Source organism: Bacillus cereus group sp. MYBK222-1 (assembly GCF_051916425.1).
Taxonomy (GTDB): Bacteria; Bacillota; Bacilli; order Bacillales; family Bacillaceae_G; genus Bacillus_A; species Bacillus_A paranthracis.
The window spans coordinates 115,344-230,686 of the sequence record NZ_JBQAGP010000001.1 but is presented as its reverse complement, the minus strand read 5'-3'; the positions used below and the strand labels follow the sequence as shown (position 1 = coordinate 230,686).

Genomic DNA, 115,343 nt, shown 5'->3' with positions numbered 1-115,343 from the left:
ATCGCTGTTATAAGTGAAAAAAGAAAACTGTTCCATAGAGCTTCTAATCCTGGAGATCCGATTGTAAATAATGCTTCATAATGACTCGTTGTAAAGTTATGTAACTGTAAGCCTCCGCCTCTTAATTTTGACAAAGAAGCAATCAGTATAGAAAAATACGGGATTCCAATTGATACGATTAATAAACCAATTACATAAACCCATGCTACAACGCGCACATATATAGACAAAGTGTACCTTTTAGATTTCACACCTTTTCCACTAACCATTGCATATGAATACTTTCGACTTAATACGTTTTGCATATACCAAATGAGCATACATGCACTAAGTAATAAAGAAGATAATGCTGTTGCACTACTAAAATCAATTGGCCAACTCGAAATAAATTTATGAATCTCTGATGTTAACACATGAAATCCGATTCTTCGTCCAAATGTAGCCGGTGTTCCAAATTCAGCAATCGTCTTTACGAAAATGAGTAAAGCACCCATTACATAACTTGATACTAATAACGGTAATATTATTTTTCTTAAACGATAGAAAAAGCTTCCACCATGAACTGCTGCCGCTTCTTCTTTACTACTCCCAATTTGAAGTAATGTATTCTTCAACATGAAGTAAAGAAATGGGAATAAATGCAGACTCATAATTAAAACCATACCTCCTAAACTAAAAAACGAAGATGAAATCGTCTTTAGCATCGGAAAAAACTGTTCAAAATATCCGTTCGGTTGCATGAACAAAATCCAGCCCATCGATCCAATATACGGCGGTGTCATAAATGGAATCATAAAAACAATATCTAACTTGCTATGCTTTCCAACATCTGTTTTGCTCATAATGAAAGCTAGTGGAAATGCAAAGATAGTTGCCCCTATTACTACGAGTACACCTAGAAGCATCGAATTCAGAAAAATCCCAGCTAATCCACCACTCTGCATCACTTCAAACGGCTTTAAAAAATTCCAACTACTATTTTCATATACACTAGAAAGTAAAATGAGAAAAAGCGGAATGACGATTAACATCGCCACAAGTAACAACGCTACCGTCATCCCAACTTGCCTTACTGATCCAAATCGATTTACCATGTAATCACCATCTTATTGAAATACTTTCTTAAATTGTTTTCCTATTTCATCTTGTTCTTTCTCAACTGTTTTCCAATCAATATGTAATACTGGAATCTCTTCCACATTTGGTCTATTTTCCGCTTTTATATCTGTTCTACCGGGTAATAAATACGCTTTAGAAATTTGTTTTTGTACATCATCTGATAATAAATAATCAATAAACTCTTTTGCACCTTTTACATTTTTACTATCCTTCATAATACCTGCTGCACGTGGGCTAATAACTGTTCCGCTTTTTGGATAAACAATATCAACTGGTTCACCCTTTGCTTTTGCACTGTACGTCATATAATCAACACCCGCAATGACCATATCTTTTGCTCCTGTTACAACTGGATCTAACGCTTCTTGGTTTGCCCCTGCTACTGTAACTTCATTTTTCTTAAGCTGTTCAAATAAATTCCATCCATCTTTTCCATTCTTTTTCACATATCCTGTCACAAAGTCTAAAGCTGAACCTGAAAGTGCTGGATCTGGAAGATTCAGTTTCCCTTTCCATTCTCCTTTTGTTATATCGCTCCAATCTTCAGGCGCTGTCTTCACATTTTTTGTGTTATACACAATTCCTAACGCTGAAGCACTATATCCAAAATAATGTCCTTTATCATCCGACCATTCAGAACGAAGCTTATCAGCTTGTTTCGCTTCTTTATAAGCTAACGTTTGTCCATCTTTTTTTAATCCTTCCATCGCTGGTAAAGATGCAAGTACGACTACGTCAACGACTGGATTTTTCTTTTCGGCTTCCATTCTCGCTAAAATTTTACCTGTTGTTCCTTGAAACATTTCCACTTTTATACCCGTTTTCTTTTCAAAGTCCTTTTGAATTTTTTCTGCTAATCCTTTTGGTCCTGCACTATATACAACAATCTTCTTTTCATTCGTAGTTTTACTTTTTGCATCTGCATTACCTGTCTTTGAACTACACCCTGTTACTACGGCAGAAAATAATAAAGTACATACAAATAACGACTTAAGCGAACTGAATTTCTTCATACGATTCTCCCCCTATATGATGAATACATTTTTTCGGTACATATAACGATACTGGCTTTCCGATGCTTATCTTACTATTGTGATAAGCTGTCCATATTCCGAGTGTCCCCATATTTACTTTCACTTCATAACGCTCTCCTACATATGTAACGTGCTGGACTTCACCTGTATACATTTCACACACTTCATTTTTTGTCCAGCTCACATGCTCTGGACGAACCATTTGTTTACCCTCTACAAGCCAATTTGCCTTACCAACAAATTTTGCAACAAATTCATGAGATGGCTTCACATAAATATCTTCTGGTGTTCCTTTTTGTAATACTTCTCCTTGTTTCATGACAATAATTTGGTCTGACATTGACATAGCTTCTGTTTGATCGTGCGTTACATACAATGCCGTTAAACCAATGGAATGAACGATATCCATAAGCTCTAACCGCATTTCTTCTCGCAAAATTGCATCGAGTGCACTGAGCGGTTCATCAAACAAAATGAAATGTGGCTTCGTTACAATTGCTCTCGCAAATGCGACACGTTGCTGCTGTCCGCCAGAGAGTTCATGCGGATATCTTTTCTCCATCCCTTGCAAGCGAACTCGCTTTATTGCCTCTTCTACTTTTTCCCGTAATTGATTCGTTTGCTTTGTAGCTCTTAAACCAAATGCAACATTTTCAAATACAGTCATGTGTGGCCATAAAGCAAAATCTTGAAATACCATACCGATATTACGTTCATGAGGAGATGTTTTTATTTTTTTAGAAGAAGAATACATGCACGTATCTCCAAAATATATTTCACCTTTATCTGGTTCTTCCAGTCCTGCAATCATTCTAAGTAATGTCGTTTTCCCACATCCCGAAGGTCCTAACAGTGTGGTGAATTCACCTTGTTTCATCATAATTTGTAACGGCTTTAACGCTTGTACTTTTCCAAATGATTTTTCTAATCCACTAATTTTAATATCCATCGTTTCACCTCTCTCCCCTCACTCTTAACCTGCTTTCATTCTATATGGAAGATTTATACTGAATGTTAATGTACTGTAAAGATTAAATTAAAAAACTTCTAATAAACTATTTATTTCTATAGATTTTTTCTATAGTTAGAAGAAAAAGGGGCAACTTGCCATGAATCTCTTAAAATTAGAAATTGTAGTGCTTATTAAGAAATACAAAAAGCTCACGATTGTTGCAGAACAGCTTGGTGTTAAACAACCTACTATTACATTCCATATAAAAAGCTTAGAAGAGGAACTCGGTGTACCTTTATTTGAATTACGTTCTGGAAGATATTTCTTAACAGAGGCTGGTGAGGCATTGCATCATTATGCTTGTAAAATAGATGCGCTTATGAAAGAAGCTAGGCGAGTCACGCAAGAGTTTAAAGATTTTCATAAAGGAGCTATAACAATTGGAGCTAGTTATGTACCAGCGACTTATCTTTTACCAGAAATTGTTCATCAATTTCAATGTGAATTTCCAAATATAAAAATAACACTCATGGTAAAAACAGCTCCTGAAATTCGAACGATGCTACAAAATCATGAAATTGATCTCGGTGTAATTTCAGCAGCACCGTTTGATGAATCACTTTTAAAACAGACGAATGTAATGCCTGATACACTTGTTCTTGCTTTCTCCAAAGAACATCATTTTTCAAAAAAAGAAAATGTATCATTACAAGATATCGAAAAGGAACGCATATTACTACATCGTAATCCATCTACAACGAGAGATTTACTTACAAAATGGATATTAGCTCATAACATTACATTCCAATCAGAAATTGAATTAGATTCATTAGAAACGATGAAACAAATTTTAAAATACGGTAATGGGGTTGCCTTTATTTCTAAACTTGCTATTGAACAAGAAGTACAACGAAATGAACTACGCTACATACCCATCCCTGAATTTGAATTTCAACGTAACATTTATACGATTCATCATGAGGACAGGTGGAATTCTAAAATTATTTCTTTTTTACTACATAACATCACTTCTTATGCAACAAAAAATTAAAAGACTGTCGCTTTACACGACAGTCTTTTAAGCTATAACTCTATTTATTTTTCTTCGCTTCAATTTTTGCTTGCGCTTCTTCAGCCTTATCTAATGCTTCTGAAACTTTTTTCTCCTTTTCTTTCACATCATCTATACTATCTACAGCTTTAATGAGTTTATCAATTCCTTCTTCTTCTACTTTTCTCCGCTTTGCTACTCTTTCATTTACTTTCTCTTCTACATCTTTTGCTTTTTGAAGCATATTCTCTGCATTTGATGTTACAGCTGTTTCAAGTGCATCGTCTTTTTTCATTTGTAACACTTCATTTGCAATGTCTTTCGCTTCTAAATACTTACCGTCTTTTAATGCCGTTGCTCCATTATCCATTTTCTCGGCCATTTCTTTATATGATTTCGCTTCATTTCCCGATTTCTCTTTTTCTGCTTTTTCAAACCACATTGTTGCATCACTATATTTTTCATCTTTCAATGATTGCATACCTGTTTCAATATATGTGTCATAATTACTACATCCAGCCATTACGACTAACAGAAAAAGCATAACAAAACTTAATTTTTTCATGCTGTTGTCTCCTTTTCTTTACCTGCTCACTATACTGTAACATACATGAAAAAGAGTTTCAAAAACTAAAATACTAATTTGGTCATTTTTATTATTTTCTTGTTTTTAAGCCGACACATTCACTTGTTTTTTCGCCATATGTTGCCTTACTCCAACTAATACAACTAACAATAAACCTCCGCCTATTGTCATCATAACAATGCTAGTTGGCAACATGTCTAACAATAATCCATATACAATCATACCGAGCGGTGCGATTGCAGTCGCAATTGTTTCAAGTAGACCAAACACACGCCCTAAGTAGCTCGGATCTGTCGTTTTTTGCATATGTACTTGCATCGGAATATTGACAATCATAATTGCTATACCAGTTAACATCATAAAGGCAATATAGTAAATAAAACTTGCCACTTTTGGAATGGTAACTAACAACGGGAAGACTGTACATAAACTCAAACCTGCAAACAAAAACAGTCCAGTATAAATAGAACGAAACGGATTATTCACTTCTTTACGCACTGATAAAGCAATCGCCCCCATTAGCATCCCGACCGCTAACATTCCCTCTACAGTACCGAGTTGCTTTGAAGATAAATGCAATGTACGTATGATAATGTATGGAAGTGCAACGGTTAGCCCACACGCAAAAAAGTTTACCCACAATGCTATTTTCATTAAACCATATATTTCATGTTGTCGTTTTACATATGAAAAACCTTCTTTTATACTCGTCAAGAAATGTTCTTTTCTTTCAGCCACTTCTTTTTTATATAAATCAAATACAATAAATAATTGCAAAATAACCGCTAAAAAGAACGTAATACTATTTAACAAAAAGAACGACTGAATGGAAAAGAAACCAAATACTACTCCGCCAATAATTGGTCCTAAAATATTTGATAAAGAAGCTGCCGTTTGATTTAAAGCACTCGCTTTTTGAATACGCCCCTCATCTACTAAATTAGGAATAGACGAAGTTAATGCAACAGAATAAAAACTTGCACAAATTGATAATAATGCTGCTGAAACATAAATAAAAAGAAGTGATGGTCCAAATATAGTAGCAAGGATAAACATGATAAGCATCGTTAAACTACTTAATAAATCAGTACCAATGACAAGCCATTTTCGATTCACACGGTCAGCTACAGCACCCGCAATCGGACCACAGATCATCCTGGGAAGCGACCCGCAAACGAGCGTAGTTGCAAATCCCATCCCTGAACCAGTTGTCTTTAATACGTATAACCCCATTGCGAACGTATAAATACCTGCGCCTAATAAAGACGTCATTTTTCCAATCATCATTAAAATGATATTTCTCGTTGCAATCTTCATTCTTGAATCATTTTGATCTATACTTACATCTTCCATTATGACACTCTCCCTTTAAAAGTTAAATTGTGTTAAACTTATTATATAATCAACTTTCCAATTATTACAACAAAAAGTTTAATTGTATTTAACTTTTGATTATAAAGGAGCTACAATATGGCAACTCTCGGAGAAAAAATTAAAGCATTACGTAAAGAAAAAAAACTTACACAAACTGAGCTAGCAGGTTCAGAATTGACAAAAAGTATGCTTAGTCAAATTGAAAATGGAAAAGCTACACCTTCTATGAAAACATTACAATATATTGCAGAAAAACTTGAATGTGAACCGAGCTTTTTATTAGAAGAAGATGAAGGAAAAATTGTAGAACTCATTCAAAAAATGGAGCCACTAATAAAGGCAAATGGCGATGAAGTATACAAAACTTTACTACCTATCGTTCAAACAGATTTACCTCCAACTTTAAATACAGCTCGTTTATATAAACAGTTCATAACAGCAGCAGCTGTTATGAACGATTATAATATTGAATATTACGTTGAAACAGCTGTTTCTATATTTGAAAAATATACTTTGTATCGCGAAAGTACTGAAACGAAACTACTGTTTTACTATATGCTCTACAAACGGAAAAAATATAAAGAATGTTTACAGTTGATTACCAAAGTTCGCGATGAATATAAAACGAAGAATTTAGAAATGGATTTGATTACACATATACAATTATATTTAAAAGAAGCAATTATTTTACTCGCATACGGCAATTATGATAAATGTGAAAAAGTCATTTTAGATGCACTTGCATTTTCAAAAAAACATCAAGTGTATTATAAAACAGATGAATTTTACCGTATTTTATCTTATCAAAAAATCATTACAACTGATAAAGAACGATATTTATATTACATAAAAAAGTCAGAGCAATTTGCCATTTTTACAGAAGATACTTTATCCGCTGCAAATATAGATATATTAAAAGCTTATTACTACAATACAATTACTAATGAATATACAATCGCATTAGAACATCTAGAACAATTTCGCGAAAAACTAAAAGACGAACCAATTTTTCAAGACAATGGATTGTATTATCTTGAAAAAGGAAAATCTCTGTATGGTTTAAAACGTTACGAGGAAGCTTTGGAAACATTAAAACACGCTACCATACCAGATTATATGAGTCATCCACTTGATCAATCGTGGTTATTAACAGCTGGATCCTATCGTGCCCTGTGCCATATAGAACTGCAAGATAAACCAGCTGCTTTGCAAGAAGCAAAAGAAGCAGTTCAAACGATAGATGGTTATCCCGACTCCATCTTCACTTTATTTATTAAAGAAACATTACAAATAATACAAAAACTTTAAGAATGTCTCGAAATGGTATATTATTCCTCTTTTTTAGCAAAGATAATAATGATGGGAGGAATATAAATGAATATTCAACGTGCAAAAGAGCTTTCTGTGTCAGCGGAGCAAGCGAATGTTAGTTTTCAAGGCATGCCTGTTATGATTCAACACGTCGACGAAAGCAATGAAACCGCCCGCATATATGAAGTAAAAAACCCAGGACGCGAATTAACAGTTCCAGTTAATAGCTTAGAGGAAATATAAGAAATGCCACTTCATTTTTTGAAGTGGCATTTTTCTTTTTCTATATAAATGTCATTCCTATTTTCTCTTTAGTAATCCATACAAACCAATACAAATTACAATGAAGCCTACTATTCCACAAGCTAGTTTTATAATTATGTCTCTTGTTTCATAGCTTCTAACTTCGACTACACTCTTTTTAAGACGTTTCATTTCCTTTTGCTCACTTTCTACTCGCTCCCCATATACTAACAAACGATATTTACTTGATGTATATGGCTCACATGTAAGCAGTGTAACTTTGTCTTTTCCTTTTATTACATTTAATTTATCCACTTGATTTGGATTAATAATTTCACGGCCAATTACTTTATACACTTGCTTCTTTCCAAATACCTTTACATAGAATACATCTCCATCACTTAACCGATCCAGATGACGAAACATCGTTGCTCCGTGATATCCACGATGTCCTGCCAATACAGCATGTGTATCTTTCCCGCCAATCGGTAAAGAAGTCCCTTCAATTTGCCCTACTCCTTTACTTAAGTTTTCTTGACTTGCTCCTAAGTAAATTGGCAATTCCTCATTTATTTTCGGAATAGAAATCGTACCAAATATTTCATCTTTGTTTATAAAATTTAACGGTTCCGTACTTATTTCATCATCCTGTACAAATGGGTCACTCATTTTGAAAATAGTTTTCCCTAACGATTTATTATATGTTTCCATCTTTCGAAACTTCTCATTTACATCTTCTATTTTTAAATCATCAACCATTTTTTCATAACGTATCACTTCTGTCTTATATACATACTTGTTTATATAATTAGCAATTATTGGATATAAAAGCAGGGATAATCCTGTAAGAAACAATACTACGCTTATAACTCCCCTTCTCACACACTCACCACACAATACATACTATTTTCGTTTTTTTAAATAGATTATTAGAAGGATAATGCAAATAATACCAATAGGAAAAACAATCATCCAATCTTCTAAAATGAAAGGTTTTGTAATCATTTCTTTTTCTCCAGCATCATATGGAACACGGTGTCCTCTCACTAGTAACCTGTGCGTGTTCACTCCATAAGGGGTACACGTAATTAATGTTGCGTAATCTTGTCCTTGTACTACTAATAAATCTTCTGTCTCATTTGGTAACACAACTTTTATTTGATCTACCTGATAGGCAAGTACTTTATCTAATGTATGAATATAAAATATATCTTTCTTTTCAATTTTGTCTAAATGAGTAAACATTAGTGCTGAAGGTAAACCGCGATGTCCCGTTAAAACTGTATGCGTATTTTCTCCTCCTACTGGTAATGAGGTTTCATTCAACTGACCAATCCCACGGCTTAACACTTCTTCTGTTGTCCCTTGATAAATTGGAAGGTTCACATCAATTTTTGGAATTTCAATATACCCCATAACATCACCAACATTTAACATATCCACAGTAGAACTTTTACGTTCACCATCCTTTTCCCGAAAAGGATCTGAAAATGTTTGCGTTGTATTTTGGACCTTCTTATTATACTCTCGTGCTTCCATTTCTTTACGATCAATCTCTTCCTGCTCCAGCCTCTTTATCGCTTCATCATATGTACTTACTTCTGAATAATGTGTTCTTGTTGCAAACCAATTGCTTACAGTTGGATAGAGAAATATACTTAATCCTAGTAAAAAAATACTTCCAAAAATTATATTTCGTTTCATAATAGCCTCTTTCACTACGGATAAAATGTGGAAAAGAGGAAAGCAATATGCCTTTCCTCTTTTCTAAACTCAATTATTATAAACATATAAATTAAGAATTTTTTACAGGTTTTTTTCTAAAGAAAATAAATGTCGCTACCGCCATTAGTATAAGGCCCACTACTGTGAAGAGAATTGTACCCATACCACCTGTTGCTGGAATAATCCAACCGCTCTTATTATTCTCAACTTGTAGCTCTATTTTTTGGTGTTTTTCATCAAGTGTAATATTAATCGGATCTCTTAACTTTTGATAGTGTTCGACTGCACCGTCTTTATCTTTATACTTTGGTGCTTCCGTCTCAACAATTTGATATTCACCGTACGGGATTTCATTCCATGTAATAATACCATTTGCATCTGTTATATCATTCATTTCTTTCCCATTAACTTTTATAACATTACCTTTTTTATCTTGTAATTGGAACTTCGCACCTTCTAATTTAAGCGTCTTATCCTTACCATCAACTTTTTCAATTTTAATATTTCCCGCTGTCGGTGTGACCACCACTTCATTAGATGGCTTTCCATCTTTTTCTGATGAAACATCATCTTTGTTTACAAAATCAAGTACTGCTTTGTTTGGAATTTTCACTCCAGATTCAACATCACTTTTAATTTTTGCAGTAATTTGTAAATGAAGCTCTTTTCCATTTATTTTTGAAAAATCTTCAATTGTAGCGGTTACTTTTTGACCTTCTACAACTACTTTTACACTACCATCTTCAACTTTCTTTCCATCAACCATAACAATTGGTTGGCCTTTTATTTCCAAACGATCATCTAAAATATCTGTTACGACATATTTTTTATATAATTTAATATCTTCTGGAAGTAATGTTTTGATATCATACGTATAATCTGTCTCTTTATTGATTCCAGCTACTTTTGAACCATTATTTATACTTTTAGTAATGGTAGGTTCTTTATAGTTCTTTATATCTTCTAGCTTAACCACTTCACCAGACTCCTTAATAGAGAAAGGACGCTCTTCTTTACTAGTTATATAACCGTTTGGAGCCTTATGCTCAATAAAATAATAATAATCCCCATATTCTAGAGAATCTACACGAACTTTACCATCTTCCCCTGTTACTAATGAACTTGGTGTCTTCACTTGTGTGCTTGTTCCATCTTTATTCTTTTTAAACAAATGGAACTCTGCATCTTTTAACACTTGACCAGCTTCACCTATTTTTACGAATTCTACTGAACCTCTTTTTGTTTCATTTTTAGGGTAAATATGAACATCGTAATTTAAATCTTTACCGTCTGTACTTGTCATTGGAATATCGACAATAAAAGTAGTCTTATCCAACGCAATATGTTTTGGACCCTCAATTGCTTTTACTTCATAACGTCCTAGCGGAAGATTTGAAAAAACAGCTTCCCCTTTTGCGTTTGTTACCTTTGTTATTGCAGCGTCTTTTACTGGCTTTGCATCTTCTTTTATAACAGTTCCATCATTTGAAATTTTTTCAAATGACTCAATTCGTTTAATTTCAAAAGTTACACCTTCTAAAGGTTTTGCATCTTCTGGAACAGTTTGTCCTTCTTTTCCATTACCTTCTGTAGTTGTTTTAGAATCTTTACTTTGTTCAAACTTGTGAATCGTTAAAGTACCTGTACTTTTTGATTCCGCACTAACAATCATGTTAGATAACGTCGAAAAAGCTAACATACAGATTAAAAATAAACTAAAAATCCTTTTCATTGTTGTCCACTCCCTATTGTTTGTATTACTTTTGTTTTTTCTATCTCTCATTATTTCTCTTTCTAACAAAGAGGAACAATGTAACAAACATCAATATTCCACCAATTACATAATAAATTATTGTCCCTATTCCACCAGTATCTGGAATAACAAATTCACTCTTTTTATTTACTACTCTTATTCTTTGTGAATCCATTCCAGATTTCACTTCTATTTCTACTGGTTCCCTCATCAACATATATCCTTTTGGTGCTTGTACTTCTTTTAATGTATATTTGCCAACGATTAATGGAATAGAAGTTGCCAAACCATCTTTATCGGTTGTTAATTTACATACTATATTTCCATCTTTACTAATCACTTCAAATACTGCGCCTTCCAATTTGAGATTTTCATCATTCGCATCTACTTTTTCAATCTCAAATTCCCCTAATGCTGGCGGTACTACCAACACTTCATTTGATACGAATTTCTTCTGGTCAAACAGTAACTCTGCTTTATTTGGAATACCATCATTCGCATTGTATTTCGTTAGTATATCTGCATTTACATTCGCGCTTAATTTTGACTTAATATGCATTGTATACGATTGATTCGCAAGGTAAGCATAATTTCCGTCCTGCTTCGGTAACTCAATACTTACTTTCTTTAATTGTTCATCAATTTGCGGTATAACTTCTATTTCTTCTCCATCGCTGTTTACAAGTTTTACTTGTAAGATAGTTAAAATATCCTCTAAGTCATCCTGCAATACTACTTTTTCAAGGTTCATAATGTCATTACCAAAATGATAGTTTACATGCCATGTAAACTCTTCATCTATGCTTTGTAATGTCGCTTTTTCCACTTCTTTTTCATCTGCATCCGAAACCATCTTTCTTACTTTAGGTTCCTTTGCTTCCACATTCGTTTTTACATTCGGTTTTTGTGGAGGTAAATCTTCATTATCTGGTGTTTTTCCCTCAACAACCGCTATGTTCTCAATTTCCTTCGTTTTTAATGCATCTTGCGTAACTTTCACTTTAAAAGTTACCGTTCGTTCTTCTGTATCAAGTACGTCACCAAAGTTTAATTTAATCGTGTTATCCTCATACGCCCCCTCATCCTCGTCAACTGCATCTGTCAATAAATTTCCATTTAACTTCATGCTACCAGTTATATACTCTATACCTTCAGGAAGCTTATCCGTTAGACGCATATCTTTAATAAGCCCATTTTCTACCTTATTTCGAAGTTTAATTTGATACTCTAATTCATCATTGACATGGAATTTTTCTTGCTTAATACCAATAATCTCTTTCTTCGATTCTAGTTGTCCAGACAACGGATCAACCGGTGTTTCAACTTCAGGCTTTTCCTTATCTTTCGAACTATCAGTCTCAACTATTGCTATATTTTTTATTTTCTTATTTGCCATCTCCGGCTTTACAACAACTTCAAACGTAATTGCTTTCTCTTCCTCACCTTTAAGATCGCCGAAATGAGCATAAATCGTTCCATCTTTTATATGTGCATAATCTTCATCTTCAACATCCGTTTGTTCCTTTCCGTTTATCTTTAACGTGTTCGGAACATACTCTACTCCTTCAGGAAGGTTATCCGTAATTTTAACTGCCTTTAAGATAGAATCTGGAACACTATTTTTAGCATGAATTGTATATTCTAGTTTGTCGCCAACTTTCAGCGTACCACCGTTTATATCTTTAGCTAGTTTAGTAGCTACTAACTTCCCAGGTTTCTCTTCTCGTTCGGGTAATACTTTAACCACTACTTTATTAGAATCGTTAGCTTCAACCTGACTTCCTGTTAACTCATCAATCCCTTGAACGACAGCGATATTAGGAATTTCTGTTTCTACCTTTTCTCCCCTTAGTTTCGCTTTAAATTCAATGATTGTCTCAGGTGTTTTATCCGTATAGATTCCACCTTTTGTAGCAATTGCTCCTTCACCAATTCTTATTGTTAACTTTCTTGTCTTTGCATCATAGTCAACTTGTTCTGTTTCATTTCCAGCATTCGGACCAGAAATGATTTTCACCGAATTTGGTACAAATTCTAGACGTGAATCTAAAACATCTTCAATTTTTGTATCAACAGAACTCGAATTCGGTTCAATGTTTTTCACCCTTAAACGATATGTAACCTCATCACCTGGCTCATACTTTTCTTTTGCATCTACTACTTCCTTATCGATTACAAGCTCTGGCGCTGTTGCATTTACTGCAAAGGCTAATGTGTTTAATACGTAGTCATCACCAGCTGTCGCAGCTTTTAGGCGTATTTCTTTTTGCTCTGGTTTAATATATCCTGCTGGTAACTTGATTAAATCTGCATCAACTCCCAAATTATTTTTATAATCTGGATTAAATGTACCTGGATACTTATCTCGCATATGTTCCTCATATTCAGAAATAGTGGAATTGAATATATTACCTGTTGGATTCAGCTTATCAGTAACTTCCTTCCAAGTATTATCTGTATGAACAAAGAGTTTATCACCTTGCCAATATCTATCACCTTGGACAGCAAAAACAGAAACTTTTGGATCTAAATCTCCAGTTTTGGAAGCAAGAAAGTTTTTCACAGTGAATTCTTTTTCACCAGATCCAGTAGCTCTTTTCAATCCACCATCATAAACAGTAAATGCTTTTCTTGTTTTTGACTTATCTTTCGTGATCACTAGCATGTACCATCCGGCAAAAGAATAATATCCATAATTATACGCAAGCTTTGTATTTGGATAAGGAATATTTGCTACAGTATAGCTTCCTCCTTTTGAATTAGAGGACTGTAAAAGCTTTGTAACATCTGCATAGTTAGAATAATAAGTACCATCAATACCGAAACCATAAAGCAAGCCACTTCCGTAATACGTATTACTTGGTTTTACTTGAAAGCTCTTCCCCGCCGGAGTCGTGAACTTAACTGGTGCTACATACTGTTGCTGCGTTAATTCATAACGTGTGGAACTCCAATATAATCCAGCCCATTCAATTTCAGCATTTTCTGGAACAGGAATATATGCCTTAGATGAATTTGTAGTTGTTGGGTCATCATCTACATCAATGAGTTCACGGGTATAGCCATTCGGTGCTGTATACGCAGTATTCGTTATATCAGAATACAACGCCGTTTTCTTTTGAGATTCAGTGGCTTTAATACCTAAATTGACATTACCAGTAGAATACATATCACCTTTATGAATGGATTGATAAGTTGGTGTGTCAAACCCTTCTTCATCTGTAACTGCTGCCGTTGCTGTATCAATCGGACTTAAAAACTGTAATTGGGATAATAGCAAGAGTAAACTCATAACAACTACAAATGCATTTAATACTTTTTTATTTTCTTTTATCCTACTGTGCAAAGAGATCACCTCCTTCAATAAATTTTACTAACATATTATATATATATACTTTATATGTATTATTCTAATATAAATCACATATTTTGTTAACAAAATATGTGATTTTTTCCTATTTTAAACATTTATATATAAGGATATTTATATCTAATGATAAATAATTTCGAATATCAATATAGAAACCATCTTACTTCATTCAAGTGACAATAAAAAAAAACGAAATATTAATAAGAAGCCATAACTTCTTTTCTATTTATTACATGCTAAACTAGATGAAAAGGGGGAATCTATATGAAAAATAATTTACAAAAAACAAGTCATTATTATGCAGTTATATTCACTTCTAATTTATCAAATGATACAACAGACTATAATGCCACTTCTGACAAAATGGAGGAACTTGCAAAGCAGCAACCTGGATTTCTAGGTGTAGAAAGTGCACGAAATCATTCAGGGCTCGGAATCACAATTTCTTATTGGGAATCACTTGAGGCGATTGAAAATTGGAAACAGAATGCCTTACATAAAGAAGCGAAAGAAAGGGGCCGTGAGCAATGGTATGAAAACTTCCACCTTCGTATCTGCCTTGTTGAGAAAGAATTTAAATTTCATAGAGGTACTTTATAACGATGAAGAAAAAATTAGCTCTCGTTGTTGTTCATGAGATATATGGTGTGAACGACCATATGCATCACGTTACCGACCACTTCACTTCATCTCATATAGATGTATTTTGTCCTAATCTGCTACAATCGCAACCTGCATTTCCTTATAGTGATGAAGAAAAAGCATATCATTTTTTTATGAATCATATTGGATTTGAAGATGGAAAAAAGCAAATTGAAACATTCATTACTCATCTTTCTAGTCGTTACACGCATATTGGACTTATCGGCTTTAGTGTTGGTGCTACCATCTCATGGCTATGTAGTAACAATCCGAAAATAGATTTTATTATCGGATGTTACGGTTCTCGTATACGTGACTATATTCATATGAAACCATCATGTGCTACCTTACTTATTTTCCCTGAAAAAGAAGCTAGTTTTTCAGTACCCTCTTTCATTCAATCGTTGCAGCAACAAAAGAATCCTTTATTAGAAATACAGCAACTACCTGGTGAACATGGTTTTCTAAATCCGTACACTGAAAAATATAACAGGCACTCTACAAATCAAGCATATAATTTAATAGAGTCATTTCTTGTAAAAAACACTCTTATAAAGGAGATGTAAATGACACTTACATTACTCTTACTTATTTTCATATTCATTGCCTTTTTCTCAGTACTAACTATTATTTTAGCAACTGTAAAAAAGGGGGCGTTTTCCAAACGCCCCTACTTACAATCTATTATCGTTTGCATTTTATTTTTTACAAATTGGATTTTATATTTATCAACTTTTTATGCGTTACTTCCCGAGAAAATTAGCGAGTTCCTATTTCTTCCTATTTGGTTTTTCCTTTGTATTTTAGGTCTTGTCACTTTCTGGCGCGAATGGAGAAACAATCGTGTGTTCTCCATATGTATCGGTTTTCTTTCCTTTATTAGTTTTTTATTTGGGCTGTTGTTGTTAGTTCTTTCGGGGATGTAGCTATGAAATGGGAGTAAAGACCTAATTACTTTCTTTCATTAACAGCTTTGACCTGAACTTGGTATAATATCAAGTTTGGGTCTTTTAATTTCCTCTTAATCTTTATGTGATTATTACATCCATAGTGCTAAAGAACTGCCCGGCCTCTTCATTCTCCTCAATATACTTTTGAAGTCGTATAATCATACCGATTTCAATTAATTTTCTAATTATTTTTAACAATTAAGCTCTCTTCTTTTAAACAAATTGAAACTATATGGCATTTTCTTAATAATCGTAAAACTAATGTAAAAAATTATTAATCTTTATACTTTATTATTTACGTGTTCAATTAAATAGATTATCCTCTTTATTGAGAAGGCCTCTCAATAATAAATTAACAAGGGAGAAACATATGAAAACAAATTTTTTTCTATTATCACTGCTTTAACCTTACTAACATGTTTCGCTATACCAACATTAGCAGCATCTAGTAGTTACAGTTTTAAAATGGATCATCGAGTGGTAGATGGTAGTAAAAACAAACAATTTCACACACTTTCTAAAGGTAGTGTATATATCAATGGGAGTGCATATGTATATTCTACTGATGGAGGAGCTGTGGGGCCTTACGATGTAAATTATACTCTATATAGATCTGCATGGGGTTCGGATCCTAGTTATGGAACTGTTAATGGTGGCATAAATAAATCTTTCTCTGGTGCATATAATGTTGATAAAAATTCAAATGAATACTACTTATTCATTTGGAAAACAAATGACGATGGACAAAATATACGAGGGACTGGGAAAATATCTAATTAAAATATCACCACTAAACTATGATGTCTATTATTAGACATCATAGTTTAAATATAAAAATATGAGGGTTTTACACATGCTAATTGACTTTGATGGTTTTATTCTTATTGGAGCGTTTATTATGTTGTTATTTTTACTTCTCTTTTTTAAGTTACACCTAAAAAAGAGAAGCATGTACTTACTATTTTTTTCAATATTTTATTTGTATCTTTGTGTAGTATTTAATTATACCCAATTCCCAATTATTATAGATGAACATATGAAAAAAGAAATTGGACAAAATGTATGGAGAGATGCTAATTTTATACCATTTAACACGGACCATTTTGCTATAACAACATCAATACTTAATATACTACTAACAATTCCTTTTGGCTTTGGTTTTCCTTATATAAAAAAGACGAATTTCAAACAGGTTGTTTTATTAGGAATAGTATTAGGAGTCTTATTAGAAACTTTACAACTTTTATCAGCGCTTTATGCCGGATTCACTTTTCGATATGTCGATATAAACGATGTAATATTTAATTGTATGGGTGTAATTTTAGGATACGGTATATCAAAGGGTTTTACCCTTGTGTATAGAGCATTTATACACAAATTTAATATTAAATTGAATTCCTTTTTAAGATATATTTATGAAACGAACAACCGGTCTATATAATTTGGTCTTTAAAATTAGTACAAACACACGTATTTACGAACGGCGGACAAAAATGGATGTTCCAAAAATAGTTACTCAGCTATCTTTGGAACATCTCTCGATCTTTTTATATTGTATTATACATGGAATTATTAAATATAAAGCATATGCAATAACCATCCAAATGGTAAATGATATAATTTGCTGTGAGGAGAATTGTGAGAATAGATTAGAAGAATTATATAAAATGTAAGTATCTAAAATTAAACCGATTGCCGTACCGCATATACCTAACTTAATAACTGCATATTTTGTAGTATCTAGTCTTTTGTATAACCACATTACAAAGTATAAAGCTATCGCTGTTCCTAATTCAAGAAACATCAATTGTAGAAAAAATCTATTTGAAGTGTATTCTAATAAAACAGAAGAACCGAAAATAATGAAGAATGCTGAGGCAAAAAACCAAACGCCGATAGAAAATAAAATAGTGAGCCAAAGTTTATTATTCACTACCATTACCTCCCTTTTGTAGTTCTATGAGCTTTTCCAATAACAGGTGCAAATCACCATATACTTTGTCGCTAGAAAAAGATGGATTGAATAAGGCTTGCAATGCCAATCCATCAATTAATGCATTACATAAAACGCTCCATGTTTCAGTTGAAATTTGAGATGTCATTGTACCTCCTATACTTTTATTTAACACTCTTGTTAATTGTTGGTTTTCATAATGTAACAATCCACCAATTTTATCTTTCATCGCATCATTTTGTAATCCACTAGCTACTAATTGAAAAAACAAATGATGATACATTGAATCTTTCACACATCTATTTTCGGCAGACTGCAAAGCCTTTTCTAACTGTACATCCTTTCCTATTTGTTCCCACGACGCTTTACAAAACGATTCAGTTACTTCAAGTAATAATTGATCTTTCGTTTTAAAATGATAATATACGGTACCTTGAGTAACTTGAGCACTCTCTGCAACTGCTTTTAATGTCAACTTTTCCATCCCATGCTCTGCAATAATTTCTTTTGCTGCTTGTAGTAACTTCTCTTTATTAACAACATTCGGTTTTGCCATTTCTATGCCCCCCTTTTAAGTTAGTTGGATAACTAACTTAAATTATACAGAAAAATCAGATAAAATAAAAGGAAGAAAAGCCAGCATTCAACTTTTCTTCCTTTTATGTTTACCTTTAGCTTTCACTGTCACTGATTCACAAGGTGTATAATATATTTGAGGTGTCGCCTTATCAACAAACATCATAAACGTAATAAAGCCGATAATAAAGAAAATAAACAACGTTAACAAAATTGCTCCTATCGTTAAAAGTATCATAACACCACCCCTATATTTTTCATGTTATTACACTTTTCGCTATTATATGAGCGTAATCCTTTTTAGAAAAAGAAACGTAACAAAATAATCACAATCACACCAGTTAATACTGTACCTAATAAACTACGAGTATATATCGCTACAAGAAATGTTGGAATTGCTGCAATCAAGTAATCCCACTGCATCGTGTCATGCATAAATAAAACTTGCGCTAAAAGTGCTGCTAATATCGCGATTGGTATGTAATTTAACCATTTTAAACCCCAGTCTGGAATTTGTAGTTTGCTAAATACGAGTAGAGGTAAAATACGTGGCACGAGTGTGACAGCTCCTGCTGCTAATAAAAGTAATAATACGTCTAATCTCATTTCCATTTTTCAATCACCACTCCAATCGTCGCAGCTAGTAATGTTGCGATAATAACCGCTATACTATCTGGCATAAATAAGTGTGAAACGTACGCAATTATAATCGCTACAATTGCAACAGTAAGATGAATTGCCAGTTTCGGTTTACTACTTATGAGCTGAAGTACAAATAATCCGATAAACATCGCTGGTAATGCATAATCCATACCGTACGTATGCGGATCTGGTATCCATTCACCAAATAGCCCGCCGATAATAGTAGCAAGAATCCAGTTTAAATAAGCCGTTACATTTAGCCCAATCATCCATCTTTCGCCTAAATATCCTTTTTGCGCTGCATGCTGTACTGCAACGCCGAACGTTTCATCTGTAATTTGCGAACCGATTAGTAAGTTTTTAAATAGAGGCAGTTTCGTAAAGTACGGCGCAAGTGCAGCACTCATAAGAAGATGGCGCAAATTAACAAAAAATACGGTAAAAATAATTGCGGAAGCAGGTGCACCAGCTGCATACATACCAGCTAATATAAACTGAGCAGAACCTGCATAAATTAAAGTGGACATAAACGCAATTTCAATAATGGAGAAACCTGCTGTTTTTGCAATTACACCAGCTGCTATACCGATGCTTAAATAACCAAATACAGTTGGTAAACAATCTTTTACTCCTTGCTGAAATGTATCATCGCTCTGCAAAGCTACATGTGCCTCAGCTTTACTCATCCTTATCATCCTCCATTCCTTCCAGAGTTCGTTTTCCTGTTACGACATGAACTAAATCTATATTTTCACGCCACAACGTATCTAACTTATCAGCTCCAAATTCCTTCGTGATTTCTTCAACCATAATATCGTGGCGCACATACTCTGTAGCAACGAGAACTAGTGCTGGGTCATACGTTGTAACAGCCCACGAAGTGCTATCATTTGAGAAGTTCGCAATTAATACTTCCTCTCCATCACGAGCAATAACAGTTAAATGACCACCCATTCTCTTTTCAACAACGTGGGGAGTCATATAATTATGGTGAAACGTCGCGCCTATTTTGGTTTCTGGCGCGCCAAATAAGATTGAAAATATATGTACGCCTTCCTCTTCTTTTTGATGAATGTATGGCTCAATTTCATGCACTTGATCTTCCCATACAGAAATCCATAACTCTTCCTTCGCTCTATTAATTATATTGCAAATTTCTTTTAAAACACGATTATTTGAGCGAATATGCGAAATTACATCTATTTGTCGCTCTTGTTCTAAACCATTTAATTTCTCATCTAAAAATTCAAAGGACGTTTCAAAATCTTTTCGCATTCGATTCATTAATTCGGTAGCTGGTACTGGTACATATTTAACTGGTTCAGAAGGTACAATATGTACTGCTCCTTTATCCATTAACTTTCCGAGTACCTCGTAAATCATAGAACGAGGTACTCCTGTTTGTTTACTCACTTCATAACCTGTTACTGGAGAATGTTTTAGCAATCCAATATACGCTTTACATTCATACTGGGAAAATCCTAACTTTTGTAATTCCTTTATAATTTCATCCATCAGTACCCCTCACAATCTATATAACTCTCATTTCAAAACAATGTATGCACATTAGTAGTTATTAGTATACCTACTAATATAAAAAAACAGACCTGCAAAGTCAATTGAGAATTCTGAAATTTAAATGAAAAATAAAAAAGACTTCCGCTAACGGAAGTCCCTATCTCAATATTTCATTCGCTTCTTTTTCATAAATTTTATCAAATGAAGTCATAACGCGTTGTGATGCTGAAATCATTCTTTGATCCGTCATAAGATCTGCCATCTCTTTCGTCATATCTACATTTGAATTTTCTAGCATATGATTTTTTACTAAGCCTGTTCCGTTCGGTAAATCAGCAATGTTTCCTTCTTCTGCTAATGTAAAGCTTTTGTTCTCTCTTTGCATTAGACGAGAATTCGCTTCTGCATCTACTGTTTTTGTTTGCAGGCGAGCAATATTATTTTGTGTTACTTCATCATATAATGTACCATCTGCTTGTACAGCTACCTTTGCTCCTTCAGGAATACGAATACGTTCATTATTCTCTCCCATAACAAAAGCACCAGATGATGTTTGCAAGTAACGATCACTATTTATTGTAAAACTACCATCTCTCGTTAAAAACGTTTCATCGTTTTTAGATGTAACGAAAAATGATGTTGTACCGTTTGCACCGTCATCTAAAAAGAAATCTGTAGCACTATTTGTCATTTGTATATTTCCTTGTACTAAATTCACATGCGTTGCGGCTGGTACTACAGCGTAATCGACCGAACCGATATTTGTTACAGCTCCGTCACCGCGGCGATATGTATCTTGTACATCAAATACTTTAGAAGTCATATTTTCTGCTTTAAATCCTGTCGTTTGGGCATTTGCAACGTTATTCGAATGAACATTAATGCGCTGCATGTAATTCATCATACCCATAGAACCTATATAAAGACCGTTCATACTCGTTTGAATAAGGCAGTTGCCTTATCCTTCACCTCTTTTCTATGATGTTTGCAACATTTGTTTCGCTAAATGTTCCGCTGTAGCGATATGTATGTTTTTCTTTACGTCTTGTCCGTCTGTCATTAATACAATGGGAGCTGATGATACTGCTGGAATTTTCAACAATTCACCACTACTTGCTGTTTCATCAAATTTCGTAAACACGATACCATCAATATGAATATCTTTAAAGTTCGTAATGATTTCGATCATGTCTTTACTTTTCATCGAAGCTGATAACGTTAAACAAATATAATCTGGCTCTACTTGTCCCATCGTTTCAATCATTTCTTCCACAGTTTCTGACGCACGATAATTTTTCCCCGCTGTATCAATTAAAATATAATCGACGCGCGCTTCTTCTTTAAAATACGTAAGCGCTCTTGTCATTGCAGCTTCATCACGTACAGCGATTACTTCAAATCCAATTGTCTTTACGTAATCTTGCAGTTGCTGCACTGTCCCAATGCGAGAATGGTCTGTCGTAATAAAACCAACCGTTTTTTTCATACCGTGAAATTGCCATGCCATTTTCGCAAGTGTCGTCGTTTTTCCAACACCAGTTGGACCGATTAATGCAATTGTTTGTACTTCTTTTTCAAATACGTTTTCTGTGTTGAAATGAGATCTCATATCTTCCAATATATATTCGATTACTTCTTCTTCTGTAATCATCGTTGCATTCTCAAACTTCACTTTTAGCTTTTCAGCATATGCATGAATGAAATATTGTTCTACATCGTTTTGCTCTAGCATGCGAATTACTTTTTGAATAATAAATGGTACAGATTCTTGCTTTTCTTTTTTTACAACCACTTCTTCTTTCTTGACAGGAACGACTTTTTTCACAGCTTTTTGCTTTTTCGTTTCTTCCGTCTGTTTCACAACGACGATACCTTTTTCAAACAGCTTTAATAGTTTCTCTTTCTTTCTTGCCCATTCTTCACTATTTCCTGTTTGCATTGCCGCGTACGACATAGGAGTCGTCACGTTTTCTAAATTGTGCAGTACCGATTGAATTCCGTTCGCCTTCACAATTTGTTCTGAAGGATCATTCACAACATCCATTAATTGTTCATGAAATTCAGCTGTACCTTCGTTCACTTCTTCCTGTTTATCCTCTGGAAAAGCAACTAACATTTCATAATTCTTTTTCCAAAAAAACGGGATATTTCGTTTTACACTTTCATCGACAACGTAATAATAATCTGTACCATATTGGTCAAATAACTTTCGATACAATTCATTTTTCGAAGCTGCTTTTATTCGCATTAACGCTTCTTTCTTTTCTGTACTTTCCATTACTTCACCCCCTACTATTCAATATAGGCAATTTGATCTACAACAATTTCTGGTGCTAATTCGCTAATACAAAGTACTTGCGCTTCTACTTGGTAGCGCTCAAGAAGTCTTACAATCGCAAATCTGAAATCTTTTCTACGCGTTAATAATACTGGTTCTCTTCCCATTAACCTCGCTTGTTTCAATACGCGTTGTACTTGCTCAACGACTCGCGTTTCTAAATCTAAATCCCAGTTTAATAAATAACCTTGATAAGAATTGTTCACAACGTCTGCGTCTAACTCAATTGTATCTGAGAAGAGCGCCGCATATATTTTACCGTCAGGATTTTTCGCATTTTCACAAATAACTTTTGAAATACATTCACGGACGAATGATGTTACACCGTCAACATGATTTTGATAAATTTCTTTTCCGTCAATAATACCTTCAATAATGGTTGGTAAATCACGAATAGAAATACCTTCTTTTAGTAGTTGTTTAATCACATTTTGAACGAGTGATAAGTCAATTTCTTTCTTCTTAATCTCTTCTAATAAAACGCCGTTATCATTTTCAAGCGAATTAATTAAGTCTTTTACATGTTGACGCTGAATTAACTCATGAAGATTACGTCTAACGACAACATCTAAATGCGTAATTAATATGCTAAGTGGCTCTAATACTTGATAGCCTTTCATTTGTGCATCTTGTACCATATGCTCTAAAATCCAATATCCATCCTCGCCAAAAATCGGATCTTTCGCCGGTTCTGCATCTAAATCGGCCATTACATTCGGTGTTTTCAGTGCTAATAAGTAACCTGATTTCAAAACACCTTCAGCTGCCTTCGCACCTTTAATGCGAATAATGTAACGTCCGCGTGGTCTAAAACTCGTATTATCTTTAAAATTAATTCCAGGAACGTTAATACCAAGGTCGGTAATAATTGACTTCCTCATAAGAACAACTTTATCACGAGCTGTTTCCCCGTTAATTTTCTGCTTTACAAGTGCTGCTAAATCTAAACCGAGTTCTACAATAATTGGATATTTATCTGTAAATACGCCGAATGAATCTTCCACTTGTTGCAGTTGCTCATCTTCGCCTTGAATCATTTCTAATTCTTTTTGAAGTTCATCTTCTTTTTCTTTCTTCATTCGGTTTTTATTTCGAATTCCTAAGAAGATAATTGTTCCTCCAACGAGCGCAAATGGTAGAAACGGCAGCGGAGTAAAAATACCCATTGCGATAAATAAACCGCCAAGCGCATATACAACGACTTCATGCGCTAATAACTCTTTAAAGATTCCTTCCGTTACCGTATCTGGTGAACCGTCAAATACACGCGTTACGATAATACCGGTTGAAATCGCAAGCATTAGCGAACCAATTTGGTTTACAATTCCGTCGCCGACAGTTAACTGTGTGTAATGAAGAGCAGCTTCACCAAAGCTCATTCCTTGCTGCATCATGCCGACAATTAAACCGAAAATAATGTTTACGAATAAAATGACGATCCCGAAAATAACGTCCCCTTTAATGAACTTTCCGGCACCATCCATCGCTCCGTAAAACTCTGTTTCCATATTTAATTTTTTTCGTTTTGCTTGTGCATCTTTTTCTGAAATAATACGCTGGTTTAAATCAGCATCGATTGACATTTGTTTCCCTGGTAAAGAATCAAGTGTAAAACGAGCTGCAACTTCAGCTGTACGAGATGCACCGTTTGCAACGATAAACTGGAATATGATTAATACTGTAAAAATAACGATACCAATTAATAAGTTCCCGCCAATTACGAATTGACCGAACTCTTCAATAACATGACCGGCATTTCCGTTTGTCAAAATCGCTCGCGTCGTCGATACGTTAATCGATACGCGGAAAATCCCGATTAATAACAACATCGTCGGAAATGACTTTAATTCATCCCACTCGTTAATACTTGTCGCTCGCATATAAATAAGCACTGACATACTTAGTAGAAAAACGATAATGATATCAAGTATAAATGGTGGAAGTGGAATTAAGAGCGCCACTACGAATGACGCTGCTAAAAAGATAGAAAAATAGGTTCTTGCAGAATCTATCTTAAACAAAGAGATCTCCTCCAAACGCGCTATTATACTTCAAGTTCATTCGTTTGAATTAAATAGCGCATAACTTCAATTACAGCTACGTATAAATCTTCTGGAATCGCCATATCTTCCTCGACTTGATAATATAAAGAACGAGCAAGCGGACGGTTTTCCACCATTGGTATTTCTTGTTCACGGGCAAGCGTTCGTATATATAATGCGAGTTCATCTTCCCCTTTTGCAACGACAATTGGTGCTGCATCAACGTGTTTATTGTACCTGAGTACGACCGAAATATGAGTCGGATTGTTTACAATAAACGTTGCGCCATCCATCTTCTTCGCAATTGTTCCTTGCAATATGGCATGCATAAAGTTTTTTCGTTTCCCCTTTACTTGCGGGTCCCCTTCATTATCTTTATGCTCTTGTTTTACTTCTTCTTTTTTCATCTTAATATCTTGTTCGTACTCCCATTTTTGATAAATAAAATCAATAATAGAAAGAACGATTAATATAATTAAAATAGCTAAAAAGATAAATTTAATTTGCCTAATAATTTCAGTAAGTGACGCTGTCCAGTTAAATCCAATCATACTAACGATTGTCTCTAAATTCTTTTTAAAAAGAACGTAAGCAACATAACCGATTAATCCCATATAAAATAGTGATTTCAAAATATCTACTAAACTTTTACGACTAAACAATCTCGTAAAATAGTTTTTTGGGTTAATACGTGACGCTTTCGGCTTAATAACTTTAGAAGAAAATAAGAAACCGACTTGAATCATATAATTGAATAAATGAAAAGCGTATACGAGTATTAATATGGGAGCTGATACTTTTAATAGTAAAATCCCCATTAAATAAAAGTACTCGGTCGAATCTGTATTTTTTCCAATTTGATCAAACAGCACCGATACGGAATTGGCAATCTCAAACCCTAGCCAATCTCCAAAAAAGTAAACGACAACTGCTAATACAAGAATGGAAAATAAATTATTTAAATCTTTACTCCGGGCAATATTCCCTTCTTCACGCGATTTTTTACGCTTCTGCGGGGTGGCCTTTTCTGTTTTATTATCCTTTGCCATGCGCGTCCCCCTACTTCGTTAAGAAAAAGTTAAATAGTTTCGTATATTCCTCAAGCAATACATCCGTCATATTTTTAAACACATAACCGAGCATCGGTACACTCATTGCAATAAACAAAATACCACACGTAATTTTAATAACGTACGCATTCATAAAAACGTTTAATTGCGGAGCGTTTTTTGCGATTAAAATTAAAACAAAGTTAATGATGAACAAACTTCCCATGAGCGGAAGAGCAATTTCAACCGCTGATGTGATCGCAAATAATAACGTTGCGAGTAGACTATCTAAAAAACTAGTCGTCAGCAATTTTGAAATCGCCTCTGTATATTGAAACGACTTTAAAATCGTGGCAACGAAATAATTAATGCCGCCAAGTGAAATAAAAATAATAAGAAAAAATATATCAAAAATGGTTGATAGTAAAGTAGACTGTGAGCCTGCATTTACATCAAACAAACTTGCTTGTGATAAACCGATATCAAAGTCTAAAATATGCCCGGCCATTTTTGGAATGTTCCACAGTATTTCTACAATTTTTGAAAGTGATAATCCAATTACAATTTGCGTACCAGCATAAGCTGCAACGTCCCAAGTTGTCTTTATGTGAGAGACATCCACTTGATCGGCAACAGTAATGGAAAGAGCAAGTCCAAATGTAACCTTCGCCATAGCTGGAATGGATCGCCCTGAGAAAAACGGTAAAAAATATAAAAATGAAGTAATGCGGCAAAACGCAAAAAACGTCGCCGCCCATAATTCCATATTCATTTCAGTTCCCCTATCTTAGTACGAACGCAATAGCGATGGAATTTTATCAAATAAATCTAAAATAAGCGTCGTTAATTCTTGAAACATCCACGGACCTAAAATGATAATAACGAGTACAATACTCGCCATTTTCGGTAAAAACGTCAGCGTTTGCTCTTGAATTTGCATCATTGCCATAATAACAGCGATGATAATAACGACAATCATACTAACGCCGGCAACCGGCATTAAAATCATAACCCCTTTATAAAAAAAGGTTTGAAAAATATCTATAATTGGTGACGTATTCATTTATATGACTCCTATCACATAGCATCAAACGCTTCAGGCGACCGTTTTAAACATAATGTCGACGATTTTTGTATATCCACCTAAATATACGAAAACGAGTATTTTAAATGGTAAACTTAAAATCATCGGCGGTACCATCATCATTCCGAGGTACATTAACAGTGTACTAATAATCAAATCTATAAATACAAACGCTAAATAAATGAACATCCCCGTTAATAATCCCTTTTGGATTTGCGTTAACGTAAAGGATGGGACAAGCGTAAATAGTGAAAGATCTTTTAAATCTTTCGGCAACTCTTCTCCGCGTACTTTCAGCATCATTTTTAAATCATGCTTATACGTATGCTTTGACATATACTCTTTCATAATCGGCGCTGTCGTTTCCGCAGCTTGACTTACTGTTATTTTCTCTTTTGTCATCGGATCCCACACATCGCTCTTTAGCTGCCCAAGAACAGGCTGCATCGTAAAGAGTGATAAAAACAAGGCAAGCCCAACGAGCACTTGGTTCGGCGGTAAATTCATTACCCCGAGTCCTTGACGTGTAATCCCAAGAACGATCATAAAATAAGTAAAATGTGTAAATAATAGAACGATAGATGAAGATAATGATAAAAGGGTAACGAGCGCAAATAACTGTACACTTGAGTTACTCGTAAACTCTTTTCCATTTTCGAAATTAATAAAACCGTTTTGGGCTGCATACGCTGGATTTACAAAAATAATTGAAAAAACGATAGAAAATACGAAAATAACGGCTAATAACGATAACTGTTTCTTTATTCTCATGATGGATCCTCTACTTTTTTCGTTTCACTCTTCACCGCGTCTTCTAGCGCTTGTTGAAACTGATTTCCTGTTCCTGTTAATTGCACAGATTGAACACCGTTATTACTAATAACAGTGAACACTTGCTTACCATCCACTTCAAATAAAAAGGCGCTCGTTTGATGATTTAAATAAACACCGTCCTTCACTTGAATATGGCCATTTTCACCTTGTTTAAAAAACTGCTGCTTGCGCGTCTTTTTCGTCATATAATATGCACCGTAGCCGAGCGCACCAAACAGTAAAACGACTTGAAATAAGGTCGTCATATACGACATATGACTCCTCCTCTACTCTTTATCTTGCATTTGACTTTGCGCTTTCATAAGCGCAGCTTGCTTCTTGTCAGCTTCAATTTCAGAAATGATAATACCGAACTTCTCGTCCATTACGATCGCTTCCCCAATGCCGACTTTCATATTACTTAAATATACATCTACTTTATGTCCTAAGTTTTTCTCTACTTCCAGAACATCGCCCACTTTTAACTGTTTCACATCACCGAGCGTAATAGATGTTTTCCCAAGCTTTACACCAAGTTCAATCGAAATATCTGAAACAGTATCAATATGTGCTTTACTTGCTTCATTTCGCTTTCCTGCAAATTCTTCTAACCCCATTAATGACACAGGAGATACTTCATGTTTCATATGGATCCTCCTACTCTACAAAACTTTTAAATAGGAGCGCCTTACGCGTTCCGTCTTTTCCAATAAAACAATTAAATTTATGCTTTCCATCTACATAACCACGCAACTGGTCTGAAACCTTTGTATGAAGCGGAATAATATCGCCTTCTTCAATTTGCTCAATCTCACCCATTGTCATCTTCTGCTCACCAATTGCAACGTGAACAGGTTTGTACACTTGATTTACTTTCACTTCCACTTCAGACGTATACTTTTTACGTTTATCTGAAGAATGTTCAACAATATTTTCAGACGTTAACTTATCCATAATTTCTTCAACAGATAAGAACGGAATACCGATACGAACTGTCGTATTCCAAAAATCTGTTTTCATATTTACGTTCATTAATGAAATAATATCACTCGCTGTCGTAATCTTAAGTGCATTTGGATCTGTCTCTGTCGTTACAAATGTCGGTTTAATCGCTACAACACTTTCAAACGATTGCTCTAAATTTTTGCATAGAAGCGCAAAAATATTATCAAGCGTTAAAAACTCGAATGCCGTCAGTGGTCTACGCATCGTAAAATTACGCTTACTATCTCCGCCAAGCCAGCACTCATGAATGTAAATAACAAATGCTAAATCAATCTCAATAACAATTTCTCCAAGCTCTGGAAGTCCGAGATCAATGACGCAATATAAATAGTAATCTTTCGGCATTTTCTCCACATACTCACTCGTAAATGGAACTTGCTCCACTGTCGAAGGCTCTAAGTCAATCGGAATACGCATACGCGCAGATAACGTCTGTGACGTCTGTTTACCAAACGTAGAAGCAATCGCTTGCAAACTACGTAAATGTTCAACACCGAACTTCTCTGGTCTATTAAAATCATACTCTTGAAATTTATCTTGCTTCCCTGCTTCTTGTGCGAAAGCTGGCATTTCCTCGCCTTCATTTACCGCCTTCAGCAGGGCATCAATTTGCTCTTGGCTTAATTTATCGCCACTCATGAAAATCCCCTTCCCTACCTTTTCAATTCAACGATTTCAACGTACATTTTTCCATTCTTCGTCAAAATCTTCCCGGTTCCAATCTCTTCATTCTCAAGCATAAGACGCACCGTATTTTTCGTTGAATTTTCAAGACGATACAATGTACCTTTCGTAATATGAAGCAGATCTTCAATTTTCTTTTTCGTATTTCCGATTTCAAAATAAATTGTTAACGGAATATCATCTTGTAATTTCAAATCTAGCCAACTCCCATATCATGTTCACGAAAATTTCATGTTCTCTCTATATAATGAAATCTCTTATTTTGAAACGTCGATATTTAATATTTTTTTAATATATCCTTGCGTTTCTTTAAATGGAGGCACCCCTCCGTACTTTCTCACATTACCAGGACCAGCATTATAAGAAGCAAGCGCCAATACTAAGTCACCGTTATTTTTCTTTAAATAACCGCTTAACTCTTTCACACCGCCTTCAATACTTTCAGCTGGTGAAAATGGATTTTTTATACCCATCTCTTTCACATTCGCCGGCATAAGCTGCATAAGGCCCATCGCCCCTGCATGCGACACCGTTTTCGGATTAAAATTAGACTCTACTTCAATCATTTTTTGAATTAACGTTTTCGGAATTCCGTATGTACGACTTACTCTATCTATAATATCCTCATACTTCCCTTCATTTGAAGAACGTATTTTTTGAATATTATACTTCTTCGTTAATCCCCACGTATCAACTGCCTCATTTTTCGTTTCCGGGAAACGTCGTTCAAACTCTTTTTGCGCGACTTGCACGTCATCAACTTTCTTCGTTTCAGGCTTTTCTTCCGGCTTACTTACTTCCTCTACTTTATGAATAGATGCTTCCGGTTTATTCACAACCGCTTCTATTTTCGTAGATTGTACCGGCTGACTCATATCTTCTACTTTAGCCGGCTGCGTAGTAGCCTTCGTCTCCTTCATAGGTTCGCTCTGCAACTTTTCTTGAAAGCGACTACTAACGAAAGCCTCCGGACTACTTAACTTTTGCTGAAACTGTCCTTTTTTATATGCAAGTACTTCTTTTACTATATTTCCAACTACCATAATATCACCTTTTCGGTAAACAAAGATAATCTAATATTAGAGTTTTTTCGTAAAGTTTGCAATAATCCTTTGCAATTATATTGTAATAAAAAAACGACTAAATTGTTAAACTGTTATTTTTTTATATTTATTAATTCAAATTTTCAGTTGACACCCATTATAGCAAGGCTTACAATAAATTCGAAATTGTTTTTTTTGCATATTACCGTTTTTCAATTTGCAGAAAACTCAATATAAAAAAATGGGGGTTCTTAACATGAGAATTAATACAAACATTAATAGCATGCGTACACAAGAGTACATGCGCCAAAACCAAGCTAAAATGAGCAACGCTATGGACCGTTTATCAAGCGGTAAACGTATCAACAACGCTTCTGACGATGCAGCAGGTCTTGCAATCGCAACTCGTATGCGTTCACGTGAAAGTGGTTTAGGAGTTGCTGCTGATAACACACAAAACGGTATGGCATTAGTTCGTACTGCTGATTCAGCAATGAATTCTGTTTCTAATATCTTACTTCGTATGCGTGATATCGCCAACCAATCTGCGAACGGTACGAACACTGATAAAAACCAAGTTGCTCTTCAAAAAGAATTTAGTGAGTTACAAAAACAAATCGATTATATTGCAAGTAATACACAATTTAACGATAAAAATTTACTTGACGGTTCTAATACGTCAATTGATATTCAAACTCTCGACTCTGCCGATAGCACTCGACAAATCGCCATCAAGTTAAGTGATGTTTCTGGAAAAGCACTAGGAATTGATAAATTAAGCATTGGTTCTGATAGAGTTTCTAGAGCTAACTTTGATGCAGTTAGTACTGCAATGGATGCAGTAGGAAAGACTACTACTAACCATGCAAATGATGTAAAAGCTGCTAAAGAAGCTTTTAATTCTATTAAAGATTCTCTAAGCGCTGCTGACGCAAAAAAAATGGATGAAGCTTTTAAAGCTTACGATGAAACAAAAGATGTAGCTACCGCTAACAATATCGGAAAGGCTTTCACATCAATTTCATCAAATATTAAAATTGCTAAAATTACACAAGAAGCCCTTGATACTGCGTCTGTTGCCATCAATGACACAAAAAATGCAACAGAAGGTAATCATGCAAGTTTAGTTAAAAACGCTCAAGAAGCTTTTGATAAAATTAAAGATTCAATGAGTGCTGAAGATGTAAAAACTGTTAAACAAGCTTTTACTGATTATAATACAGCAGTAACTGATAAAAAACCTGCTGCTGATTTACAAGCTGCTGCTAAAAAAATTGAAAAGGCCTTTACAGGTGTCGTTGGTAACATTGAAGTTGCTACTAGCTCTGACGATTCAGCTGCTAATCCTTTAGATGCCATTAAAACGATTGATGCAGCAATTAAATCTATTGCTGATAGCCGTGCAACTCTAGGTGCTACATTAAACCGTCTAGACTTTAACGTAAATAACCTAAAAAGCCAACAATCAGCTATGGCATCTTCTGCTTCTCAAATCGAAGACGCTGACATGGCGAAAGAAATGTCTGAAATGACTAAGTTCAAAATCTTGAACGAAGCTGGTATCAGCATGCTTTCTCAAGCAAACCAAACTCCACAAATGGTTTCTAAACTATTACAATAATCCATTTGAGTTAGTTTCATGAATAAACCTCTCTGCTTGCGGAGAGGTTTATTTGTTGTAAAACCTTCCTTTTTTTGATGGGAGAGAGCATCCGCGTGGCGTAGAAGCGGTCAGTGCCTATCTTTATCCCCTCTCATGTTAAAACACAACTAGAAAATAAGCATAAGTCTCTTTTTCTGTTCATAGCTGTTTATTAGATTAAGAGATACCGACTATATCAATCTATAAGGAGTGTCTATTATGCGTATTGGTACGAATGTTTTAAGTATGAATGCTAGGCAGTCGTTGTATGAGAATGAAAAACGTATGAATGTTGCAATGGAGCATTTGGCGACTGGTAAGAAGTTAAATAACGCTTCTGATAATCCAGCTAATATTGCGATTGTGACTCGTATGCATGCGAGAGCGAGTGGTATGCGCGTGGCGATTCGAAATAATGAGGATGCTATATTGATGTTGCGTACAGCGGAAGCTGCCCTTCAAACTGTGACGAATGTTTTACAGCGTATGCGTGATTTAGCTGTTCAATCTGCAAATGGTACAAATTCCAGTAAAAACCGTGATTCACTAAATAAAGAGTTTCAATCTTTAACAGAACAAATTGGCTATATTGATGAGACAACTGAGTTTAATGATTTATCCGTTTTCGACGGTCAAAATCGGACTGTTACGTTAGATGATATTGGTCATACAGTAAATGTAACGAAACATATTCCCCCTTCTCCTACACAACATGACATCAACATTTCAACAGAACAAGAAGCAAGAGCGGCGATTCGTAAAATTGAAGAAGCTTTACAAAATGTATCACTTCACCGTGCTGACCTCGGGGCTATGATTAACCGACTGCAATTTAATATCGAAAATTTAAATAGTCAAAGTACAGCGTTAACAGATGCTGCTTCTCGAATTGAGGATGCGGATATGGCGCAAGAGATGAGTGATTTTTTAAAGTTTAAATTGTTAACTGAAGTTGCACTTAGTATGGTTTCACAAGCTAATCAAATTCCGCAAATGGTTTCTAAATTGCTGCAATCATAATTGTCATTCCACTCTTTGAAACGATTCCATACAAAAGCAAAAGGGAAATACATATACACTATGTACTTCCCTTTTATTTTGTACCCAATACTTCTATGGTGCTACCGTCATAACTTGTCCTCTACGGTCGATCCTTATTTTCATTTTTCCGTCTTGTGCGTTATATAAACCTAGCTTATTTAATTCTATTTTGCATTCTTGTACGAAGGTTGGTAATTTACGAATTTGATTGACATCGGAACTTTTAATGAAATTAGTTAAATGTTGCGTCATATCTTTCACATCTTGCAGAAGTTCTTCTTTTTCTCGTTTTAATCGTTCATTTTCCGATCGTAGCGCTCGCAATTCACTCTCCAGACTACTTCTATTCGACTCTTCTTTGAAATGCCCTGCAGCCATGTTAGAAAGCTTATAAATCCCTTCCATAAACTGATGCAGTTCATCTTCTTTTCTTTCACTATGTTGACTAATTGTCTCAAAGTTATCAACGATACCAGATATAACTGTTACGAGGCTTTTTTCACTCTCTTTATGCTGGATTTCCTCTTTTAATACTTGATTGTTTTCTTTTTTCATTTCAACGATTGTTTCTTTTACAGGTGTATATTTTCGTTTTCGTCCAGGTTTTTGTTTTTCAATATTTTCAAACGGTATTTCACGTTTTTTTAATTTGTAATACGTATTTTGTAACTGACTTTCTGTTTTCGGGAAAAGATTTAGTTCGTTTTTACTAACATACTTTGAAATATTAATAATGTTTAAACCGTGACGTTGGCAAAATTGATACACTTCATACAGTAACTCTAGTTCAGACTTGAGCCATGTGATCGTTGATTTTTCATATGCTCGTATTCCGCCATGTTTTTCTATATCTATTTGAAATAATACCATTCTATTATATAAATCAACTAGTTCTTCATACTTTACTTGGAATTGTTTTTCTATTTTTTTAAATTCCGCTTCTAGTTGCATATCGTTCATTTTATTATTTGACATGTTTTGTAAGAGACTTAATACATTAATTGCTGTGTGGTGATACATAATCTGTGCCACTCCCCCTCATCCTTTCACAATTCTCATCTGACTCCCATGTCTTTTTAGAAAATAGAAATTTTTTCATATCCATATTATAACATTTCAAAATTGTCTGTCAAATAATAAACATACAAAAATGTATAGAAAGTATAGAAATAGAAAAAGATTTTTTCATTCATATGCATAATTGCATATGAATCACTTTTAATTATATTATATGGTATTTAGAATGTAATTTCACCGAAAAAATTTGCGTTATCACGAAAAATTACTAAAATAATCCAAGAATATATTTTTATATTTTCAAATCAAAAATCTTTAAATAAAGATTGTTTATTCATACAACCACAAATACTCCAACAATGTTCCATCTTTCCACCTATACAGAGTATAAAACACTAAAAAGGAACTAACCAATACTACACATGGTTAGTTCCCTTCTCCCACTAAAAGACTAGATTTATAAATAGAATCTACAAACCTTCAATTGAAATCTCACATCGCATGGGGCTCTATTAAGCACTGATCGCTCCACACATGGCTAGTTCCTCTATTCCAGCTAAAAAAGCTTTTAAAGCACTAACTTATCTACTAAACCGATTAACTCTTGAATATCTGGCTTACTTACTTGTGCATTTGCCCCTACCGCTTCGCCTTTATGGAATAATTCATTTGTAATTAAGGAAGAGAAAATAACGACTGGTAAACGATTCATGATTTCACTATCTTTAATTACTTTCGTTAAATGGTGTCCATCCATTTTCGGCATTTCAATATCCGTAATTAACATGTGAATATGTTCAAACATTTTTTCTCCTTGCTCTTTCGCTAGCTTTTCAATTTGCGCTAACGCTTCTGCACCATTGCTAAAGAAGTTCATTTTCGTATATCCAGCTGATGATAATGTTTCTTCTAATATTTGACGAAGCATTGCTGAATCTTCCGCAATATAAATAATTTTTTCACCGCGATCTGTTTTTTGTTCTAATTTTGAAAGTGATTTATTATCATAACCAGTACCGCTAATTTCACATACAATTTTCTCGTAATCTAATAGTAAGATGATTTTTCCATCTAGTTTTACAATACCAGATGTCGTTTCTTCTAATCCCATAGATAATGAAGCTGGTTCATCAATTTGCTCCCAAGAAATACGTTGAATACGATGCACTTCATCCACGCGGAAAATAACTTTCATTTGGTTTAATTCTGAAATGATAAATTTCGTTTGATCAAGTGGCTTTGTCGATTTTAAATTAAGAGCTGTCGCTAAGTTAATAACTGGTAAAATTTCACCGCGTACTTGAACAACACCTTCAACTGCATGATGAGATTCTGGCACAGTTGTAACAGGGAATGGATTAATGATTTCACGTACTTTCATTACATTAATACTAAATAGGTTTTCACCAACAGTATATGTAACAATCTCTAATTCATTTGTTCCGCTTTCTAATAAAATACTTTGTGCTTGTGACATAAAGGTGTCGCTCCCCTTTCATTATTTCCGTATATCTAATTATTAAGCTTTATTAAAACGAAAAAGTCAACTACCTATATAAAAAATATAGATAGTCGAACGATTCATTTCTTTATTTAAACAAGCGATTAATCTTTTATAAACGAAGCAAGGGCCTCTAGTAACACTTCTTGTGCTCCTACAATTTCTGTCGGCATCGCTTCCCATTTTTTTGAAAGCTTTGCTTCGACTCTTATTCTTAACTCGGTATTCATTACTTCTAGCACATATTCTTTCGTTGCTATATCAACATCCAGTAGCGCAAGTGCATATAGTTCCGGATCATTTATTTTTGCAAATAAACGTTTTAATACTGCCGGTGCTATATGTTTTAATTTTTCAATATGAATCTCTTTATCTGAAAATAGTAACTCATATTGAATAAACGTAACATTTTCTTTCATCACTTTAAAATAGCAATTATTTTTTTTATCATTTACAAAATAACCATTCGGATCAGCAATAATACCCTCTACTTTACGAATTAAATCTGGCAAACTACTCGCCGTCATTACAGTCCGCTGCTCAACCTCACTCGGCGAAATGAATGTAACGCGATACTTATTCTGCGCCATCCTCCTCACCTCTCCTTTTATAAAAATCTATCATCATTAACGATCCAAAAGGTACTGGTCTACCATGAAATGATTATCTTTTCCCAAAACCACCCAGTACCTCTCATATCTCTGGTCTTACAACTACGTACAGATTATAGCTGTTATCTACACTTCGTTTATCTCTTCTTCGGCTACCCTAGTAACTCTCCATATCTCTGGTCTTACACACCGGTCGAGACACTATTAGGCACTGACCGCCACCACACATCGCCAGGTCCTCTCTCAAAACCTAAAAAAAGAGCTTTTAAAATCTTTTAAGATCTTTTCAGTAACTCGATATTATTAAACCAAAACGCGATTTGCTGATCCGTTATTCCTGATAACGTAACAAAAAACTCACGGCACTTCATCTCATCCTTAAACAGTTGATACTTCCACTCGCCTTCACTACCAACACTTACGAAATAAAACTCGTGAATACGGCCAATGATTGCTTGTTTTTCACCAAATGAGTACGGAGGTACTTGCTTAATTTCAAATTGATCTGGTAAATATACATGCTCTTCTCGTTCCATTTTTAACACTTGCTCGGCAAGTTCACGTTTATTTTCGAAAAAAGGCAATTGTAAAATTCGCTCTTGTCTTGTCATACGAGTAAAAAACCCTTTCTACTACATTACAATTTTTCTTTATTATATATTATCGAATTAAGTTTACAACTTCATTTAATACTTCATCTGAAATTTTAATTACTTTCGCATTCCCTTGGAAACCGCGTTGGTATAACATTAAATCAACGAATTCTACAGATAAATCTACGTTTGCGCCTTCTTGCGCACTACCACGTACTTTCCCTGCACCATTTTGACCAGATACGCCAAGTGCTAAAATACCAGTTGTATTTGTCGCTGTAAAGTTACCATTACCGGTTTTCATTAAGCCACCTTCATTCGGGAACATACCAATAGCTAATTGACCTGCCGCTTTCATACTTCCATCAGAATACTTTACCATCACATATCCACCATCAGCAATAAAGCAATCTTTCACAGTGGCCGCTGGTCTACCATCTACATTTGTTACTGCTAATGTTTTCTCTGTCGGGTGGTTTGTTAATTTACTAAAGTCTATTTTTACTGTTCCATTATTAAATGGTATATTCGCTTCAGGGTTTACCGGATCTGGCTTCCCTACCTCATTGAATTTTACATTACCACCTGCGCCTTGAACCTCTGTAAACTCTGTTTCTTTCTTCGATTCGTTACGCATCTTTACTGTATATTTGTAATTATGTTCACCATCTTGTGTAAACTCTACGCGCATTGTCCATGTATTACCGGCATCATCGTATGCAGGCAATTCTTGCGTAATTTGTTTTGCATCAGCTGGAATGTTTCCTCCAACGATTCCTTGTGACGTTCGAATACCACCGATTGCTGATCCCATTGGAATTTGCAATGGTCCCGGAATACCAGATAAATCAACATTACCAGTTGATGGATCAGCTGGATAAGCAAATACATATTGACCTTCTGTATTCGTAATATAATAATCTGAAGATATTGTAAATGTCCCTTTACGTGTAAATTCCATATTTCCGCCTTTTGAATCACCTACAACGAAGAAACCATTACCTTCCAATGCTGCTTGTGTTTTACCACCAGTTAACGTAATTGTACCATCGGTATAATCCGTCACCGTTCCGCTCATTTTCACACCGTTACCGATACTTTTTGGGTTCGTCCCTGCGTATCTATCGTCACCTTTTGCACCAACTGAATTGTTGTACAGTAAATCATCAAACATCGCTTTTTGTTTTTTATAACCTACTGTTTGTGCATTCGCAATATTATTTGAAGTTACACTTAATGCATTTTGTGTTGCATTCATCCCTGAAATACTTGTATATAATGCTTTAATCATAACGTATGAACACTCCCTTATGAATTTGTTGTTTTTACTTCTTCAGTTACTTTCTGGTCGTCTTTCTTTACATCTTCTAGATTCGTTTCTCCAATCGGTTTATCAGACACTCTCTCAACAAAGCGAAGAGAGACAACTTTATTATCAATTACGAGCTGTACATCGTTATTTTCTGCAAGGCGAACTGTCTCTACTTGACCAGTTACTTTTTTACCGTCACCGTCAATACCTCTTACGTACTTCCCTAAAAACTTCATCCCACCATCAAGCGCTGTTGAATACATCGTTGATTGCAGTTTATCTACCGCTTTCGTCATATTCTGTACTTGTTCCATAAGAGATAATTGTGCTGTCTGATTCATCATTTGATTCATATCCATCGCATTAAATGGATCTTGGTGCTGGAAACTCGATAAAAACAATTTCAGAAAATCATCTTTTCCCATTACTCCAGGAGTTTTTTGTTCTCCTGCTGATACTCCATTCATTTGCTCTACTGCCGGTTGTGCACCGTTAACAGGTGCGTTCCTATTCTGCGCTCCTGCTTGCAACGGAATATGATTTGTACTCGTTGTATTTAATCCAACTGTTGGCACGCTTTATTCCTCCAATAATCCCGCAAATTCTTTTGATTCTTGTTTCTCATGTTTCGTACTTGCTAATTGCTGCTTTTGCCTTTGCTCTTGTTCTCGCTGTTCTTTACGATTTTCATCTTTATCTGAATAGCTAATTTGAATATTAATTTCTTTTTCTTTTAACTTCAGTCTCAATTCATCAAAAATGATTTCAACACGTTTCTTCGCATCGTGTTTTTCCATTTCCACATGAACATCAATTTGATCTCCATGTTTTTTCATAAACACTGTCAATGTACCAAGTTTTTCTGGATTTAACTGGAATAAAACACGCTCTTGTTTCACTACAAACTTTTGCAAGGCTTCTACTTGTGCTTCCATTTTCTTTCCTAAGTCAGGCAATGCAACTTTCTCAGCGCCACTATTTGATTTCCCTATGTGATCGGTACTTATCGCTTTATTTAATAACTCTGCACCGGCAGAATTCGAATCGTTGAATACATCACCTTCTGGCAACTCTAACTTAACATCTTCGCTCTCAGCTTTCGGAAGATCTCCCTCTAAGTCTTTGGACTCTTCCTGTTGCTTTGCAATATTACAAGCTTCTTTTTCTACAACGTTCAATATTTGCATCATTTGCTCTGGCATCTTCACTTTGTCTAATGCCATTTGCATTGTATCTTCTAAACATATAGCATTTTTAATATTCATATTAGAAATGAGTTCTTGTAATTGTTGTAATTCACCTGCGGGTAATTCGTTAAGTTTTATATTTCCATATTCTTTATATAGCTCTTGTATTTTTTGTATGTATTGATATAACAATTCTGGCTGCACACGTAATTGCTCAATTGCAACCATTTGCTCAGATACAGCTAACAATAACTGTTCTGTCTCTTTTTTTTCTTCTTTCTTTACATTAGGCTCTTCTTTCGTTGCCGATTTTTTAGAAAGAATGTTTTCTTTTCTATCCCCTGGTGCATTTTCTTGCTTTGTTTTCTCCGTTTTCGGCTGCTTTTTGTTTTCCATTCCCATCGCACGATCGAATGAAGAATCTTCACTTTTAGATTGTACTTCTAGCCCTTTTTCTTTTTGCGGAGGTAAACTTTGTTGCACCGGTAATACAGACTGTATCACTACATTCACCTCATCCATTCATACACATTTTCAAATCAAGAAGCATTTTTTCTTCCTGCTTTTCTCGTAGTTTCGCAAGCTTTCTACAATCTTCTTGATACATCTCATCAATGACACGTTCTTTTTCTTTTACTTGTTCTAAAAGGCTTTCATTTTTTCGAATAAAATCCTCTGTTTTTTTAATTTTCCGATTCCATTCTTCTATTCTTTCAGGTGAAAACGTATGTGACGAAAGCATGCCAGCCATTATACGTTGCCCAGCTTGTACAACTTTACTACGCGATTTTACAACATATAAATCATATTCTTTTTTTTGTTCTATTTTTCTTTTTTCAGCTGTTAATTCATACACTTCTTTCAAAATCTGTTCTTTTTCTTGATTTATTTGCAATTTTATCGTGTCGTACTGCTGCTTATCCACCTGTTTTCATAGCCCCTTCCTATTATAACGTTCTTTTTTTCTATTATATAGTTTTTTTCCAAAAAAATCTGTGAAATATTAAAAAACAAAAAAATAAGACCTGCGAAGCGCAAGGTCTTATACTATATGGTGCATTGCTTCAACAATATCGTTAAATTGGAAACTATCAGATCGACCTTGTTTTAAAAACGTATTTATACCTTCTACTTTATTTTTACATTCAAAAATATAAGCATTTTCTGTATTTTCTTGAATCGTTCCTAATTTGAAATACAATTCATTTTCTTTATAAATAGATAAAATTTTTCGCATTTCATTTGCCAGTTGCCAATGAGTTGGCGACACGATTTCTTCCATAATCCGACTTACTGAGTCTAGCACTGAAATAGCAGGATAATGACTGAGCGTTGCAAGTTCACGTTTTAATACAATATGTCCATCTAAAATACCACGTGCTAAATCCGGTACAGGACCGTTTAAATCGTCTCCATCAACGAGTACAGTATAAATACCTGTTATAGACCCCTTTTGCGTTTTCCCAGATCGCTCTAACAGCTTCTTCATATAACTTTCCATTAAAAGTGTTTTACCACCAATCGGTAACTCTTTAACAGCAATATCAACACTTCTACGCGCATCTGCAAAACGAGTAACAGAGTCCATCATAAGTAGTACGTTATTGCCTTCGTCTCGGAAGTATTCCGCAATAGATGTCGCAAGCTTAGCAGCGCGAAGTTGCATAAGGTGACTTTCATCTGACGTCGCTACAACAACGACGCTTTTCCTCATACCTTCCTCGCCTAATTCTTTTCGAATAAAATCTTTTACTTCCCGGCCACGTTCTCCTACTAAACTAATAACGTTAATATCCGCTTTTGCGTTTTTTGCAATCATTCCAAGTAAAGTAGATTTACCAACACCTGACCCAGCAAAAATACCAATCTTTTGACCGATACCTATTGTTAACATAGAATCAATTGATTTTATTCCCGTTTCAAATACTTCAGTAATCTCTTCACGTTCAAATGCATGAATCGGCGGAGCATCTAATTTTATTTTTTGTAATGGAATGTTTTCAGCATTCTCATTTAACACTTCACCATTTGCACTTAACACTTTTCCAAGTAAATGATTGCCACGAGGTACAGCAACATCTTCTGCAATTAATGTAACTGAATCTCCGTAACATACTTTTTCTGTTTGTTCAAATGGAAGTAACATATTGTTTTCTTTCTCAATCGCAATTACTTCACATAAAACATTATGTTCCCCAACGAAGCAAACATCTCCAATTTTTGCTTTCGGTCCTTTCGCTACGAAAAACTGTTCTTGTACACTATGAACTTTACCGACTTTCGTATAGAACGGCGTTTCAATAAACGTATTCCATTTACTATGTTCGATTATGAGCTGGTTGTTCATACATTTTGCTCCTCAAATAATTTCTCTTCTTCCCATTTTTGACGAAGTTTCGCAAATATAGGTGCAAATTTAAATTCAAAGAACTCTTTCTCTTCTTCCAGAACAAATTCACCAAACTGTAAGGAAAAATCATATTTCCATTCTACTAATTGTAGTAGCCAATACTCTTTCGTATTTTCCTTCTCTTCTTGAATACGTTCAAATGTTTCTGGATGTACTGTAATGACTAGTTTTTCAAACGAAGTAGGCAATGTTTGAACAATGCCAGTTAAAATAGGTAATACATCAAGTAATCGCGAATCTACTGCTTGGTTCACAATTTTTTCTGCTAGTTGGAAAGATTGATCCCATAATAATTCTGTCCATTCGTATGCTGTTTCTTGTTGCTCTTTTTGAAACTGCAAACGTGCAGATTCTATCTGTTCCATTTGCTGCTGAACATGCATTTGAAATTGTTCCTTATCTTGCAATAGCTGTTGACGCTCTCGTTCTAACACTTGCTGCTCTTGCCTTAGCTGATTTAGTTCAACATGTAACGATTGTTGTTGCGCAAGAAGTTCTTCATGATCTACTTGTATTTCTTCTTCTACGTGAACTGGTATTGGTTTTGGAAATTGTAATTCATACGTTTCTTCAGAAAAAGAAACAGAATTCTTCGGAATTCTGTTTTTAAATAAGGACATCATCTTCACCTCTTTGAACGATAATTCTTCCTTCTTTCTCTAACTTTTTCACCGTACCTGTAATCATTTGCTGCGCTTTCTCAGCATCTGTCATCTTAAGTGGTCCTAAGCCATCTAATTCTTCCAGAATCATCTCTTTACGGTTTGAAGACATACATGTAAATAATTTCTCTTTAATTTCTTCTTTTGCAATTTTAAGCGCTTTTGCAATAACACCGTTATCTGTAATTTCCTCTAACACACGGCGAAGCGCAAGATCTTCAAGACCAAGTAAGTCTTCAAAGACAAACATATTTTCTTTAATTCTCTCAGATAACTCATAATCAACTTCATCGAGCTTTTGAAAGACTGTTTTTTCAACGCCTCGTGAAACGTTATTTAAAATGTTCACGATTGTTTTCAAGCCATCTGTTTTATTAATTGCACTAAACGCCATATTATTTAATTTCGCTTTTAATAGCTCACCAATTTGATTAATGAGTTCACCGTCAACTTGTTCTAGTTTCGCAATACCCATTACCGTTTCTACTCGCTTATGATCTGGCAATCTCTCAATTAATTGAGAAGCAAGTTGCGGTTTAATGTAAGAAGCGATAATTGCAATTGTTTGTGGTGATTCATCATTAAGCACTGTAAGAAGTGGCTCTAAATCTGTAAGTGAATTTAAGAATTCAAATGGATTATCTTTGTTGTACCAAAGGTCTTCCAATAATTTTTCAAGCTCGTCTTCTGGCATATTTTTAAATATGCGACGAATGTACTCTTTATCTGGAGTGACTAAGTTCAATTCTTTTACATTTAGTTCATATAAGAACTCCCCTAGCACATTCTCTAACGTTTCTGGTTTATATACACGAAACTTCGCGATTTCACGAAGCAACACTTCTTTTTCCTCAGCCGTCATATATTCAATGACTTTTGCTGCCACCTCTTCATCTAATGTACGAATGAGGATGGCAGCTTTTTCTTTGGAGGAGATTTCATCTAACATCGTTGTTCCTCCCTTACTGTCCGTTTAACCATTTTTTAATTACTTTTGCAGTACCTTCTACATGTTCTTTCGTAGCATCCTGCACTTGTTCATCTAACGTTGGTTCTTTCGGTGGTTCTGGCTCAGGTTTTGGCTCTGGTACTATTTTCTCTTCCGGAATTTCCATAATACTTTCACTACTTGCAGCAACTTCCTCTTCTGCTAAGTATTCTTCATATTCCTCTTCTTCTTTCTTTCTCTTACGTCTAGCTAAGAAGAACCATATTAGACCAAAGAGCGCTAATAAGCCACCTGTAATACCACCGATTAACCACCAGTTTATACCACTTTCTTCTGGTTCTTTCTTCTTCTCTTCTTTCGGCTGATCAAACTGAACAGTTACAACGTTAACTTGACCATTTGTAAAGTTCCCATTTGGATCAGCTTGAAGTCCAGCTGCTGTACCAATCGCTTCTTTGAAAGTCGTCATATCAATTCTTCGTTTTACTAACGTATCATTATCCACCCATACAACAACATTTGTTTTCGTTAACTCTGGGTGTTTCTTAATCGTTTCAACTGTTTTATCTATTTCATAGTTTTCGATTTTGTTACCGTTTTTATTATCGTAGACGATTTTGCCATTTTGATTATTGTTCGTACCGTAGTTCGGCACTTCGCCGTTCGCTGTAATACCAGCACCTTGCTTCGTATCTGCACCTTCTTGCGCAGTAGAGCTTTCCTCTTGCTCTTGTTTACTACGAAGCACACCTTTATCGCCATATTTTTCAGACTGACGTGTAACTTCATCGTAGTTTACAGATACTTTCGTATTTACTTTATATTCATTTGGTTTAAACATCGTCATTAATGTTGCATCGATATCTTGCTTTAATTTACCTTCAATTTGGTGTTGCATCTCTACTTCTTTCTCATAAGAAGAGGAACTAGTAGAATGTGCTTCATCTGCCCCTTTTGAGATAACACCTTTTTTGCTATCAATAACACTTACTTCTTCTGCTTTTACACCAGGAACTGCTGCACTGATCATTTGCTGTACACCCGCAACTTGATCAGCCGTTAATAGTTGACCACGCTTTACACCAACCGTAATTGCGGCTGTTCCTTTTGCTTTTTCTTCATCAAAAATTGTTTCTTTTTCAGGTAATGTAATTTGAACATTTGCCGTTTCAACTGTCGCAAAGTTTCTTACAATGTCTTGCTCTAATTGCTTTTTCGTACCGACAATTTGCTTCATTTTTTTATCTTGCTCACTTGAACCGAGCGAGCTTTCTAATAAAATTTCCTCACCGCTTTTTGAGTTAAACGGTAAGCCTATTCCATTCATTTCTTTTCGAACCCATGGAGCATCATTTTTTTGCACACGAATCGAACCATCGGTTGCTAATTGGTAATCGACACCTAGCTTCGATAATTCTGCTGTAATCTCTTGCTTGTCTGCATCATTTAAATTTTGATATACAACAACATATTTATCTGGCAAGGTGAAGTATAAAAGTGCTCCTGTTACAATTGCTAAAAGCGCAGCACCAATGACTAACTTATGCCACGTTTTTAACGATTGGAAAACATTTTTTAACTTTTCCATTTAAACACACCCGTCCATTTTCCTAAATTTGCATATTAATTAGTGACTTATAATTTTCAATAAGATTATCACGTACAAGAGCAGCCGTTTTCATTTGAGACTCAGCTTTCTTTTGCTGAATTAAAACGTCATGTGTTTCTCCTACTCCTTTTGTTAATAAATCATATACAGCTGTTTGCGCATTGTTTTGTGTTTGATTCATATCTTCCAATAAATCGATAAACTTCTTCCCCTCGACTACAGATGTTTGTGTATTTTTCGGTGCACCAATTGACTGAATCGCGCCAAATGGCTGTGTATGTAACATTGGTTGGATTTTCATCTTCCCATATTCCCCCTTTATCCTCGGCCGATTTCTAAATCTTTATCCAGCATTTTTTTATTCGCATTTAATACACTTGTATTTGCTTCGTACATTTTTTGAGCAACCATTACATTCGTCATTTCAGCAGTCACATCAACATTCGGATACCGCACATATCCTTCTTCATTTGCATGCGGATGTGTCGGATCATACACTAAGTTTTCAGTTTTGTCTGCCTCAATACTTTTTATTTTCACCCCGTTAGTCGGCGCACTGTCTAACATATTCGCAAAACTATTATTTGATTCAAGCACTACACTACGGCGCTCATACAAATTTGCCCCCGGAGCTGCCGTTGTATTGGCATTTACAATATTATTTGAAGTAACTTCCATCCATTTTCTCGCTGTTGTTAGCCCTGATCCACTTGCATTAATTGCCTGAAACATCGTTGTCTCTCCTTCTACTATTAACGTCCGCGAGCTGCTTGGTTAATTGCATATTGTGTATTAATTGCGTTAATTGAAATCCCATACAATTGGTTTGCTTTCATTAAATCTAGCATTTCTGTCGTTACATCCACACTATTTCCATCTTTATTCGTTTGCATTGACTTCGTTTGAATCTTTGCATATGTATTTTTCGCATTTACTGTCGGTAAGTGCATTTCATTCGTTTGATATAAATCTGCATTAGTTTTTAAATCCGCAGTATTACTCTTATATAATGCACTACTTTTATTCATTTGCTCAGCAAATGTAACGTCTTGTGCTTTATAGCCAGGTGTATTCGCATTTGCAATATTACTAGAAACAGTATTTCGTTTCGTCACTAAATAATTCATATAATGGCTTACATCAGTCACTAAATCTGGCATACTCCACACCCTTCCTTTTTAACTTATCATTTTGGCATAATAATCCACTGATGGAAGTTTCACTTCATTATTTAATTTCTTATATGTATTTATTAAAATATTAACTATTATGTACCCTTACATATTTTATTCCATTTTTACATTGTTGTCTTTAGAAAAATACAAAAATATAAAAAAGAATACAAAAAAGCTGTATACGCGTAGTAATCTATATATTATTTGAACATATTTACAACTAGCTGTAGATTATTTTTACATTATTTAGATTACTTCTATTTTTTACAGTCATAAAATGAAACCTCAATCAGCGGAACTCTTTATTTACATGAAGGAATGGACCCCCTTGTAATAAGGGGGATCCGTTTCCACACTTTATAATTAATATTTACCGTAAAATGAATTGGCTTTCATTCGCCCATCATTTGTCATAATCATTTCTTCCAAAATCTTTTGCTTATCTCGAATATGCTGTGCTGCCTTAATAATAAATGGACTTACTTCTGCCGCAACTTGTGCGCGCGTTTCTTCATCCAATGTCATCATCCAGCGATTTAACATCGCGCTCTTCTCAGCAAACTCTTCATCTGACACTTGCAATTCACCGATTTCATTAAAACAGCCGACAAATGCTCGATAAATATCATTGTTCATTTTCAAGCGCTCCGCGATAACCGTCTATTAAATCTTGTAACACTTTCACAATCGCATCAATATCTTTCGCTTCACGTGTTACTTTCATCGTTTGAATTTGAACACTTATCCAATCATATAAACCATAAAGACTATCATATAAATCTTTCGTAATCTCAGGGTTTAATTGAAGCTTTAATTCTTCAAAAATACGTTCTAACTTCTCAAGAAGCGCATCTCCCTCTTGTAGTTTAAAAGTATGTAAAAGCTCTTCTAAATTACGAAACTCTACAATGCATCTTTCATAAATAAAAATTGTATTTTTAATCGGATTACTCGTCATAATATCATTTTGCATATAACGTTGCCATGCTTGCATACGATCACTTCCTCAACTTTCATTAATCATCACTTTTTTGTTTTGTCATTGCTTTAATTGTTTTTAATTGGCTATCTAGCGCCGCTAATGTACTTTCTAGTTTTTGATACTTCTTCACAATTTCATCTTGTTTTTGCAAGTTTTGTGCTTCAATATCTTTAATCTTTTTATCTAAATCACTTACACGTGAATCAATACTTTTTACTCGTTCTCCTACTACACCTTTATCACCAAATAATTTTTCAAGTGGTTCTTCCATCATTTTCCCTAATCCGTTAGAACTAAAGAAAAATTGCTTCGCTGCATCCGGCTTCTCTTTTAACGCTTTCGTTAATGCTTCATCATTAACTTCCATCGTTCCATCTTGCTTTAATTGAATACCAAATGAGAATAAGTAATTACCATCTTGAGAAAATGTTACGACGCTATTCATCGCTTGGCGTACACTTTGCATAATAGCTTGACCTTGGAACGCCCCGCCTTTACCAGCAAAGATATCTACTGTAGAAACAGCTTTATTATAATCCGCAACCATTTTTTTAATAACATTTGATGCGTCTGTTACGTTTGAGTCACTTACTGTAAACTTCAGCTCTATCCCTTTTGCTTGTGCCTCTGTTGTCTTTGGATCAACCTCTGTACTTTCTCCGTCCGGATTTTCTACTGGCTTTTCCTCTACTTTTTGCTCAGTTACTTTTAATAATTCAATTTTCACACCTGGAAGGGCTTCAACTGTATTGGTGGAGCTGCTACCTGTAATACCATTAATCGTATATTCAGCATTTTGCGCTTCATTGATTATATGGATCGCTGCACCCTTCTCATTAGCTAACCCTATATCTTGAAAAAATTTAGATGTGTTCCCCTCAAAATTAATTACTCCATCTTTTCCTTCTTTTTTTGAGGTCATAAAAATTTTATTTCCAAGTGTGTAAGCTGATACACCATAATCTCCATCATTGATTTTATTAATTAAATCCTTATATGTCATATCAGATGTTATTTTTAGTTCTTTATCACCTAGTTTTAATGTTTCATCTCTATTAAGCTTTGCATCTATATCTTTAATTTCATCAGAAGCTATTTGATGGCGCTGCGCAAGCTGTGTAATCTTCATATTAAAAGTTCCCGCAATAGCTCCACCATCAGCTTTGACATTAATATAACCGTCTTGTGATGTTGTTACCTTTTTCTCATTCCCTTTAAAAGCCGCTAAATTTTTAAATGTTTGCGTGAAAGAACTGAATTCCGATTTTAAACTTGTATATAAAAGTTTATCTTGTGAAAGGCTATTCTTTTCAGTTGTATACGGTGTTTTTCTCATATCTAACGCATTCATTTCTAATTCAACGAAGTTAGAAGTATCGATCATGTTATTTCCGAGATTCCAAATCTGTTGTCTACCGCCAATACCTGTTATCGTTCCTGCCATATTTCTCACTCCTTATTCTTTACATGTAGTCTAAAATACTCGTTTTACTCATCGTACTAACTGCTTTAAGCGTCGCTTCATACGTCGCGTTAATATACGCCAAGTCAGAAATTGCTACCGCTAAATCAACATCTTCAATTTCTTTACGATTTTCTTGAAGTGCTAGATTTTGCTCGCTTAAAATTGTCTTAAACGTCTCTACAGTGTTCATCGTTGCTCCCACTTCTGTTGTACGGTTAATAACACTATCCAAGTTTTTCTTATTTTCCGTTAAAATCGGTTGCAACGCCTTTTGATCACCGCTTTGCATCGCATCTTTCATCTTTACTAACGTTTGAATAACAGGAGTTAGTAAGTTCTCGCCATTACGAAAAGCTTTAATTTCATAACCGTCATTTAGCTTCCACATTACATCTTTTTCGCCACCTTGGTATGTCCCATCATCCGCAAATGGAGGTTTCTCTGCACTATTTCCACCAAAAAGATAACGACCTTGCTCTTTCGTATTCGCTAAATATACCACTTGTTTTAAAATTTGATCGATTTCGGCACCGATTGCCTTTAATTCTTTTTCACCATTTGGTCCATTTAATGCTTGTATTGTTAATTGATCCGCTCTCGTTAAAGATTTCACAATACCTGACAATGTATTTTCCGTCTGACTTAACACATTTTTTGAATCCGCTATATCCTTTTGCATTTGTTCAATATTCGCCAACGAATGTTGAATTGCAAATGATTTACTTGCTGCAAGTGGATCTTCACTCATAAGAAGATTTTTCTTCCCTGAAGTTACTTGATTTCGATGATATTGCTGTTGGGCATTCAAATCCATTAACTGGTTCTTTGCCCAGTTTGCATTTTGAAATGTAGATACTCTCATTTCTATCTCCTCCTTTATCTATTGAAAATTGATTGGAAGGTGAAACCGGAACTATTTCCGGCTTTCCTCCATTCTTATTTATTCGGCAACCGCCCTGTATCTCTGGTCTCACACCGATAGGTCCTCTATTAAGCACTGACCGCTTCTACACTCTGCTGGCCCTCTCTTCAAACATAAAAGAAAAAGCTTTTGTTTTTACCTCTCATTATCTAATAATTGAAAACAGACTATCAAACACTTCATTCATTGTAGTAATAGCTTTAGAATTCGCAACGAAGTATTTTTGGAAGGCCATTAAATTAACCATTTCTTCTTCCATATTCACGCCTTCGATACTCATCTTTTCTTGCTGAATACCTTCTAATAAGTCTCCATGAATTTTTTGATAACCGTTCACTTCACTTTTATCAGATGCTACCTTCACTATGAATTGGTCTAATGCTTTTTTATATGAAAGACCATCTTTATAATCTTCATCTGTAATTCCTGCCAATTTATTTGCAGTTTCAGCAGATATTTTCATTTTCGAAAAATCATTCGCAAATTCTGGATTTAATTTCAACTCTTTCGCATAATCTCCAACGAAGAAGTCTTTTCCCATCACTGTATTTACTTGATTTTTCACTGAACCCATTAACTCTTCAAGATTTTTCTTATAACTAGCAATCTGCCCTTTCGTATCGATTGCAGATTTTATTGCCCCACTAGTTAAAGGAATTTCCGAACCGTAAATTTCAACAGACATAGGTTCTTTCGTTTTATTTAATTGCAATGGATATGTATCTTGTCCATTCACTGTTAAAACGCCATTCATTCTAACACTTGCGATATTAGGATTCATAGATTCATAAGATACTTCTATATTGGCATACTTAGACATTTCTGTAACGATACGGTCACGTTCGTCTAAAAGTTGATTTGGCACTTGTGTACCAGCTTGCCCAATTTTTTGATTCGCTTCTGCTAAACTGTCAGCAAGACGATTAAATTCATTGACATGCGCTTCAATATCTTCTGTCGTCTGCGCTTCTACTGAATCTAAATTTTTCGCAAGTTTATTTACCTGACTTGTAAACTTCCCAGTTTCAGAAATTAGCGTATCATAATAGTTTGATTGATCTGGATTTTTTGCAACTTCTCGAAAAGCATTAAAGAATCCATCCATTAAACTAGATAGTGAGTTTTTGCCTGTCGTTCCTACCATAGACTCTACTCGTGATAAAACCGAGTTCTTATAATTATAGTAAGAGAGCTGAGATAATTGATCGTTAAACTGTTTCGTCTTCACTTCATCTGTAATTCGATCAACACCTAACGTTTGTACACCATAACCAATTCTCTGTTCTGGTGTATGACCATTGCTCGCTCCAACAGATCCGTAATTCACCATTTGGCGCACATAGCCAGGTGTATGAATGTTTGATAAGTTTTGTCTCGTCGTTTGTAATCCCATTTGGGCCGCTAACATACCCGATAACGGGGTATTGTAATCAGATAATCTCATAATGCTTCACTTCCCCTTTACAATAGTTCATTCATAAAGATTTGCGAATTATTGTTTCGTTCTAAGTTATATTCAGAAACTGAATCCACAATACTTTCTGTAGTTTTTAATAGTACGTTTAAGTAATATTGATTTTTCAAAAGAAGCATTTTTACATTTTCTTCTAATCCAATTAAGTTTTTTTGTAATTTTTCCATTTTCTCAATTTCTTCTTGAGAAAAATACGAAAATAACGCACTTACGCGAAATGATTCCACTCCCTGTTCTTTACAAAACTGAACAACCATTTCTTCAAATGATCTCGATAATTGTTTTAAACCTTCAATGTACTGCAATTGCTCTACTTGTAACTTTTGAACTGCATTTACATTTTTATTTTTTAAATTCTCATATATTTGTTCTCCAAGCGTTTGAATGTTTTCATATGCTTTTTGAATAATAACGAGCTTTTCATATAATTGTATATACATATAGCTTCCTTCCCTTTTACAAGACTAAATTTACAATTAAACCGTGGATTTCTCCAATTTGATTTAACATTTCTAAATGTCCCGTTTTTGTATTAATTAAGTTCATAACATCTTCTAACTCATTCAATCCCATTTCCGCCTGCTTTACAATCGTCATTTTCTGTGAATAGCCATAACGCGGATGACGAGACATGACATCTTTATATTGCAATACATTATCAACGTAAAAATTCAAAAATGATTTTACTGTATTTTTGTATTCCATTACGTTATCAAGTGTTAATTCCATTTCAATTTTTTCTTTAATTTCTCCAATATTATCAACAAACGCTTCCATTTGTTCTAACAACTTATCTTTTTTCGGATCTGCATGCAAATTATCCGAAAATGCAAGTCCAGTCCTGACATTTGCTTCTTTCGGCATTTGAGTAGCAGGCGGTATATGCGATAAGATTGGATTATGCGAGATTGAACGTAGCATATATATCACCTATTTATTTTTTTATTTCTTCCAAAAGTTAATCGTAAAATCTAGTTATTTATAATTATACTCTGAACACTAATATTTTGCAGTTATTTTTTATAGAAGATATGTTACAATTTAGCATGAGGTGGCACAATTCTATGAATATTTTTCTTTGTGGTTCAAATCAATTAACAGCATTAGATCAAGAAGAAATTAAAAAATTTTTAACTGACTATGCTCACAAACATAAAATTTACATATTATGTTATAAATCTATTGAAAATGAGGTACTTCGTTTTTTCGTTGAAAACGAAAGGCTCGCTCAAAATTTATGCCTTTACACGCTCCAACCGTTACAAGCAGTAACAGATGAATTCCAAGAAATCGTAGATTATTTAAAATCACACGGAGCCGAGTATGTTGCTTTTGATCATCCTTCCGACTCTATTTATCGATCTGATTATATGTTTTTTGTGAAACAAATTATTGAAGATACCGATTTAGTTCTCTGTTTTTATAACGGAGACAAACATACATCTGTCATTCCCGTTGACATTGCAAAAGAAGCTGGGATTGATGCTGTCATTTATGATTTACCAGGTTTACATGAAAAACAAATGAAAAAAAGCTTTGAACAAAAAATTCGTATGATGTAAAGGGGGCGGCACAATATCGTTATTGTGCCCATTGTAAATATGATAATTGAACAAGATTATGATCATTTTATCACGAGTTTTAAACAACAATTCAATATGGATATCGCTTCGTATAAACAAGATAGGATGCGCCGTAGAATCGATGCTTTCATTTCAAGAAAAGGTTTTGAAAACTACACTACATTTTTAAGTACTTTACGTGTTGATCAAAACTTATTTTTAAGTTTTATTGACTATATTACAATTAACGTTTCAGAGTTTTTTAGAAATAAAGAACGTTGGCAAACGTTAGAATCGAAAGCACTGCCAAAATTACTCGAACAAAATAACGGAAAATTAAAAGTATGGAGTGCCGCTTGCGCTGCTGGTGAAGAACCATATACACTCTCTTTAATTTTATCGAAACATCTCTCTCCATTTCGCTATGAAATACTAGCAACGGATCTTGATTTTCATATTTTAGAGAGTGCAAAACGTGGTCAATATACGGAACGTTCTTTGAAAGAATTACCTAGCGATTTGAAAGAACGTCATTTCACAAAAGAAGATGATATATATTCATTACATCAAAATATTAAACAACACGTCACGTTTAAACAGCATGACCTATTAATGCAATCGTTCGATACAAATTACGATTTAATTGTTTGTCGTAATGTAATGATCTATTTCACAGAAGAAGCAAGAGTCAAGCTGTATGAAAAGTTTAGCCGTTCTTTAAGAAAAGGCGGTGTGCTATTTGTCGGTAGCACAGAGCAAATTTTAACACCTGAACGATTCAATCTTCAACGTTTTGATACGTTCTTTTATGAAAAAATATAGAAAAAAGCAGGATTATTGCACCCTGCTTTTTTTGTATTTATTTACTAAAATCATAACAAAGAATTGCGTGATTCCGTTCATTTTTTATATAACTCGAATTAAAATAATACAAGCAACCCATATAAAGAGAAAAAGAAACGTCATAGACCATTTATGTTCTTGCACCGTTTGTTTCAATGCCTGTGATAATTGTGTCATATTCATTTCTGCAAGTGCTCTCCATACACTTGCATCCCGCTCTTTAGCTGTGCGATCCGTGACGCTAATTAAAATGGTTTCGTTAGACAATTTCGTGATATACGCAGTAATAACCGTTATCATTAAATTTATATTTCCTTCTGACGAGTCACTCTCCACGCTAGAGAGGAGTGCACTTACATCTAATAACGGAATGTGTACCTTTCTACCAAATGATAGTTGTACTTCAGCGAAATCATACGTTCCATCTAATAAAGGCAGTTCTTTTATATGCGCCTGTTTCACAAGCCCTTGTAAGCTTCTCATTACTTGTTCAAATATTTTATCTGTTTGCTTTCCTTCTCCAGATAATGTATGTAACTTTTTAAAGAGTTGTAATACTGTATCCATCTCTTTAGAAAGCATTTCCTTCATAACCTTTCCATCACCTAAACTCGCAAGTAAAATCCCTATTTCGTTATTTTTCGAAATAATTTTAGACTGTCCAGTAAACACTAGATTGCTATACTTTCGTTCTTTCTGGATTTCATGTTCTGAAATAGCTGCAGGCTGTTTTAATGGTTGTAGCGTCTTATTTTCAATTGTCGTACGTTTAATTTCCATTTAAGCGCCTCCACTATGATGAAATTAATTAGCCCCATTCTTTATTGCTCTTTAAAACTAAAAATAGTACGAATAAACCTGACATAATAGCAAATACATTAGAAGCTTGTATTCCATGGTCACTTTTAGTTTCTTTCTTATCTTCTGGCTCTTCTTTTTTTTCTTTCTTCTTCAAAATGACTTGATTGTTATTATCTTTATCTTTTTGAGCCTTCGTATTATTTACTTCCTTGTTGTCTGTGAGAGGCTCTTTTATAACATAAGTAATTTTTTCTTTCTCTTTCAATGGTTCTTTTATAAGGTCGTTTACTTTCTCTTCTTTTTTCGGAATTTGAACAACTGGCTGTTTTTCTTCCTGAAGCGGGATTTCTACTTTCGTGTCTTCCTGCTTCTCAGTTTCTTTCTTATCTTCTAGTTTATTTTCTAGTTTATCTTCTTTCTCTTGTTCTTCTGTCTTTTTATCCTCTTCTGTTTTTTGTTCCAAAACAGAAACGACATACTCACTTTCTTCAACGAGTTTATTTCCAGCCGCATCTACTACCTCTACAAGTAGCTCGTATGTCCCATTTGGCAATGCATCCGTTATTTCAAATACTTTTTGCCATTCCATGTCGCGCTTATTGTAATCTAATAAAAATGTAATCTCTTTATTTTCTTTTCCTTTTAATGTAACACGAACTTCTTTCACAACCGATTCCACGTCTGCCGCCTTCACTCTTACACGTATAGAATCGCCTCGTTTTCGTTCGATTACATTCTCCTTCGCCTCGTCAATCGTGACTTTATGCAACTTCGGCATCTCTTTATCTATTGTTGGCGTTTCATTATTTATACGAATAAGTGGGACTTTCACTTCATTTTCTATCAGCTCTTCTTTCTCATTTTCTTTAAAACTTTGAATAAGCTGAAGGTTCCAATCACCTTGCAAATCAAAAATCCCGACCTTATAGTTAGCAATCCATCGCTTCGTCTCTTCTTCATAGTCAAAAGGTATCATTCTTTCTTGCTCATACAGATTACTGTTTTTTGGCAAACGCAACATACCTTTTATACTTTGAATATTTGTCTCTTTTGGCTCTACAATAATCCGTATTTCTTCGCCAACTTTTAATTCTCGCTTATTTATTGTAATAATCCCTTGATCCGTCTCTATCTTTTTTTCGGTTTCTTGCTCATTCTTTACTTCTTGTTGTTCCTCTTTATCTTGCTTCATTTCCACTTGTTCTGGCTGTTCTTGAACTTCCTTATTCTCTTCTTGTACATCCACTTCATTTATATTTTGTTCTGGCACATTTTGCTCTTCCGCCTGACTTTGCAGTGGGAAGAGCAAGCACACATGTATGCATAGCCAGCAAATTAGAAAAAACTTTACGCTTTTCATCTACTATTTCAACGCCTTATAGTGATTTTGTCACTTTTACTCCGAAAAATCCATCTACATTTACAAGTTCACCATACGCCACCAATACATCATTTACATAAATTCGAATTGGTTCATCAATATCTTCATCTAATACAACGGCTTCATTTTCTTGTAAACTTAATATATCTTGAATCGTTTTCACTGTACTTCCAAATACAAATTTCACATTCATTTCTACATTTTGTAGAATAGATGTATCCATATACACTGGCTCAATTTGTTTCACTTCTTTAAATTCAATAGGTTGTACAACAGGTTCTACAACCTCTTCTTCCATTTCTTCCTCAGCAATCTCTTCTTCTGCTTCCACCATTGGATATAGCAGTCGTCTTACCATTTCTTTCGCTTCTGAAATCGGTAAAATTTGATACATTTTCGATTGAAGCAAGTCGCCAATTTCAAGGTTGAACGTAATTTGAACAAGTTCATCCACTTCCATTGACTCTCCCAAATATTCCATTTCTTCTTTTAACGTGACAAATTTGACGTCTGGCGGCGTCATGTCCATCTTCTCTTTAAACATTTCTGACATCGCTGTTGCCGCATGCCCCATCATTTGGTTCATGATTTCTTTAATACCGCTCAGCTCTAATTCACTAAGCTCTTTCTCTGGATCAATCTCCCCTGTTCCCATCATCATTAAATCTACCATTGTCAAAGCAACATCTTTCGTAAATACGAATACGTTCTCATTCTTTAAACCTTCAACAAAATCGACATTTAAAATCACAAAGGGAACCGGTACACCGTCATAATGACGCACATTAATCGCTTCTACATTGGGTGTACTAATCGTAACCGGCTGATTTAAAAGCGTTGATAATACCGTTGAGGCTGAACCGATGGAAATGTTGGCAATTTCCCCAAGTACATCTTTCTCCTCTTGCGTTAACTGCTCTTTTTCAACATGTTCTTCTACAATCTCAGCTTCCGCTACTTCTGCTGGCTCGTCTTGCTCTTCTACGCCACCAGATAATTGTAGTAATTTATTTATCATTTGTTTCGCATGTTCAACTGAAACAATTTGTACAAGTTTAGAGTTTACAAGATTATCTATTTTAAGGTCAAACGACACTTTCACAATCGTGTTATTTCCAGTTATTCCAGAGATTTTCTCCATCTCTTCTAATAACTTTACAACTTTAATTGTCGGCGGTGACATGTCTACTGTATCTTGGAAGAATTCCGACATAGACGTCGCTGCGAATCCCATCATCTGGTTCATCGCTTCTTGTACAGCACTTAGCTCTAATTCGCCAAGTTCTTTTCCCTCTTCCACTTCACCTGTCCCCATCATCATTAAATCAGCAATAGATAAAGCAACATCTTGCTGAAGGACAAGTAGATTTTCCATATCTAATCCTTTTGTAAAATGAATATTTAATACAACATGAGGAACCTCAACATCACTTGTATCATATAAATCCACTAACTCTACATGAGGAGCAGTTATACTTACTTGCCTATTTAAAATCGTTGATAATACTGTCGAAGCAGAGCCAAATGATATATTTGCAATTTCGCCAAGAATATCACATTCTTGAGGCTTTAAAAGCTCCTTTTCTTTTTCTAGCACAATTGTGCTCGTATCCCCTTTTGTGTGTTGCTCAGGCATTTTCCCTGCCTCCTCATTTTTGTTTTTCTATTAAATGAATACACTCATTACATTTTAACAAATTTATTACGTAAATCGTGAACATGTATTTATTTCCTGTTATATATTAGTATGTAATTAACCAAAAAGCTCCCCAATTGTATACAAGTGGGGAGCTTTCCTTCATTCCTATTATAAACCTTCTGGGTTTAAAATGAGGACCACTCGTCCATCGCCGAGAATCGTCGCGCCAGAGAAATAGTTCGAACTCTCTGCAAAGAAATCGCCTAATGACTTTAAGACAATTTCTCTTTGGCCGATAATTGTGTTTACAATAAGTCCATAGCTACGATGTGTATTACGAACAATTAACACAGGAACCATTTGACTTTCATATGATTCAAATGCCTCATCTACTGATTTTTCACCAAATACAGTACTCAAATGCTTCACTTCAATAATTTGATCACGATAGTTTAACACGTCTTTTCCTTGTAAGGTTTGGATGTCTTCTCTCTTAATACGAATCGCTTCAACAATGTTACCAAGAGGTAGAGCATAACGTTTATCATTCGTTTGAACAAGCATAGATTGAATAATGGACAACGTTAATGGAAGTTCAATTCTAAATGTACTTCCCTTTCCTTCTTCTGAATCAATAATTAAATGTCCACCTAAACTATGGATTGTATGTTTTACAACATCTAATCCAACCCCGCGCCCTGAAAGATCCGATACTACTTCTGCTGTACTAAATCCTGGTTGGAAAATGAGATCAAACACTTCACGATCCGTTAATTTATTTGCCTCAGATTCTGTTACAACACCATTTTTAATTGCTTTTTCTAATACTTTCCCTTTATGAATTCCATTTCCATCATCCGTAATTTGAATTACGACATGATTTCCACTATGGAACGCTTCTAATTTAATTGTACCCGTCTCATTTTTCCCTGCATCACGACGTTTTTCAACAGTCTCAATACCATGATCAATTGCATTACGAATTAAATGAACGAGTGGATCACCGATTTCATCAATAACAATTTTATCAACTTCTGTATCTTCACCCGTAATTTGCAAATCGATTTTCTTCCCTAAATCTTTCGCTAACATACGCACCATACGCGGGAAACGATTAAAGACTGTTTCAATCGGCACCATACGCATGTTTAGAAGTACATTTTGAATATCTTTTGAAATATCGCCTAATCGATTTAAATGCTCAATTAATTCTTTGTTTTGAATTGCTTGTGCCAATTCATCTATGCGACCACGCTCAATTACACTCTCTTCAAACATGTTCATTAATCGTTCAATTTTCTCTAGCTGCACACGAATGGAACGATTCTCACCTTTAGCATTTTTCGTTTTTGCAGTGCTTTTAGTTGGCGTAGCACTTGCAGGTTGCTTCGCTGTCTCAATAGGTGCTTCCACCTGCGCAACTACAGACGGCTGTATCATTTCTTCTACTCGCGTAGTTTCTTGCGTAGCAACCATCGAATCTACTTCCTGTAATGATTCTCCTTGTTTCACTACTACTTTCTCAATTTCAGAAACGTGAAGCACTACCTGTTTCACTTCTTCTTCACTACGATCCGTATTCATAAATACTGTAAACTCAAAACCGAAAGCATCCGCTTCGATTTCTTCAATACTAGGAACCGTTTTTTGTATATCGCCTATATTTTGCAGTGCTTCAATACACATAATGGCACGTACTGCTTTTAAAATAGCTTGCTGTTCAACGGTTATATGCACTTCATGCGAAACTGCATCATCATTGTTTATAGACTCTTGCTCTATATGTTCCATAGAAGTTTCTACATTTCCGTTCAATAACGCTTCTAATTTTTGCTTCGTTGCGACTACATCAATATTACCCATTCCGCCTTGCTGCACATCTGCAACCATTTTCTCTAAATTATCAATGCATTCAAAAATCACATCAATAATATCCGCATGTACTACTATATTCCCATGACGAATTTCATCTAAAACGTTTTCCATTTTATGCGTTAAATCCGCCATTTCCGTAAATTCCATACTCGCAGACATACCTTTGAACGTATGAGCTGAGCGGAATATTTCTCCCACTACATCCATATCTGTAGGATTCTGCTCTAAAATTAGCACATTTTCATTTAGCGACTGTAAATGTTCTTCCGACTCTTCAAAAAATATATTTAATAGATCTGTTTGCATTTTCATCCCCTACCTGTCTAACAAACATTTCATTTATGTATAACAATTTAGTGTTTTAAAATGAGAAAAAAGGGGCCACACATCTATCCGTTATCACTGTTTTGATTCCTTGTGGCACCCCTTTTATATTAGCTATTTGCTACTTTTGTTAAAGCTTCGATTACGCGATCTGCTTGGAATGGCTTTACAATAAAGTCTTTTGCCCCGCCCTTAATTGCATCTAATACCATACCTTGTTGTCCCATTGCTGAACAAATAACAACCTTTGCACTTGAATCAATTTTCATAATTTCTTTTAATGCTTCAAGTCCGTCCATTTCTGGCATAGTAATATCTAATGTTACAATATCAGGTTGAAGTTCTTTATATTTTTGAATTGCCTCCACTCCATTTTCCGCTTCTCCGATTACTTCAAATTCAGAATTACTTTTTAATAAGTTTTTAATCATTGTTCGCATGAACATCGCATCATCTACAACTAAAATTTTATGTGCCATTCTTTTTGATTCTCTCCTTCTATGTATAAATATATCTTAATATTTCACCTTATCATTCTCACTCATTATACAAAATAAAACGATAAAATTTAATATTTTTTTAAAAGAATTTCTTCATTTTAGTATTTTATTACTAAAATACTAAAATACTATTCTTTAATGTAAATGACAACGCGACGATTTTTCTCCCAATTTTGCGGTGAATCATTCGGTACAACTGGCTTTGTGTCTGCATATCCTACCGCAGCTAACCTTTTATCCTCCACATTATACACTTCAATTAAATGGTGGATCATATTAGCTGCTCGTGCTGAAGATAATTCCCAATTAGAAGGGAACTTTTCATTATGGATCGGTCTACTATCTGTATGCCCCTCCACAACAATTGAGTTTGGTACGGATTGAAAAAATCCGACTAATTTGCTAATAATTTCTTTTGCTTCAGGCTTAACGTTCGCATCACCTGTATCAAATATTAAATTATCTACTATAACAACGCTTACCCCTGTATCTTCTCGATATACATTCACTTGACTAATACCGTTATTATCTACATATGCTTTTAACTTTTTGTACAAGTCGTCCATTCGCTTTTTTGAGACCATTTTTTCATCATTTTTTTCATGTGAAATATCTGGTATAGTATTTTCCATTACTTTTGCATCAACTTGCTCCGTATCACTAAACTTTTCAAGCATCTTTGACAATTTTACTGCATCCTGCTTTGAAGTAGCAACTAGTAATACAAAGAAAGTTAATAATAACATCGTTAAATCTGTAAAAGTCGTCATCCAACGAGGCGATCCCTTTTGCGGTCGTTTTATCATCACCATACCACTCCTTGCAATATTAGGCTGCTCGTTTTACTTTTTTTATCTTTGTTTCGTATACATACGTATCGAGTTTTAACTTTAATTTAGACGGAATTTGTCCACGATACAATTCTGAAATGGCTTCAATAACAAACTTCTTCTCTGTATATAAATCTTCAATACCACGATACACTTTTTCAGCAAGAGGGATTGCAATCATATTTGCAAGTACTGATCCATACAATGTCGTTAACATCGCAACTGCCATCCCTGTACCAATTTGCGATGTGTCTTGCAAATTTTGAAGCATAATGATAAGACCAATTAAAGTCCCTATCATACCCCAAGCCGGAGCGAAATCGCCAATTTTATCTAATAATACTGCCCCTTTTCTTAATTCATACACTTCCGTTTCAACATCTTTCATTAACACTTCTTTTAATTCATCTTCATCGTAACCACTTAACATTAATCGAATTCCTTTTTGAATAAAAGGATTGTCCACCTGCTCTCCATCAACCTCTAAAGAAAGTAAACCGTGTTTTTTAGATTTTTTTGAAAAATCAACAAACAAATCCGTTAACTGTTCTAAATCTTCTTCTTTTCTATGTAAAACAGTAAAAATACTTTTCGTATATTTTTTTATTTCTCCAAATCGATATGCCACAACAATTGTCGCAGTTGTTCCCCCTATGACAATTAAAATAGATGAAACATCTAAAAAGTTTTTAAAAGCTTTTATTCCGCCTCCACCAAGCATAATTGCCGCTATCACTATGGCAAAACCTACTAAAATGCCAAATGGGCTAGAAATGTCAAACTTCCTTTTTTTTCTTTCTGGTCTAGCAAATCCTTGATTTTCGTCTCCCATATTCCTGCCCTTTCCTTTTCATTTTTATAAAACATTTTTTTATTTTAATAATGCGTTTTCATATATAATGCTTATTATACGCTTATCATCTATTTATCGCAATATACTCATAAAATTGACACATTTCATTTCCATATTAGAATTATAGTATGGAAATACGAGGAGGATCACGATGGAACATAACATTTTACAAGTCATTGCACTAGCAGAAAAACTAAAATATGAAATGCGACATAGCTGGCTTTCTAACGGACGTCAAGAAAGTGTTGCTGAACATACGTGGCGCATGTCTCTAATGGCCATTTTAGTTGAACCTTATTTAGATCAGAAAGTAAATATTGAAAAATTACTTAAAATGGTTATTATTCACGATCTAGTCGAAGCAGAAGCTGGTGATATTCCTGCTTTTGATACAATGAATAGTCATGAATTACAATTACAAAAACAAATAAATGAACAAGAAGCAATTTCAAATATTAAACGAACATTAAAAGGTTCTCTCGGCGAGGAATTATATGATTTATGGATGGAGTTTGAAGCGAAAGAAACGTACGAAGCAAAAGTTGCTAACGCACTTGATAAGCTTGAGGTAAAAATTCAGCATAACGAAGCTGATATTGATACGTGGCTGCCAATTGAGCATAAAATGACATTCCAAGTAGCAAAGCATACAAACTTTGATTCTTTCCTATCTAAATTACAAAAAATCATTGAGCAAGATGGTGAAAAAAAATTATTAGCTGCCGGCATTGACGTTGAAGCCTGCAAGCAATAATGAAATAAGACACTCAGTACGAGTGTCTTATTTCATTATTGTTGATACAGCCTGCTTGTAAATAAGTTGTTGTTTTCCATCAACTAACATTAAAACGGTAAATTTGTCTATTGCAACAACTTCTCCTACTATTCTAACGCCACTCTTTAAAAAAATTGTAACAATACCTTTTTCTTCTTTTATTTGTTTATATAGCTCTTCTTGTAAATGTTCCAAATATATCTCTCTCCTCTTTGTTGAATATCTTAATATAAAAAACTACAAATTATTTACTTATGTACTTTATCTTTCACATTCATAAACTTATTAATAAGTATATCTAAATCTCGGCTAAATAACAAAACTTTATCATGATCCAATCCATGTCTAGCAACAAGTTGAATTAGCTCTTTCTTTTTAGTTTCTATTTTATTTTGTAGTTGTCCCATCTCCATCTCTTCACTAAAACTCCCTTTTCCCATAATATTACTTGTAAAATTATAGTACAAATCCTCTCATAAAAAAATATAAAAATGGTTTTTTTTACAATTTTTATATTTTTTTATGAACAAATCGCAAAATATATAACGATTCATTCATACATCAAACTCAATATACACTTAAAATGACCACACAGGCGTTTGTCTAATTACAAAAGAGACTGGCTCCTTTTCCACAAAAAAAACATACTGTATACAGTAGTCCATGAATTATATAGATTAACTTACTCAAAAGGAGGAAAACATATGAGCTATGGTGGAAGTTGCGCTGGTTTCGGCGGTGGATTTGCTTTGCTTATCGTACTATTCATCCTTCTAATCATCATCGGATGTAGCTGTTGGGGTGGCGGCGGATACGGATACTAATATATCCTATCCTTAACAAATGAACGAAAAACTATAAGAAAACAGCTCATATTTGAGCTGTTTTTTTCATACTTTCGTATGAAGTTATGTCCCTCTTTTTTGTGATTTCAACTCATAAAAAAACGTTTACTATGAAATAAGAAACATTTTTACTTAGGAGGATTACAATGATTAAAGGTCTTTACGAAGCACATTTACCTGTCCGTAACTTAGAAGTGTCTATACCTTTTTACGAATCGCTAGGACTAAAATTATATAAAAGAGGAGACGATATTGCTTTCTTTTGGATTAAGGAAAATGAAAGTTGGCTCGGTCTTTGGGAAGGTACAGAATACAAAGTAAATTATCATCCCTCTTTACGACACATCGCCTTTCAAGTAAGCTTACATGATTTAGAACATGCAATACATTGGCTAAACCAAAAAGGCATTTCAGCACGAAAAGATTTTGGAATGGAGCCAATTGAACCAATTGTTTTTCCAGAGTTAGCGCATGCCGCCGTATACTTTAACGATCCTGACGGAAATAGTTTAGAATTGATTGCACAATTACCTGTTGGACTCCCTACAGAGGAGAAAGTGTATTTAAGTGAGTGGAAAAAACAAGTTCAAGCATCATCATTACATAAGGATTAATCTTTTTATGTCAGTTTCTTATTCCGCGCTTCTTAAAACAAATAATAACTTCAAAAAACTATTTTATGGGCAAACATTAAGTGTGCTTGGAGATTGGTTTCATACTGTAGCTTTATTAACGTTCGTCTATAGCATAACGGAATCTCCATTTATGATCGCACTCACCTTTATAAGTAAAGGTTTACCTCAGCTTCTGCTTAGTCCTTTCATAGGCGGAGTTGTAGATCGTTTTTCTAAAAAGAATATTATGATTTTTACCGATATTTTACGAGGCATAATCGTCCTCACTTACTTATTCGCACTATATAAAATTGAGATTATTTTCATTTCTAATATATGTTTATCCGTACTTTCTTGTTTATTTGAGCCGGCTAAACAAGCAACCTTAAAAAACATCGTACATCAAAATCATTTCGTAACTGCTAACTCTCTTTCTAGTACAATGAATGGTTTTATGTCTATTATGGGTGCTTCTGTAGGCGGGATAATTGCACAATCTTTACATATTGAGTTCGCTTTTTTAGTAAATAGCCTATCATACTTTATTTCAGCCTATTTTATTTATAATATGAGTGTTCCCTCTTATGATACTTGTAAGAAGAAAAAAGCATTTTTTACTGATATAAAAGATGGTTACACATACATATTACAAACAAAAATCATTTTAATATTAATTCTTGTAGGCATTTCATGGGGGCTTATTGGAGGTGCTTATCAGCTACTTCTAACAATCTATGCCGAAAAAATTTTCCACACGAACATTGGGATTTTATATACGGTTCAAGGGGCTGGGCTTATGATAGGAAGCCTTCTCGTTAATCTTTACATATCCAGCAATAAAGAAAAAATGAAAAAAGCATTTGGTTGGGCCTACTTCCTACAAGGCTTTTTCTTTCTTGGATTCATTCTATCCGATCAACTTATTTTCGGTATCATTACATTACTCTGTATGCGCATAGCAGGAGGAATCATCGTTCCACTTGATACGACATTACTTCAAACTTACACGCACGAAAATATGATTGGTAAAGTTTTCTCCTTTCATTACTCTATTTATAGCTCACTTATACAGTTATCTATGCTCATGACAGGATGGTTATTAGAAATCCTTTCTCCTCAAATAATTGGTAGTTTTCTAGCTACATGTTGTATTTTTGTTAGTTTTATATGGCTGTTCTTGTATTATCGCGGGAAACTTAATGAAGAATCTACTATTGCTTAATAGCATGTTTATGTACATGCTATTTTTATTTATGTCGAAATATAAAGGAAAAAGACGATTTATTTTCCTTACGTTCTAATTTTTTAGAATGTACAATAAATTTAGATTATAAGAAAGGGGATGCCATAATGTTTGACGATAGACTTACTATTTCAGCTGAACAGCAGAAGCTCATTTCCAACGCAACTCGTATTCAAATTCTTCACCTTTTAAAAGACGAAGCACTCACTGCAAAACAAGTAGCTACTAAACTAAACAAATCTACTGGTAGCGTACATTATCACGTTCAAATTTTATATGATGGAGGGTTACTTGAATTAGTAGACACGAAGGAAAAACGAGGGATTATTGAAAAATATTACAAGGCAAAATCTGCTCATTTCTATATTGAAGAAAGCGGCACAGAGGGAACGAATACAGGTAGTCATATTGTTTCTCATTTATTTTTAACTCCAGAGGAATTACAACAGCTTACTTGGGAGGTTACACAAGTTTTATTACGCTGGGAAAACAAAACCGCTCGTCAATCTAACTCTGAAGAGGAATACGCTATTTCCTGCAGGATAAAAAAACAATGAAAGAAAGGTTCAGCTGCTCATGAAAAATAAATTATTATTATTGTCGGGAACAGGAATTTCTCGTTTAGGTGATTTTATGTATCTCATCGCCTTAAACGTAATGGTGTTACATAGCACAAACTCTCCTGCTGCTGTAGCAGGATTATGGATTGTCGGTCCAATTGCGACCGTTGTTACAAAAATTTGGTCTGGTAGCATAGTAGATCGATTAAACAAACGGTCCATTATGCTTATCACAGATATCATTCGAGCAGTTCTCATTGGCTGCGTTCCACTATTTGATTCTATTTGGGCCATTTATATTTTTATCTTTTTAACTCGTATCGCTACATCATTTTTCGATCCAGCTTCATTTTCTTATAAAACAATGCTTATACGTGCTGAAGAACGCGCTCAATTCAACGCTTGGAGTAGCTTTTGTACAAGCGGGGCTTTTATTATCGGTCCAGCTCTTGCTGGAATACTTCTCACCACGCACTCAGCATCCTTTGTAATTTACTGCAACTCACTTTCCTTTCTACTTTCTACTATTCTCATTTATTTCTTACCTAATATTACGTTACAAACAAAGCAAAGCGAAGAAGTTGCAAATACTTTCGTACAAACATTACGAAGTGATTGGAAACAAGTTTTTTCATTCGCTCGAACTGAAACGTACATTATTCTCATATTCGTTTTATTTCAAGCGACTATGCTTGTCGCTATGGCACTTGATTCACAAGAAGTTGTTTTTACAAGACAAGTACTGTTTTTAACCGATATAGAATACAGTATGCTTGTTAGTATAACTGGCGCTGCTTACGTTTCCGGTTCATTTCTTGTCTCTCTCTTTGCCAAACGTTTACCAATTCAATATTGTATCGGATTAGGGACAATTTTCACAGCAATAGGCTATGTAATTTTCGCCTTTTCAAATTCATTTATCGTCGCGGCAGGCGGTTTCATTTTACTTGGCATTTCTTCATCATTTGCTGGTACTGGCTTTTTTACATTTTATCAAAATAACATCCCGGTTCATATGATAGGACGTATCGATAGCGTATTTGATTCCATAAAAAGTTTTATCCAAATCTTTTTCATTTTAGCAATTGGAGCATCCGCACAATTTCTTTCCGTTCAAATGACTGTAATAAGTAGCTCGTTACTCATCCTTTTCCTTTCCTGTTTATTAGCAATCCGAGTAATGACGCCTTCACGAGAAAAATATTTTAAGGCTACAGGATCATCATTGGAATATTAATTGCAACATATAAAGCGGCTACTTTGCCGCTTTTTTCCCCGTATGAAAGGCCAGTAAGCCTCCACTGATTAAAGTTTTACTTTATGTTAAAATATTAATGAAATTTGATTATGTGGGGGGGCTTTTTTGAATACTATATTCATGTTCATTTGTATTATATTAGTAGCTTCTATTTTACAAACAAGTACCGGTTTTGGCTTTTCTATTATGGCAACACCTTTCTTACTCATGTTATTTCTACCACAAGAAGCTATACAAATAAATATCATTTTATCATTCATTATTTCTATATCACTCATTTGGAAAATAAGAATGGACATTGATTGTATTCTACTGAAAAGATTAATTTTCGGCAGTATAGTTGGTGTTCCTTTTGGTATTATCATTTTCACTTCTATTAACATCAACACATTTAAATTAGCAATTAGCATCCTACTCTTACTATTAACTTTGATGCTAATCTGTAACTTTAAGATTCAATCAACAAAATCTAGAGATTTCATAGTTGGCGGATTATCCGGTCTTTTAACGACAAGTATCGGTATGCCAGGACCACCCCTGTTACTGTACTTTACAGGAACTGATACAAAAAAAGAGAAGCTGAGAGCAACTACTTTAGCTTTTTATCTATTTATATATTTCATTAGCCTACTAACGCAAATACTCTTTACTGGCACAAACAAGACAATTTGGGAATCAAGTTTTTACGCTATTCCAATCGTATTTCTAGGTTTGTATATAGGTCAAATTATTTTCAAATGGCTTAATCAACGAGTTTTTAAAATATTTACGTATATTCTTTTGAGTTGTACAGGTATATATCTTCTTATTGAAAGTTTGCATTTGTTATAAAAGGTGCTTTAGTATGTGTCATAACGGCAGATAAGTTTTCAATATTTTTAAACGTGATAACAATAAAAAGCGGCTATTATGCCGCTTTTTATTTTCAAATTAAATATTTTAAAACTAGAAGCCCACCCATCGCTATTACAAACACATTGAAAAAAATCAGCCAACTTTTTTCAAACTCTTTATATCTCTCTTCTTTCACCCCGCGTTGTTTTAGCTTCTCAATTACAGTTTTCAGTTCTTGCTCATGCTCGGTACTTCCTAATTGTATATAGTTATTATCTATAGTAATTCCATATACATTCTTCATTTTTTTATGTCGCGAAACTGCTTGAATTGAGTTGATTAACACATTGTACTCATTTATTTTTTTGAAATAACAATCTAACGATTTAATTCGTAATCTTGTATTTGTTAAAACAATGTAATAATAAAAAGTAGCACCTGCAGTTATTATACTTGGGATAACTTTAGAATTCACAAGGCTCCCCTCTTCCACTAATATTTCACATTCAATTTCTTCTCCTTCTTGTAACTCTTTCCGAACTGATTCTTCCAACATTTGCACCGTTAATTTCTTCAATAATTCTCCGTTTTTCACATAATACTTATCTACATTTATAGTCTCATCCGCTTCTTTCTCCAAACGTGTAATCTCTTCCTCTGAATATTGGAGCTCATTTAACATAGATAATAATCTTTTATCCATATTACACACTCCCTTTCCATAGTTTTTGAATTTTTTTCTTCCCACGAGAAATTCGATTGTATATATAATCCGCCGTTACTTTTAATTCTTTTGCAATGTCATCAATGGAATACCCATCAATATACCTCTTTAAAAAGATATATCGATCTTTCTTATTTAAATCTTGAACTATTTCCATAATCTCTTCTTCTTGTTCTATGTCATACCTATCATGGACACCTGTATCTATCTCTACGTCTTTATCAATTTTATTCTCTTTATATACTTTCTTTTTATATTCCAACGCCTTTAGTTTAGTAATACCAATCATCCAAGATTTTAAGTTGCCCTTTTCTGTATCAAAATGGTCGATATGAAACCAAATAACAGTAAATACATCGTTATAACAATCATCCACATATTGTTTTTCAATAGGGGTACTTAACGATTTATGAATAATGTACAAAATTAATTTTCCATATTGATCAATCACTTCTTTCAAAGCATCTTGATCGCGTTTTTTCATAGCTATAATTAAATCCACTTCAGAATCGAAAATCATAAGCATCTTCCTTCCTCAATTCCCCTTTAGCAGCTGCCTTTACTTACTATTGGCATTTCATTCTCATTTTCTATCACTTTTGTAAAAAATTATTAATTTTTATTTCTATGTATATGATAACAAACAAAATACCTAAGTTCAGAAAGTAGTATCTACATTCTGAACTTAGGTATTAACAATTAAATTATTCACTTATGCTAACGTTTCATCACAAGTCTCTGTTACGTTTTTAAAATATTGCAAGTTCTCCTTCGCTTCAGGTCTGCCTTTTTACTCACTTCTTATTAAATCCTTTTTCACTTAAAAACTCTTTCATATGCATTCTTTTTTCTTTAGACATAAATGAACTCATCGATTCCGTCCATGTTACATTTTTTTGATTTGATGATCTTTCTTTATAATACGCGCTCATCGTTTCATCGTATTCGTTTAATAATTCATCATATTTCTTTTCATCATATCCATTTTCATGAAGGATAGCTGCTATCGGTAAACGTGGTTTCACTCCGTGATCTTCATCTGGTACACCGACTGTCATTCCGAATACAGGATATACTTTATCTGGTAAATGAAGCAATTCGCTCACTTCTCCCGGATTATTACGAATACCACCAATATAACAAATACCGTATCCTAACGATTCTGCTGCTAACGCTAAGTTTTGCGCAAAGAGTGAAGCATCTACCGTTGCTACGATAAAGTCTTCCACTCCTTCATGCTTTATCTCTGTACCATGTTTTTCACATGCCATTTCAAGTCGTTTTAAATCTGCACAACAAACAAAGAATGCTGCGCAATCTTTCACATGACGATTTCCGGATAACTCTGCTAGTTTCGCCTTTAAGTCTTGATCGGTTATATATATAACAGAGTAAGCCTGTACAAAATGCGAGGAAGCAGCATGCTGCGCAGCTTGCACCATTCTTTCTACTACATCTTTCGGAATAGGTTCTTCTTTATATTTACGAACTGAAACGTGTTGCTCCATTTTATGTATCATCTCATTCATGAAAATCACTCCTTTTTCTCTTCCTAATGAAAAATTAACATATCTTTTCCAATATTCACAACTTATAAGCACAAAAAGAGCAATTCTTTTTGAATTGCTCTTTTTAAAAAATCTATTAATACGGTAAATGAAATTATATCGTCGATTTTTTCAATATATCAACGATTCCCTGCACTATATCGACGATTTTTCAAATATATCGTCGATTCGACAAAGAATATCGACTTACCGACAAATAACGACAAACTCACTCCGAATTATTCCTTATCTTATTACGCTGTTTTCAACACTTTAACACCTTTTACGATATTCCAAATGAAGTAATAAATCCCTACAAGAATGAATACTGCATATGTGATCATGATCCCAATTCCAGCACCATCAGATTGATTGAATCCTAAACCGTATATTCCTGATATCGCTATCCCTCCGAATAAAATTGCGTACGGGAAAATATGTGACCAAAATGCTTTTTTCGCGTGATATTTCACTTCATCCTCTGCAACGAAGTACACGATAATTGGTAATAAAAATGGGGCAAAAAAGATACTAAAGTAACATAGTGAAGATAATATATTATTTCCTTTCATCCGATTCACCTCTAAATAGTTTTTGTTATCTTCATTATGTCAGGAATCCATTCTAGAAACTATCGCTTTACCTTTCATTAAGATGACATATTTGTAAGATTCCCCTCAAAAAATCCCGCCTAGAATGCTAGGCGGAATCACTTCCACTATATTCGATTCATAAACCAATATTGCGTAATGGCTAAATATTCACGTATATTCGATGGAATGACAATTCGCTTCGGTGTTTCGGCCGGAAGACCTTCTAATTGTAAACCTTGCTTAGCTGCTATTTTTTTCGCTCTAAACATGTGGAAATCGTTTGTTACGATCATTCCTTTTTTCATATTGTCCGGAATTAAAGGTTTTGAGAATTTAATATTTTCATCTGTACTCGTTGACCTATCTTCCATGATAATGCGATCTTCTGCAATTTTTAGTTTCATTAATCCATTTTTCATTGCTAATGCTTCTGAAATATCTTCCCCTTTTCCTTTTCCTCCAGACACAATAGCAATTGCTTTCTCATGTGCTTTCAAATACTCAGCTGCTTTATCAATACGATATTGCAATGAGTACGATGGTTTCGTTCCGTTTACTTTCGAGCCTAATACAATGATATAATCAGCTTCATAGGTCGCATTCATGTGCCCATGCTTATAAATGTTATATTGTAAAAATCCCACATAAACGGCGCAAACCATTATAATTCCTATCATATACTTCATTATTTTTTTCTTTCTCATATCTATATACTCCTATGTTCTTTGCTTCTTTCATGATAATATCCATTTATTTGTTTGTATACAGACAAATTCCAAATCACCCTAATTTATCCTCTAGAAAGTAATATTTATATTTCTTTCGGGAACAGTAAGTACAACTTTGCACGAAGGAGTGTCTCTATTGCTTCTCTTTTTATGTAACGTATCGTTCTTTTTTATTTTATTTTTACTATCACTTAAGATGCTCGGTAAATCAGCTTTAGCACAACTAACTCCTCATGATTTTGGTGCGATTATCTTTTTATCTTATTTAGCTTTTCAAGCCATACCAGTCTCTGGTGCTTTGCAAGCTTTTCTCGGTATGGTTGTAATTACATGTTTACATTTAATCCTTACAAAATTAAGCCTATTCAACAAACTAAATCGTTTTATTCTCGGGCACCCGATTATTTTAATTAAACATGGTGATATTATTTTTGAGAACTTACAAAAAAGTAGGTATCCCATTGCTGAATTACTTTCTAATCTTCGCGTTGCAGGATACCCGAGTGTTCATGAAATTGAATACGCTATTTTAGAAGCGAATGGAGCCATTAGCATTTTACCAAAGCGTGAACTTGTACCATTAACTCCGAAAGATTTGAATATAGATGTTAAGTATGCTGGATTACCAATTGCCCTTATCGTCGATTCACAAATTCAATACGATAACTTAAAGTTAATTCATAAGGACGAAAAGTGGTTATATAAAGAATTAAAAGAAAAAGGAATTACAAACATTAAAAACGTTGCCTTTGCGTCTGTTCAAGAAACAGATGGATCTTTTGCTATTAGTTTAAAAAAATAGAAAATCCCCTTCATTTCTTAAGGGGATTTTCTTCATTATATCGCTTCTTTCTTTCCCGCCATATTTAATGGAACAGGATGTTTCATACGATTCATCGTAAATACGATAATCGCTGTCAATACTTCCGCTACTGGCATAACGAGCCAAATTCCGTTTATCCCAAATAATTTCGGCATAATCCATAATAATGGAATAATAAATAGTAACCCTCGGCTCATTATAATAAGTACTGATTTTGTCGTTTGTCGCACTGATTGGAAGTACTCTCCATATACAATGTTATAGCCTAAAAATACGTATTGGATAAAGAACAGGCTAATACCCGTTAATGTTAACTCCAACAACTCTGGAGATTGGACATCAAATAGACCAATAATATATTTCCCAAAGAATAATCCGACAATTATTGCAACGCCTCCAAGTACAACTGCAATTTTCACAGCAAACTGTAATCCTTCACGTAATCTTTCTGATAAATTTGCACCGTAATGGAAACTAGCAATTGGTTGCAATGCAGCACCTACACCGAAGAATAATAGTAATGTCATCGCATGAATGCTGTTTACCATCGCATAGGAAGCTACTCCTACTTCTCCTGCATATTGAACGAATGCAATATTAAAACCAATCGTTACAATTGCTACTGTACTTTCGGCTGTAAAACTTGGAAAACCTATTATCATAATTTGTTTAACTGTATCCCATTCAAAATGGAATTTCGTCCATTTTAAAATACTACTTTTTCTAAAGAAATGCGTTAATAATACAAGGAAACCAATCGCTGCCGAAAGAATAGTTGCTGAAGCCGCTCCTGTTACGCCCCATTTAAAGATGAAAATAAAGATATAGTCAAACACTATATTTAATACAGCTGTTACAACTAAACCTGCCATTGCTAAATTAGGATTTCCATCATTTCGTATAAATGTACTTAAAATATTTTCTAAAACGTATATCATTCCAAATGTTAATAATACGTGTAAATAGTCTAACGCATACGGTAAAATCACTTCGTTTGCACCGAATAAGTATGCTAAGTCTTCTATTCTCCATAAGCAAATCGCCGCTAAAACGCCTACGATAATGACTGCTACCGTCATGGATTGAGTAAAAATAGACCTTGCTCTTTCAATTTTATTTTCACCTAATGCAATGGAATATAACGTTGCCCCGCCCATTCCAATCCATAATGAAATAGAGAAGAAAATTGAAAACGCTGGAATAGCCACGTTTACTCCTGCTAAACCGTTTGCTCCAACTCCTCTACTAATCATGACAGCGTCAATTACAATATTCACTGACATTAATACCATTCCAAGAACGGCTGGTATTAAATAAGAAATAAATAAACTTTTTATCGGTTTTTCTCTTAATTTTTCTGTTGCTTCCATACTATTTTGCTCCTTTTTTTCAACTCTCTTTTCTCAGTTTAAACCTTCAAGTAACTTGAAGGTCAATAGAGAATTTGAAAAATAGGTAACTTACTTATCGTGTTTCATGCCAATTTGTAATGATACGAGTGCTACAACTTATTGCTTTATTTTTTCATGATTGGAATTTGAATTTCTGTTACTTGCTCCTCTGGATTTTCTGTTACAGACCAATCGATTAATCCAATCTCAATCGCATCTCCACTTACTTCATATCCTTCTTGATCAATGTATGCAAGTAATTCCTTATACGTTGCATCTGTTTCTTCATACGGTCCATGATGATAAGAACAAGCATATAAACCTTCCTTAATCTCATCTGAACTCTGTATTTGGAAAGGCATGTAATCCAAAAGAATAAAAACACTGCTATATGCTTGAAACTCATTTTGCATGAATCCTTTTTTCGCGACTGTTACACCGATATCTCCAGAAAATAAGCTATCATCCATTTGCCTCATATTTTTTTGCAACGAATGAATGTAGTACTCAAACATATCATCCGTCGTATCCGGGGCAACCGCAATAGCTGTTATTTTTCGCTGCGGGATCTCTTTTATTACCACTTGTTCAGCTTTTGCTTTTGTTGCTTCCTTAATTAAATGAATTCTATGCTCCATTTTCGCCAAAGCATACTCAATTTCTCTTTGTTTTTTCAACATCATCTCTTGTTGTTTTTCCAGTAAATTGAGTGCATATGCTGGATTTCTTTCATCAATATATTTCTTAATTTCCTTTAATGGAATGTTTAATTGGCGTAAAAACTTAATCGTATCTAATAGTGAAAATTGATCGATTGTATAATAACGATAATTTGTTTGCGGGTCCACAGTGGACGGATGAAAAATTCCCTTCTCATCATAATAGCGTAAAGTAGATTCCGCTATATTATGCATTTTTGCCATTTCTCCAATTGTAAAGCGTTTATTTAATAACATCTTTTATTTCCTTCCATTTCTATTTATTTCATTATATGTTCATTCTGTCTTCAAAACAAAAAAGAATTCTCCTACGAGAATTCTTTTTATTAACTCTTAAACCTCTATTATTATAGGAAGGATCATCGGTTTTCTTTTCGTATTCGTATATATATACTTCCCTAAAGCTTCTCTTACTTCTCTTTTCAAAATACCCCAACTATTCACTTTCTCTTTCTTCAAATTATTAATTGTAATAACAGCTAATTTATTTAATTCCTTCAAAAACTCTTCTGAATCACGAACATAGACGAATCCACGAGAAATAATATCAGGACCTGAAATTATTTCTCCATCCACTTTATTAAAAGTAATAACTATAACGAGCATTCCATCTTCTGAAAGTTGTTTTCGATCACGTAATAATGCATTTCCAACATCACCAATTCCTAATCCATCTACATATATATTTCCTGCTTGTATTTTTCTCGATTGAACGGCCACTTCATTACTTATATCTACAACATCTCCATTACGAACGATAAAGATATTCTCTTTTTCAACACCAATTGATTCTGCTAACAAACTATGGTGATGTAGCATTCTAAACTCTCCATGAATTGGGATAAAATATTTTGGCTTCATTAATGTGAGCATTAACTTTAATTCTTCTTGATATGCATGGCCAGATACATGGACTCCAGTAGAACTGCCTGATCCGTAAATCACTCTTGCCCCTAATGCAAATAAGTTATCGATAATTCGCGAAACATTACGTTCATTTCCTGGAATAGGAGTCGCAGCTATAATAACTGTATCTTCTGGTAAAACATCTACTTGCCTATAGTTTCCACTAGCTAAACGCGCTAAAGCTGCCATTGGTTCTCCTTGACTTCCTGTACAAAGTATTGCGACCTGCTTTGAATCTAAATGATTTACCTCATTTGCTTCAATTAGCATACCATCTGGAATATTTAGATACCCTTTCTCTAGAGCAACTTCTACTACATTTACCATACTTCTGCCGAGCAAAGCCAGTTTTCGATTTGTTTTTATACAAGCTTCAACTATTTGCTGAACACGATTCACATTAGAAGCAAATGTAGAAATAATTACTTTTCTATTTGCTTTCATAAATATTTCCTCTATCCGTTCTCCTACCGATCTCTCTGATGGAGTAAAACCTGGTCGTTCTGCATTTGTACTTTCCGATAGTAAAGCTAGTACACCTTCACTACCTATTTTAGCCATTTTATGAATATCAGGATGTTGGTTATTTACTGGTGTTAAATCAAATTTAAAATCCCCAGTATGTACTACATTACCTTCTCGAGTATGAAACACAATACCGAGACAATCTGGAATACTATGATTCGTTTTAAAAAATGTCGTCTTAATAGAACCGAGATCAATTTCTGATTCTGCGTGAATGACGATTAATTCTGTATCATTTTGAAGATTATGCTCTTTTAATTTAATTTCAATTAACCCTAACGTTAACTTCGTCGCATAAATTGGTACGTTTAGTTGTTTTAAAAAATATGGTATTCCGCCAATATGGTCTTCATGTCCGTGCGTCACGACTAACCCGCGAATTTTTTCTTTATTTTCTTGTAAGTATGTGATGTCTGGAATTATTAAATCAATTCCTAATAAACTTTCATCTGGAAATTTAGATCCACAATCAATAACGACAATATCATTTTCATATTGAATAGCGTACATATTTTTCCCTATTTCATTTACTCCACCTAAAGCAACGATAGACAAGTTATTTTTTAATGACTTCAAATGATAAGTCCTCCCTTTCACATTTATAATTCGTGAAATAGCATTTAGGCTTTATTATTTGTAATAAAAAAGGACTTCATACTATTTCATACATATAAAATCCACACGCTAATCTTATATGTATATCCCTAATAACACCGTCTCTCTCTAAAAAAGCTCCCATTTTTTCATTGATTTTTTGCAAAATATATTATATATTAATTACAGGTTCAAATTACAAGTTCAAAAGAACTTGTAATCAGACCCTTTGTTTAATGGGTTTTACATATTTTCATTAGGCAAATTCCGAGAAATCGTATGATAAAAATAAAAATGATAAGGAGAGGATCCGATGGAATTCGAATTTTTCTTTCAAATTGCACTTATTTTATTAAGTACAAAGCTTGCTGGTGATCTTAGTGTTAGATTAGGCCAACCTTCTGTACTCGGTAAATTAATTGTCGGTATCGTTATCGGTCCAGCTGTATTAGGTTGGATTGAAAACTCAGAACTTCTAACACAATTAAGTAATGTTGGTGTTATTCTTTTAATGTTTATGGCAGGACTTGAAACAGACTTAGAGGAATTAAACGCAAATCGTAATTCTTCTTTAGCTGTTGCACTTGGAGGTATCATTCTTCCATTCGTAGGTGGTTACGTTTCTGGTCTTATTATGGGAATGGAACAAGGAAATGCTGTATTTTTAGGATTACTTCTATGTGCGACAAGTGTTAGTATTTCCGTACAAACACTTCGTGATTTAGGAAAGATGAAAACACGTGAAAGTACAACTATGCTGGGCGCAGCTGTATTTGATGACATTCTTGTCGTTATTTTATTAGCATTTGCAATGAGTTTCCTAGGTACAGACGATGTTAACTTAACAATGATTATCTTGAAGAAAGTTGTATTCTTCGCTTCTATTATTTTAATCGGATGGAAAGGTGTTCCTGCGATTATGCGCTGGTTATCACCGCTACGCGTATCTGAGTCTATCGTGAGCGCGGCTCTTATCATCTGTTTCTCATTCGCATATTTCGGCGAACTATTAGGAATTGCTGGTATTATCGGTGCTTTCGCAGCTGGTATCGCTATTTCTCAAACGAACTACAAACATGAAGTAGAAAAGAAAGTAGAGCCAATCGCTTACGCTATGTTCGTTCCAGTATTCTTCGTAAGTATCGGTATGAATATTACATTTGACGGTATTGGCGATCAAATTTGGTTCATCCTAGCATTAACAGTAATCGCTGTATTAACGAAACTAATCGGTTGTGGCTTAGGTGCACGAATGACTGGATTTGATGCTAAGTCTTCTGCAATTATCGGTTCTGGAATGGTTTCTCGTGGTGAAGTTGCACTTATCATCGCAGGAACAGGACTTTCTTCAGGTCTACTAGCACAAGATTACTTTACAGCTATCGTTATTGTCGTTATTTTAACTACAATGATTACACCACCAATGTTAAAATACACTTTTGGTGCAAAAGATAAAGCAATGAAAGCAAGTAAATAAGTTTCATATGAAAAAAGGAGATTGCTGTCTTATAAGATAGCAATCTCCTTTTTTTGTTTTATCTTTAAACAAGCCCGTTCTTTTTTAACCATTTTTCAAAAATAATTCGCGCTTCATCATCATCAATATCATTACGAAATGAATACACCATAATGCCATAATCATCTATATATTCACCTAGCTTCATTTCCTCCACTTTCTTATAAAAATCGTCTACCTCATAGTGCGGAATATAAGCATCCCAAACTGGTTCATGTATTCTTTTGTACGCTGTCACTTCCAAATCATATCCATCTTCATAATATCCGATGTGATAATGTTGACTAAGATCATATTTTGTCACGAAATTCCCCTCCCTTTGAAAATTTATCATATTTCACATAATAAACAAAAGCGAGCTGTATATTACAGCTCGCTCGATTCATTAAATACGTTCCATTGCTGTCTTCAACGTTCCCACAACGAAAGCAATCTCTTCACTTGAAATAATAAGCGGTGGTGCTAGCGTTAAAACGTTATTATATCCTGCTGTTGTCATACCGTTTCGTCCTATAATTAACCCTTTTTCTTTACAAGCATTTACCACACTTGCAATTTTGTCGTTATCAATTGGCTCTTTCGTCTCTTTATCATTTACTAGTTCAATTCCAACTAGTAGACCTTTTCCTCTAATATTCCCAACAAGTGGATGCTCCCCAATTTCTTCTTTTAATTGCTCTAATAAAAGAGAACCCAGTTGTGCAGATCGCTCAATTAAATTTTCATTTTCCATAATCTCTAAGTTTTTAAGTGCTAATGCACAAGCTGCAGGGTTCCCACCAAATGTATTAATGTGGCGGAAGAATTCATATTCTCCCTTTCCTTTAAATGCTTCATATATTTCTTTTTTCACAGCTGTTGCTGATAATGGTAAATATGCACTCGTAATCCCTTTTGCCATTGTAATAATATCTGGTTTCACATCATAATTCATAAATCCAAATGCCTTTCCTGTACGTCCAAAACCGCAAATTACTTCATCGCTAATAAGCAAGGCACCGTGTTTTTGACACGTTTCATGAACAGCTTTCATATAGTCTTGTGGCGGCATTAAAATGCCTCCGCCCGTAATAATTGGTTCCATAATAAAAGCGGCAATCGTTTCACTTAGTTCCCATGTCATGACCCGATCTACTTCTTTTACACATTCCACATCATAAATGTTCTCTCTTTCTATTCCAGGCATACGATAACAATCTGGCGGCGTTACATGTAAAAATCCTGAAGCAAATGGCTCATATTGATATCTACGCTGCGCTTGCCCTGTCGCTGCCATCGTTGCCATTGTATTCCCATGATAACCGCGGTAACGTGACATAAATTTATAACGATGTGGTTCACCTTTTTGCGCATAGTATTGTCTTGCTATTTTAAAAGCTGTTTCGTTTGCTTCCGAACCACTATTAGAGAAGAAAATAACATACTCTCCTCCAAGCCATTCATTTAATTTTTCTGCAAGCTTTATAGCCGGTTCATGTGATTGTGACATCGGAAAGTATGATAATGTTTGTAATTGCTTATAGGCCGCCTCTGCAAGCTCTTTTCTTCCATACCCGCTATTTACACACCAAAGGCCACTCATACCATCTAAATATCTTTTCCCCTGTATATCTTCAACCCAGCACCCTTCTGCTTTTGCCCCTACCATTGTACTATTTGGACTAAAGGGACGCATTCCGTGCCAAACATATTGCTCATCTTTTGCTAATAATTCATCAGTCTGTTTCGTTTTCATCATTTCTTCCACCTTCCATAACAACTTATTTTTCACAAAAGCTGCGCTGGTGCCATGATGATTTAAATTTCTCCCTGCTTATTTTCATTCCACAAAATTAAGACAAATCCTACTTACAAAGCAGTATTATTTACAAGAAAATGACAAAAGAAAAAGGGGCTTTTCTTTTATATCGAAAAGCCCCTCTTTTTTAATGCGAAGACGCGTCACTAATACCATGACCAGTATTAGATTTCACAAGAATTTCATCAAATTTCGCCGTATCTTCTTTCTTACTAGATAAAACAGTTCCTAAATATGCTGCAAGAAATCCGAGCGGAATCGAAATAATTCCAGGTGTCGTATATGGGAATATCGCTTCCCCAACAAATATAGCTTTTCCGGCTACAGGGTTCCATACATTGGGGCTTAACGCCACAAGAACAATGGCTGATACAAGACCAACAATCATACCAGAGATGGCACCTGTCGTATTGAAGCGCTTCCAATATATTGTGAATAATATAACCGGTAGATTTGCACTCGCTGCAACTGCAAATGCTAACGAAACTAAAAATGCTACATTCAATGTTTGAGCAAATAACGCTAGTATAATAGATAATACAGCTACTCCAATAGACGCATAACGAGCCATGGATACTTGCTCTTTTTCCGTTGATTTCCCCTTGCGGATAATTTCATTATAAAAATCATGCGCAAATGCTGATGCTGCCGTTAATACAAGGCCTGCCACTACAGCTAAAATCGTTGCAAAGGCAATGGCTGATACGAAAGCAAATAAGAAATCTCCACCTAACGCTTTAGCTAATAAAGGTGCTGCCATATTACCAGCAGGGTTTGCTTTCATAATCGCCTCATTCCCTACAAACGCCGCTGCCCCAAATCCTAAGAAAATTGTCATAATATAAAATGCGCCAATTAACCACGTAGCGTATACGACAGATTGACGTGCCGTTTTTGCATCACGTACTGTAAAAAAGCGAACAAGAATATGTGGTAACCCTGCTGTACCAAGGACTAGTCCTAAATTTAAAGATAGTGTATCAAGACCATCTTTATACTTTACTCCTGGATTTAAAAACGAATCTTTTAATGGAGTTGCTGTTTTCATTTGAGCAAACATTTCCGTCACACTAAAATTAAATTTTGCGAAAACGATAACAGAAATAATAAATGTACCAGCCATAAGTAATACAGCCTTAACAATTTGCACCCAGCTCGTCGCGGTCATTCCGCCAAAAATAACGTACACTGTCATTAATGTACCAACAATTAAAACGGATGTTGTATATTCGATCCCTAATAATAACTTAATAAGTGCACCCGCCCCAACTAATTGTGCAATCATATAAAAAATTGAAATCGTCATCGTATTAAGCGCTGCAACTCCGCGAACTTTTTTCGCGTCAAAACGCGCCGCAATCATATCCGCTAACGTGTACTTCCCTAAATTCCTTAGCGGTTCTGCGACAAGGTATAGAACAACTAAATAAGCAACTAAAAAGCCGATACTATAAAAGAAACCATCAAACCCAGTTAATGCGATCGCTCCAGCTATACCAAGAAAAGACGCAGCAGACATATAATCTCCCGCAATGGCCAGACCATTTTGCCAACCAGTTAATCCCCCTCCAGCTGTATAAAACTCACTCGCATTTTTCGTTTTTTTCGATGCAAAATAGGTTATGACGAGCGTACCAAGGACAATAATTAAAAATAGTGCAAATGCCGTCGTATTCAAAGTCAGCCCCTCCCTTTTTGCATATTTTGTAGAATTTTTTGCGAGATTTCATCAAAGGATTCCGCCTTTTTGCTATAAATCATACATAAAGCCCAAGTCATAATAAATTGTGCAAAAGCAAATACCCACGCCCACGTAACATCACCAAATGCCGGTGTATTGAGTACCTTTGAATACGATGTTAAAATAGGTAACGCAATAAAAAAACTTAAAAAGAAAATACTCATTGGAACGATAAACTTCTTTTTCTTATTTAATAACAATTGAAATTCTTCTGACTGAACAACCTCTGTATAATTCACCTCATTTTGTAACTTACGTGCTGACGTATCATCTCTTTTCATTCTCTTATCCCCTCTCTTACTAGAAATGCAATTCCCCCTTGTATACCTAAAGACTAAATTTTGTAAATATTCAGAAACTTATTTTCATTTTAGACAATCCATACATTCCTGCAAAGATTTTTCGATAGACATTTTTCGGCATTTTCCCCTAAGTTTTTAATATACTTTTTCAAAATAAAGTGACACCTTACTTATTTTTTCCTCATTAAAACAAAAGCAGTGCTTAACGCACTACTTTTTTCTTTTTTTCCTTTTCTAAATTACGAGCTGTTTCGCTTAATTCAACGTCTTTTCCATCTTTAAGCGTTCCAAATATGAAATCGAATACTGGATTTGAAACACCAAACCAAAACTTTTCATTTTTATAATGGTGTAATATGTGCTGTTTTTTTAGCCATCTTCCAAACTTAGTAACAGGACGAATTGGCTTATGTGCAATATAATGTTTCCATTCATAAACGAGAAGCATAATAATCATTCCAATTCCGAACGAAAGTGCAATAGTAACACTTTTTGTTATAGCATATGATATAAGTAAATATATAGTAAAACTCGGTATACTAAACCATACAGGTAAAAATAACAGTTTTAAATCATCTGGATAGACGTGATGGTCATAATGTAATCTTCTTAGCATTTTTAATAAAAATACGTTTTTAGGTGGTTTTAAGTGAAATAAAAAACGGTGTGTCATATATTCGTTTAGCGTATAAAAAATAATACCAAACAAACAAGCTAACAAACCGATCCATGTGAAAAATTGCATTTTTAAAATAATGATAAAAACAAATAAAATACTATACATAATAACGATATCATGTTGTAAAAAGAACTCTTTCCCCACCCTCTTCATCTTCCTTCCCCCTTTTCAAAAAAAACAGTCGCAACATATCGTTACGACTATTTCTTTTCTATATCTTATTCTATACGCTTTACAAATTTGCCTGTTGCTCTATTGTCGAGAAAAAATTGTTCGGTCCAAATATATTTTGCTTCGGAATAATATGTTCCACCGCAAACACTGTTACTTCTCCTCTTTGTACCTCTCCAATGATAAGCCCAAATATTTCATGATTTACAGCAAACGTTGGTTGCTTTGTTTGTAGTAATCTTGCTGCATTCTGAAATACCGCTTCATATAGTGGATTTCTATCAGTAATTTCTTTTCTGATTTTTGGTGCTAACGTAATAATGATTTCTTTTCCGTCAATAGTGGTTCGATACATAAAAATCTCCCCTTCAATCTTATGTGAACAACTGTAAAGCTTTGTATGCAAAATGGATAGAATATCCTACTAAAATAATACCTGCTCCGGCTGTTATATAGCCAAGTGCTTTTTGCTTTAATAAAGTTCTGCCAAAATGGACAGAAAAAGCAATATTTATATTCCATAAAATAATACCAACGATAATACAAAGACTATACAAAAAGGCTTCTTGTTTCGTTACCTTCGTAAGCAATGAGCTAAGTGTACTTCCGTATATACCAAACCAAAAAACAAGATTTAATGGATTGGATATCGCAATTAAAAAACCTGCCATAAACGATTGTTTAAGGCCGCCTACCTCTTCTTTTTTATATTCCATATTCGATTGAGAAATTCCTTGTTTTACACTTTGAAATCCTAAATAAAATAATAAGAAAAACCCTGTGCAATACATAAAAGCTTGTACATATGTATACATAAACAGAGAAGATAAACCGAAATAGATGAGAAGCATAAACAAAATATCTGCTGTCATTCCACCAATTCCAACAACCCACGCATGCCAAAAACCTCGTTCAATTCCTCGTTTTAACATTTCAATATTAATCGGACCTACTGGCGCAGCTAATGAAATACCTAATACAATTTGTTGTATAATCGCTCCAAACATCACTCTATCCTTTCTACTTCCTTTACTATTAAGTAATGATGTAATAATTAAAAATAGACTAGCTTCCCTCAAAATATTTACTACTAAAATACCCTTTTTTATCCAAAATATGCAAAAGAGCCATCCAGATGATGACTCTTACTTTTCTATCTTATGAAGAAAAGGACATTTTCCTTTTAACGGTTCTACATCGTCTCCTATAAAGTATTGTTTCCATTCACGATGATCCGGATCACCATAATGACTAATGTTAGGATGTTTCGGCAGCTGATCCCACTTTTCAACTCGCTCACGGACCGTTTGCCTAGAATATGCTCCTTTAGGACGATCCCCTTCTAATCCATCAAATATAGTACGTGGCTGAAATCCAATAACGAGAGAATTTCCTAAATGCCTAGTTTTTCGTTGTTTATAGGCTGGTGCGTTTCCAAATGCGAATATCGGTTCCCCGCCAAATGAAAATTCCCATAAGTAATGGTCTGGGTCTTTAGGAATTTGCTTTGGCCATGTTTCCTTATCGTTTTCATGTAAATATTGTAGTACTTTCCAAAAGTAATCACGGTAATATTCCAGTGATTGCTCCTCACATTCCGGTTCTACAAAAAGAAAAAAGCCTCTTCTTACAATTGGACGCTCTTTCATTAGCTCTAAAAAAGATAACATTGTATGCGGCAAATGACTCCAATCATTATGAGATAGAAAGGAATAGCGAAGTTCATTCTTTTTCAAAGCAGTTAAACCAAAATAACATGGGAAAGTTGGTTCTAATACGACGTTAGAAAAATTTTCAAATTCCTTTGCAACCCAATTCGGTATGTCGTTTCTCATTCTCATTCCTTCATTATCTAATAAATAAAACTCATTCATTCTTTCACCCCATTATGTATAGCATTCAATTAAGACTATTACATACTTGGCCTGTCCTATACCTATTTAAAAATTTGGTTAAAAAATTATTTAAAAATACAAAAAAATAAAATCGCTTACTTGACTAAATTCTCCCAATTCGTGTATATTTAAATTAATCATTTAGCAGAATATTCAAGATTATAGCATTTTTAGTTTATATTATCTTTTCAAATGAATTTCACTAAATGAAAAAAGCAAATGTTTTTAGGAGGAATTGTAACATGCAAGGAAAAGTAAAATGGTTTAACAACGAAAAAGGTTTTGGATTTATCGAAATTGAAGGCGCTGACGATGTATTCGTACATTTCTCTGCTATTCAAGGCGAAGGCTACAAAGCTTTAGAAGAAGGTCAAGAAGTATCTTTCGATATCACTGAAGGAAACCGTGGACCTCAAGCTGCTAACGTAGTAAAACTTTAATCCAACATATGACAGGAGGTTACCTTACTTGGTAACCTCCTTTGTTATTCCTTTGTATATTTCCGTTTTCCAGAGCAAAAACTATGTGAAATGCGCACTATACAAAGGAGGAATTATTAATGGGATCAGAAGTAAATGATTTTGAAGAAGTGAAATTCCGTGTAGAAACAGCACAAAAAATGGTAGGATCAGCGACAATTTCAATGGATCCAGATACATTAGAGCATGCTACTACTGCTGTAGAAGCAGCTCGCTCTCAGCTTGAAATTATGAAATCTGTTGCAACAGATTTAGACGAGCCATTTTTAATAAATGAGGAAAAGAAATTAAGCGAGTGTGAGCATCAATTAAATGAAGCGAAGCACTAAAAAACATCCAGAGAGTTTTCTCTGGATGTTTTTTCATGACAACTGTTCCCCATATTTTTTCAATGTTTCTCCAACTGTACATTGTCTTATACAAAAGGAATGAGCATAATACTTACTATTTGTCTTTCGATTATGTTCTCGCAAAAAACATCCTTCACAATACGTTTCTAATAAGTCATTTACCTCTGTAATGAGTTGCTTTTTATCCACCTTTGCACCTCTCTATTCGGTTATTTCTTTATGACTATCAATCACTGTTCCTTCTAATGCTTGCGTAGCTAATTGATGTGCTTCTTTATTTTGTTTTCTTGATATAGGCTCACATACAAGTTTTAATTTCATTTGCTTTGCTTTTTGCTCAATTTGGTCTAAATAATGATTTAAATGTTCATCATAACAAGGCCATTCTCCAGCCAATTGCTGCAGTACAACTTGAGAATCTCCGCGAAGCGTGACCGCTTCATACTTAATCCCTAATTCCTCGAGTATATTCATGCTATATAGTAATGATGCATATTCCGCTTCATTATTATCATATATGCCTTCTATATATGCATTACGGCGAATTCGGTATTTTGTATTTCCTTTTTTATAGTATACACATATGCCTATACCAGCTTCTTTCGTCTGTACATCATAGCCGCCATCAAAATAAACGAGTATTTCTTGGGGTTCTTCCTCCACTTGTTTGCTCAGCTTCTTCATTTCCTTTAATGACCATTCTGCATCCATTTCATCGTAAAATAATACTTCTTTCACTCTTCCTGTTTTCTCGAAATCCTCCGCAAATTGAAGTGCTTCTTCTATGTTCATATAATCTGTCGTTAATTCCGTCTGAAAACCGCGTTTTGTTTTATACAACCAATGAATTTTATATTTCATACTAGATTCCCCTTATGTAAGACTTCTTATATGTATCCAGCTAATGAAAGCCTCACTTTATTTTATTATATTTTATCAAGAGTCAAAGAATTATATTCAATATTATCACATGCAAAAAGAGCTATCCCTATAGGAATAGCTCTTTCATCTATTACATAAATCTTTCAAATTGTACTCGTTTATTAATCCAGTACATTACAGGCATACCAATCGCCATAACAACAAATTCACCGATTGCACATGTTAACCAAGTCAACATGAATGGTAAATCAAATGCAAGATGAAGTTCAATTGCAATCATAAACATTGTAATTGTAAAAATGACTGTATTAAAAATCATACGAGCCCAAACACCTTTAATAAATCGCATAGAAATAATCGTCGCAGCTAATGCAAGAATAGATTGCCCTACTCCAAATACTAAATCGTAAGCGATCATAGGTGAAAAAAAGAGATTCGTTAAAAATACACCTAATACAATTCCGTAAATTGCTTTCTTATTAAATACAACGAGATGATTAAACATCTCTGAAATACGAAACTGTACATTCGTAAAGCCAAATGGCTGAATAAGCATAGAAACAGCAATATATAATGCCGCTAAAATACCATTACCGACTAAAGTTCTAATATTCATGACAAAATCTCCTTAGTTTTTTTACGTGGGATGGTTTCGAACCACGTTATTCGTTTTTTAAGCAACAAGATTATATTTTACGCGTTAGCCCCCCTTTCGTCAATAGATTCCTACCATGAACTACCCTTTTTCTTTTAGACAACGTATAATGAAATATATGAAAGATTTAGGAGGTTTTATTTCATGACTGCAACAATTCAAAATGAAAAAGTGATCGTTACCATCTCTGACAAAGGTGCAGAATTACAAAGCGTTCTCTTAAAAGAAGACAATACAGAATACTTATGGCAAGGTGATGCTACTTATTGGGGACGCCGTGCACCAATTTTATTCCCAATCGTCGGCCGATTAGTAGATAATACATACTACGTAGATGGTAAACCTTATTCTTTAACACAACACGGCTTTGCTCGTGATCTTACATTCTCTGTAGAAGAACAAAGTGAAACGAAAATCACCTACATTGTAACTAGTAATGAAGAAACATTAAAAAAATACCCATATGAATTCGAATTACTCGTTTCTTATGAACTAGACGGACAAACCGTTCATGTAACATACGAAGTGAATAACCCTGCTTCAAAAGAGATGTTCTTCTCAATCGGAGCACATCCTGGTTTCAATTTCCCGTTATTAGAGGGCGAGTCATTTACAGATTACCATCTATCTTTTAATGGTCCAGAGCGTTTAGAAACGAGCGTATTAGAAGGACCTTACCTTTCAAATAAGAAGCAACTAATTGCTGAAAGTACGAATGAGTTGCCACTTACATACGACCTATTTAAAAACGATGCACTTATTTTTGAAAATATGAATACAGATGAAATCTCCATCCGTTCTCATAAACATAATAAATTCGTAAAAGTAGAATTTGACGGATTCCCATTTGTCGGCGTATGGACACCAGGCGAGAATGCACCTTTCTTATGTATTGAACCTTGGTACGGAATTGCTGATGAAGTAAATCCAGCAAAAGATTTCAAGGAAAAAAAAGGAATTCAATCTTTACAAGCGAATGAAACATTTACATGTCGTTATAGTATTACAATCGGCTAAGTTACTCTATCCCCTACTTCAAAGAAACATATAGGTAGGGGATCATCTTATCATTTGGAGGTTTCTCATTTTGATTGAAGTATATATTGATGGTGCATCAAAAGGAAATCCTGGTCCTTCTGGTGCAGGCGTATTTATTAAAGGGGTTCAACCCGCTGTACAATTATCATTGCCCCTTGGGACAATGTCCAATCATGAAGCGGAATACCACGCTTTACTTGCGGCATTAAAATATTGCACGGAGCATAATTATAACATTGTCTCTTTTCGTACAGATTCGCAACTTGTTGAGCGAGCTGTCGAAAAAGAATACGCAAAAAATAAAATGTTTGCACCACTATTAGAGGAAGCACTGCAGTACATAAAAAGTTTCGATCTCTTTTTTATTAAGTGGATTCCAAGTAGTCAAAATAAAGTTGCTGATGAGTTAGCTAGAAAAGCTATCTTACAAAATTAACGGGGGTATGAGTGTGAAAAAAGATTGGATTGCTCCTCTTGCTTTATTATTTGTGTCTTTTATTTGGGGAGCTACATTTGTTGTCGTTCAAAATGCTATGTCTTTCGTTGGACCATTTACTTTTAATGGTATACGTTTTTTATTCGCTGGAATCATTTTATTATTCGTTCAAATGATTTTCTCAAAAAAAACTTCAAAACAACATATAAAACAGAGTAGCCTCGCTGGATTAACCGTTGGATTCTTTTTATGCGTCGGCTATGTATTACAAACATTCGGCTTACTTTATACAACTTCTTCAAAAGCTGGTTTCTTAACAGGGCTTAGTATCGTTATGGTACCAATCTTGTCTTTTATCTTTTTAAAACAAAAAGCTACTATTTTTATCGTAATTGGCATTGCTGTAGCAACAGCGGGTTTATATTTATTAACAGCAGGTGATTCTTTTCAATTAAACATTGGAGATATACTCGTTCTCGGTTGTGCAGTTGCTTTCGCTGCTCATATTCTCGTTAACGGCTTCTTCTCTAAAAAAATATCACCTTTATTGTTAAGCACATCGCAAGTATTAGCTGTCGGTATGTTTTCTTCTATTTGCGCCTTTTTGTTTGAAGATTGGGAAAAATTATTTTCAGTAGCACTATGGACGAATTCTTCCTTTTTATTTGCTCTATTTCTAACTTCCCTGTTCGCGACATCCATTGCTTTTTTCATTCAAACATCAGCACAAAAACATACGTCTCCAACGAGAGTAGCAATTATTTTCGCAATGGAGCCCGTTTTCGCTGCCTTAACAGGCGTTCTCGTTGCAAACGAACAACTTTCTATTTCTGCTATTTTCGGATGCCTATGTATTTTCCTAGGCATGGTTTTTGTTGAATTACCTTCCAAAACAAAAAAAGAAGCGCAGGCTGCGTGAAGTTACGCTTGTAACTTCCGCATAAAAGCCTTAGCGCTTTTTTTATCTGTAATTTCTTCTTCTTTCAATCGTTCTAATAACGCAACAAAATAACTCCCATCAAACTGTAATTGATGTTTAATTGTCGCTTCTATTGCTGCGTTCACAATTCCATCAGATGCACCAGTATATCCTTGTCCGAACATAATAAACCCTTGCGCTTCCTCTGATAGTTTAAATCCTTTCGTATGTAAGAATGAAAGATAATCTTCTACTGTTTGCATGATATTCCCACCTACTCAAAAATTCTCCACTTCTTATCATACATGTTTTTACACGCTATGAGAATGAAATTTCTTTGACAACTTTGTAAATCTATCGTCTACTGCATAGACAATAGAGGATTTCCTTGCAATATGAATGAATATGTAAAGTGGCACTTATTTCATATTAAAGGGGAGACACGATGAAACAAGCACTATTAATTATCGATGCGCAGCAAGAATTAATGGATGGAAATGAACAAGAAAAAGAAGTTTTTCGTAAAACCGATTTATTATCTACACTAAATACAGCCGTACAGAAAGCGATAGATGCAAATGCCCTTATTGTTTTCGTAAGAGATATCGATGTTGCTTCTGGTAGCGGAGAAGGATTTGAAGTACATAATGAAATTAAAGTACCTCAGTCTGCAATCCTTATTAATAAAGCAGCAACAAACTCATTCTATGGCACTTCTTTACTTGAACTTTTAAAAGAAGAAAAAATTAATCATATCGTTATCGGTGGATGTAAAACAGAACATTGCATCGACACCGCCGTTAGAACAGCTACTGTACAAGGATTTGACGTTACATTAATTAAAAACGGTCATTCCACAACTGATTCTAGCGTATTATCTGCAGAACAAATTATTGGTCATCATAATAAAACCCTACATGGACATTATAACGTTGATCATTTTTCTATGGTGAGAGATATCGAGGAAGACCTCTTCCAACCAACTCACGACCAATATCGTGATTAACAAAAAAAGAATCCTTCATTCAGAAGGATTCTTTTTTATCCAAAAATTTGCGCTGCAATACTGTATAGTTCCCCATTCCTTTTCAAAAATTGATCACTATTTCTCATCATAATTGGTGGTGTATTCACCTTTTGAAAACCAGTAATCTCTAATTTTTTCATAAAATCTTTTTTTCCTTCTGGTACATCAATTCTTAATTTACCATGATGTTCTCTTGCTAAATCATGTACAATTCTCATTGCCATTGCATCATTTTTAGCAGCGATCGGTCCTATTATTTTATTTTCTGGCGTTTGTATACTTATACCGTATCCTACTACATTTTCTTTTGTATCCTTTACAACGACGCACTGATCACTTTGCATAATTCTTTGTTTTAAAAACTCGTTTCGACTTGTTCCAAATGCATCTTCATCTATTTTTATTATTTTTTCTAAATCACACTCTTCATAATTCATTATATAATCTTCATTTCTTACACAATAATCATTCGCATCGTACGAGTTACATATGTATTTAGAAACATAACTTACTGCCCTAAATCCTAATTTTTCATATAAAGGTTTCCCTTCATCCGTAGCAATCAGCATAATGGGAGTATGAGCTGATACGCTATTCATACAAGAACTCGTTATCGCCTTTCCAATCCCTCTTCCCTTATAATCCGGATGTACAATTACCATTCCTATTGACGCTAACGCCTCTCCGTATAATATAATTGCAGCGCTTGCAATCAGTTCTTTTCTCTCATTCCATACGCCATATACATTACCTGAGTTAAAAATCGTTTCAACTTCTTCTCTGTTATAATCCCAACCAATATAAAAAGATAATGCAACAATATCGCCTATTTGTTCTTCCCTAAGACGCTCCACTCTTATTTTCAATCCAGTCATTCTCCATCCCCTTATTTAGACATTTAAATCATTATTACTAAATCAACTTGTACATGTTACCCTTTATTTGTCACACACATATCCTATTTTGACCAAGACTATATTGTAAATGAGGTGACAACATGCCCATTACGAATCGATTTTCTACCACCACTAACGGTGCACTCGCTATTACAGGAAATACACTCGGCTTAAGTAAAATTAGTAATCAAAATCGTGCTGGTACAATCGGGGCAATTGGTGCATTCGCAACTACGAATACCGCTTTACAAGTACCTACTTTTCCTGCTGGTACAACATTAAACTATACACAAAATAGTTCTACCGCTATTTTAAATATCCCTGCTGGTAGTACTATTCTTTACGCAGAACTCATTTGGGGTGGAAACTATTTATCTCGTGATCAAAACATTACGAGTGTATTAGGAAATCCAATTTCTTTTACAACACCTGTTTCAACATACTCGATTACTCCTTCAGCTGTTACGGCTTCAAATCAAACATTCGTTTCAAACTCTATTACATTTGGCTTTTACACTCGTTCAGCAGACGTAACAACCCTTATTCAAGCGGGAGGTTCTGGTTCTTATACTACAGGAGCTGTCCCTGGACTTGTAGATCCTATAGATGCTTCTAATGGAACAATTAATTCGGCTGGATGGACGCTTATCGTCGCTTATCAAAACGGGACATTACCAGCAAGAAACTTAACCATTTATGTAGCTGGTAACCGTGTTTCTGCTGATACTGGTAGTGCAGATGTAGCTGTTTCTGGATTTTTAACACCTGCAGGAGGACCTGTAAGCGGGAGATTATTTTTAAGTTCTATTGAAGGAGATGCAGATTTAATAGGGGATCAAGCATTATTTGGACCAAATTTCAGTTCATTAAATGCTTTATCTGGGCCAAATAATGCTGTAAATAATTTCTTTGGTTCTCAAGTGAATAATGCCGCTGGAAACTTAGATACAACTGGAACATTTGGAACGCGAAATCAAAACGCTTCTACAAGTACAAATATCTCCGCAGGAAGGCAAGGTTGGGACATTACTTCCATTGATATTTCCCCTTATTTAACAAATTCTCAAGTGTCCGCCGCAATCCGTTTAACAACTAACGGAGACGCGTATATGTTAAATACAGTCGGTTTACAAATCAACATAAATTCACCTAATATACAAGCAACGAAAAGCGTAAATAAAAGTGTCGCGGCAATTGGAGACGTTCTCACTTATACCGTTACTATCCCTAACACCGGACTTCTTCCTGCTAATAACGTTACTTTTACAGACATTCTCCCTAACGGTACTTCCTTTATACCTGGCACTGTAACGGTAGATAATATCCCGCAAACAAATGCAAATCCGGCTGCTGGTATATCTCTCGGAACTATTAATAATAACGCTTCTCGTACAGTAACTTTCCAAGCAACTGTCGTTTCCCTTCCAAATCAAAATCCGATTTCTAACACTGCTAATATTACATTTCAATATACACCAATCGCCGGAGGAACGACTTTTAATGGTCTTGCAACAAGCAACTCTGCTGGAACACAAATTAACCTCGCAGATATTAATGGCACAAAATCAGTTAACAAACTTTTTACCGATATTGGTGAAACGCTAACTTACAGTATTGCCTTAGCTAACATAGGAAATATCGCTGCAACTAACGTTATATATACAGATCCAATTCCAAGCGGAACTACTTTCATTCCAGGGAGTGTAACTGTTAACGGGGTTACTCAAGCAGGAGCAAATCCTGCTACTGGTATATCAATTGGATCTATTGCTGCAAATTCTACTACTACTGTTTCATTTCAAGTATTCGTTCCTTCTATTCCGCAAACAAATCCAATATTAAATAGTGGCACCACAACATACCAATACATTCCTGTACCAAATCAACCGGCAGTAAGCGGGACTGATACGACAAATATTGTCTCCACTCAAGTGAATAATGCTACTGTAACAATGACGAAAGCAGTAGATAAAAATTTTGCAGATATTGGTGACACACTAACGTACACCGTTTCCTTTACAGGTACAGGTAATACGAATGCGAATAACGTTATTTTTACAGATGTCATTCCTACTGGAACAACTTTTGTTCTCAACAGTTTAACAATAGATGGCACGACACAAGTTGGAGCAAATCCCGCTACTGGTGTGAATATAGGATCTATTCCAACTGGCACAACAAAAAACGTTTCATTTCAAGTAGTAGTAAATACAATTCCAGCGGCGAATGTCGTATCTAATGGTTCAAGCGCTTCTTATCAATATACCGTCAATCCTAGCCAATCACCCGTTACAAAAAACATTTCTTCGAATCTCGTTTCCACTCAAATTAACAATGCGAATGTAACATTAACAAAATCAACAAATAAACAATTTGCTACAATTGGCGAAACAATCAGTTATACAATTCTTATTACAAACAGTGGAAATACAGCTGCAACTAACGTGCAACTAACAGATCCACTTCCAAATGGAACGATATTGACTCCTGGTACTGTAACATTAAACGGAGTTTTGCAAAATGTAGATTCTCTCGTTGCTTTACCTATCGGAACAATTCCTGGCGGAGCTACTTTTACCCTTTCTTTCCAAGTAACAGTCATCAATATTACCGCCCAAAATCCTATCATTAATAATGCTTTCGCTTCTTATCTATATACTGTAAACCCAAGTCTGCCACCAACTTCAAAAACAGCAAATTCTAATTCTGTTACATCAACAATTAGACTAGCAAATCTTCATGCTAATAAATCTGTAAGTCAAACGTTTGCGGAAGTTGGGGATGTATTAACGTATACCTTTTCTCTTACAAACGATGGAAATGTTGCGGCGAACAATGTAGTACTATCCGATTCAATCGCGAATGGTACTGCCTTTGTACCAAACAGTGTTATAGTTAACAATGTTACTCAACCAGGTGTTACACCAGCTAACATCAATATCGGTAGCATCAATGCGAATACTACAATTACAGCTTCATTCCAAGTATTAATAACTAGCATCCCAAATCCAAACCCTATTTCAAATAGTGCTTCTATTTCCTATAACTTTATCGTGGATCCAAACGCTTCGCCTGTAAGTAAGAACACTACTTCAACTACTACATTTACTCAAGTAAATGACGCAAATGTTATTTCAGCAAAAACAGTGGATAAAGGGTTCGCTACTGTAGGAGATGTATTAACTTATACCGTCGTTTTAACGAATGAAGGAAGCGTTACTGCTGATAGTCCCACTTTCGTAGATACAAATCCAGACGGCACTACCTTTATCCCAAACACTTTCCTTATTAATGGTGTACTTCAAAATAACGCAGATCCAAATATAGGTGTTCCATTACCTTCCATTGCTGCGAACGGCTCACTTACCGTCTCTTATCAAGTAACTGTCACCTCTTTACCAACACAAAATCCAACAATAAATTCATCTAGTACACAATATAGCTTTATTCTAAATCCAGGCGATCCACCAACTATAGAAACATCTGTAAGTAATACTGTAAGTACACAAATCAACTTAGCAAATGTAGTTATTGTCAAACAGGTAGATGTAACTATCGCTGATGTTGGGCAACCAATCACATATACCATTGCTTTAGCTAACACTGGAAATACTCCAGCAAATAATGTTGTCGTTACCGATATACTCCCTCCTGGCACAACTCTCGTACCAAATAGTATTTTTATAGGCGGTGCTTTACAGCTAGGTGCGGATCCAAGTGCCGGCCTTCAAGTTGGTACGATTCCAGCAGGCGGCATTACAACAATTGTTTTCCAAATTAGTGCAAATAGTTTACCTTCACCAAATCCAGTTCAAAACAGCGCTGCACTCCAATATAGCTTTATCGCAGATCCAAATTTACCTGCTGTTATTAGGAACGCTATTAGCAATATCGTAGCTACACAAATTAATACTGCTAATATTGTTGCTACGAAACTAACAAGCACAAATTTTGCTGATGTTGGCGATGTCATAACTTATGCAACGATTTTAACGAATAACGGCAATATCCCTGCCTCTAATGTAACGTTTACAGATATCATTCCAGCTGGTACCATTTTCCTTCCTAATACTGTAACGATTAACGGTGTCCCTATAGCTAATGCAAACCCTGCTAACGGCATTTTAATTGGTACGATAGGAGCGAATTCATCACGTACTGTTTCATTCCAAGTTTCTGTACCAACTATTCCTAGTCCAAATCCGATTACGAACCAATCGAGCACTACATTCCAATACACGTACGACCCATCCAAGCCAGTTGTAATGCAGATGGTGGCCTCCAACACCGTACAGACAACTATTAATAACGCTACAATTACCTCTGTAAAATCTGCAGATAAACAGTTTGCGAACGTAAATGATATTATTACGTACACGACTACTTTAACGAATAACGGAAACACACTTGCATCAAATATAGTATTTACAGATGCCATTCCTAATGGAACGTCATTTGTTCCAAATAGTGTAACAGTAAATGGCACTACACTTCCTAATGTAAATCCAGCAACTGGTGTAACAATTGATCCAATAAATCCAAATGCAAATACGATCATCTCGTTCCAAGTAATCGTAAATTCAATCCCTAGTCCGAATCCAATACCGAACCAAAGTAATACAACGTACCAATATGTCGTAGATCCTAACTTACCTCCAGCATCCGCCAATACGCTAAGTAACGTAATAACAACTCAAATTAATAATGCTACTATTGTCGCTACGAAGTCAGTAAATACGCCGACAGCTGCAATTGGTGATATCGTAACCTATACGATTGCAGTTGCAAATACGGGAAATATTCCCGCTAATGCTACTGTTTTAATAGATGGACTTGGACCAGGTTCCTCCTTCATCCCAAATTCCGTGACGATAAATAATGTTTCACAACCTGGCTTAGATCCTTCACTAGGAATTCCGTTAAACGACATTTCACCAGCAGATACTGTATTTGTTACATTCCAAGTACAAATACTTGCAATTCCCTCTAGTGGCACTTTAACAAATAACGCCCTTGTAAATTATGAATATACAGTGAATCCAAACCAATCACCTGCTGTTGGTAGTACTGTAACAAACACGACCGCTACCCCAATTGTTGACGCTACTTTAGTTTTAAATAAAAATGCTAGTACAACTTTCGCTACAATTGGTGATACGATTACATTCACTTCATCTGTTACAAACACAGGAAATACTACTGCTAATAACATTATTTTTACAGATACAATTCCAAGCGGTACTGCCTTTGTCCCAAATAGCTTTAAAATAAACGGGGTAACCGTTCCAAATGCAAACCCACAAAACGGTATCAATATTGGTAACTTGAATACAAATGCATCGATTACACTCAGTTTTCAAGTAAACATTACAACGCTCCCAAACCCTAATCCAATTCCAAACCAATCATCACTTCAATATAGTTTTATTGTAGATATAAATGAACCGCCTGTTTCACGAACAGTTCAATCCAATACAACTTTTACGCAAGTAAATTCGGCTTCCGTTATCGCAACGAAAACTGCAAGCAGTGCCTTTGCCGCTGTTGGAGATACAATTACGTATACAACTACGCTCACTAATAACGGAAATACTACCGCTAACACACCTGTTTTTATCGATATATTGCCACCTGAACTTTCATTCGTCCCTGATAGTGTACAAATTAATACGATCCCACAACTCGGCTTTAGACCAGATAACGGGATTTCTTTAGACACAATTCCGGTTGGAGGAACGATAACAATTAGTTTTCAAGCGATTGTTGGCTCAATACCAGCTACAAATCCAACTTTGAATCAATCTAGCACAACTTATTCTATCATTGTGGATCCTACCGAGCCGCCAGTGACAGAAACAGCTACAAGTAATCCAACTTTAGTGCAAATTAACGAAGCAATTATTCAAGCAACGAAAAGTGTGGACCGTATCTTTTCTGACGTCGCACCTGGAAATTCATTTTTAACGTATACAGTTTTATTAGAAAATATCGGGAACACAACTGCTACTAATATCATTTTTACAGATCCAATTCCAAATAATACAGTATTTATAGAAGATAGCGTTCGAGTAGGTGGAGTTTTATTACCTGGGGTAAATCCAGCTAACGGAATACCAATTGGGGATATTATTGCAGGAGATTTTACAAACGTCACCTTCCGCGTGCAAGTAGTTAGTATTCCAAATCCAATTTTCACAATTGGACCTGGAGGTCCAAACTCACCAGTTGTAAACGGCGCCTCCATTGATTATCAATTTATGACAGGACCTAATTTACCACTTGTTTCACGAAGTACGACATCTAATTCTGTTTCAACACAAATAAATTCTGGGGAAGTTGTGGCAATCAAATCTGTAGATAAAACTTTCGCAACGATTGGCGATACAATTTCTTATACAATTACATTAAGTAACCCTGGAAATGTCACTTCACAAAATATAATTTTCACAGATATTTTACCTGAAGGAACAACATTTATTTCCGGAACACTTACAAACGATTCTGGTACACAGCAAATTGGAAATCCAGCTAGCGGAATTCAGATTGGAAATATAAACCCTGGTAGTACGGTTGCTATTACGATAAACGTACTTGTCACAAACATTCCAAGTATAAATCCAATTTCTAATTTTAGTTCCGTACAATTTGAACATGTGGTTGATCCTAGCCAACCTTCCGCATTACAAACAACTATATCTAATACTGTTTCAACGACCGTTAATAGTGCAATATTAACTACAACAAAAACTGTTGATAAATCGGTTATTTCCGTCGGGGATACACTTACGTATACAACGACTATTACGAATACCGGAAATACACCAGCAACGAATATTACTTTTACAAGTGCCATTCCTCCTAGCACTACTTTCGTACCAGATTCGGTCACAATAAATGGTATCCAACAACTTGGTGCACAGCCAGCACTTGGAGTAACTATACCAAATATCGCTCCAGGTGAAACAGTAACTGTTACTTTCCAAGTAAATGTTATTTCTGTTCCCCCTTCAAGCTCGATTATGGGTAACGATACAATTTTATACTCTTATACTGTTGATCCAAACGGAGCTCCTGTTACTACTTCTACTTCAACGAACATCGTTACAAACCCCGTACTAGATGCTATGTTAACGATGGTAAAATCGGTCGATCAAACACTTGTAACGCTAGGTGATACCATTACCTATACGACAATTTTAACGAATACTGGTAATACAAATGCAACGAATATTACTTTCACTGACCTTATACCAGATGGTACAACGTTTATTACTGATAGCGTCACAATAGATGGCATCACACAAATTGGGCTTAACCCTAATACAGGTATAACAATTGGATCAATTGCTCCTAACAGCTCAATATCTATAGCATTTCAAGTGACCGCTACTTCGACTCCTGTTCAAAATCCTATTGCCAATTCTGCTACTGCTTCTTACACATTTATCGCTGATCCAAATGCACCGATTGTTTCAAGAAATGTTACTTCAAACACAGTGTTCACTACAATTAATACAGCTACCATTCTTTCATCTAAACAAGTTGATAAAACATTTAGCCACATCGGAGATACACTCACTTATACTGTCTCTTTAACAAACAATGGAAATTCATCTGCACAAAATGTTATTTTCACAGATAACATGCCGAGCGAAACTACATTTATTGCAAACTCATTTTCTATTAATGGGGTTCCTCAAAGTGGTGCGGACCCATCGAATGGTGTAAATATTGGACCTATAACAGCTGGGACTACAGTAACAGTTTCGTTCCAAGTTACTGTAACGTCATTGCCAACCGAAAACCCAATTGTAAATTTCTCATCAACATCGTATCAATTAGTCTCACCGCCTGATGCAGAAACTTCAATTAGTAATCCTGTTTCAACACAAATTAACGAAGCTATATTATCCATGACGAAAAATGAAAGTGTCTCCTTTGCAGATATTGGGCAAACTGCTTTTTACACTACCTCTATTTCGAATATAGGAAATATAGATGCAGCCAACATTGTATTCACGGATGCATTACCGAGCGGACTCACATTTGTTCCTAACACATTAACTGTTGATGGTGTTTTACAACCTGACGCGAATCCAAATACCGGTGTATTACTTGCAGCACTTCCGCCTAATGAAATATATAGTATCGTCTTTCAAGTTGTGGTGAACAACATTCCACCTATTAATCCAGCACCGAATACCGCATCCACGAATTATGAGTTTACTGTTGATCCAAATAGTCCTCCCGTTTCAAGTACAGCTAATTCTAACACGACACTTCTTCAAATAAACAATGCGACTATTATTAGTACAAAAACAGCAAATCTTACTTTTGCGGATGTTGGTAATACAATAACATTTACACTTAACCTTCCTAATACCGGGAATGTGGCTGCAACGGACGTAACTGTTATCGATATTCTTGACAGCAATTTAACTTTCGTTCCGAACAGTTTCACAGTTAATGGGCAAACTATTCCAAACGCTGATTTATCTACTGGTGTAAATATCGGTTCCATTAATGGTGGAAGCACATCAATTGTCACATTCCAAGCCACCGTTTCAACGCTCCCAATCAACAATCCTATTTCTAATTCAGCTCTTACCACTTACCGTTATATTGTTGATCCCGATCAGCCGTTCATTTCAACTTCTAATCAATCTAATACAACGACGACACAAATTAATAGTGCTATCCTTACTGCACAAAAAAATTCAAATGTGTCAACAGTAGACATTGGGCAAGATATTATCTACTCCGTTACGATTACAAATAGCGGAAATGTTAGTGCAACGAATGTTATTTTTACCGACCTAATTCCAAACGGAACTTCCTTTGAACCGAATAGCTTTACACTTAACGGAACTACCATCCCAAATGCAGACATCATTACAGGCGTTCCGATTGGTGATATCGCGCCAAACCAGTCTGTCATCGTAGCATTTCATATTAGTGCCGATGAAATTCCACCTATAAATCCAATTACCAATCAAGCTAGCGTTAGCTTTCAACATATCGTCAATCCAGCTAATCCTCCTGTTTCAAAAAACATTACTTCAAATAGTGTTACAACAACAATTGAAAGTGCTATATTAACTACTACTAAAATCGGGGATAAAGCTTTTGCAACGATCGGTGATACGATTACGTATACAACTACTATTACGAATACAGGAAATATTCCAGCTAACAACGTTGTTTTCTCAGACCCTTTACCATCATGGACACAATTTGTTGCAGGATCAGTTGTTGTTGATGGCACTCCGTTACCATCAGCTTCTATCATTGATGGTGTTGGTATAAATACAATTAGCCCAAATCAAACTGTAACAATCATATTCCAAGTTCAAATCGTAAGCAATCCAACAACATTCACTCCTGAACTCCAAAACTTAGGTTTTGTTAACTTCCAATATAACGTAGGCAATACATTACAAGCTCAACCTGGCAATGTGGAAACGAACGTCTTCGTTACTTCTATTAATTCAGCAATACTTTCAGCTGTAAAAACTGCTAGTACAGCCTTTGCGAATATTGGAGACACGATCACTTATACAGTTTTAATTCAAAATAGCGGCAATACGAACGCTACGAATGTAAATTTCTCAGACCTAATTCCAGCAGGAACTACCTTTATTGAAAACAGTTTTACTGTAAATGGAAGTACCATTCCAGGTGCAAATCCAAATAGCGGAGTGAATATCGGAACAGTGAACGCGGGTAGTTCTTTAACTGTTACTTTCCAAGTCATCGTTACATCTACTCCACCTTCAAACCCAATTACAAACGTTGCATCTATTCAATACGAATTTATAGTTAATCCAGCCTCTCCTCCTGTTACAGGTACAATAACTTCTAATAGTGCTTCCACACAAATTAATAACGCTACAGTTACAACTGTTTTAGAAGCAAATCGATCAATCGTATCTATCGGAGATACCATTACGTATACAGCAACATTAACGAATACTGGAAACTTCCCTGCAAATTCTGTATTACTCATTAACGGAGTTCCTGAAGGAGCATTATTTGTTCCAAATAGTGTTACGCTTAACGGGATTTCACTTCCAGATGCAAGTCCAACTCTCGGTATTCCAGTTGGTATTATCGCACCAGGTGATTCTGCTACGATTACATTCCAATTCCTTGCAAGTTCTATTCCACCGCAAGGAGCGATTATAAATCAAGCACTTACAAGTTACACGTATATTGTCGATCCAAGTCAACCACCAGTTACAGCAACATCTTCATCTAATACGGTGAATACAGCTGTCGTTGATGCATCACTATCTGTAATTAAAAATACAGATTCCCTCGTACAGTCTACTGAAGGTACAATCACTTACACTGTAGTCGTTCAAAATAATGGAAATACTATGGCAAATACAGTTACTTTAACAGATTTAGTACCAGAAGGAACTGCATTCATTCCTAATAGTGTGACCATTAATACTATTTCAGTTCCAGGTGCCGATCCAAACGTAGGAATCCTCTTAAACGCCATTGCACCTTCAGAAATCGTCACCGTCACATTCCAAGTTATCGTTCAATCCATTCCAATTGTGAATCCAATTTCTAATATAGCCCGTATTGACTATACTTTTATCGCTGACCCAACTGCTCCTATCATCTCTCGAACAATTACGTCTAATCCAGCTTTTACACAAATTTCGGATGCAAATATTCTTTCTTTAAAAGCAGTCAATGCACCACAAGCGACAACAGGGGATATTTTGACCTATACGATAACACTAGAAAATACTGGAAATATCCCAACTACTAATCTTTTATTTTCAGATATGATTCCAGAAGGGACTACTTTCGTAGAAAATAGTTTTACACTTAACGGAACAGCTATACTTGGTGCAAATCCAAATGCAGGTGTTACTTTGCCTAACCTAGCAGCAAACGCTACACACCTGATTTCATTCCAAATTCTTATTAACGATTCATTCTCGCGACAATCGATTACAAATCAATCTAATACAACATATACAATTCAACCAGACCCAGGACAACCGCCTATTACTGAAACATCTACAAGTAATATTGTCATTACAAATTTCGTGCTAGCACAATTGACAGTTATAAAAACTTCCAATCCAATAACTGTAGATATTGGCGGAACTATACTTTATATTTCTGAAGTGAAAAATATCGGCAATGTTGACGCAATAAATATTACTTTTACAGATGCTATTCCAGCTGGGACTACATTCGTTCCAGACAGTGTTACAATTAACGGTGTACTTCAGCCTGGTGTAAATCCTGAAAACGGAATACCAATTGAAACGATTCCACCAAACAGTTCCAAAACAATACTATTTCAAGTACAAACAAATAACCCACCAACTGAAACTGAAATTGTAAATCAATCATCTGTAAATTACCAATATGTAAGTATTCCTACAGCTCCACCAGTGAATCGCTCTGTAAATTCTAATATCGTTACAACATCACTTCAAAATGCAAATATTATTTCTGTTAAACAGGCGGATGTTACTTTCGTATCCACCGGGCAAAATATCACCTACACAAATACACTACAAAATATAGGAACTGTTCCAGCTAACAATACGTTGTTCATTGACAACATTCCAGAAGGTACTATATTCATTGAAGATAGCCTATCAATAAATAATGTAATCCAGCCTGGTGCGAACCCTGAAAATGGAGTAACTCTTGGCACGATACAACCAGATGAAACAGTCACTATTTCATTCCAAGTACAACTTATAAGTATACCAGAGGGCAACACAGTCATTAACATTTCAGACACTTCGTATGAATACCAAATTGATCCTAGTTCTCCAATTATTCAGCGCAGATCGTTATCAAATGCAGTAAATACTGAAGTGCGGACGGCAAATGTTAGTGCAATTAAATCCGCTAACAGATCTATTACACGCATAGGTCAAATCATCACATATACAATCGCAGTTACAAACGCTGGTACAATACCTATTACAAATACTCTCCTCATTGACGCAATTGCCGCTGGCACCACATTCGTTCCAAATAGCATCCTTGTAGATGGCATACCAAGGCCTAATGAAAGCCCAATTACCGGTATCAATCTTGATATAATTCTTCCAAACAATACGATTATTGTTACATTCCAAGTAAATGTAGTCTCTATACCTTCTCAAAATAACATTAATAATATCGCCGTCATTCACTATGAATATCAACCGGAACCAAGCGCACCACCAATTTCAGAAACAATCTCTTCCAATACTACAAATATACAATTTATTGATGCTATTCTTATCGCTGCAAAATTCGCTAATACAGTATTAGCAAATATTGATGAAACTATTGAATATACAGTACTCATTCAAAATAACGGCTCCACCACAACTAACTCCATATTTTTTACAGATACGATAGAAGATGGAACAGTATTTATTCCGGGGAGTGTAACAGTTAACAACACTGTACTTCCTGCAGCAGATCCAAATATCGGCTTTTCCATTCCTAATATTACGTCAGGTCAAGTAACTACAATAACGTTCCAAGTTTCTGTTACGAATTTACCTGTTGTAAACCCAACTCCTAATACTGCAAACATCGTCTACGACTTTATTTTCAACCCTGACTTTGCACCAATTCAAAAATCTACTACTTCCAATACTACTTTCGTTCAAATTAATGACGCTGATATCGTTTCACTGAAAACTGTTGATTTGACCTCTGTAGCAATTGGTGACATTTTAACTTATACAACAACTTTAACGAATACAGGAAATACGGATGCTACTTCTGTTGTATTTACAGACAATATCCCTAATGGAACAACCTTTATAGACGGTAGTGTTTTAGTAAATAATATCCCTCAGCTTAACGCGAATCCAAGTACTGGTATACTTGTAGGAACGATTGCTCCTAACGCTTCTATCCCAGTCACGTTTTCCGTTACTGTGGTATCTCTTCCAGCTAGCAGTCTTATCCAAAACCAATCAACTTCTCGTTATACAATTAATGGCGAGGAACAAATATCAACTAGTAATATTACCTTCACTGAAGTTATTTCTGCTAATGTACTCGCTATAAAAACAACACCTATCCAATATGCTGACCTACAAACGATTATCCCTTACACAATTTCCATCACAAACAACGGGAATATACAAGTAGAAAACATTATCGGTACAGATATCATCCCAGCAAATACGAGCTTTATAGAGAATAGTGTTATTGTAAATGGCACCGCTCGTCCAAATGACAACCCACTTAGCGGGATACAACTTGATAACATTCCACCTAATACGACAGCAACTATTCTATTCCTAGTACGGGTTACTTCGATTCCGCAAACAAATCCAATCTCTAACACGAGTACAGTTGAATACCAATACACGTTACCAGATCGACCACCTATTACCGAAACTATTATTTCATCAGCTGCCGTAACAACAATTAATCATGCGACTTTGAATAGTAACAAAACTGTTGACCTTGCATTTGCAACAGTCGGTGACACGTTAACGTATACGATTACACTCAATCAAACTGGTAATGTTGCAGCAAATGATGTAGTCATTCAAGATATGATTCCTCAAGGTACTACGTTTATAGAAAATAGCGTCATTGTAAACGGAGAAACTCTTCCAGGAGTTAATCCAGTAAGTGGTATACCAATTGGCACTATAATTGTAGGTGGAATTGCTATCGCTTCATTCCAAGTTTCTGTGACTTCTATTCCAATACAAAACGAACTCAACAACCAAGCAATCACTACTTTTAACTATATAGTAAACCCAAATAACGTACCTGTTACAAATACGACAACAACAAATACAGTCACAACAACCGTCCAAAATGATAATGTCATTGCGATAAAAGCTGTTGATTTCACGATTGCCTTACCTGGTCAAACTTTAACGTATACCATTACGATTACTAATAACGGTAACATCACTATTGAAGATCTTCTTCTAGTAGACACGGCACCAGTAGATACGACATTCGTTTTTGGTAGTGTTACGATTAACGGAATCAATCAGCCTAATGCGAATCCTGAAAATGGTATTACGTTAGGAACTCTTGCTCCTAATGACTCTGTTATTATTACATTCCAAGTGACAATATCTTCTTCTACTCTTCAATCTACAATCAATAACGATGCTACTATTTCCTATACGCCTATTATCGGTCCAATCGAACCACCTATTACGATTACAAGGCAAATAAATACCGTTACAAAGCAAACAAATACTGTTACAACAACAATCATTAATCCGATAATTCAAACTGAAAAAAAAGCTGATAAATCAATTGTCATTTTAGGTGATATTCTTACATTCACATTAGAGATATTTAATGATTCCCCAATCCCTACAGTAAGTACTTCCATTATAGACAGCATTCCAGCCGGTACAACATTTATAGAAAATAGCGTAACAATTAATGGCACTCAAGTTCCAAATGTCCGTCCAGATACTGGTATTAATATCGGCTCTTTATCTGCAGATGCAGTAGCAACGCTAACATTTCAAGTTCTCGTCACTTCTATTCCTTCAAACAGTACCATTATCAATTCTGCTACCGTCACAGCCGCTTTTCAATTGGCACCACAGGACCCAATTATTACTTTTATTGTTAACTCAAATATCGTTCGTATACCAGTTCAATTTATAACTGCAACAGTAGTGAAAAACGCTTCCGTCAGATCAGCTTATTTAAACCAATATTTTGATTATACGGTGCACATTATGAATACTTCTGATATTTCCCTTTCAAATGTTTCGTTACAAGATACCATTCCAGCAGGTTTACAATTTATAAACGGCACTGTCTCCATTAATGGGGAACGTTCTCCACTAGCAAATCCAAATATCGGTTTCCTAGTCACTACTAATTTGGAACCAAACGAAACAATTATCGTGTTATTCACAGTGCAAGTGATAAATCCGCCCGTTAATAATGAATTTAAAAATAACGCAAATGTTTCATTACAACTTCAAGTCTCGCCTACCGACCCACCAATTACAGTAACCGTTACAAGTAACGAAAACATCGTCACTTTTGTTCCAGAAAACGAAGATGAAATAGTTCCAAATTTAAGTTGCTTCTTTGACGGGGAACGTTTTATTCGCATTACTCCTCGGAATATACGAAACTACCTTTGGACTTGGATTTGGTGGCGTTAAATGAAACAAAAAGAGATTGTAGTTTGGTTGAAACCAAATTACAATCTCTTTTTCATTACCTTTATCGTCCTACTCAATAACTCGTCCAAGGATATACACTTAGGCATCGTCTCAAGTTATTTTAGTCGTAATAAGTTGGCCAGCTTCATTCATAGTAACTTTCCATTTCACTCCACTAGCCGTCTTCATAATTATACCTTTACTTGCCTCTATTTCAATATCTCCAAACATTCTTCCGCCAGTTGTCGCTAACCAAGCATTCCCATTTTCCATCGACGATCTTGCAAACATACGATTAATCCGAAAACGCTTATGATCTTGAGAATAACCACTTAATGTAATTCTAACTTTATATAACTGATTCGCCTTCATATTCGATATAATTGTATCGCCTACATTTAATGGAACATCCGACGCAACAACCCAATTTCCAGTTGCACTTAATGCATATTCAACTTTAATTTTCTTCGGGCTCTCTCCCCACCCAAAATACATTCCAAAACAATTTAACATTTTGATTGGATTTTTCGTGAAATCTAGTTCAATCACAACTGGATTACTATCTGGAACATCAATATAGTTTACACTTTGTTCATCTATTAAATTAAAACAATTTGCGAGATTCCCCCCGTACGGTAATTTCCCACTTACTTGCTTAACAGTATACTTCTGCTGAGCGTTTACTAAAATATCATCTTGATTCCCTATTAAATGTGGTTTATTTAACGTAATCGGTAACTGAATTCGAAGAGATTCTTCATAGGTAGACTTACAAACATTGTATTGCCCTTTATCTACAATAGTTGTAGAAAGTAAATTTGAAAAAAGGTAGTTACGATGCGAATTAGAAGAAAATTCAATGACAATCTGTTCACTACTCATCCGGTACGTATCCCAAATCATACAATCAAATGTATTATAGGCGCCGGTACAACGAATTACTTTTTTCGTTTGCTGTCTACATTGCACTTGAATATCATGAAACGTATTTCCTGAACTTTCATTTGGTAAATCACTGTTTCCATCAACTTCTATCCCATACTGACATCCATCAATAAATATAGATTGAAATACATTTGCGTTAATCCAGCAAGGTGTATTGATATCATCTATATATTCTGTCTTTAAATGTATTGCAGTTTGAAAGTTTTTAATTTGAATAAAGTTAACTTGAAAGAAACTAATATAATCCCATGCTTTTTGACAATAAAAGTGTATAGCCTTACCTTTATATGACGACGTTGCATTTATTATATTTATATTTGATATAAGAGAGTGATTAGGAACTTCTATTTGTTGTGAACCGGAAACATAAATAACAGCAGATTGAAACACTGGATTTATGACTTGAACTGTACCACCTGTTATAGATGCATTTTGTTGCAGTTCAAACACATTAAAATCTCCATCGATTTGTAGCGTTACAGTAGGATCTAACTCTAATCTTACGTTTGATTTAATAATAATTGGCTTTACAATTTTATACGTATTTACCCCTGTAATTCTAACCGTCGAAATTCGATTCGCTACACAATAATTTATAGCTTGCTGAATTGCTAATGAGCTATCATTTCCTGAGTTCGGTACTGCTCCAAAACAATCAATATGAACGCTATTTTCTGGTGCACAATCTTCTTGGGAAGAAATATATTCTGACAAAATAAATTCACTCCTCATATTACCTTTTTCATATAATATGTGAGTTTTCTCTTAAAAGTTTCTATAATAAAAAAAACAAACGACCTGTACGGTCATTTGTTTAATTCATATATACCTTTCGTTTCTTCTATCATTTTAGTTAACGAGAAATACCTCTCTGCTTTCTCTCGTGCTTTCAGTCTAATATCATTCACCTTTTCTTCATTCCCCTGTAGTTCCTCAAGTGCACTTGCAAATTCAGATTCACAATATTCATGTATCAAAACACCTGATTCTCCATTTATTACCGCTTCATTTATTCCGCCAACATCTATTGAAACAATTGGTGTCCCTGTAGCCATTGCTTCAATTACTACCATTGGAAACACTTCACGAAAAGATAATAAAAGTAAGGCATCCATATTTCCTATAAACCTATGCGGATCTGAAATATTCCCTAACATTGTTACCCTTTGTTGCAATCCATACTTTTCTATTTCGTTCATAATAGATTCTTTTTCTGGCCCATCACCAGCAATATAAAACAAAAAATCATCTCTTTTTTTCAACACATTTGCAATTTTTACAAATAGTTGATGGTTTTTCTCCTTGGATAGTCTAGCTAATATCCCTATTTTATAAATAGATTCTTTCTTTTTCTGCTGGAATAAAAACTTTTCTATATCCACACCGTTATAAATTGTCTTTACTTTCTCTTCAGCTACATGCATTGAAAGTAAGTTATTTTTTTCAAACTCACTTACTGTAATAATATTGTTCACATATTTATTCATAAAATAACGAAAAAGAGTTGGCATTTTCTTCTCTAATATCGTTACATTATGCTTCGTATACACAATTTTCATCTTTTTTTTCATAAACTTTTGAAGTAGAAAAGCATATAATACCATTCGTAAACTATTTGCATGAATAAGTTCTATCTTTCGTTTACAAATTTCGTTTCGTAAGTAATAAATATTTCTCAAATGATTCCATCGGCTAAGTAACATAAAATTTTCTTTTCTAGTAAGAGATTCATATAGCTCTCCATCACCTGCAGCTGTATAAACCTTAAAATCCTCATAACGCAAATTACTTTCCAATTTACAGAAATAACTTTCAGCTCCGCCTGTTATCAATTTATCTGTCATCAAAAGTATATTCATAATTGCGTCTTCCCAACTACATTGATTTTATTTTTTCTATAGGCATGATAAGCATACTTACTAAAATAGTAAAAGATTTGCACTGCATTAAGACATTTTTGGTCTCTTAATAATTTCCAATACCGAAAAGCTGCTTTAATTTTATTTCTGGAAACCGAATTTGCTACAATTCGATACTTCGCTAATACTTGCTGTATCCCTTTCGCTTCATGCCCTTCATGTAATAATTTCAGCCATAACGCCGTATCTTCCGGCTGTACACTAGGCATTTCAATATGCGGAATTTTTTCACGATCAATTATTACTGTTAAACATCCGATAATTGTATTTCCTGCCAAACAATGATAGTCAACAGATTTCGGTACATTCACTTCTCGATTTAGTCCATTACCGTTTTCATCGATTAAACTATACGATGCATATGAAAAGGCCACACTCATTTCTTCCATAAATAACAATTGTGTCTTCAATTTATGCGGTAACCATATATCATCACTATCTAAAAAGGCAATATACCTTCCTCTCGCCTCTTGAATTGCTATATTCCGAGCCTTAGCAGCACCAATATTTTCTTTTAATGATACTAACCTAATACGCGAGTCTCCTTCTATTATCTCTTTAATTTTTGTAACAGATTCGTCAGTTGAAGCGTCATCAACGATAATCATCTCCCAATTTTCATATGATTGATTTTGTACAGATACAATCGTCTCACCTATAAATCGTATACTATTATAAGAAGGTGTTATTACAGAAACATGAGGCGCCTTATTATGTGCTGATAGACATTTTACCATCTATCTTTCCCCTTCCTTCATATATTGAAATGTACTTCACAACAATTGCTAAAAATAAAAAGAACGCTTCGTTAATAATGAGTGACAATGACATCATCTGAAATAAAAATGCAACCATAGTCAATAAAAGATACGGTTTTTCACGAAACAAAGTATACTGCGTTAACTTGAACATTAATACAAATAAAAAAGCGCTATATAAAAGAAAACCAATTGTACCCGATTCAGATAAAATTTCTAAAAATGTATTGTGCACATATAATTTTTCATTAAATTGAAATTCATAATAATTCGAAAAATTAAACGCACCGATTCCGATATATGGATTAGATAAATAATATTTAAAAGCTGCTTCCCATAATGTAAATCTGCCACTTCCATTATCATGCGAAAAATCAGAAATTCGTTTATTCAATATGTCATCCAATTGGCCACCCATTACACTATTAGATAAACTAAAGATCACTACACCAAACAATAGTAAACTCATCATTATTTTTATTTTTTTTGCAAAACTAGAAGTACATACATATACAAAAATGACAAGCACAAGCGCTAATATTCCTCCCCTTGAAAAAGTTAATAAACTTGTCGTAACACATAAAATCAATCCTAAAATGTTCGTCATATTATGTAAATTTGTCATATAATACATAAAAAATATTGTATTATAAAAAATAAAAATGTTAGGATCATCTAGCAAACCAATTAATCTTGGATATCCTCTATCAACTAATAGTCCGGCAAAAATTTCTCTTTCTTCTCCACCGTATAACCCAAAGTGCTGTAAACCAACTATATAAAGTATTAAGCTTACAATATTAAATATAAATCCTACATAAAAAATAGATGATTCAAGTGTTGCTATTTCAATATTTCCTAATAAATTTCTCATTATAAAATAACAACCTAAAACAAGTAACACACCAAAAATCATACGAATGCTAGCATGTAAATATATAGAAAGAATTCCACTCAAACAATAGATGAAATAAAATAGTAAAAATACAACTTCATGAAAATATAGCTTTTGGATATGGAAGTTTTTAATTGTTAAACAAAAATATATGACTAAAAAAATCATATAGATCTTCAACGAAAATCCAATATATATATTGTATTTACTTAACATGACAAATAATATTAGAAGCATAATCCATTTCATCGACATTTTCATATTATTTTCCATATGCTATATCCCCTGTTTCGTAATATAATCCTTTTTGCGTGTTTTTGTTATAAACGAAAAAAGAAGTTTTTTCAGCTCATAATCATATAGGAATATACCAACTACTACGATTAACGTATTCAGAACGAGCGCAATGAAATGATATGTATGCAACATATATTGCACCCCAATAAAAGTTACGCCAAAATAAATTGTATAAGGTATGACAATTTGGAATACAATTTTCTTCCTCACTACACTTACTGCTATATACCCAACTAAAGCTACAATTTCAAATAAAACCATAGCATAAGCCGCTCCTATCACTCCACCAATACTACTAAAACTATAAAGCATAATCCCACCTATCACTAATGCTATACATTGCACAACCGTTCTTTTATTTTGACGTCCACTCGTTGTTAAGCCGTCAGCTATAGCAATATTTAAACTTTGTAGCACAATGAGAAAGGATAATATTTGGAGTGGCTCTACTGCATTGCTCCATTCCTCATAAAAAAATATAGAAATAAAGTATGGTGCTAAATGATATAAACCGATTGTCATACAGACTCCCACAATCGCCATTGATTTTATTTGAAGTAAGTTTAATTTCGTATGCTCTTCTAAATTTTTTTGATTATAATGCTTAAAAAGCACTGGGTAAAACGCACCTGCAATTACCCCTGGCACTTGATATAAAGCTGCTGGCATCCGGTACGCCACTGCAAAAACACCGACCATACTTAGTGGCAATGTATAGTTAAGTAAGATAGGCGCTAATTGCGGGGTGCTCATTATTAAAAAACCGCTAATAATAAAAGGTGTTAATTGCCAAAATAATGCTTTATGGATTACGACTTTCATATTCATTTTCGTCTTTTTTCTCATGATATATATGCTGAACAAACCACCGATCATATACCCAAAAGCATATAAACGAGCTGTTACATACACCGGTAACTCTCCGAAAATACAAAAACATGTAATGATGATAACAACTGACGCTGATACAACTTTAATAAGTGCTATATACTTCATTCGTTCCATCAACTGAAAGTAGGCAATCCCTATATTTTGGAAAGTTAATCCTATTAACATGAAAAACATTACGTTTATCATCATGTAAATTACATTTCTATCCGCATACATATAATGAATAGCAATATAACCGATTATAGAAATAAAAATAAGTAGGATCATCCTTATTTTTATATACGACGATAAAATCTTCCCTAAGTCTACTCCATCTTTTGCCCCTTCTCGAAGAAACGTGTTAGTAAGTCCTAAATCTGTGAAAAATAACATAACAAACGTCACTGCTATGGCAACACTAAACATTCCATAATGTTGTGCATTAAAAAAATTTGCTAAAGCAATTAAACTTACAGCCTGAAAAAGATTAGCTAAAATCGTGCTATAAAATAGATGGATAATATTATTTAAAATAGATTTACCCATACCTGCTCTCCTTTGCAAGCAACCTAGCCTACTTACATATATTTATCTTGCACCATTACCGTTCAATACAATTAAAACAGTTTTACATAAAATACGAATATCCATCCTGATCGTTTTCATTTCAATATACTCTATGTCCAACTTCAATTTTTCTTTTGCATCAAGATTATACCCTCCATTTATTTGTGCCCATCCTGTTAACCCTGGTTTCACGATTAAGCGGTCTTTGAATTCTGGAATATACGTATCAAATTGTTTATAAAAATACTCTCTCTCTGGTCTAGGTCCCACAAAAGACATATCACCTTTTAAAATATTTAAAAGTTGCGGTAACTCATCAATTCTCGTTTTTCTTATAAATGATCCAACTTTAGTAATTCTTGAATCATTTTCATCTGCCCATTGTGGTCCATTTATTTCAGCCTCTTTTACCATCGACCTTAATTTAAATACATTAAATTTCTTCCCATTAATACCTAAACGTTCTTGAAAATAGATTGGAGCTCCTGCTGTTTCGAAAGCAATCATAATACAAAAGAACAACATAATTGGTAGCGTTACTAGTAACAATATGAGTGAAAATGTAATATCAAACAAGCGCTTTATACTTCGATTCAAAATACTGGTCTTTTCTTGGGCCGGAATCGCATACAACTTGGCTTGATTTGTTTCACGAATCATAGTTCGTTACCCCCACATTCAAGAATATAAAACTATACCCATTAATTCACATTCTTTCTTTTTTATATCAGTTATTGCTTTTTGCACGGTACGTAGGGAATCTTTTCGCTTTTTGACTGCTAAGATCACTCCATCGCATTTCCCTGCACTAATGTGCGTAACAGGAAGCTCAAATACTTCAGAAGAATACAAGAGAATATAATCAAAATCTTCTCTCCACTTCGCAATTGCACGATCAAATTCATCCATAGAAACTAAAGTCGTTCCGGTGTGTACTGTTTTTTTGGCAGGAATACAATATAAGTATTTAGATAAATTACTAGAAAAAGATTCATAACTACAGGTGAAATCGCTTATTATATCATTCACTGTTTTCGTATGATTACTTTGTAATAGTAGATGTAGTTTAGGATCAGAAAAATTCACATCGATAAGTAACACCTTTTTTTTCATTTCTGCAAACACTAGCCCTATATTTACTATAAGCTGAGCAACAACGCCTCTATCCTTCGTTGAAATAACTGTGAATACTTGTTTTCCTGTTTTTTTCAACTCGTGATATACAGTATAAAACTGCTCTTTCATTAGAGCATCATGCGGATTAAATAGAAGCTGTTTCTTTGTTTTAAACATCGACATGTTCACCTCGATATATAGCTGATTGCGGATCAACTTCTGTAGATTCCTTTTTTCTTTTCGGTTCCATATTTATGTGACCAATTACAGGAACTGTTGTTATCTTCTCTAAATCCTGTTCCACGTATATACGTTCATCAAAATAATCTCGAAATACGGCTAAACCTATCCCAACAAAAAAACTAACAATTAAAGAGATAGGAATGATAAGTTGAATTTTCGGAAACAACTTTTCAGCTTTTTCCTGTAACTCAGGATCAGTTAATATTTTTACCCCCTGCACATTCGTATACTGTTGAAAGCTTTTTTGAGATTGTTCTGCCAATGACTTTACAATTTCTTTTACGATTATAGGATCCGAATCTTTTACTGTAACAGTAACAATTTGTGAGTTGTCCATATTCACCACTGAAATTTTTTGTGCTAGTTCATGACTTGATTGCTCTAATTTCAAAGTTTTTTTCACTGTTGAAATAATGAGTGGACTTTTTAATATATCAACATAAGATGTTACCAGTTGCTTATTTTCCTGTGTTTTATTTGTTGAATTTTCCTTATTAAACTCATCTAAATTCCCAACGAGAATTTGTGTTGAATATTGATATGAAGGCTTTAATACGTACATAGAGATAAGAATTAGAGAAACAGTTAAACAGCACATCGTCAAAATAATTGTTACTATCCTTCTTTTCAATAACTGTTGAAAATCCTTCATACTAATTTCTTGCTTCAATTATTTCACCGCCTTTGTCTGATTCATATTCTGAACATCATTCTTTACAGATAACCCTTTCTTCTTTCTATTCGCTTGCTTTGTTACATACTTTCCGACTCTGAATGCAAATTTTTCTACAAATATATACGAAAGCATCGCAAGTATAAACGAAAAAACGAGTGAAAAAATTAAAATAATAGGCAACGGCAATATTTCATGAAGCATGTATATAAGGGAAAATAACGATATGATATGGTATAAATAAAGACTGTAAGAAATCTTCCCCAAATATAACAAGTATTTATTACGCAACAACGATGACAAAGTTGATACTGATAGACTTAATATGACAAATAAACATGCACTTATCGCTACTACGTAGTCTCGCAATATAAAATTATTGAGCACTTTAATTTCTCCGATAAGCCCTTCATACATATAAAAT

At 34.7% G+C, this 115,343-nt stretch carries 116 protein-coding genes and 1 riboswitch (2 of these 117 cut by a window edge); of the genes, 28 read left to right on the top strand and 88 right to left on the bottom strand.

All coding sequences use genetic code 11. From position 1 onward, the window contains the following. The 3 genes in view from ACTFR9_RS01215 to ACTFR9_RS01205 are tightly spaced (at most 12 nt apart) and all read right to left on the bottom strand, a layout consistent with a single transcriptional unit that may run on beyond the window. Positions 1-1,094, bottom strand: partial view of an ABC transporter permease gene (locus ACTFR9_RS01215; protein WP_229136573.1) — the 5' portion only. 577 nt of this gene lie to the left of the window's left edge; the window shows 1,094 of its 1,671 coding nt (coding positions 1-1,094); the start codon lies at positions 1,092-1,094; its stop codon lies beyond the left edge, outside the window. 12 nt (positions 1,095-1,106) lie between these two features. Continuing rightward, the gene (locus tag ACTFR9_RS01210) at positions 1,107-2,132 is read right to left on the bottom strand and encodes an ABC transporter substrate-binding protein (protein WP_229136571.1); all 1,026 of its coding nucleotides are present in this window, start codon (positions 2,130-2,132) and stop codon (positions 1,107-1,109) included. Then, a complete protein-coding gene (locus tag ACTFR9_RS01205; RefSeq protein ID WP_000351825.1) occupies positions 2,110-3,102 on the bottom strand; it encodes an ABC transporter ATP-binding protein in 993 nt (330 codons plus the stop codon). Before ACTFR9_RS01205 ends, ACTFR9_RS01210 begins: the two co-directional genes overlap by 23 nt. 160 nt (positions 3,103-3,262) lie before the next feature. On the opposite strand from ACTFR9_RS01205, the gene ACTFR9_RS01200 reads away from it, so the two are divergent. Beyond that, entirely contained in the window at positions 3,263-4,156 is an 894-nt protein-coding gene (locus ACTFR9_RS01200; protein ID WP_001050628.1) for a LysR family transcriptional regulator, read from the top strand. A 40-nt stretch (positions 4,157-4,196) separates the two neighbouring features. Here ACTFR9_RS01200 and ACTFR9_RS01195 read toward each other — a convergent pair whose 3' ends face one another. Next, entirely contained in the window at positions 4,197-4,721 is a 525-nt protein-coding gene (locus ACTFR9_RS01195; protein ID WP_000736435.1) for a DUF4398 domain-containing protein, read from the bottom strand. A 105-nt stretch (positions 4,722-4,826) separates the two neighbouring features. Beyond that, positions 4,827-6,095: an MFS transporter gene (locus tag ACTFR9_RS01190; RefSeq protein ID WP_000390434.1), complete on the bottom strand. Its 1,269-nt coding sequence runs from the start codon at positions 6,093-6,095 to the stop codon at positions 4,827-4,829. Between the two features lie 117 nt (positions 6,096-6,212). Between ACTFR9_RS01190 and ACTFR9_RS01185 the strand changes: the two genes are divergently transcribed. Continuing rightward, positions 6,213-7,424: a helix-turn-helix domain-containing protein gene (locus ACTFR9_RS01185; RefSeq protein ID WP_229136570.1), complete on the top strand. Its 1,212-nt coding sequence runs from the start codon at positions 6,213-6,215 to the stop codon at positions 7,422-7,424. A gap of 66 nt (positions 7,425-7,490) precedes the next feature. Beyond that, entirely contained in the window at positions 7,491-7,670 is a 180-nt protein-coding gene (locus tag ACTFR9_RS01180) for an H-type small acid-soluble spore protein (protein WP_001025740.1), read from the top strand. 57 nt (positions 7,671-7,727) lie between these two features. Here the strand turns inward: ACTFR9_RS01180 and ACTFR9_RS01175 are convergent, their stop codons facing one another. The 4 genes from ACTFR9_RS01175 to ACTFR9_RS01160 all read right to left on the bottom strand — a co-directional run bounded on the left by ACTFR9_RS01175 (position 7,728) and on the right by ACTFR9_RS01160 (position 14,494). Further along, positions 7,728-8,552 carry a class C sortase gene (locus ACTFR9_RS01175; RefSeq protein WP_033670857.1) on the bottom strand — a complete coding sequence of 275 codons (825 nt, stop codon included), beginning with the start codon at positions 8,550-8,552 and terminating at the stop codon, positions 7,728-7,730. Positions 8,553-8,573: 21 nt separating this feature from the next. After that, the gene (locus ACTFR9_RS01170; RefSeq protein WP_073536454.1) at positions 8,574-9,374 is read right to left on the bottom strand and encodes a class C sortase; all 801 of its coding nucleotides are present in this window, start codon (positions 9,372-9,374) and stop codon (positions 8,574-8,576) included. A gap of 91 nt (positions 9,375-9,465) precedes the next feature. Beyond that, complete coding sequence (locus ACTFR9_RS01165; RefSeq protein ID WP_000821081.1) at positions 9,466-11,127, bottom strand: SpaH/EbpB family LPXTG-anchored major pilin; 1,662 nt, start codon at positions 11,125-11,127, stop codon at positions 9,466-9,468. Between the two features lie 40 nt (positions 11,128-11,167). Beyond that, positions 11,168-14,494 (bottom strand): isopeptide-forming domain-containing fimbrial protein, encoded by a 3,327-nt coding sequence (locus ACTFR9_RS01160; protein WP_229136569.1) that lies wholly within the window; start codon positions 14,492-14,494, stop codon positions 11,168-11,170. A gap of 288 nt (positions 14,495-14,782) precedes the next feature. On the opposite strand from ACTFR9_RS01160, the gene ACTFR9_RS01155 reads away from it, so the two are divergent. From ACTFR9_RS01155 to ACTFR9_RS01135, 5 genes are all read left to right on the top strand, one after another. After that, positions 14,783-15,118 (top strand): antibiotic biosynthesis monooxygenase family protein, encoded by a 336-nt coding sequence (locus tag ACTFR9_RS01155; protein WP_000794575.1) that lies wholly within the window; start codon positions 14,783-14,785, stop codon positions 15,116-15,118. 2 nt (positions 15,119-15,120) lie between these two features. Next, on the top strand, positions 15,121-15,726 hold the full coding sequence (locus ACTFR9_RS01150) for a dienelactone hydrolase family protein (RefSeq protein ID WP_000727633.1): 606 nt from the start codon (positions 15,121-15,123) through the stop codon (positions 15,724-15,726). Beyond that, on the top strand, positions 15,727-16,086 hold the full coding sequence (locus ACTFR9_RS01145) for a hypothetical protein (RefSeq protein WP_000176486.1): 360 nt from the start codon (positions 15,727-15,729) through the stop codon (positions 16,084-16,086). Between the two features lie 375 nt (positions 16,087-16,461). Continuing rightward, positions 16,462-16,890 (top strand): hypothetical protein, encoded by a 429-nt coding sequence (locus ACTFR9_RS01140; RefSeq protein WP_324255182.1) that lies wholly within the window; start codon positions 16,462-16,464, stop codon positions 16,888-16,890. A 73-nt stretch (positions 16,891-16,963) separates the two neighbouring features. Beyond that, a complete protein-coding gene (locus tag ACTFR9_RS01135; RefSeq protein WP_229136565.1) occupies positions 16,964-17,551 on the top strand; it encodes a VanZ family protein in 588 nt (195 codons plus the stop codon). A 75-nt stretch (positions 17,552-17,626) separates the two neighbouring features. Here the strand turns inward: ACTFR9_RS01135 and ACTFR9_RS01130 are convergent, their stop codons facing one another. From ACTFR9_RS01130 to ACTFR9_RS01045, 18 genes are all read right to left on the bottom strand, one after another. Continuing rightward, positions 17,627-18,043, bottom strand: a complete 417-nt coding sequence (locus tag ACTFR9_RS01130) for a DUF5367 family protein (RefSeq protein WP_168391649.1) — start codon at positions 18,041-18,043, stop codon at positions 17,627-17,629. After that, on the bottom strand, positions 18,036-18,620 hold the full coding sequence (locus tag ACTFR9_RS01125) for a TetR/AcrR family transcriptional regulator (protein ID WP_229136564.1): 585 nt from the start codon (positions 18,618-18,620) through the stop codon (positions 18,036-18,038). The genes ACTFR9_RS01130 and ACTFR9_RS01125 overlap by 8 nt, the downstream gene beginning before the upstream one ends. Before the next feature lie 87 nt (positions 18,621-18,707). After that, positions 18,708-18,878 carry a DUF3951 domain-containing protein gene (locus ACTFR9_RS01120; protein WP_000602230.1) on the bottom strand — a complete coding sequence of 57 codons (171 nt, stop codon included), beginning with the start codon at positions 18,876-18,878 and terminating at the stop codon, positions 18,708-18,710. Between the two features lie 62 nt (positions 18,879-18,940). After that, the gene (locus ACTFR9_RS01115) at positions 18,941-19,252 is read right to left on the bottom strand and encodes an AzlD domain-containing protein (RefSeq protein WP_000425940.1); all 312 of its coding nucleotides are present in this window, start codon (positions 19,250-19,252) and stop codon (positions 18,941-18,943) included. Further along, positions 19,243-19,968 carry an AzlC family ABC transporter permease gene (locus tag ACTFR9_RS01110; protein WP_000029966.1) on the bottom strand — a complete coding sequence of 242 codons (726 nt, stop codon included), beginning with the start codon at positions 19,966-19,968 and terminating at the stop codon, positions 19,243-19,245. Before ACTFR9_RS01110 ends, ACTFR9_RS01115 begins: the two co-directional genes overlap by 10 nt. Next, positions 19,961-20,797 (bottom strand): TrmB family transcriptional regulator, encoded by an 837-nt coding sequence (locus ACTFR9_RS01105; protein ID WP_048557468.1) that lies wholly within the window; start codon positions 20,795-20,797, stop codon positions 19,961-19,963. The genes ACTFR9_RS01110 and ACTFR9_RS01105 overlap by 8 nt, the downstream gene beginning before the upstream one ends. Before the next feature lie 160 nt (positions 20,798-20,957). Next, a complete protein-coding gene (locus ACTFR9_RS01100; protein ID WP_103141656.1) occupies positions 20,958-21,734 on the bottom strand; it encodes a flagellar basal-body rod protein FlgG in 777 nt (258 codons plus the stop codon). Between the two features lie 42 nt (positions 21,735-21,776). Then, complete coding sequence (flhF, locus tag ACTFR9_RS01095) at positions 21,777-23,078, bottom strand: flagellar biosynthesis protein FlhF (protein WP_076856452.1); 1,302 nt, start codon at positions 23,076-23,078, stop codon at positions 21,777-21,779. Positions 23,079-23,092: 14 nt separating this feature from the next. Then, positions 23,093-25,159 carry a flagellar biosynthesis protein FlhA gene (flhA, locus tag ACTFR9_RS01090; protein WP_000472546.1) on the bottom strand — a complete coding sequence of 689 codons (2,067 nt, stop codon included), beginning with the start codon at positions 25,157-25,159 and terminating at the stop codon, positions 23,093-23,095. Between the two features lie 23 nt (positions 25,160-25,182). Continuing rightward, positions 25,183-26,229 (bottom strand): flagellar type III secretion system protein FlhB, encoded by a 1,047-nt coding sequence (gene flhB, locus ACTFR9_RS01085; protein ID WP_001030102.1) that lies wholly within the window; start codon positions 26,227-26,229, stop codon positions 25,183-25,185. Positions 26,230-26,239: 10 nt separating this feature from the next. Beyond that, positions 26,240-27,001, bottom strand: coding sequence for a flagellar biosynthetic protein FliR (locus ACTFR9_RS01080; protein WP_229136561.1), 762 nt, complete (start codon positions 26,999-27,001; stop codon positions 26,240-26,242). A gap of 15 nt (positions 27,002-27,016) precedes the next feature. After that, positions 27,017-27,292 (bottom strand): flagellar biosynthetic protein FliQ, encoded by a 276-nt coding sequence (locus ACTFR9_RS01075; protein ID WP_001098085.1) that lies wholly within the window; start codon positions 27,290-27,292, stop codon positions 27,017-27,019. Positions 27,293-27,325: 33 nt separating this feature from the next. Next, a complete protein-coding gene (locus ACTFR9_RS01070; RefSeq protein ID WP_001220586.1) occupies positions 27,326-28,084 on the bottom strand; it encodes a flagellar type III secretion system pore protein FliP in 759 nt (252 codons plus the stop codon). Next, entirely contained in the window at positions 28,081-28,401 is a 321-nt protein-coding gene (locus tag ACTFR9_RS01065; protein ID WP_000121176.1) for a hypothetical protein, read from the bottom strand. The genes ACTFR9_RS01070 and ACTFR9_RS01065 overlap by 4 nt, the downstream gene beginning before the upstream one ends. A 12-nt stretch (positions 28,402-28,413) precedes the next feature. Then, complete coding sequence (gene fliN / locus ACTFR9_RS01060; protein WP_000680025.1) at positions 28,414-28,773, bottom strand: flagellar motor switch protein FliN; 360 nt, start codon at positions 28,771-28,773, stop codon at positions 28,414-28,416. 10 nt (positions 28,774-28,783) lie between these two features. Beyond that, positions 28,784-29,770, bottom strand: coding sequence for a flagellar motor switch protein FliM (fliM, locus tag ACTFR9_RS01055; protein WP_000012190.1), 987 nt, complete (start codon positions 29,768-29,770; stop codon positions 28,784-28,786). A gap of 14 nt (positions 29,771-29,784) precedes the next feature. Continuing rightward, a complete protein-coding gene (locus ACTFR9_RS01050; protein ID WP_000775712.1) occupies positions 29,785-30,009 on the bottom strand; it encodes a flagellar motor switch protein FliN in 225 nt (74 codons plus the stop codon). Between the two features lie 63 nt (positions 30,010-30,072). Continuing rightward, positions 30,073-30,858, bottom strand: coding sequence for a lytic transglycosylase domain-containing protein (locus ACTFR9_RS01045; protein ID WP_046197323.1), 786 nt, complete (start codon positions 30,856-30,858; stop codon positions 30,073-30,075). A gap of 256 nt (positions 30,859-31,114) precedes the next feature. On the opposite strand from ACTFR9_RS01045, the gene ACTFR9_RS01040 reads away from it, so the two are divergent. Continuing rightward, the gene (locus ACTFR9_RS01040; protein ID WP_229136559.1) at positions 31,115-32,479 is read left to right on the top strand and encodes a flagellin N-terminal helical domain-containing protein; all 1,365 of its coding nucleotides are present in this window, start codon (positions 31,115-31,117) and stop codon (positions 32,477-32,479) included. Positions 32,480-32,719: 240 nt separating this feature from the next. Next, a complete protein-coding gene (locus ACTFR9_RS01035) occupies positions 32,720-33,520 on the top strand; it encodes a flagellin N-terminal helical domain-containing protein (protein ID WP_229136557.1) in 801 nt (266 codons plus the stop codon). Between the two features lie 93 nt (positions 33,521-33,613). Here the strand turns inward: ACTFR9_RS01035 and ACTFR9_RS01030 are convergent, their stop codons facing one another. The 22 genes from ACTFR9_RS01030 to ACTFR9_RS00925 all read right to left on the bottom strand — a co-directional run bounded on the left by ACTFR9_RS01030 (position 33,614) and on the right by ACTFR9_RS00925 (position 52,331). Next, positions 33,614-34,561, bottom strand: a complete 948-nt coding sequence (locus tag ACTFR9_RS01030; protein ID WP_229136577.1) for a DNA-binding domain-containing protein — start codon at positions 34,559-34,561, stop codon at positions 33,614-33,616. Between the two features lie 565 nt (positions 34,562-35,126). Further along, complete coding sequence (locus ACTFR9_RS01025; RefSeq protein ID WP_000075952.1) at positions 35,127-36,035, bottom strand: chemotaxis protein; 909 nt, start codon at positions 36,033-36,035, stop codon at positions 35,127-35,129. Between the two features lie 128 nt (positions 36,036-36,163). After that, complete coding sequence (locus tag ACTFR9_RS01020) at positions 36,164-36,649, bottom strand: hypothetical protein (RefSeq protein ID WP_000068331.1); 486 nt, start codon at positions 36,647-36,649, stop codon at positions 36,164-36,166. Positions 36,650-36,945: 296 nt separating this feature from the next. Then, positions 36,946-37,281, bottom strand: a complete 336-nt coding sequence (locus ACTFR9_RS01015; protein ID WP_000198182.1) for a DUF3964 family protein — start codon at positions 37,279-37,281, stop codon at positions 36,946-36,948. A 49-nt stretch (positions 37,282-37,330) separates the two neighbouring features. Further along, positions 37,331-38,554: a flagellar hook protein FlgE gene (locus ACTFR9_RS01010; RefSeq protein WP_000588290.1), complete on the bottom strand. Its 1,224-nt coding sequence runs from the start codon at positions 38,552-38,554 to the stop codon at positions 37,331-37,333. 17 nt (positions 38,555-38,571) lie between these two features. Beyond that, entirely contained in the window at positions 38,572-39,150 is a 579-nt protein-coding gene (locus tag ACTFR9_RS01005) for a flagellar hook assembly protein FlgD (protein ID WP_229136555.1), read from the bottom strand. A 3-nt stretch (positions 39,151-39,153) separates the two neighbouring features. Next, positions 39,154-40,266, bottom strand: coding sequence for a flagellar hook-length control protein FliK (locus ACTFR9_RS01000; RefSeq protein ID WP_229136554.1), 1,113 nt, complete (start codon positions 40,264-40,266; stop codon positions 39,154-39,156). A 10-nt stretch (positions 40,267-40,276) separates the two neighbouring features. After that, positions 40,277-40,687, bottom strand: a complete 411-nt coding sequence (locus ACTFR9_RS00995; protein ID WP_193635125.1) for a cytoplasmic protein — start codon at positions 40,685-40,687, stop codon at positions 40,277-40,279. A 117-nt stretch (positions 40,688-40,804) separates the two neighbouring features. Next, complete coding sequence (gene fliI / locus ACTFR9_RS00990) at positions 40,805-42,109, bottom strand: flagellar protein export ATPase FliI (RefSeq protein ID WP_229136551.1); 1,305 nt, start codon at positions 42,107-42,109, stop codon at positions 40,805-40,807. After that, a complete protein-coding gene (locus tag ACTFR9_RS00985) occupies positions 42,106-42,792 on the bottom strand; it encodes a FliH/SctL family protein (protein WP_074532053.1) in 687 nt (228 codons plus the stop codon). Before ACTFR9_RS00985 ends, fliI begins: the two co-directional genes overlap by 4 nt. Then, entirely contained in the window at positions 42,779-43,783 is a 1,005-nt protein-coding gene (gene fliG / locus ACTFR9_RS00980; RefSeq protein ID WP_000883350.1) for a flagellar motor switch protein FliG, read from the bottom strand. Before fliG ends, ACTFR9_RS00985 begins: the two co-directional genes overlap by 14 nt. Positions 43,784-43,796: 13 nt before the next feature. Next, entirely contained in the window at positions 43,797-45,371 is a 1,575-nt protein-coding gene (locus tag ACTFR9_RS00975; protein ID WP_229136549.1) for a flagellar M-ring protein FliF, read from the bottom strand. Positions 45,372-45,393: 22 nt separating this feature from the next. Then, entirely contained in the window at positions 45,394-45,693 is a 300-nt protein-coding gene (gene fliE, locus ACTFR9_RS00970) for a flagellar hook-basal body complex protein FliE (protein WP_000701666.1), read from the bottom strand. A 17-nt stretch (positions 45,694-45,710) separates the two neighbouring features. Next, positions 45,711-46,124: a flagellar basal body rod protein FlgC gene (flgC, locus tag ACTFR9_RS00965; RefSeq protein ID WP_000484684.1), complete on the bottom strand. Its 414-nt coding sequence runs from the start codon at positions 46,122-46,124 to the stop codon at positions 45,711-45,713. A gap of 20 nt (positions 46,125-46,144) precedes the next feature. After that, on the bottom strand, positions 46,145-46,552 hold the full coding sequence (gene flgB / locus ACTFR9_RS00960; RefSeq protein ID WP_001113120.1) for a flagellar basal body rod protein FlgB: 408 nt from the start codon (positions 46,550-46,552) through the stop codon (positions 46,145-46,147). Positions 46,553-46,930: 378 nt separating this feature from the next. Then, positions 46,931-47,203, bottom strand: a complete 273-nt coding sequence (locus ACTFR9_RS00955; RefSeq protein ID WP_001058066.1) for a hypothetical protein — start codon at positions 47,201-47,203, stop codon at positions 46,931-46,933. Next, the gene (locus ACTFR9_RS00950; RefSeq protein WP_001149522.1) at positions 47,193-47,561 is read right to left on the bottom strand and encodes a flagellar export chaperone FliS; all 369 of its coding nucleotides are present in this window, start codon (positions 47,559-47,561) and stop codon (positions 47,193-47,195) included. The genes ACTFR9_RS00955 and ACTFR9_RS00950 overlap by 11 nt, the downstream gene beginning before the upstream one ends. A 22-nt stretch (positions 47,562-47,583) precedes the next feature. Further along, positions 47,584-48,993 carry a flagellar hook-associated protein 2 gene (locus ACTFR9_RS00945; RefSeq protein ID WP_000929230.1) on the bottom strand — a complete coding sequence of 470 codons (1,410 nt, stop codon included), beginning with the start codon at positions 48,991-48,993 and terminating at the stop codon, positions 47,584-47,586. A 19-nt stretch (positions 48,994-49,012) separates the two neighbouring features. Continuing rightward, positions 49,013-49,876, bottom strand: a complete 864-nt coding sequence (locus ACTFR9_RS00940; RefSeq protein WP_001266392.1) for a flagellar hook-associated protein 3 — start codon at positions 49,874-49,876, stop codon at positions 49,013-49,015. Positions 49,877-50,081: 205 nt separating this feature from the next. Then, positions 50,082-51,380 carry a flagellar hook-associated protein FlgK gene (flgK, locus tag ACTFR9_RS00935; RefSeq protein WP_001239726.1) on the bottom strand — a complete coding sequence of 433 codons (1,299 nt, stop codon included), beginning with the start codon at positions 51,378-51,380 and terminating at the stop codon, positions 50,082-50,084. A 17-nt stretch (positions 51,381-51,397) separates the two neighbouring features. Next, positions 51,398-51,850, bottom strand: a complete 453-nt coding sequence (locus tag ACTFR9_RS00930) for a hypothetical protein (protein WP_000275907.1) — start codon at positions 51,848-51,850, stop codon at positions 51,398-51,400. Positions 51,851-51,866: 16 nt separating this feature from the next. Then, positions 51,867-52,331: a YaaR family protein gene (locus ACTFR9_RS00925; RefSeq protein WP_000946323.1), complete on the bottom strand. Its 465-nt coding sequence runs from the start codon at positions 52,329-52,331 to the stop codon at positions 51,867-51,869. Positions 52,332-52,474: 143 nt separating this feature from the next. On the opposite strand from ACTFR9_RS00925, the gene ACTFR9_RS00920 reads away from it, so the two are divergent. Next, entirely contained in the window at positions 52,475-52,972 is a 498-nt protein-coding gene (locus tag ACTFR9_RS00920; protein WP_001020115.1) for a flagellar motor switch protein FliG, read from the top strand. 39 nt (positions 52,973-53,011) lie between these two features. Beyond that, entirely contained in the window at positions 53,012-53,794 is a 783-nt protein-coding gene (locus ACTFR9_RS00915) for a CheR family methyltransferase (protein WP_000582906.1), read from the top strand. 84 nt (positions 53,795-53,878) lie between these two features. Here the strand turns inward: ACTFR9_RS00915 and ACTFR9_RS00910 are convergent, their stop codons facing one another. From ACTFR9_RS00910 to ACTFR9_RS00880, 7 genes are all read right to left on the bottom strand, one after another. Beyond that, the gene (locus tag ACTFR9_RS00910; RefSeq protein WP_193635124.1) at positions 53,879-54,595 is read right to left on the bottom strand and encodes a hypothetical protein; all 717 of its coding nucleotides are present in this window, start codon (positions 54,593-54,595) and stop codon (positions 53,879-53,881) included. A gap of 28 nt (positions 54,596-54,623) precedes the next feature. Continuing rightward, positions 54,624-55,976: a transglycosylase gene (locus ACTFR9_RS00905; protein WP_193635123.1), complete on the bottom strand. Its 1,353-nt coding sequence runs from the start codon at positions 55,974-55,976 to the stop codon at positions 54,624-54,626. Positions 55,977-55,992: 16 nt separating this feature from the next. After that, the gene (locus tag ACTFR9_RS00900) at positions 55,993-57,633 is read right to left on the bottom strand and encodes a flagellar motor switch protein (RefSeq protein WP_001114991.1); all 1,641 of its coding nucleotides are present in this window, start codon (positions 57,631-57,633) and stop codon (positions 55,993-55,995) included. A 171-nt stretch (positions 57,634-57,804) separates the two neighbouring features. Beyond that, a complete protein-coding gene (locus tag ACTFR9_RS00895; protein ID WP_001192573.1) occupies positions 57,805-59,817 on the bottom strand; it encodes a chemotaxis protein CheA in 2,013 nt (670 codons plus the stop codon). 128 nt (positions 59,818-59,945) lie between these two features. Then, a complete protein-coding gene (locus ACTFR9_RS00890; RefSeq protein WP_000940577.1) occupies positions 59,946-60,314 on the bottom strand; it encodes a response regulator in 369 nt (122 codons plus the stop codon). A gap of 149 nt (positions 60,315-60,463) precedes the next feature. Next, a complete protein-coding gene (locus ACTFR9_RS00885) occupies positions 60,464-61,141 on the bottom strand; it encodes an OmpA family protein (protein WP_000596046.1) in 678 nt (225 codons plus the stop codon). A gap of 22 nt (positions 61,142-61,163) precedes the next feature. Then, positions 61,164-61,997 carry a flagellar motor protein MotP gene (locus ACTFR9_RS00880; protein WP_000502135.1) on the bottom strand — a complete coding sequence of 278 codons (834 nt, stop codon included), beginning with the start codon at positions 61,995-61,997 and terminating at the stop codon, positions 61,164-61,166. A gap of 172 nt (positions 61,998-62,169) precedes the next feature. On the opposite strand from ACTFR9_RS00880, the gene ACTFR9_RS00875 reads away from it, so the two are divergent. Then, complete coding sequence (locus ACTFR9_RS00875; RefSeq protein WP_000400760.1) at positions 62,170-62,772, top strand: HD domain-containing protein; 603 nt, start codon at positions 62,170-62,172, stop codon at positions 62,770-62,772. Between the two features lie 27 nt (positions 62,773-62,799). Here the strand turns inward: ACTFR9_RS00875 and hfq are convergent, their stop codons facing one another. Together hfq and ACTFR9_RS00865 are read right to left on the bottom strand one after the other, a co-directional pair. Next, on the bottom strand, positions 62,800-62,988 hold the full coding sequence (gene hfq, locus ACTFR9_RS00870) for an RNA chaperone Hfq (protein WP_000400661.1): 189 nt from the start codon (positions 62,986-62,988) through the stop codon (positions 62,800-62,802). Positions 62,989-63,041: 53 nt separating this feature from the next. After that, a complete protein-coding gene (locus tag ACTFR9_RS00865; RefSeq protein ID WP_002091864.1) occupies positions 63,042-63,260 on the bottom strand; it encodes an aspartyl-phosphate phosphatase Spo0E family protein in 219 nt (72 codons plus the stop codon). A 237-nt stretch (positions 63,261-63,497) separates the two neighbouring features. Here ACTFR9_RS00865 and ACTFR9_RS00860 point away from each other — a divergent pair, with 237 nt between their 5' ends. From ACTFR9_RS00860 to ACTFR9_RS00835, 6 genes are all read left to right on the top strand, one after another. Next, a complete protein-coding gene (locus ACTFR9_RS00860; RefSeq protein ID WP_000120179.1) occupies positions 63,498-63,617 on the top strand; it encodes a YjcZ family sporulation protein in 120 nt (39 codons plus the stop codon). 167 nt (positions 63,618-63,784) lie between these two features. Beyond that, positions 63,785-64,252 carry a VOC family protein gene (locus ACTFR9_RS00855; RefSeq protein WP_000589699.1) on the top strand — a complete coding sequence of 156 codons (468 nt, stop codon included), beginning with the start codon at positions 63,785-63,787 and terminating at the stop codon, positions 64,250-64,252. A 7-nt stretch (positions 64,253-64,259) separates the two neighbouring features. After that, positions 64,260-65,474, top strand: coding sequence for an MFS transporter (locus ACTFR9_RS00850; protein WP_000117046.1), 1,215 nt, complete (start codon positions 64,260-64,262; stop codon positions 65,472-65,474). 128 nt (positions 65,475-65,602) lie between these two features. Continuing rightward, positions 65,603-66,052, top strand: coding sequence for an ArsR/SmtB family transcription factor (locus tag ACTFR9_RS00845; RefSeq protein WP_000459093.1), 450 nt, complete (start codon positions 65,603-65,605; stop codon positions 66,050-66,052). A 19-nt stretch (positions 66,053-66,071) separates the two neighbouring features. Continuing rightward, a complete protein-coding gene (locus ACTFR9_RS00840; RefSeq protein WP_000791692.1) occupies positions 66,072-67,292 on the top strand; it encodes an MFS transporter in 1,221 nt (406 codons plus the stop codon). A gap of 126 nt (positions 67,293-67,418) precedes the next feature. Continuing rightward, positions 67,419-68,144, top strand: a complete 726-nt coding sequence (locus ACTFR9_RS00835; RefSeq protein WP_001092070.1) for a sulfite exporter TauE/SafE family protein — start codon at positions 67,419-67,421, stop codon at positions 68,142-68,144. A 94-nt stretch (positions 68,145-68,238) separates the two neighbouring features. On the opposite strand, the gene ACTFR9_RS00830 is transcribed toward ACTFR9_RS00835, so the two are convergent. The 5 genes from ACTFR9_RS00830 to ACTFR9_RS00810 all read right to left on the bottom strand — a co-directional run bounded on the left by ACTFR9_RS00830 (position 68,239) and on the right by ACTFR9_RS00810 (position 71,688). Then, the gene (locus tag ACTFR9_RS00830) at positions 68,239-68,850 is read right to left on the bottom strand and encodes a flagellar motor switch protein FliG (protein ID WP_000361347.1); all 612 of its coding nucleotides are present in this window, start codon (positions 68,848-68,850) and stop codon (positions 68,239-68,241) included. Position 68,851: 1 nt separating this feature from the next. Beyond that, positions 68,852-69,397, bottom strand: a complete 546-nt coding sequence (locus ACTFR9_RS00825) for a sigma-70 family RNA polymerase sigma factor (RefSeq protein ID WP_001997136.1) — start codon at positions 69,395-69,397, stop codon at positions 68,852-68,854. A gap of 268 nt (positions 69,398-69,665) precedes the next feature. Then, positions 69,666-70,400 (bottom strand): oxygen-insensitive NADPH nitroreductase, encoded by a 735-nt coding sequence (gene nfsA, locus ACTFR9_RS00820; protein WP_001004520.1) that lies wholly within the window; start codon positions 70,398-70,400, stop codon positions 69,666-69,668. 272 nt (positions 70,401-70,672) lie between these two features. Continuing rightward, a complete protein-coding gene (locus ACTFR9_RS00815) occupies positions 70,673-70,990 on the bottom strand; it encodes a DUF4870 domain-containing protein (RefSeq protein WP_000678037.1) in 318 nt (105 codons plus the stop codon). A gap of 146 nt (positions 70,991-71,136) precedes the next feature. Continuing rightward, positions 71,137-71,688, bottom strand: a complete 552-nt coding sequence (locus tag ACTFR9_RS00810; protein ID WP_308412080.1) for a YdcF family protein — start codon at positions 71,686-71,688, stop codon at positions 71,137-71,139. A 187-nt stretch (positions 71,689-71,875) separates the two neighbouring features. On the opposite strand from ACTFR9_RS00810, the gene ACTFR9_RS00805 reads away from it, so the two are divergent. Beyond that, positions 71,876-72,541 (top strand): DUF421 domain-containing protein, encoded by a 666-nt coding sequence (locus ACTFR9_RS00805; protein WP_000923932.1) that lies wholly within the window; start codon positions 71,876-71,878, stop codon positions 72,539-72,541. Positions 72,542-72,576: 35 nt separating this feature from the next. On the opposite strand, the gene ACTFR9_RS00800 is transcribed toward ACTFR9_RS00805, so the two are convergent. The 3 genes from ACTFR9_RS00800 to ACTFR9_RS00790 form a co-directional block, all read right to left on the bottom strand. Further along, the gene (locus tag ACTFR9_RS00800) at positions 72,577-73,932 is read right to left on the bottom strand and encodes an MATE family efflux transporter (protein WP_000388377.1); all 1,356 of its coding nucleotides are present in this window, start codon (positions 73,930-73,932) and stop codon (positions 72,577-72,579) included. A gap of 146 nt (positions 73,933-74,078) precedes the next feature. Next, the gene (locus ACTFR9_RS00795) at positions 74,079-74,909 is read right to left on the bottom strand and encodes a MerR family transcriptional regulator (RefSeq protein WP_000925954.1); all 831 of its coding nucleotides are present in this window, start codon (positions 74,907-74,909) and stop codon (positions 74,079-74,081) included. 96 nt (positions 74,910-75,005) lie between these two features. Further along, the gene (locus ACTFR9_RS00790) at positions 75,006-76,679 is read right to left on the bottom strand and encodes a ribonuclease J (RefSeq protein WP_000838575.1); all 1,674 of its coding nucleotides are present in this window, start codon (positions 76,677-76,679) and stop codon (positions 75,006-75,008) included. Between the two features lie 331 nt (positions 76,680-77,010). Here ACTFR9_RS00790 and ACTFR9_RS00785 point away from each other — a divergent pair, with 331 nt between their 5' ends. After that, on the top strand, positions 77,011-78,174 hold the full coding sequence (locus ACTFR9_RS00785; protein ID WP_000393887.1) for a cation:proton antiporter: 1,164 nt from the start codon (positions 77,011-77,013) through the stop codon (positions 78,172-78,174). 64 nt (positions 78,175-78,238) lie between these two features. Here the strand turns inward: ACTFR9_RS00785 and ACTFR9_RS00780 are convergent, their stop codons facing one another. The 8 genes from ACTFR9_RS00780 to ACTFR9_RS00745 all read right to left on the bottom strand — a co-directional run bounded on the left by ACTFR9_RS00780 (position 78,239) and on the right by ACTFR9_RS00745 (position 84,778). Beyond that, the gene (locus ACTFR9_RS00780) at positions 78,239-78,517 is read right to left on the bottom strand and encodes a DUF3986 family protein (RefSeq protein WP_073536417.1); all 279 of its coding nucleotides are present in this window, start codon (positions 78,515-78,517) and stop codon (positions 78,239-78,241) included. Positions 78,518-78,598: 81 nt separating this feature from the next. Beyond that, complete coding sequence (locus tag ACTFR9_RS00775; RefSeq protein WP_440048932.1) at positions 78,599-79,948, bottom strand: aspartate aminotransferase family protein; 1,350 nt, start codon at positions 79,946-79,948, stop codon at positions 78,599-78,601. 190 nt (positions 79,949-80,138) lie between these two features. Beyond that, positions 80,139-81,689 carry a solute symporter family protein gene (locus ACTFR9_RS00770; protein ID WP_227492976.1) on the bottom strand — a complete coding sequence of 517 codons (1,551 nt, stop codon included), beginning with the start codon at positions 81,687-81,689 and terminating at the stop codon, positions 80,139-80,141. A gap of 2 nt (positions 81,690-81,691) precedes the next feature. Further along, entirely contained in the window at positions 81,692-82,033 is a 342-nt protein-coding gene (locus ACTFR9_RS00765; RefSeq protein ID WP_000817360.1) for a DUF485 domain-containing protein, read from the bottom strand. Between the two features lie 223 nt (positions 82,034-82,256). Then, entirely contained in the window at positions 82,257-82,886 is a 630-nt protein-coding gene (locus tag ACTFR9_RS00760; RefSeq protein WP_000832150.1) for a sterol desaturase family protein, read from the bottom strand. Between the two features lie 79 nt (positions 82,887-82,965). Continuing rightward, positions 82,966-83,259 (bottom strand): hypothetical protein, encoded by a 294-nt coding sequence (locus ACTFR9_RS00755; RefSeq protein ID WP_000286373.1) that lies wholly within the window; start codon positions 83,257-83,259, stop codon positions 82,966-82,968. A gap of 19 nt (positions 83,260-83,278) precedes the next feature. After that, the gene (locus tag ACTFR9_RS00750; protein ID WP_001997146.1) at positions 83,279-83,911 is read right to left on the bottom strand and encodes a LysE family transporter; all 633 of its coding nucleotides are present in this window, start codon (positions 83,909-83,911) and stop codon (positions 83,279-83,281) included. A 138-nt stretch (positions 83,912-84,049) separates the two neighbouring features. After that, positions 84,050-84,778: a YqcI/YcgG family protein gene (locus ACTFR9_RS00745; RefSeq protein ID WP_001001973.1), complete on the bottom strand. Its 729-nt coding sequence runs from the start codon at positions 84,776-84,778 to the stop codon at positions 84,050-84,052. A 263-nt stretch (positions 84,779-85,041) separates the two neighbouring features. Between ACTFR9_RS00745 and cspB the strand changes: the two genes are divergently transcribed. Further along, positions 85,042-85,239, top strand: coding sequence for a cold shock-like protein CspB (cspB, locus tag ACTFR9_RS00740; RefSeq protein WP_001161727.1), 198 nt, complete (start codon positions 85,042-85,044; stop codon positions 85,237-85,239). 119 nt (positions 85,240-85,358) lie between these two features. Continuing rightward, positions 85,359-85,607 (top strand): DUF2564 family protein, encoded by a 249-nt coding sequence (locus tag ACTFR9_RS00735; RefSeq protein WP_000534391.1) that lies wholly within the window; start codon positions 85,359-85,361, stop codon positions 85,605-85,607. Positions 85,608-85,640: 33 nt separating this feature from the next. On the opposite strand, the gene ACTFR9_RS00730 is transcribed toward ACTFR9_RS00735, so the two are convergent. The 3 genes from ACTFR9_RS00730 to ACTFR9_RS00720 form a co-directional block, all read right to left on the bottom strand. After that, positions 85,641-85,817 (bottom strand): zinc-finger domain-containing protein, encoded by a 177-nt coding sequence (locus ACTFR9_RS00730; protein ID WP_000358801.1) that lies wholly within the window; start codon positions 85,815-85,817, stop codon positions 85,641-85,643. A 12-nt stretch (positions 85,818-85,829) separates the two neighbouring features. Continuing rightward, on the bottom strand, positions 85,830-86,489 hold the full coding sequence (locus tag ACTFR9_RS00725) for a ribonuclease H family protein (protein WP_000875519.1): 660 nt from the start codon (positions 86,487-86,489) through the stop codon (positions 85,830-85,832). Positions 86,490-86,640: 151 nt separating this feature from the next. Then, a complete protein-coding gene (locus ACTFR9_RS00720; protein WP_001026465.1) occupies positions 86,641-87,126 on the bottom strand; it encodes a QueT transporter family protein in 486 nt (161 codons plus the stop codon). Positions 87,127-87,132: 6 nt separating this feature from the next. Beyond that, positions 87,133-87,177: riboswitch (PreQ1 riboswitch) on the bottom strand. A gap of 132 nt (positions 87,178-87,309) precedes the next feature. Here ACTFR9_RS00720 and ACTFR9_RS00715 point away from each other — a divergent pair. The 3 genes from ACTFR9_RS00715 (at position 87,310) to ACTFR9_RS00705 (ending at position 89,558) form a co-directional block, all read left to right on the top strand. Next, positions 87,310-88,182: an aldose 1-epimerase family protein gene (locus ACTFR9_RS00715; protein ID WP_000127426.1), complete on the top strand. Its 873-nt coding sequence runs from the start codon at positions 87,310-87,312 to the stop codon at positions 88,180-88,182. A gap of 70 nt (positions 88,183-88,252) precedes the next feature. Then, positions 88,253-88,639: a reverse transcriptase-like protein gene (locus tag ACTFR9_RS00710; RefSeq protein ID WP_000573873.1), complete on the top strand. Its 387-nt coding sequence runs from the start codon at positions 88,253-88,255 to the stop codon at positions 88,637-88,639. A 13-nt stretch (positions 88,640-88,652) separates the two neighbouring features. Further along, positions 88,653-89,558, top strand: a complete 906-nt coding sequence (locus ACTFR9_RS00705) for a DMT family transporter (protein ID WP_139264491.1) — start codon at positions 88,653-88,655, stop codon at positions 89,556-89,558. 2 nt (positions 89,559-89,560) lie between these two features. On the opposite strand, the gene ACTFR9_RS00700 is transcribed toward ACTFR9_RS00705, so the two are convergent. After that, positions 89,561-89,821 carry a DUF6123 family protein gene (locus tag ACTFR9_RS00700; protein WP_001195212.1) on the bottom strand — a complete coding sequence of 87 codons (261 nt, stop codon included), beginning with the start codon at positions 89,819-89,821 and terminating at the stop codon, positions 89,561-89,563. Positions 89,822-90,003: 182 nt separating this feature from the next. Here ACTFR9_RS00700 and ACTFR9_RS00695 point away from each other — a divergent pair, with 182 nt between their 5' ends. After that, on the top strand, positions 90,004-90,564 hold the full coding sequence (locus tag ACTFR9_RS00695; RefSeq protein ID WP_073536424.1) for a cysteine hydrolase family protein: 561 nt from the start codon (positions 90,004-90,006) through the stop codon (positions 90,562-90,564). Between the two features lie 35 nt (positions 90,565-90,599). Here ACTFR9_RS00695 and ACTFR9_RS00690 read toward each other — a convergent pair whose 3' ends face one another. Beyond that, positions 90,600-91,460: a GNAT family N-acetyltransferase gene (locus ACTFR9_RS00690; RefSeq protein ID WP_073536425.1), complete on the bottom strand. Its 861-nt coding sequence runs from the start codon at positions 91,458-91,460 to the stop codon at positions 90,600-90,602. A gap of 122 nt (positions 91,461-91,582) precedes the next feature. On the opposite strand from ACTFR9_RS00690, the gene ACTFR9_RS00685 reads away from it, so the two are divergent. Then, the gene (locus tag ACTFR9_RS00685) at positions 91,583-106,636 is read left to right on the top strand and encodes a cell surface protein (RefSeq protein ID WP_270721597.1); all 15,054 of its coding nucleotides are present in this window, start codon (positions 91,583-91,585) and stop codon (positions 106,634-106,636) included. A gap of 111 nt (positions 106,637-106,747) precedes the next feature. On the opposite strand, the gene ACTFR9_RS00680 is transcribed toward ACTFR9_RS00685, so the two are convergent. From ACTFR9_RS00680 to ACTFR9_RS00640, 9 genes are all read right to left on the bottom strand, one after another. Next, entirely contained in the window at positions 106,748-108,295 is a 1,548-nt protein-coding gene (locus ACTFR9_RS00680) for a hypothetical protein (protein WP_000006048.1), read from the bottom strand. A gap of 92 nt (positions 108,296-108,387) precedes the next feature. Beyond that, positions 108,388-109,440 carry a glycosyltransferase family 4 protein gene (locus tag ACTFR9_RS00675; protein WP_072180028.1) on the bottom strand — a complete coding sequence of 351 codons (1,053 nt, stop codon included), beginning with the start codon at positions 109,438-109,440 and terminating at the stop codon, positions 108,388-108,390. Further along, positions 109,437-110,237 (bottom strand): glycosyltransferase family 2 protein, encoded by an 801-nt coding sequence (locus ACTFR9_RS00670; RefSeq protein WP_000237692.1) that lies wholly within the window; start codon positions 110,235-110,237, stop codon positions 109,437-109,439. Before ACTFR9_RS00670 ends, ACTFR9_RS00675 begins: the two co-directional genes overlap by 4 nt. Beyond that, the gene (locus ACTFR9_RS00665; RefSeq protein ID WP_048557442.1) at positions 110,212-111,426 is read right to left on the bottom strand and encodes an O-antigen ligase family protein; all 1,215 of its coding nucleotides are present in this window, start codon (positions 111,424-111,426) and stop codon (positions 110,212-110,214) included. Before ACTFR9_RS00665 ends, ACTFR9_RS00670 begins: the two co-directional genes overlap by 26 nt. Positions 111,427-111,429: 3 nt before the next feature. After that, positions 111,430-112,866, bottom strand: coding sequence for an oligosaccharide flippase family protein (locus ACTFR9_RS00660; protein WP_000520305.1), 1,437 nt, complete (start codon positions 112,864-112,866; stop codon positions 111,430-111,432). Between the two features lie 42 nt (positions 112,867-112,908). Then, the gene (locus tag ACTFR9_RS00655) at positions 112,909-113,547 is read right to left on the bottom strand and encodes a sugar transferase (protein WP_000617630.1); all 639 of its coding nucleotides are present in this window, start codon (positions 113,545-113,547) and stop codon (positions 112,909-112,911) included. Positions 113,548-113,565: 18 nt separating this feature from the next. Continuing rightward, on the bottom strand, positions 113,566-114,186 hold the full coding sequence (locus tag ACTFR9_RS00650; protein WP_002163715.1) for a CpsD/CapB family tyrosine-protein kinase: 621 nt from the start codon (positions 114,184-114,186) through the stop codon (positions 113,566-113,568). Then, entirely contained in the window at positions 114,173-114,916 is a 744-nt protein-coding gene (locus ACTFR9_RS00645) for a YveK family protein (protein ID WP_000806898.1), read from the bottom strand. Before ACTFR9_RS00645 ends, ACTFR9_RS00650 begins: the two co-directional genes overlap by 14 nt. After that, positions 114,917-115,343: the final stretch of an acyltransferase family protein gene (locus tag ACTFR9_RS00640; RefSeq protein WP_073536429.1), read on the bottom strand. 767 nt of this gene lie beyond the right edge of the window; only the last 427 of its 1,194 coding nucleotides appear in the window; its start codon lies beyond the right edge, outside the window; its stop codon occupies positions 114,917-114,919.

Coding starts and splice junctions, on each gene's coding strand:
- ACTFR9_RS01210 (WP_229136571.1), bottom strand. CDS start 2,132: ATGAAGAAATTCAGTTCGCTTAAGTCGTTATTTGTATGTACTTTATTA.
- ACTFR9_RS01205 (WP_000351825.1), bottom strand. CDS start 3,102: ATGGATATTAAAATTAGTGGATTAGAAAAATCATTTGGAAAAGTACAA.
- ACTFR9_RS01200 (WP_001050628.1), top strand. CDS start 3,263: ATGAATCTCTTAAAATTAGAAATTGTAGTGCTTATTAAGAAATACAAA.
- ACTFR9_RS01195 (WP_000736435.1), bottom strand. CDS start 4,721: ATGAAAAAATTAAGTTTTGTTATGCTTTTTCTGTTAGTCGTAATGGCT.
- ACTFR9_RS01190 (WP_000390434.1), bottom strand. CDS start 6,095: ATGGAAGATGTAAGTATAGATCAAAATGATTCAAGAATGAAGATTGCA.
- ACTFR9_RS01185 (WP_229136570.1), top strand. CDS start 6,213: ATGGCAACTCTCGGAGAAAAAATTAAAGCATTACGTAAAGAAAAAAAA.
- ACTFR9_RS01180 (WP_001025740.1), top strand. CDS start 7,491: ATGAATATTCAACGTGCAAAAGAGCTTTCTGTGTCAGCGGAGCAAGCG.
- ACTFR9_RS01170 (WP_073536454.1), bottom strand. CDS start 9,374: ATGAAACGAAATATAATTTTTGGAAGTATTTTTTTACTAGGATTAAGT.
- ACTFR9_RS01165 (WP_000821081.1), bottom strand. CDS start 11,127: ATGAAAAGGATTTTTAGTTTATTTTTAATCTGTATGTTAGCTTTTTCG.
- ACTFR9_RS01155 (WP_000794575.1), top strand. CDS start 14,783: ATGAAAAATAATTTACAAAAAACAAGTCATTATTATGCAGTTATATTC.
- ACTFR9_RS01150 (WP_000727633.1), top strand. CDS start 15,121: ATGAAGAAAAAATTAGCTCTCGTTGTTGTTCATGAGATATATGGTGTG.
- ACTFR9_RS01145 (WP_000176486.1), top strand. CDS start 15,727: ATGACACTTACATTACTCTTACTTATTTTCATATTCATTGCCTTTTTC.
- ACTFR9_RS01135 (WP_229136565.1), top strand. CDS start 16,964: ATGCTAATTGACTTTGATGGTTTTATTCTTATTGGAGCGTTTATTATG.
- ACTFR9_RS01125 (WP_229136564.1), bottom strand. CDS start 18,620: ATGGCAAAACCGAATGTTGTTAATAAAGAGAAGTTACTACAAGCAGCA.
- ACTFR9_RS01120 (WP_000602230.1), bottom strand. CDS start 18,878: ATGATACTTTTAACGATAGGAGCAATTTTGTTAACGTTGTTTATTTTC.
- ACTFR9_RS01115 (WP_000425940.1), bottom strand. CDS start 19,252: ATGGAAATGAGATTAGACGTATTATTACTTTTATTAGCAGCAGGAGCT.
- ACTFR9_RS01110 (WP_000029966.1), bottom strand. CDS start 19,968: ATGAGTAAAGCTGAGGCACATGTAGCTTTGCAGAGCGATGATACATTT.
- ACTFR9_RS01105 (WP_048557468.1), bottom strand. CDS start 20,797: ATGGATGAAATTATAAAGGAATTACAAAAGTTAGGATTTTCCCAGTAT.
- ACTFR9_RS01100 (WP_103141656.1), bottom strand. CDS start 21,734: ATGAACGGTCTTTATATAGGTTCTATGGGTATGATGAATTACATGCAG.
- flhF (WP_076856452.1), bottom strand. CDS start 23,078: ATGGAAAGTACAGAAAAGAAAGAAGCGTTAATGCGAATAAAAGCAGCT.
- flhB (WP_001030102.1), bottom strand. CDS start 26,229: ATGGCAAAGGATAATAAAACAGAAAAGGCCACCCCGCAGAAGCGTAAA.
- ACTFR9_RS01080 (WP_229136561.1), bottom strand. CDS start 27,001: ATGAATATGGAATTATGGGCGGCGACGTTTTTTGCGTTTTGCCGCATT.
- ACTFR9_RS01075 (WP_001098085.1), bottom strand. CDS start 27,292: ATGAATACGTCACCAATTATAGATATTTTTCAAACCTTTTTTTATAAA.
- ACTFR9_RS01070 (WP_001220586.1), bottom strand. CDS start 28,084: ATGAGAATAAAGAAACAGTTATCGTTATTAGCCGTTATTTTCGTATTT.
- ACTFR9_RS01065 (WP_000121176.1), bottom strand. CDS start 28,401: ATGTCGTATATGACGACCTTATTTCAAGTCGTTTTACTGTTTGGTGCG.
- fliN (WP_000680025.1), bottom strand. CDS start 28,773: ATGAAACATGAAGTATCTCCTGTGTCATTAATGGGGTTAGAAGAATTT.
- fliM (WP_000012190.1), bottom strand. CDS start 29,770: ATGAGTGGCGATAAATTAAGCCAAGAGCAAATTGATGCCCTGCTGAAG.
- ACTFR9_RS01045 (WP_046197323.1), bottom strand. CDS start 30,858: ATGGTAGTTGGAAATATAGTAAAAGAAGTACTTGCATATAAAAAAGGA.
- ACTFR9_RS01040 (WP_229136559.1), top strand. CDS start 31,115: ATGAGAATTAATACAAACATTAATAGCATGCGTACACAAGAGTACATG.
- ACTFR9_RS01035 (WP_229136557.1), top strand. CDS start 32,720: ATGCGTATTGGTACGAATGTTTTAAGTATGAATGCTAGGCAGTCGTTG.
- ACTFR9_RS01030 (WP_229136577.1), bottom strand. CDS start 34,561: ATGTATCACCACACAGCAATTAATGTATTAAGTCTCTTACAAAACATG.
- ACTFR9_RS01025 (WP_000075952.1), bottom strand. CDS start 36,035: ATGTCACAAGCACAAAGTATTTTATTAGAAAGCGGAACAAATGAATTA.
- ACTFR9_RS01020 (WP_000068331.1), bottom strand. CDS start 36,649: ATGGCGCAGAATAAGTATCGCGTTACATTCATTTCGCCGAGTGAGGTT.
- ACTFR9_RS01015 (WP_000198182.1), bottom strand. CDS start 37,281: ATGACAAGACAAGAGCGAATTTTACAATTGCCTTTTTTCGAAAATAAA.
- ACTFR9_RS01010 (WP_000588290.1), bottom strand. CDS start 38,554: ATGATTAAAGCATTATATACAAGTATTTCAGGGATGAATGCAACACAA.
- fliI (WP_229136551.1), bottom strand. CDS start 42,109: ATGAACAACCAGCTCATAATCGAACATAGTAAATGGAATACGTTTATT.
- ACTFR9_RS00985 (WP_074532053.1), bottom strand. CDS start 42,792: ATGTCCTTATTTAAAAACAGAATTCCGAAGAATTCTGTTTCTTTTTCT.
- fliG (WP_000883350.1), bottom strand. CDS start 43,783: ATGTTAGATGAAATCTCCTCCAAAGAAAAAGCTGCCATCCTCATTCGT.
- ACTFR9_RS00975 (WP_229136549.1), bottom strand. CDS start 45,371: ATGGAAAAGTTAAAAAATGTTTTCCAATCGTTAAAAACGTGGCATAAG.
- fliE (WP_000701666.1), bottom strand. CDS start 45,693: ATGAAAATCCAACCAATGTTACATACACAGCCATTTGGCGCGATTCAG.
- flgC (WP_000484684.1), bottom strand. CDS start 46,124: ATGTTTCAGGCAATTAATGCAAGTGGATCAGGGCTAACAACAGCGAGA.
- flgB (WP_001113120.1), bottom strand. CDS start 46,552: ATGCCAGATTTAGTGACTGATGTAAGCCATTATATGAATTATTTAGTG.
- ACTFR9_RS00955 (WP_001058066.1), bottom strand. CDS start 47,203: ATGAACAATGATATTTATCGAGCATTTGTCGGCTGTTTTAATGAAATC.
- ACTFR9_RS00950 (WP_001149522.1), bottom strand. CDS start 47,561: ATGCAAGCATGGCAACGTTATATGCAAAATGATATTATGACGAGTAAT.
- ACTFR9_RS00945 (WP_000929230.1), bottom strand. CDS start 48,993: ATGGCAGGAACGATAACAGGTATTGGCGGTAGACAACAGATTTGGAAT.
- ACTFR9_RS00940 (WP_001266392.1), bottom strand. CDS start 49,876: ATGAGAGTATCTACATTTCAAAATGCAAACTGGGCAAAGAACCAGTTA.
- flgK (WP_001239726.1), bottom strand. CDS start 51,380: ATGAGATTATCTGATTACAATACCCCGTTATCGGGTATGTTAGCGGCC.
- ACTFR9_RS00930 (WP_000275907.1), bottom strand. CDS start 51,850: ATGTATATACAATTATATGAAAAGCTCGTTATTATTCAAAAAGCATAT.
- ACTFR9_RS00925 (WP_000946323.1), bottom strand. CDS start 52,331: ATGCTACGTTCAATCTCGCATAATCCAATCTTATCGCATATACCGCCT.
- ACTFR9_RS00920 (WP_001020115.1), top strand. CDS start 52,475: ATGAATATTTTTCTTTGTGGTTCAAATCAATTAACAGCATTAGATCAA.
- ACTFR9_RS00915 (WP_000582906.1), top strand. CDS start 53,012: ATGATAATTGAACAAGATTATGATCATTTTATCACGAGTTTTAAACAA.
- ACTFR9_RS00910 (WP_193635124.1), bottom strand. CDS start 54,595: ATGGAAATTAAACGTACGACAATTGAAAATAAGACGCTACAACCATTA.
- ACTFR9_RS00905 (WP_193635123.1), bottom strand. CDS start 55,976: ATGAAAAGCGTAAAGTTTTTTCTAATTTGCTGGCTATGCATACATGTG.
- ACTFR9_RS00900 (WP_001114991.1), bottom strand. CDS start 57,633: ATGCCTGAGCAACACACAAAAGGGGATACGAGCACAATTGTGCTAGAA.
- ACTFR9_RS00895 (WP_001192573.1), bottom strand. CDS start 59,817: ATGCAAACAGATCTATTAAATATATTTTTTGAAGAGTCGGAAGAACAT.
- ACTFR9_RS00890 (WP_000940577.1), bottom strand. CDS start 60,314: ATGGCACATAAAATTTTAGTTGTAGATGATGCGATGTTCATGCGAACA.
- ACTFR9_RS00885 (WP_000596046.1), bottom strand. CDS start 61,141: ATGATAAAACGACCGCAAAAGGGATCGCCTCGTTGGATGACGACTTTT.
- ACTFR9_RS00880 (WP_000502135.1), bottom strand. CDS start 61,997: ATGGGAGACGAAAATCAAGGATTTGCTAGACCAGAAAGAAAAAAAAGG.
- ACTFR9_RS00875 (WP_000400760.1), top strand. CDS start 62,170: ATGGAACATAACATTTTACAAGTCATTGCACTAGCAGAAAAACTAAAA.
- ACTFR9_RS00860 (WP_000120179.1), top strand. CDS start 63,498: ATGAGCTATGGTGGAAGTTGCGCTGGTTTCGGCGGTGGATTTGCTTTG.
- ACTFR9_RS00855 (WP_000589699.1), top strand. CDS start 63,785: ATGATTAAAGGTCTTTACGAAGCACATTTACCTGTCCGTAACTTAGAA.
- ACTFR9_RS00850 (WP_000117046.1), top strand. CDS start 64,260: ATGTCAGTTTCTTATTCCGCGCTTCTTAAAACAAATAATAACTTCAAA.
- ACTFR9_RS00845 (WP_000459093.1), top strand. CDS start 65,603: ATGTTTGACGATAGACTTACTATTTCAGCTGAACAGCAGAAGCTCATT.
- ACTFR9_RS00840 (WP_000791692.1), top strand. CDS start 66,072: ATGAAAAATAAATTATTATTATTGTCGGGAACAGGAATTTCTCGTTTA.
- ACTFR9_RS00830 (WP_000361347.1), bottom strand. CDS start 68,850: ATGGATAAAAGATTATTATCTATGTTAAATGAGCTCCAATATTCAGAG.
- ACTFR9_RS00825 (WP_001997136.1), bottom strand. CDS start 69,397: ATGCTTATGATTTTCGATTCTGAAGTGGATTTAATTATAGCTATGAAA.
- nfsA (WP_001004520.1), bottom strand. CDS start 70,400: ATGAATGAGATGATACATAAAATGGAGCAACACGTTTCAGTTCGTAAA.
- ACTFR9_RS00815 (WP_000678037.1), bottom strand. CDS start 70,990: ATGAAAGGAAATAATATATTATCTTCACTATGTTACTTTAGTATCTTT.
- ACTFR9_RS00810 (WP_308412080.1), bottom strand. CDS start 71,688: ATGATAGGAATTATAATGGTTTGCGCCGTTTATGTGGGATTTTTACAA.
- ACTFR9_RS00800 (WP_000388377.1), bottom strand. CDS start 73,932: ATGGAAGCAACAGAAAAATTAAGAGAAAAACCGATAAAAAGTTTATTT.
- ACTFR9_RS00795 (WP_000925954.1), bottom strand. CDS start 74,909: ATGTTATTAAATAAACGCTTTACAATTGGAGAAATGGCAAAAATGCAT.
- ACTFR9_RS00785 (WP_000393887.1), top strand. CDS start 77,011: ATGGAATTCGAATTTTTCTTTCAAATTGCACTTATTTTATTAAGTACA.
- ACTFR9_RS00775 (WP_440048932.1), bottom strand. CDS start 79,948: ATGAAAACGAAACAGACTGATGAATTATTAGCAAAAGATGAGCAATAT.
- ACTFR9_RS00765 (WP_000817360.1), bottom strand. CDS start 82,033: ATGAAAAGAGATGATACGTCAGCACGTAAGTTACAAAATGAGGTGAAT.
- ACTFR9_RS00760 (WP_000832150.1), bottom strand. CDS start 82,886: ATGAAGAGGGTGGGGAAAGAGTTCTTTTTACAACATGATATCGTTATT.
- ACTFR9_RS00755 (WP_000286373.1), bottom strand. CDS start 83,259: ATGTATCGAACCACTATTGACGGAAAAGAAATCATTATTACGTTAGCA.
- ACTFR9_RS00750 (WP_001997146.1), bottom strand. CDS start 83,911: ATGTTTGGAGCGATTATACAACAAATTGTATTAGGTATTTCATTAGCT.
- ACTFR9_RS00745 (WP_001001973.1), bottom strand. CDS start 84,778: ATGAATGAGTTTTATTTATTAGATAATGAAGGAATGAGAATGAGAAAC.
- cspB (WP_001161727.1), top strand. CDS start 85,042: ATGCAAGGAAAAGTAAAATGGTTTAACAACGAAAAAGGTTTTGGATTT.
- ACTFR9_RS00735 (WP_000534391.1), top strand. CDS start 85,359: ATGGGATCAGAAGTAAATGATTTTGAAGAAGTGAAATTCCGTGTAGAA.
- ACTFR9_RS00725 (WP_000875519.1), bottom strand. CDS start 86,489: ATGAAATATAAAATTCATTGGTTGTATAAAACAAAACGCGGTTTTCAG.
- ACTFR9_RS00720 (WP_001026465.1), bottom strand. CDS start 87,126: ATGAATATTAGAACTTTAGTCGGTAATGGTATTTTAGCGGCATTATAT.
- ACTFR9_RS00715 (WP_000127426.1), top strand. CDS start 87,310: ATGACTGCAACAATTCAAAATGAAAAAGTGATCGTTACCATCTCTGAC.
- ACTFR9_RS00700 (WP_001195212.1), bottom strand. CDS start 89,821: ATGCAAACAGTAGAAGATTATCTTTCATTCTTACATACGAAAGGATTT.
- ACTFR9_RS00695 (WP_073536424.1), top strand. CDS start 90,004: ATGAAACAAGCACTATTAATTATCGATGCGCAGCAAGAATTAATGGAT.
- ACTFR9_RS00690 (WP_073536425.1), bottom strand. CDS start 91,460: ATGACTGGATTGAAAATAAGAGTGGAGCGTCTTAGGGAAGAACAAATA.
- ACTFR9_RS00685 (WP_270721597.1), top strand. CDS start 91,583: ATGCCCATTACGAATCGATTTTCTACCACCACTAACGGTGCACTCGCT.
- ACTFR9_RS00675 (WP_072180028.1), bottom strand. CDS start 109,440: ATGAATATACTTTTGATGACAGATAAATTGATAACAGGCGGAGCTGAA.
- ACTFR9_RS00670 (WP_000237692.1), bottom strand. CDS start 110,237: ATGGTAAAATGTCTATCAGCACATAATAAGGCGCCTCATGTTTCTGTA.
- ACTFR9_RS00665 (WP_048557442.1), bottom strand. CDS start 111,426: ATGGAAAATAATATGAAAATGTCGATGAAATGGATTATGCTTCTAATA.
- ACTFR9_RS00660 (WP_000520305.1), bottom strand. CDS start 112,866: ATGGGTAAATCTATTTTAAATAATATTATCCATCTATTTTATAGCACG.
- ACTFR9_RS00655 (WP_000617630.1), bottom strand. CDS start 113,547: ATGATTCGTGAAACAAATCAAGCCAAGTTGTATGCGATTCCGGCCCAA.
- ACTFR9_RS00650 (WP_002163715.1), bottom strand. CDS start 114,186: ATGTCGATGTTTAAAACAAAGAAACAGCTTCTATTTAATCCGCATGAT.